Origin of the sequence: Paenibacillus sp. FSL F4-0236, assembly GCF_038000135.1 — a bacterium.
Taxonomy (GTDB): Bacteria; Bacillota; Bacilli; order Paenibacillales; family Paenibacillaceae; genus Paenibacillus_AQ.
The window spans coordinates 576,715-692,057 of sequence record NZ_JBBOBK010000001.1 but is presented as its reverse complement, the minus strand read 5'-3'; the positions used below and the strand labels follow the sequence as shown (position 1 = coordinate 692,057).

The following is a 115,343-nucleotide window of genomic DNA, read 5'->3' as shown; positions in this document are numbered from 1 at the left end:
AAAAAATCCGTAAAAAGAGGCCTCGATCGAAGACTCCTTTACGGATTAAAATCCATTACTTATATTTGAACAGCCAGCTTATTTCTTACTCCGCACTTCAAAAATCGCAAACTTCAGATAGTGTCCTTCGTTAACGCCTAGAATCTGCGGATGGTCTTTGCCTGCGGCACGCCATTCCACAAGTCTCAATACTTTACCTGCATCTTTAGCCGCGTCGGCAATTGTCTCAAGGAATAGATCCGGCTGCATGTGGTAAGAACAACTTGCAGTAACCAAATATCCGCCTTCGTTCACCAGCTTCATGCCGTGTAGATTAATATCCTTGTAACCACGGCAAGCACCTGCTACTGCACTTTTAGTTTTCGCAAACGCTGGAGGGTCTAGGATAACTACATCCCAAGTTTTACCTCCACCTGCTGTCATCGGCTTGGAGGTATCCGTTTTGGTTGTTTTGCCTCTGGATTTAGCATTTGTGGACGCTACTGTTGTTTCCGTTCCGCTTGCAATCGTCGCCCGCTCCGAACGTTCCTCCAGACCTTTTACCTGATTGCGCAGGTAAGCAAAAGCATCATCCACTACAAATTCCACTCGATCACTAAAGCCATTCAGCTCCACATTGACCTTGGCACTCTCTATGGCATGAGCGGAAACGTCAAGGCAGGTTACTTTTTTCGCACCATACTTGCAAGCATGCAGAGTGAAGCTGCCTGTGTGAGAGAAACATTCCAGCACTGTAGCACCATCCCAATAAGGGAAGGTTACGTGTTTACCACTCTTGTTTACCGGCAAAGTTTGTAACGAGCCATCTTCTGCTTCGATTTCTTGCAGCGTAATGCCACTTCGTCCACCCCAGCCCTTCATGAGTGGGGCAATGGATGCTCTATTCTCACGCTGATCAAAGAAGTAGCCTGTCTTTTGGCCCTCTTCGATATCTACTACCAGCTTAAGGCCATTCTCACTTACGGTAACATGACGTGGGCATTCCCCGTACAGCACACCTGTAGTCTGCTCCATCCCTTCCAGTTCGCGCACGCTAACATCACTGCGTTCATAAATACCACGCGGTGCCATAATCTGTACAAGTGCTTCAACAATCTCTGCACGGCGCTTGTCCATTCCAAGTGTAAGGAGCTGCACAACCAGAATATCCCCGAATCGATCCACAATAAGCCCTGGCAAAAAGTCCGCCTCTCCATAAACCAAACGGTAAGCATCTGCCCCAGGAAGGAAACGTTCTCTATGCTGTAGACAATTTGTAAACCGTTCTGCGAAAAAAGCGGTGTCCATTATAGCCAACGGTCCCTGTGATACAATTCTCACCCGAATCTGCGATGCTGGATTGTAATATCCTACAGCCAGAAACCGGCCTTGATGATTTAGGACATCTACTAATCCCCCTGCTTCTGGGTTTCCTTCAACTGATGCAACTTCACCTGCGTAGACCCATGGATGGCCCTGTTCTAATCTTTTTTTGCGATTGCGTTCTAAAATAACCGATGCCAATGACTTCAACTCCCTGTTTCTCTAAAAATGATTTTATACATGTCCTACTTGTTACTTTCATATATTGGTGTACAACCCTCGTCCAAAGGAGTATGCCCTATGTTCCGTGAACTGCTTTTCCCTATCATATATGGTCTTATTATCTTTCTGGCTGGCATGAAGCTTATGGAAACAGCCTTGTCCAAGCTCGCAGGCCCTCTGATGACTAGAAGCCTTAATAAGGCTACCTCTACACCAATCAAAGGAATGATTGCCAGTAGCTTGCTGTCGGCCCTGCTTCAGAGCAGCACGGCTGTAACCGTGCTAACGATCGGTATGGTGAATGCCGGCCTGCTCACCTATGCTCGTACACTAGGCATTATCTTAGGTAGCAACATCGGCACTACTTTGACCACAGAACTGATCGGACTTCAGATCAATTCCATGGCCTCCCCATTGCTGGCTGCCTCGCTGAGTCTGTGGGCAGCTGCGGTTATAGCAGGCGAGTTACCACATACGTCACGGGCGGTAGCACTGTGCCGGAAAATATCAGAGCCGCTGCAATTCATCAGCCTGGCTGTATCAGGATTCGCCTTAGTCTTATGGGGAATCGCAGTCATGCAATCCATCGGCGGAACTCTTCAAGAGAGTGGCCTATTCCTCTGGTTCCTGAATCATGCCGCCACAAGTGCCCTATGGGGACTCGCCGCAGGTGCCTGCTTAACTGCCCTGTTACATAGCAGCGCAGCAGTTATCGCCATGGCCATGGGTATTGCCGCCTCGGGTGCCATGCCGCCAGAGCTCGGCATAGCCATCGTGCTCGGTGCTAATGTCGGTACCTGCGTCACGGCAGTCATTGCTTCCATCGGCGGCTCATCTTCCGGCGTCTTCGTCGCTTGGTCGCATGTTGCGCTCAATGTAGGCGGTGCGCTACTGTTTCTACCTCTAATCGGTCCCCTACAAACAACTGCTGCATGGATTGGCGGAGGAGCCGCCTCACAAATCGCCCATGCACAGACTATTTTTAATGTAGTATGCTCGCTAATCGCACTGCCATTATGTTACCTGCCTGTATGGTCAAGACTGGAGAAACGTCTTCAATCGTAACAATATACTGTAACGCCTGATCCCAAACTTTCCACAACTGTACTATTATACTTCAATCGAAAATATTATAAAACCGCGATCCATCGTAAAAAGTGATTACCGTCGAAGATATTGCGATCAGAGCGAATAAGATTAAAGCAATATAGTCATTTCTTGAGAACGGACGACTGCTGTACCAAGTCCGTTTTCTATTAGTTCCGAAGCCACGTAACTCCATAGCCGTACTAATATTCTCAATTCGCTCAATGCTAGTCAGAATCAAGGGCATTAGAATCGAAATGATATTTTTAAGCCGCTTAGGCAACTTTTCTTTTCGAGAAATGTCTATTCCCCGTGCCTGAGCAGAGAACGATATATTCTCATAATCTCTTTGGATATCCGGAATGTACCGCAGCGCAAGCGATACAGAATATGCAATTTTATAATTCACGCCAATCCGGTTTAAAGATGCTGCGAATTCACTAGGATTTGTCGTTAGAAGGAACAACAGTGCCATAGGAATGACTACTGCATACTTAAGGGCAATATTTAATTGATAGAATAGCTGCTCATATGTAACGGTATACCGACCTACAAGATGAACAATATCATGACGTGAACCGTAAACCTTTACACCTTCCAAAGGAGAAAAAATAAAGATAGCTATATGATTAAGCACAAAGAAGATCAGGATAAAATAAAGTACGAAAGCATAATCCTGAAATTGAACTTTAGAGACTCTAAAGGCAATCAAACTAAATAATAGCATCACTATTAAACATCTTGTATCATATGTAATCATCCCTGTCACAGACCACACTATAAATAAAATCAGCTTAGTAGCGCCTGTAAGACGGTGAATAGGTGAATCTTGCTTCGTAAAAGTTAACATTGTGGCCTTCATCCGCCCCGGCTCCTCCTGTCGTATGCAATAAATCTTCTTACGAACTCTTCTGGCTGATCCAATTGGACCTTCATAGCCAATGTAAATAGTGAGGTCTCTTTCAAATTAGCATTCTTCACTACTTCTATATTGGTTAATACTAGCTCAGGGCTATCATCAGCAAGCTTAACACCATCAGACAACACTACAGCTCTATCGGCATACTCCAGCATAAGATGCATATCATGCGTAATCATAATGACCGTCATTCCCTGTTCCCGAAGCGTCAAAAGAAATTCCATCATTTCGTTGTAGTGCCTATAATCCTGTGCTGCAGTCGGCTCATCTAATATGATCACTTCCGGCTCCAGGATCATAATAGAAGCAATAGTCACACGTTTCTTCTGTCCGTAGCTGAGCGCAGAGATGGGCCAGCTACGAAAAGCGTATAGACCGCATATTTTCAAAACATGATGCACTCGCTCACGAATAATCTCCTCGGACACCCCTCGTAATTTAAGGCCTAGCGCAACCTCATCATATAAAAGCGTCTTAGAAATCATATGATTAGGATTCTGCATCACGAAACCGATCCGCTCTGCCCGCTCCTTAATCGTATCCTTGGCAATATCCCTTCCGTTCATCAATATCGAACCGGAAGTGGGCTTATAAAAGCCACAGATAAGCTTAGATACCGTGGATTTCCCGGCACCATTTCTCCCAGCTATACAGACCATTTCTCCTTTATGAATAAGAAGGTTAAGTTTATGAAGTACTGGTCTGCTCTTCTCATAACCGAATGAAACATCATGTAACTCAAGGATAGGTAGACTCTCACGTTTATCCTGCTGCGAATTATTATTATCATACCAGTACTCAAGCTTGCTGGAGCAAGAGTCCAGCCGAATTTCATCTATATGCTGTGGATTCATATCTGATGCAATCGTACATCCTGCATACTTTAAAGCCGTTAAATAGAGAGGTTCCCGAATACCTACTTCTGAAAGTAAGCGAGTGCTTAATAGCTCAGCGGCTGGCATATCCGCCGCAATGCGTCCGTCATGGATCACAATAATGCGGTCCACCGCACGGTGAAGTACTTCCTCGAGTCTGTGCTCGATAATAATAACCGTTTTACGGGTCTCTTTTTGCACTCGGTCAATAAGCTCAATCGCTTTTGTGCCGGTATATGGATCTAAGTTTGCCAAAGGCTCATCAAACAACAGGATGTCCACATTACCAACCAGAACACCAGCTAAGGTTGTTTTCTGCTTCTGACCACCTGACAATTCCTGAGGTGACGCTCCCAAATATTCGTGGATATCCACGGCTGTTGCCGCAGCCACTACCTTTTCTATCATTTCGGCCTGTTGAACCGCGTGATTCTCCAGACTGAAGGCGATATCCTCACCAACCGTTAATCCAACAAATTGTCCATCCGGGTCTTGTAGTACAGTCCCGACCTGATCCGACAATGCCGCAATACTAAGTTCTTTCTGCTCCAGACCCATAATTCGCAATGACCCAGACATTTCACCTTTATAGGCAAAAGGGATGAGTCCGTTTATACAATGAGCCAGTGTACTTTTTCCAGAACCAGAGGGTCCCACAATAAGTACCTTCTCCCCTTCGGCAATCGTTAAGTTGATATCTGTGAGTGTAGGCTCCTGCTGTGCTCGATATTGAAAACTAAAATCCTTAAATTCAATCACTGCTTTTTTCATCCTTGACCTTCCTCTTAGCTTCGTTTGAAGAATTTCACTTCCATTATATGTTTTACAGCCATAAAAAAGCCGGTGATCTCCACCGGCTTTTGGTTTGGATTATATGCTACTCAGGCTTCTCTGGTCAAGCTGCCTTGCTTCGTTCTTGTCTTTGCATATGCAATTGCGAGTAGTGAGCCAATCACTGCTACAGTGACTATATTGGATGCTCCGGCGATAAGTCCTTGTGTGAATACTTTATTCGCTGGTTCTGCATAGATTAGAATATCCAGTACAGGAGCTACTAAGAACCAGGCGATTGCGTTTGCTACAATCTGGGCTAGATTAAAACGAATCAGTTCCTTTCGTCCGAACTCCCCGTCATGAATCCCAATTCTAGCCACAAGCAGACCAACAACGAGCCCAACAATTCCAGAAGCGATCACCCAACTGAACCAAGGGGAACCATAAAAAATCGCATCCTTCAATGTATGTCCGATCAGGCCAATGAGTAATCCGGCAAACGGACCGTACAACAGTGCGAACAATGCCAGTAAAGCGTATGTAGTCTCAATGTTAGTGTTTGGAATTCCGGATGGAATCGAACCGAACCTGCCCAAAATAACGAATAAAGCAGAACCGATACCAATCGCAACAATCGTCTTAATCGATAACACCTTTTGTTTTGCCATATTTTCATCTCCCCCAACGCTTCTCTTTTATTTTATGTAATTATACATCGGAATAGTCGGAATTAATATAGATTAAAATAAAAAAATCTGCAAAGCAACATTAATGTTGGCTTTGCAGACCCAGACCACTTATAGAGTTATTATATGATTTGCTTTATCTATTTCACAGTAACGGTTACCGTCACTGTCTTGGTGCCAATCTTTCCTTTAATGGATGCCGTTCCTTTGCTCACAGCTACAATCTGACCGCTAGCAGATACTCTAGCTACAGAAGGCTTAGAGCTAGTCCACGCCGCACTTCCAGTAACAATAGCAGTCTTCCCCGTATCATACTGCGCAATCACAACCGCATTCTGAACAGCTCCCGGAGCCATCTTCAGTCTATTTTCGTTGACAGTCAACTTCAATAGCTTAGGAACTACATTAATTTTGACACTAGCAGCGAGCCCTTGGTAAGAACCTGATAACGTCGCAGTTCCCTCTGTTATGGCTTTAACAGATGTACTTTTAACCGTAGCAACTGCTTCATTCGAGGACTCCCAATTCATGCTGCTGGAGATATTCCCCGTCTTACCATTAGAGTAGTAAGCCGTTACCTTTATGGATTTAGAACCTTTAATATTCAATTCAATCGCATTCGGTTCTACAACAATTTTAGTAACCTTTTGTTCAATAGTAACCGGGATACTAATAGTCTTATTAGCGTAGGTTCCCTTTAAAGTGGCAGAACCCTTCACCAGTCCTTTGATTACCTTGCCGGAAGAGGTTGTCTTGATAATTGCATTCGTACCGGTAATCTCCCATTCCATAGTACTTGTAGCATCGAGTTCATTCCCATTTTCCATCACAGCTTTGACTTCAGGAACAGCCTTCTCTTCACCAGTAACAATCACAACGTTTTCCTCTGGTCCGAGCAAAATATGAACCTTATCTTTAACTGTAACACTCACTACAACACTTTTTTCCCGGATAGCCGCTTTGGAGGAGGTAGGATTCTCTGATTTTATTTTGCCGACAATATTAACAGTACCAGCCTTTTCAGCAACGAGCTTGCCATCCTTGATGGTGGCGATCTCATCGTTGGCAGAAGTCCACTCGATTTCTTGACTGAGATCCAGTTTCGTTCCATCTAGCTTGGTTCCGTTGACCTTTGGCAAACTAACGGAATCCTCTGTGTACATGTCCAGTTCCTTTTTATCAGCTTCCAACTCAGTAATCGTAGGATATACCGTCAACTTAAAGCTTTTACTAATCCCTCTGTACTCTGCTTTAATAACCGATGTTCCCACTGCTTTTGCGGTGATCGCTGCAGCATCAGTACCCGCAGTAACCGTCGCCGCGAGTTGGTTGTCCGAACTCCATACTGCACTACTGGATACATTCGGAGTGGAATTCGCAGCATCTCTAACTTCTGCTTTAACGTTCAAGCTCTCACCCATAAACAAGAATTGATCGCCTGATGGAGTAAGCAATAACGCCTCGTAAGGAGCACGTACATATACATCCACAGTTTGTGTAATCCCCAGATAAGATACTGTAATTACAGCTTTTCCTGCGGACAGTACTTTGATTTCTCCCTTGTCTACAGTAGCGACACTTGTATTAGAAGATGACCATTCCGCTTTCTCTGAAATATCATTTGCGGTCGTCTTTGTAGTCTCTTTGGTAAACGCAGCTACTTTCACCGGATTATCGCCAACGAGCATTTCAATTTCCTTAATTACGATGCCCTTATCATTTTTAAGCTCAATTTCAGAATAAGGCAATTTGACTACAGCTTTAAAGGTTGCTGTTAGATCCTTGTATTTGGCAGTAATGGTTGAGGTACCTTCACCCGCCAGTGTGATTTTACCTTCTGCAATCGTCAATACGCTTGTATTGGAGCTGCTCCAAGTGGTATCAGCCGTTACATCCTTGGCAGAAGTCGCTGTTTCGCCACCAATCGCATTGGCTTTGACCAACAGTTTATCCTCTTCGTCACCCAATTTATAGTTCCCTTCGGAGCTATATTCAAGCTTCAATTCTTTGATCGGATGTGAAACCTCTACTTCTATAGTAGCGAGTGCATGATTATAAGTAGCTGTAATAATAGCCTTTCCGCTATCTATTGGAGTCAATAAGCCATTTACTACTTTTACAGCGTTAGTGTTAGAAGAATTCCATACCACTGCACCGGTCACATCTCTTTTGGAGGAGGACCCTTCCACATTCGCATATACCTTCAGTTGCTTTGGCGTTTGTCCAACCGTAAGCTGCACTTTGGCTGAGCTTTCAAACTCAATCGAGTTGATGTCGCCGGCAGCTGCAAAGACACTTACCGGAAAAACCGCAGTAGCTAACAATATCATGATGAGGAGCATTTTCGTCATTTTCCTGTACACAGTCATTTGTTCTCTCCCTTAGGTTATAATGTCGTTTGGTGGTTTATCCCCACACTCTTTTACTTATATCGACAATTGTACACCAAGTGTTTACCCTATAACTCCATAAAGCCAAATTCAGGACTTTCAGACTAGATAATCAGGTGAAGTGTTGATCAATATATTAGGAAGTAATATGCTAGCTACTACATTCTTTTTTTGAACCAAGGGGGCTACGATGAGTATAGAGAACTTTCAACTAGAGACAATCCCTACTCCAAAAGAGGAGGATAGCTTCCTTAAAGGGGTAAAAGATTACCTTGATAAGTCTGATGCTTTATGCCGGTTCAGCACAGTTTATAGCTGCTGGAATGATAGCTGTAAGCAGCTCGCCTGTTGCTATTATCGTTACGATATTTATCGTGAATCTTCGTCATATTTTGCTTAGTGCAGCTCTTTCACCTTATTTCCGGCATCTTACCCCACTGAGAAATATGCTGGTTGGAACCCTGCTGACAGATGAGACCTTTGGAGTTGCTATTAATCAAACAGTGAATAAGCAACAAATCAGTGAAAAATGGATGCATGGCCTTAATCTCACTGCCTATTTAAATTGGTTTATTGCGAATATAGCAGGAGCTTTTTTGGCACAGTGGATTTCTGATCCAGATCAATTCGGTCTACAGTTTGCTTTACCTGCCATGTTCATTGGCATCCTTGTTATTTCCATGATTGATCGTAATAAAATAAAACTTGATTTAGTTGTCGCAATCCTAGCAGTAATCATCGCTGTAGCTAGCTCCTTCGTATTCTCCGGTAGTGTGGGTGTCATTATTGCAACGGTCATTGCGTCAACAGTAGGGATGGTGCTTGAAAAATGGAAGTGAGATGGGATGTATTTTTGATTATTCTAGGGGCGGCTTTGGTAACCTTCATACCCAGGGTGGTTCCATTAATGATTCTAAGCCGATTCGAATTGCCTGAATGGGGAATGCGCTGGTTAAATTATGTTCCTATCTCTGTTATGGCGGCACTAATAGGGCAGGAGATCCTCTTAAATGATGGAAAATTCTCGCCTATAGCTAATAACGTTGAGCTTTTTGCCGCAATCCCTACTTTTTGGATCGCTATTAAGACCCGGAGTTTGCTAGGAACTGTACTGGTTGGGATTGTTTCGATCATGATCCTGCGGATGTTTTTTTGATCATGCAGGGGACCCCAAAAGCAATGAGTTACCGTGGCTGCTGCTCCCCTCCGTCTCTTATCTGACCACTTCTTGGCGCTACTCGTAAGAATTCGTTATCAGGAATAGCTGCATTATTTCTGCGTAACAATCAAGATTCATCATGCCAGTTTCGTCCACAAAAGAGTTAAAAAGATGACATAGTACAAGTCATTTATAGTGATTGTAAGCGAGAGTTTCTCTTTCAGGCGCTCCGCACCACCTTCTCAGCGATATCTGGGGGATTTATACCCCTCTTTCTCACGTTTCACACCTTCCAGACGATATCTGGGGGATTTATACCCCTCTTTCTCACGTTTCACACCTTTCGAGCGATATCTGGGGGATTTATACCCCTCTTTTTCATCTTTCGCGCCTTTCGGGCGATATCTGGGGGATTTATACCCCTCTTTCTCACGTTTCACACCTTTTGGGCGATATCTGGGGGATTTATACCCCTCTTTCTCACCTTTCACGCCTTCCGGGCGATAGGGGCGCAGTTTTGGGCTTCTTTACAAAATCACTGCTAATATATGTACCACTTTTCCAAGAATATTGTCCCTGGAGTCCGAAAGTATGCTCAAATGGCTAAAAAGTATGCTGGTATCTCCATAGAAAACCCCAAGATTAGGAGAGAGCTATGCCTCTCCCATGTAGCAGCTATTCCTCTGCTATGCGGTTGCATTTCTCAGCTAACGCCAAACACACAAAGGAGCAATTCTCCATTAACGGAGAATTGCTCCTTTACTGTCTTTTAAATAACGTCTATTCCTTAACGAACAGCCAGCTTAAGACCGCTCTGACTAACCCCGACCAATTCGCCTCGGCATTCGTTCACACCAGCTTCGGTGATCTTCACCTCACAAAGTTCTCCTTGAAGTGAATCCTCTCCATCAAAGAAGACCTGCAAATAGTTGTCGCTGAATCCATGCTGGATATTGCGGCCCGGAGCTCCTTTAGCGGATCTTTCCGGAATCACACTTAGCGTCTGTCCTACAAACTTACGGGCATATGCTAATTGCATTTCTTCGGATAGATCAATCAGCTCCTGCACGCGTAAATTTTTGATCTCCTCATCGATCTGATTCTCCATCCGCGCTGCAGGAGTACCTGTCCGCTTGGAATAAGGGAATACATGCATCTCCGAGTAATTTACAGCCTTCATGAAATCGTATCCGGCACGGAACATCTCATCGGTCTCACCCGGGAATCCAACGATAACGTCAGTGGTAATCCCGACATCTGGCATCGCCTGGCGGATCAATTGCATTTTGGCGTAATACTCTTCTGTCGTATATTTACGGCGCATCGCTTTCAGCACATCATTATGACCGGCTTGTAACGGAATATGCAGATGACGGCACATTTTGGAGGAACGGTTCAGCACCTCAAGCAGCTTCTCATCAATCTGACTAGCTTCGATAGAACTGATACGCACTCGTTCCAGACCATCTACCTTATCTAGATCCCACAGTAAATCGGCTAGACGGTAATTATCAAGATCATCACCGTAACCACCAGTATGAATACCCGTTAGTACAAACTCCTTATACCCTGCTTCTACCAATTGATGCGCTTGAGCTACGATGCTTTTTGGATCACGACTGCGGGAAAGTCCACGCGACCATGGAATGATGCAGAAGGTGCAGAAGTTGTTACAACCATCCTGAATCTTCATAAAAGCACGCGTCCGATCCGCAAAGCCTGGCACATCCATCTCTTCGAACTCACGTGTCTTCATAATATTACGCACAGCATTGACCGGCTGACGTGAGGCTTCAATATTCTTCACATGTGTCATGATCTGATCGCGGTCCTGGTTACCGATGACAAGGTCAACTCCAGGAATATCTAGAATCTCCCCAGGAGAGGTTTGTGCGTAGCAGCCTGTTACGGCTACGATGGCCTCTGGATTACGGCGCACGGCACGTCGGATCATTTGACGGCTTTTTTTGTCACCTGTGTTAGTTACTGTACAAGTATTAATCAGATATACATCGGCGGGACCCTCGAAATCAACCTGCTCGTAACCTTCATTTTTAAATAGCTGCCAAATGGCTTCGGTATCATAGAAATTCACTTTACAACCTAAAGTATAAAACGCTACGGATGGCATCTCTTAAGCTCCTCCCATTTCTCCAGATTCATATAATATACAAGCAGCGGCAACCATGCCCGCTGTCTCACAGCGCAGAATTCGCCGTCCTAGTCCTACGGATACTGCACCGGCTTCTTCTGCCTTGAGGCATTCCTCCGGAGTAAAACCTCCTTCAGGACCTACCACAACCATAACTTTCCCGCCAGACTGCGGCGAAAGCGATGCTAACCATGGAGCGACGCTGCTTCGAAGCTGTAAGCCTTCCTCTTTTTCATAACAGAAATAAACAGCATCATACTCACTAAAAGTCTGCAAAAGCTGCTTCCAGGACAACGGTGACCCTACAGACGGAACGATGTTCCGATGAGCCTGTTCGGCAGCTTCCTTACAAATTTTACGCCAGCGATCCAGTCGTTTGCTTTCTTTACGCTCGTCGTATTGCACTATTGTGCGTTCTGACAGAAAAGGAACAAAGCCTACAGCACCAATCTCTGTACACTTCTGAATGACAGTTTCCATCTTATCGGCTTTAGGCAAGCTCTGAGCGACTGTAATTTTAATTCGAGGTTCATGCGTCATCTCCAGGGACTCCAAAATGTTCACAGTGACTTCCCCAATTTCAATCTGCGCAATCTCTACTAATGCCTCACGGGAAACACCATCGCTAACAATAAGCTTGTCCCCTGCCTTACCACGCATCACTTTAGCGATATGACGGGCGTCTTCCCCATCAATTCTCACGGTATCCGCACCAAACTGCTCCGGTGTAACGAAATATCGCTGCATCTCATCATCATCCTGTTCATAAATTCAGTAACAAGTATAAACGCCTTCGGCGTCCTTATAAGGACGGTAAGCGTTTAATCGAAAAATATAAGTCATAAAGTATAGAGTGATACTTATACTTTCATATATTTGAAGAAACGGCTTAGTCGCCCTTATAAGAACGTCACCCGTTTCTTCAAGAAATATAAGGCTTGGTCAGACGAAAATTAACGATCAAATTTTGATCAAATTACATAATACAATGTTTGACAAAGGTTGAACAGACTTCATCCCTTGCCTTAGCTGCCAAAAATTCTTAGAGACAGCTGTACAAAGGTTATCGACATTTCACTAGCCCACGTGGCAAGTGGGTCAATCGTATACGTCCGTAGACCGGGAATAAACAATATCAATAAAAAGAGAAATACAGCCCATTGTTCAAATTGCTGTAATTTGCCGCGGATCGAACGTGGGGCGATATCTTCCACAATCCGATAACCATCCAGTGGCGGTAGCGGAATAAGGTTGAATAGAAACAAGAAGAAATTCCATTGAATGAAAGCGCCAAAGAACCGATTTACAGCCTCAAGCACGCGATCATTCGAGATCGTCTCCAAAACTCCAGTTGCCGCAAGTGCACCGTATATTATAGCACCAATAATTCCTAAGAGCAGGTTACTGATTGGTCCCGCAGCTGACACGATGACTCCCATGAGACGAGGACGACTAAAGTTATCGCGGTTTACCGGAACTGGACGTGCCCAACCGAAGCCAGCAACAAGCAGCAGCAAAATACCAAAGAAATCGAAATGAACAGCAGGATTAAGCGTCATACGGCCAAGTAATCTTGCTGTTGGGTCACCGAACTTATTCGCGAAATAAGCATGACTGAATTCATGTACTGTAAAAGCAATTAAAATTGTAATGAGCAGGAAAGGAAGCTGATCTAAATCTACTCGAATTATATTTTGTAATATATCCATCTTTACCTCTTTCCGGCTGTAAACGCCACCCAATCTTCCTCACGGGATATTTCAATAATCTCAAAACCAGAAGCTTTCAGCGCGTTCGCTACAAGTCCTTCTTTATCTTTATATATACCTGAGGTAATGTAGAGGCCTCCAGGCTGAAGCGCGCGGTACACATCATCCGTAAACAATACGATGATTTCCGCCAAAATATTCGCAACTACAATTTGTACAGGCAATGTCACGCCAAGGCTGCCTTCTTGCTCTTGCTTAGCAGGAACGGCTCCTTCTAGTGAGTGACCAGGTCTAGCGGATGGCCACATCTCTCCAGCCGCTGTATCAGCTACGCCTTCCCCGCCCAGCAGCGATAGAAGATCGCTCTCTTTTACCGTTATGGATGATTCAAGCTTGTTAAGGGCTACATTCTCCCGTGCACTTTCCACAGCCACCGGATCTAAATCTAAGGCCAATACGGATTTTGCACCTAGCAGCATCGCACCTACAGCCAGAATTCCTGAACCGGTGCCGACATCGATAACTTCTTCACCGCCGCTAATATTCTTTTCAAGTGCACGGAGGCACAGAGCTGTTGTAGGGTGAGTCCCAGTACCAAATGCCATCCCAGGGTCGATCTCAATGATGGCTTCATCTGGACTCTCAGGCGTATATTCCTCCCAGGTTGGTTTAATGGTAAGACGTTTGGATACGCGTAGCGGTTTGAAATATTGCTTCCAAGCATGCGCCCATTCGTCTTCATCCACAGTCTTCCAAGAAATCAACGCTTTGCCTGGATCAATCCCGTACTCATGCAATTCGGCTACCCGTGGAGTCAATTCTTCTATAACAGCATCCATATCTGTGGAATCGGCATAATACCCTTTTATGACCGCTTCCCCTTCAGGAATATCATTCAAAGGTTGGTCGTACAATTCACCGTAACGTGTATCCCGTTCTTTATTCAGTGTGCCGGATTCCTCGATAGAAACCCCACCCGCACCAGCTTCATATAAAAAATTCGAAATCATTTCCTGTGCTTCTTCTGTTGTATGTATCGTCACTTCATGCCATAACATCTTTATGTAATCCTCCTAAAAGTTTTGTGAGCATTTGCTTCATTGATTTACTTCGTGCAAAACTCACTTCGAAAGCATAGGCTTAGTTTTGTGAGCATTTGCTTCATTGATTTACTTCGTGCAAAACTCGCTTCGAAAGCATTCGCTTCATAGTATAACATTTCTTATTGGTGTAACGCCAAACTACAGCTCAACGACCTGCGACGTCCTCTTTACGCCTAAAAAAGCAGTTGAGCGAATGATCATCCACCATCCCCGATGCCTGCATAAAAGCATAGCATATTGTAGTACCCACAAACTTCATGCCTTTCTTCTTTAATGCCTTACTCATCTCATCAGACTGAGCCGTCGAAGCAGGTACATCTGCACGAGTCTTCCAATGATTAATAGTTGGCACACCTCCGACAAAGCTCCAGAGATACTCTGCAAAGCTGCCATATTCCTCGCAAATTTGCAAATACACACCCGCATTACGAATGATAGCATCAATTTTCAATCGATTTCTAATAATCCCTGGATCACTCATTAGCTCTGCCATTTTGGCTTTATCATAATGGACAATCTTATTTGGATCAAATCCGTCAAATACCTCTCTGAAACGCGCCCGTTTTTTTAGTACCGTGTACCAGCTCAGCCCTGCCTGCATCCCTTCCAGCATAAGCAATTCAAACAGCTTTTGGTCACCATATAGAGGCTTTCCCCACTCTTCATCATGATAGGCAATATATAGAGGATCATCATTGACCCAAGCACAGCGAGTTACTTCCATCATTTCCTCCCCCTTTAATTATTCATAGCTAAACCTTTACAACGTCTACTCACTGTAAACGAAAAAAAGGGAAGAACACAAGGTTCATCCCCTAAAAAAGTTATTCTATTTCCTTTAATTATGCTTCTTCTAACTCTTATAACCGGATCTGCACTCTCGTTTCTTTATCCGGATCATCAGTTGTATAGTAGAACATATAGATAGTAGCTTCTGTACCTTTAAAATTCTTATACACATCAATGGCCTTGTTGTTTCCATCCCCCGCGAAATTGACGGTTAGCGGTTTACCTAGGATGCGCTCTTTACCCAACCCGATATGTGTCTGGTTAATTCCACCGAAGCGAGCATCTTCACTTCCAGTTTCTACATAAAGATCGGATCCCTGCATATAGTAGGTCCACTTCACCGGATACCCGTTGAGTTGCTGGATAATCGTCTGTTTCTTTTGAGAGATGTTCGTTAAAAGAAGCGGTATTTTGTCATCATTATTATTGGTAATTTTATAGCTGCCATGCTGAGTCACCTTATATTTAGCTACAAAGGTAATCGGAGTCTCTTTCGTAATTTCAAGGTCGACTGGCCGTTCGAAACGAAGCACTGTCAGCTCCGGCTCACCCTCTGGAGATCTCCATAAATTCCCTTCAAGCGTCTTGCCTGCTACTTCAAGAGCATACTTTTTATAAGGGAAGCCATTGTCTAGATCCTTACTTCTAACTGTGACTCGAATTTGAGTAGGCGACACAACCATATTCTCCAGCGTGTAATCAGTCTCACCTGCCTCGAGCGGCAGATTTAGACTGGTTTTTATCGTCCCGCTCTCCATCTGCTTTTTGCTTAATTGAAGATCGAATGAAAGTGGTCCATTAACATCTTTTTCTTTCTTCATATATTGCAGCTTATAAGTCGTTTGACCACCGGAAACATCCTCCGCCTTAAAATATTGCTGGGACGTATATTCCCCGTTTTCTCCCGGTGTACCGAAAGTACCTCCAGTCAGCGAATTTATGAGCGTTCCGTTTTTGTATGCAACAATATTTGGAAAGGCCCATTCTTTTGCTTCCGGTTGATCAAAAATAATCGCTGAAGAGAATAACATTTTCTCTTGACCTTGGGTAAATGGCTTCACCTCTATGCTGCGCATCCCTTCCTGTCCAATAGGGAAGCTCTGTGTCTCCGTCGAGTGAATATCCAGCGGCAAATCTAACGATTGTTCACTAAAAGCCTGAATATCATTTGTAACTAGCTGAACATTCACGGTGTCCTTCTCTGGTGTCCATTCACTTTCGAAATAACCGTTATAAATTCGGTTCTTTTCGTCCCAGTTCAGATAATTGTACTCTCCAGAACTATTTCCCCCCTCAGTACCTTTCAGGGTCATCTCAGTCACACGCCAAGTTTCACTGTCCTGTCGTTGTCCAACATCCAATGTGAATAAGATGACCGTTCGATTCTCATCCACGATGGCGGTATGTAGCTTTAGCGTCACTCCGTCCTTTGTCACCGATTGATCCAGCTTTTGACCGAGGTTTTGTGCCAGTGCCGCCTGAATACCACCTTTTTCACGGAGCATTGTATCCCAATTATAATGAACTGCCGCATATACTGGCGCCGCCGCTAGAAGTACTGAAAACGATGAAACAAGTGCTATTTTGCTCCAGTTTCTCCCCTGTTTCTGGCTACCACTGCTCATCCGAGCGTGAAAAGATGTTGTATTTTTATGTTCAATTCTCTCCCACATGCTTTCAAAATCAGGATATGTTACACTTTGACCCTCATTTAACTGATGCTCCAGCATATTCTCCAACTTTTTCATAAGATTCGCCCTCTTTCCGTTCAATTTGAACCCCAGCCTCCAGCAAAATTCTCCGCAATACCTTTAGCCCTTTATGCAGCCTTGATTTGGTCGTCCCGAGCGGGATGGATAGCAGGTCTGATACTTCAGCCAAGCTGAAATCATGCATGTACCTAAGCGTAATCACCATCCGAAGTTTGACTGGGAGCTGGCTCAAATATTTCGCCCATTCCATTGTCGTCTCCCGCTGCTCAATCAATCGTTCTACAGGGATTTCAGGAGACTTCTTAAATAAATAAAGATTGTCTGAGATTTTTTGTTGTAAAGTACGCTTCCGTTTCAAATGATTCAGGCAATGGTTGACCGTTATTTTCATAATCCAAGCCTTCAAATGCTCTACGTTCTCACGATTCGTGTGAAATACGGTAATGAACACATCCTGCGTCAAGTCCTCCGCATCCGCGGCGTCATGCACCATATAGTAGCAGGTCCGATATACATCCTTGTTGTAGGCTTCGAATAATTCCCGGTTAGTCTCCAAATCTCGCGCCCTCCTTTCTTATCTGTGATATCTATATGACAACCAATCTCTGGAAAAGGTTCGTTTTTCTGAGCATAAACTATAGATGCTAGTAATAACAGATGAAAGATAGCAATTATACTCGCAACACAAAAAGCCACTCCCCATAAATCTGAGAACTGGCTTTCCTTTATATTCACGCTAACAGCATACAGAAATTAAATGATATTCATAACCTCTCGTGCTTGTGTATCTAAATCCTGGGCTGAGGAAGAAATATTATTGAAATCATCTAAGGCTATTTGAATCTGCTGTTGACTAGCTTCTATATTTTCTTGCACCTGATTTGTTCCTTTGGAGATCTTATTGATTTCCAGCGTAATGGCATCCACACTATCTTTCACTTGAATGATCGAATCCTGCACCATGGAAGATAGCTTCCTAACTTCTTTTGCAACCACGTCAAAACCACGCCCAAACTCCCCGGCATGTGCCGCTTCAATTGCTGCGTTAAGCGCTAACAGTTGCGTTTGCGAAGCAATGTTACGAATAGTTTGTACAATTCCCTGAATCGATACCGCTTGTGTCTCCAGATTAGCTAGAGTCTGTGTATTTTCAATGGATACTTCGGCTATTTTATCGATACTCAGCAATAGTTCTTGACTACGTTCAATGCCTTTCTCGGCTCTATGATTTAAGCTGTCCGACATCTCTTGCATCCGCTGTACCACAACACTCATGTTATTTTGTCGATCCGTGATATTAGTCGCTATCTTAGATACGCCAATGACCTGTTCATTATTTTCATCAAAGACAGGCATATATGTAGCTTCCAGCCATACCGCATTTCCTTTTGCATCCATTCGTTCGATCTTATCCTGAACACTTTTTCCTGAAAAAAGATCCTGCCAAAACAGCTCATAGCCCGAACTATTTACAAAGTGAGGAAAGCAAAACTCTTTATGACGCATCCCATACATCTCTTCTTTGTTATACCCCATCGAACTAGCAAAAACGTCATTCACATAAGCCACTCGTCGATCAAGATCAAACCTTATAATCGCTAAATTTTTTTCTAAAGATCGGACAACAAGCTCATCGGTAACTCCCTGAGAGTGTACCATTCCCATATAATAATTCCTCCTGGATATCTATAAGTTACTCGTCGCGTCATCATGAAGTATATCTGAACAATTATACGCTCTTATTGCGCAGAGAGAAATACATGATTCTTATTAAATTTATTAAAATTCGTTGTTAAAAAAGGCCAATGGCGAGCGAGTATTGCTCATTTCTAATAGATTGATCCCTGAAATACTTTTAAGTGATGATAATTAAGGAAAACCTCCCTATAAATACACGAATATCGAAGATTTATCTCTTTTTTAGGGAAATGCTCCCTATAATCTTATAAAATCAAGCCTTTTTCTAGTTTTAAGAGTTATTTGTGGGAGATTCTCCCTAAAGGCTCATATTTTTAGGCGTCTGGAGAAAAATACAGGGAGTTTTTCCGTAATTATTTTTAACCACAAAAACCCCAGCCGTAATTCCAGCCAGGGTTCGAAGCAAGTTCCTATTAATACTAATTTGTCTCTTGCAAAATGCACATACCAAACGGTCCAGCAAACATAGCCTCTTATATGTACATTTCCTTATTTCTTGGATCCGTAATCTCCGATCTTAATTCCCCATACCGAATCCTTCTGATAGGATGCAGCCTCCTTTAAACTTGGAAGTCTTACATCCAGAGGACTGTGTCTTTCCAAATACATCACAAACGCCTGGCGAAGCCCAATCTCAGCATCCAGTTTATTAAGTTCGTTCGGGTGTTTCTCCATCTCGGCTAATTCTACTTCCCAACGATATAAATCGCTTGCCTCTGATCGTTCCAGCCGAACTTTTTCAGTCAGCTCCCGCAGCTCACGGTAGGCCTGTTTTACTTTTGAAGAGTACAGTTGCTTCTGATTCATAAAAGTTAAGAATGCGATAAGTAGTGCTAAACCTATCCATAAAATAACGTTGTCCATATTCTCCCCCCTGCTTGGGCTATTCTCCTAATTATACACATCAGAACGCAAAAATACCCCACATTGTGAGGTATCTGCCTTAGCTTTTAGCATCTATTCTTTTTTCATAATTTCATGCAGCTGACGTTTGTCTGCTTCTAGAGCCCGGGCCTGGGCTTCGATATCCTCCAGATCTGCCTCCGCTGCTGAAAACTCTACGTCCTCTGCCTTCGCCTCGTACAGCATTTTCATCTTCTCGGTCTTTGAGAATATTTGCGAGTTCTCTCTATCCATAGTATCGATCGTCTCCCTTCTTATTAAGAAAATTATTATTCAAATCATCCCGCCTGCTTCTTCAATTAAGCGTAATGCTTGATCATGGGACTCCGAATTCAAGATCACCGTAAGTAAAATATCTCTACCCGTCGGTCCTCCATCTCCGCCATGACTCATCCCACTGGCGCTGGTATCAGCAGCAGCTAGTATGCCTGTGTGTGCACGCTCAGCAGTCATGGAGTCCATTCTGGCAACATTGCCTGTCACTGGGTTTACCCCTGAGCTAAAGCTCGTGCCTCCATATCTACTGAAGCGATCAACGGAAATTTCAATGGCCCGAAGTGCACGGAGCTTACGAGCAACACCCTCCGCTTCTTCAGGACTTTTAAAATAAGCCAAAATAGATCTTTCCGACATCTTATCCCCGCTCTCGCTTGAAATTCAGATATCTGTTGCATTCCTTTATATTGTCTTCATTTCACTTCTTTTATGCCCTTTTTTTCTCATACTCCACTTATTTACTGGGAATTCGACATTTTCCTCGACGCTTCCCTGCAATATAGTGCTAAAGATGTATATTCGATTTGAAGTTATAGCTGTAGAATAAATTTAATTTTCATAATTTTTTACATTTTACGCTGAGGAGGAGAACTACAGATACACACTGCAATATAAAAATTCATTTGGGAGGATGAACTTATTTGAAACGTACCTTTAAACACTCTATTCAAAAATTTGGTATTGGGGCGGCGAGCTTCGGACTGGCTGTTTCTGTCCTTTTTCCATCCGCTGCATTTGCGAACTCATCCCTTGAAACATCAACTAACCTAGCTAATAATGTACAGTCTCAAAGTGTGACCCCTCATAACTACGCGGGTGTGCTCAAAGGTTCAGCACCAGTATCCGTAATTGTGGAATTAACTAATAAACCAGTCAGTGTGTATGAAAATGAGGCTAAAACTTCTTCTTTACGATCCTCAGTCTCCTTACAACGCAGTAAAATTATCTCAGAGCATAAAAGCTTTATTTCCTCAGCGCAGAAAATCGATGCCGACATCGGTTTTGAATACAGTGAAATTTTTAACGGGTATTCTATTACGTTGCCAGCCAATCAAGTAAACAAGCTGCTAGAGCTTCCGGGCGTTGCGGCTGTTTATCCAAATGATGAAGTACATGCGTTAGCAGACAGTGTTGAGGTAGCGACTTTGCCTGTTACACGTTCTTATTCGGACAGTGGCAATCTTATAGGTGCGGATGCACTACATGCATTAGGTTACACAGGAGAAGGGGTACAGGTAGCGGTTGTAGATACCGGCATCGATAAATATCACCCTTTATTAAAGGATAATTATAAGGGCGGTTACGATGCCTATGATCAGGATAATGATCCGTCAGAAACACCTCCTGATGCCAACTTCCCTCCAAAAAATGGTAGCCCATATGAAACCTCGCATGGCACTCATGTAGCCGGTACAATTTTGGATGTTGCACCTGAGGTAGATTTGTACGCATATCGCGTACTTGGCCCTTACGGTTCCGGTCCAACAGCGGTTGTAATCGCGGGTATTGAGAAAGCGGTCGCTGATGGAGCCGATATAATTAACCTCTCCTTGGGCTCTGATGTCAACCAAAGCTATTCCGCAAGTTCAATCGCGATAGACAACGCCATAAAGTCGGGCGTGAATGTTGTTGTTGCCGCCGGTAACGCTGGACCGGATGTAGGAACATTGGGCGAACCTGCTGGATCTCAACTCGCACTTAGTGTAGGTGCTTCTACTACCCCAGTGAATACCCCATTCTTTGATATTGGCGATGTTAAAAAAATTCCAGGGACCTTAGCAACTTACTCCCCAGACTTAGTTGATAATACTGCTGGCAGTAAGATCGTTTATGCTGGTCTTGGGAGTCCTTCCGATTACACAAAATTGGATGTCAAAGATAAGGTAGTCCTCGTCGATCGTGGTGTGCTGAGCTTCGGAGATAAATCTCTAAATGCCAAAGCAGCTGGAGCCAAGCTTGTCCTAATTGCCAATAATGCTGCTGGTGAAATCAGTCCCACCCTTGGTGCGCCTGGGAATTACATTCCTACCTACGGAATTACTCAAGCAGATGGCAAAAAGATAAAAGCTCAATTGGATGCTGCTAAAGATATCATCAGTTACTATATAGGGCTTGAAGTAAATCAGTTAGCAAACTTCAGCTCTATGGGCCCGGGGATGCCGGATTATCTAATCAAACCTGATGTTGTAGCTCCTGGAGTAAATATCAACTCCACAATTCCTAGCTGGAGTGGGGATTACGAACACGCTTATGGCTTAAAAAGCGGCACCAGCATGGCAACCCCACATGTTGTAGGAGCTGTAGCTTTGCTACTGAGTGAAAACTCTGATCTTAAGCCAAATGAAATTAAAGCACTGCTAATGAACAATGCTGATCCTATCTTTAACCGTGATGGGAATCCTTACTCACTATATCAACAAGGTGCCGGATTAATTAATTTGGAGAAATCAGCTAAAGCTGAATCTATTGCTAAAGTCGGGGAGAGCTTAATTAGTGGTCTTCCAGGTACTGTAGAAATCCCTTATTACACAGGTTCCTTGTCCTTTGCCCTGCTCCCAAAAGGGGCTAGCGTAACAAAATCAGTTTATGTAGAGGACTTTAAAGGGATTGGATCAACCTACACGCTGTCCACCGAATGGCTTACAGAAGCGCCTGGTGACATTAGTATTAATATTGCACCAAAAAGTATTACCTCAGGTGTAGATCATTATGCACAATTTACACTGAAGGTTTCTGACACTGCAAAAGAGGGAGCATATGAAGGCATCCTGTTCCTAACCTCTGATACAGAAACTCTTCGTCTTCCCTTTAATGCACTTGTTGGCGATAAATTCAATTTAGAGCCTGTTAATCAACTTTCTTTTGAAGATCCACAGATTTCTCCTAATGGGGATGGACGCTCAGACGATACCACCTTTACCTTCTCTGTCAATGAAGAGCTGGATGGCATAAGTTTTGTAGCCTCTTCAATAGATGCTCCTGCGACAGTTTTAGGTGCAGTTTATTCTATCGATGAAAAGGTCTATCGTGGCGTGTACGAAATTACAAATTGGGATGGAACGTTAACAGACCTGGAGACCTCCGCCAATTCCACTTTACCAGATGGTCACTACTACATCACTCCTGTGCTTCCCAATGGACAACTGCTCGAGACACAAAAGATCAAGTTCACAATTGATACCGAGAAGCCATTAGTTTCCGGCATCACACTTGAGGAGTACGAACGTGAGGCGCCAACCGATCCTGGTGCGGCAGAAATTAGTGGGTTCATTGATGATGACCTAATGGCCTATTATATTTCTAATACAAAACCTATTGGAAACTGGTTTACCGTGTACGCCGAAGGTAAACATTATGATGGAAATACTTATAAATTCGGTGGAGTAATTGCAGGTAATGGTGCTTTTTCCATTGACGTTCCGGTTAACGAAGGGCTTAATGAGTACAAAATCTATGTGGTTGATAAAGTAGGTAATGGCGCAGACGACGATGATTATGCTCAGCGACTGCTTTATAGCACAGGGGATGGTATTTTCAATGTAAATCCGTCTCTATCTGCAGCCACTATTGATTTGGGACAGCCGGTAACCGTTGATCTAGGGTATTCCGTGACTGATGAGGTTTATGGCATCTATGGGGCTTCATTCGCTGTCATCTACGATGGTTCTCTCGAAACACCAGCGATCCAGCCAAGCGTACAACTGGCTACGTATCAAGAGGAGAATTTCTCTAGTGTTGCACTTACAGAATTCTCAGAAACCTATGATCTCGGAGACGGCCGCAAACTGACACAGTATAGCGTCAATCTATCAGGTGGTGCTTATCACGGCTCTGGCTCACTAGGCAAAATAACCTTCAAACCATCTAAAGCGGGAAAATACGACTTGGAGCTATACGATGTACAGGTCTGGAATGATGCTACAACATCAACGATCCCATCTGGTTTGAGAACGGTAAGCATAACTGTTAACACACCTGAAACACCGAAGCCAACACCTACACCTGAATCGAATGTACCTACGGCAACCAGTGCTCCCGCTTCTGGAATCGCATTGAAATCTGGGAAGCTAGTAGAGACTGCAGATCCAGCAGGTGGCAAGCCTTCAGCGGTGTTCAACATCTTAGACACTGCATTAGCCAATTCGATCCAGAATGCAAAAGATAAAACTTCTGTTCTTGATCTTAGCGATGTAAGCTTCAATAAATATAGCCAAGTTGTCATTTCTCTTACCTCGGCCCAAGCCGAGCAGTTAAAGAAATCAGAGTATGCACTCCGCCTAAACGGTAGTGGGTTCAATGTACTTATTCCAGCGGCGACTCTTCTGGATTTCATCAACAGCAACGGCTTGACCCTTACGATTAGCCTGACAGATGCAGGCAACACAGCAATTTTAGCAGGTAGCTCAGCAGCAATAAATATCGGTTCTTCCATTCTCACTATCAAAAATGGTTGGACAACCGGAAAGCCGATCATCCTTCAGCTTAATCTAAAGGCCAGCAGTCTTCATGATGCACGAAAGACTGCCGCTTATGTAGAATCAAAGGATCATAAATGGTCCTATCTACTACCTGGTTCTATCTCTAAAGAAGGGATTCTACAGTTTAACGTTACTGGTGACGGTTCTTACAGTGCAGCATCCCGAAAAATAAGCTTTAAAGATATTGGCACACACTGGGCTCAAACCGATATCGAAATCCTTGCTTCACATGGTATCATTGCCGGCAAAGGAGCCGATGGCAGCTTTAAACCTGCTGACACTTTAAATCAGGCAGAGCTTCTAACGCTCTTCGACCGTCTACTTGGAAAAGGTGACACTTGGAGTACTCGCATCAAAGAAAGTGGATCTCGTGATGTGCTGACTCGCGAGGAAGCAGCTCTTATCATCGCTAAGGCTCTTGGTGCTGATCTTACAGTAGCCAAGACACCTTTAAGCTTTAAGGATGCGGATAAGATCGCTGCGGAGGCACGCAACGCTGTAGCCTATGCTGTAACCAAAGGTTATCTCAAAGGTGTTACTGCGGACAGCTTCAATCCACAAGGTACATTGACTCGTGCACAAGCAGCAACAATTCTGAGCCGTGTGCTTGAGGACCTACGTTCTTCGAACAACATCTAGTTGCACTTTAAAAGAAAGCCCCAGCAGCCAATGACTGCTGGGGCTTTTTCGTCTATAGGTCACATTTGCGTTTCCGAGTCAGTCATCGGACTCAGATGACCTTAAACGCTGGATTATGCGATATTTGGCATGCTAACGGACCCCATAGTCGCTATTGGCTTGAAAAGCACCGTATGAGATTGGCTAGCTTGTCCCTACTAACAGTCGACATGAGCAAACTGTCTTAATCAAAAAAACAGAGCAGCGATCCCCAAATAACGGGAGGATAGCTGCTCTGCTGTATTATTTATTTGCTCAATTAATGAAGTTAGAAATATCAGTCCCCGCGGAACGCACGCTTCACACGATCAAAGAAAGATTGCTCATGCTCATGTGTGTTTTCTCCATTTAGAGAGGCGAACTGTCGCAACAAATCTTTTTGCTCATCATTCAGCTTGCTGGGTGTCACAACAATGACTCTAACGTGCTGGTCACCTTGGCCAGATCCACGTAGACGTGGGACACCTTTACCTTTAAGGCGGAAGAAAGTACCGGTCTGCGTTCCCGCAGGAATCTTCAGCTTCACTTTTTCCGTTAAGGTAGGAATCTCAATCTCATCGCCAAGTGCAGCCTGTGCAAATGTAAGTGGAACCTCGCACATAATATCATCGTTCTCACGTACGAAGAAATCATGCGATTTGACACGGATGACAATATACAAGTCTCCAGCAGGACCACCGCGTAAGCCGCCCTCGCCTTCGCCAGTCATGCGCAGCTGCGCACCGTCATCGACACCGGCAGGGATGCGTACATGAATCTTACGCTGCTTCTTAACTTTACCCTGTCCGCTACAAGTCGTACATTTTTCCTTAATAATCTTACCTGTACCACTGCAATGCGAACATGGACGACGATTACGCATCTGTCCAAGTGGTGTATTCTGTACGAATTCCTGTTGCCCACTACCATGACAAGTGGAACAAGTCTCTGGTTTAGTACCCGGTTTAGCCCCGGAGCCGTAGCAGGTATCGCAAGTTTCCGTACGTGGAATAGTGATATCAGTTTCTTTACCGAATACCGCTTCCTTGAATTCAATGGTCATCGTATACTGCAAATCCCCACCACGCTGTGGTGCGTTAGGATCACGACGTCCGCCGCCGCCAAAGAACATATCAAAGATATCGCCTAATCCTCCGAAGTCGCCACCGCCGCCTCCGAAGCCGCCCATACCTTGGTTAGGATCAATATGGCCATATTGGTCATATCTAGCTCGCTGTTGTCCGTCGCTAAGAACATCGTAAGCTTCTTTTACTTCTTTAAACTTAGCTTCAGCGTCATCTGCTTTATTCACGTCTGGGTGATATTGGCGCGCCAATTTCCGGTACGCTTTCTTCACCTCGTCGTCTGAAGCATCTCTACTGAGGCCAAGCACTTCATAATAATCGCGTTTATCTGCCACTGCTTTCACCTCCGTACATTACATACTCAAATTCCTAATTACCTGCCAAAGAAACCATTATACGATAAAACCCCAGGATCTGACCATCCAGTTCCAGCAGATGTTTATTCTTACAATATCAGAAGGCGCATTCGCGAAGAGTGTGCAAACTGATATTACAAAAGGAAAGTCAAAACACGGGATGACCCGGTTTTGACCTTCCCTTCTTAACTATATAAGAATTTATCAGTTACGCCCTATACATTTATCGTTTAAGGTTACCCTTGATTCTTATCTTCGTCAACAACCTCGTAATCAGCGTCAACTACATTGTCTTTCTTAGGAGCGCCTTCAGCAGCTCCAGCGCCACCTTCAGCACCTTGCTCTGCTTGAGCAGCTTGTTCGTACAGCTTCATGGACAACTGTTGTACAATCTCAGTCAATGCTTCTGTAGCTGCATTGATTTCTTCAAGATTGTCAGTTTCAAGTGCTGCTTTCACTTTATCTTTAGCTTCGTTTGCTTTTTCAACTTCGGAAGCATCAGCTTTATCACCAAGATCTTTGATCACTTTCTCAGTGGAATACACGAGTTGGTCAGCGCTGTTCTTCGCTTCTACCAATTCTTTACGCTTACGGTCTTCCTCAGCGTGAAGCTCGGCATCCTTCATCATTTGTTCTACTTCTGCGTCGCTCAGACCGCTGGAAGAAGTGATAGTGATCTTTTGGCTCTTGTTAGTGCCTTTATCAGTTGCAGACACATTCACGATACCGTTGGCATCAATATCGAAAGAAACTTCGATTTGTGGTACGCCACGTGGTGCTGGTGGAATCTCGTTCAGCATGAAGCGTCCCAATGTTTTGTTGCCATTCGCCATTTGGCGCTCACCTTGTAGCACGTGAATCTCAACGCTAGGTTGGTTGTCAGCAAAGGTCGAGAATACTTGGGATTTACTTGTAGGAATTGTAGTGTTACGCTCGATCATCTTCGTGAACACGCCACCTGCAGTTTCGATACCGAGGGAAAGCGGAGTTACGTCGAGCAATACAACGTCCTTAACATCACCAGTCAATACACCCGCTTGAACAGCAGCACCAAGAGCTACAACTTCATCCGGATTCACACCTTTGTGTGGATCTTTACCTGTAAGCTTCTTAATTGCATCTTGTACAGCAGGAATACGTGTAGAACCACCAACCAGAACGATTCTGGTAAGGTCTGCAGGCGTCATACCAGCATCAGACAATGCTTGACGAGTTGGTCCCAAAGTACGTTCTACTAGACCAGCAGTAAGCTCATCAAACTTCGCACGAGTCAAGTTGATCTCCAAATGCTGAGGTACTCCGTCAACTACAGTGATGAACGGAAGAGAAATAGTGGTTGTCAGTACGCCCGACAATTCTTTCTTCGCTTTTTCAGCTGCATCTTTCAAACGTTGTACAGCAGATTTATCTTTGCTCAGATCAATGCCTTGCTCTTTCTTAAATTCGGATACCAGATGATCCATAACCACTTGGTCAAAGTCATCGCCACCAAGTTTGTTGTCGCCGCTTGTAGCTTTTACTTCAAAGAATCCATCGCCCAGTTCAAGGATAGATACGTCGAACGTACCGCCACCAAGGTCATAAACAAGGATAGTTTGATCTTCGGATTTCTCCAGACCATATGCCAAAGCTGCAGCTGTTGGCTCATTCACAATACGCAAAACTTCCAAGCCTGCAATTTTACCTGCATCTTTAGTAGCTTGACGTTGGCTGTCATTGAAATAAGCAGGAACTGTGATAACTGCTTGAGTAACAGTTTGGCCAAGATATGCTTCTGCATCGGATTTCAGCTTTTGAAGAATCATTGCTGAAATTTCTTGTGGGGAGTAGTCTTTACCATCGATGCTTTCTTTATGGTTAGTACCCATGTGACGTTTAACAGAGCTGATCGTACGATCAGGGTTAGTAATTGCTTGGCGTTTAGCTGTTTCACCGACGATACGCTCGCCGTCTTTCTTAAAACCTACCACCGAAGGGGTTGTACGTGCGCCCTCTGGGTTTGGAATTACAACGGCTTCGCCGCCTTCCATTACGGCAACGCAAGAGTTCGTGGTTCCTAAGTCAATACCGATAACTTTACTCACAATAATTTGCCTCCTCTAAAGGTATATGGAGCATTCGCTCATTAAAATAATAAAATATTTAAAAAATTCGATTGGTACATGGTGGACAGATACTGCCCGTCCTATATATACAGATTACATGCTGACTTTGACCATAGCAGGACGAAGGACTTTATCTTTCAGGAGGTATCCCTTTTGGACCTCTTCCGTTACGATACCCTCTTCGTACTCCTCGCTCTCCACCTGCATAATAGCCTGATGGTATTCAGGATTAAAAGGCTGTCCTACTGTCTCCATAGCCGTAAGTCCCTCGGACTTCAATACCCCATCTAGCTGACGGAAAATCATATTAACACCCTTCACGAAAGCTTCGGATTCTGGGCTGCTAGGAGTAGTCACTAAAGCACGCTCAAAATTGTCCAGTACTGAAAGCAATTCAGTCACGAGCTTGGAGGTGGCATATTGAGCCAACTCTTCTTTCTCCTTCTGAGTACGACGACGGAAGTTATCGAAATCAGCCTGCGCACGCAGCGCACGTCCTTGATATTCATCAGCGAGATCCTGCAGACGTTTTACCTCCGAACCTGTGTCTGAAGCACCTTCACTAATTTCTTCTGCCGTAAATGAGTCGGTTTCCGAAGCTACATCAGCCTCAGGTTCCTCATTTATCAATTCATCTTTGAATTCATTAGCATCTTGAACTTGTTCCTTTTTCAAGTTGTCTTCACCTCCTTAAAATCATTCATTAAAATCATTCACGTAATCAATGTTGACTCTGTTCACTTATACCAGTGTGCCAGCATCGCTGTCAAATCTCGGGATAAAATGCCCAAGATCCCCATCACTCTTGCATATTCCATTCGTGTCGGACCAAGGATACCAATGCTCCCCAGTGCCTGCCCATCAAGAGAATAAGTGGCGGTGATCAGACTGCAGTTAGCGAACGCTTCATGATTGTTCTCCGTCCCTATTCGGACCTGGATACCAGTGCCGCCAGTTGTAGGGGCCAGCATTTTGAGCAATGTAGGCGTCTCTTCCAGCAGATCAAGAATGCTTTTCACCTTGTCAACATCCTTGAACTCAGGCTGTGTAAGCATATTCGTCGCTCCACTAAGATAGATACGCTGCTCTTGATCACTTTCCAGCGCAATGTCTAGCACTTGCATTAATTCTTCATAATGTGAGATGTGACGCTGCATTTCCTCGCCAAGCTCGGAATACAGCCGAGTCTTCAGCTTATAGAGTGGTACATTGACCAGCTTACTATTCAGTAGGTTAACCACTTTCTCCATCTCGGAAACGGATATCTCCGGCGGAATGTTCACCGTACGGTTCTCAACTTGACCCGTACTTGTAACAATAATCGCTACAGCGGTTTTATCATCTAGTGGTAACAACTGAAAATGACGCAATGATGTATGAAAAACCTCCGGTCCCAGAAGGATGGAAGTGTAATTCGTCATATTGGAAAGAATCATCGCCGCATGTTGGATTACCTGCTCCATTGCATTCAGCTTCTCGGCAAAAAAAGCGCGGATCGTGCCCATCTCTGCCGTTTCGGCGGAATTCCACGGTACCAAATGATCCACATAATATCGGTATCCTTTATGGGAAGGTATTCTCCCCGCCGATGTATGAGGCTGCTCGAGATAACCCAAATCCTCTAGGTCAGCCATTTCATTTCGAATAGTTGCAGGGCTGTACCCTACATCACCCCGTTTAGAAATGCTGCGAGATCCTACTGGTTCTGCCGATGAAATATAATCATCTACAATTGCATTTAGTATCATTCTCTGGCGATCAGTTAACATGTTATCCCCTCCTATCGGCTGTTGGCTCCGATTCGTTAGCACTCGACTCAGATGAGTGCTAACCACTAATACAAAAATACCAAACTGACATTGACATTGTCAAGTCAGTTCAGCATCTTAAGTACTGCTATTTCATCGCAGGCATGCTGCTTTTTACAATTCACGCAATCTGTCCATACCTTTTCGGGAAAAATCTCTTTCTCAACAACTTCGAATCCGTTTCTAAGAAAGAAATCTACGGCGTAGGTTAGTGCCATGACCTTAGGGATTTTCTGGTTTCTGGCTTCCTCAACCAACTTCTCTAAAATCATTGAGCCTACACCTTTGCCCTTACCTTCGTCATTCAGACCGATCGAGCGAATCTCTACAAGATCATTCCCGAGTCTGAAGAGTGACCCACAGCCAACGAATCTGCCGCCAATTTCTGCAACAACGAATTGATCGATCTGGCGTGTCAGCGCCTGCCTGGAACGGGGCAACATGATCCCGCGCTGTGCGTATTCTTCTATCATCAGATACAACGGTTCAACATCTTCTATCACAGCATTTCTGCAAATCACCTGTGCGTCTCCTGCTGGAGACGAATGGCGGATCATTTCCGTCTTGGCAAGCACTTTAATTCACCCCTCTGTTGATAATATGAATAAATATACAACAGAGTGAATTACAATTCAAGGGGTATTTTAAAATTAAACTTCTGTCAGTGCGCCTACAAATTCCGCGAAAACATCGTTCCCGAAAAGGATCCCTTGCTTGCTGAGTCGGTAAGTCCCCTCTTCGTGCTCAAGTAGACCCGCATGCAGCATCTTATGCAAGGATTTCGCAAATACATCCTCTATCGAACGCCCAAATTGCGCTTGAAAAGCCTCATTAGAGACGCCTTCATGCATACGTAAGCCAACCATCATAAAGTCCTCCATCGCTTCTGCTTCAGTGATTGGGTATGCGTCTAATCGAGGCAACCCTTTACGTGTAGCTTCAACATAAGGATTTACACCCTTAACATTAATATGACGCTGGCGCCCCACATATCCATGTGCACCTGCCCCGAGACCATAATAATCTTCATTACGCCAGTAAGTGATATTGTGACGACTCTCCATACCTGGTTTTGCGAAGTTACTGATTTCGTATTGGTTATAGCCTGCTTCCTTCATAGATGACATCAACAAGAGGTACATTTGCAGTTCATCTTCTTCATTAGGAAGAGGAAGTTTGTTCTTATTAAATAGGGTGTGAAAAAGAGTGTTCTCCTCCACCTTCAAGCTGTAAATAGAATAGTGGGGTAATTCAAGCTCCAAGGCCTTACGAATACTTTCGCCCAGCATCTCTACAGTTTGGTTCGGCAAACCAAACATAAGGTCAACCGACAGGTTGTTAAGACCAACTGCACGAGCATTTTCCAAGCTGCGGTATACATCGTCAACATTATGAATCCGGCCAATACCCGTAAGGAGTTCGTTCTGAAACGCCTGAACACCAAAGCTCACCCGATTCACGCCGCCTTCTTTCATAACCGTCAACTTATCTATATCCGTAGTTCCCGGATTTGCTTCCATAGAGAACTCGATATCTTTATCCCAGTTTGGGAAATGTGTCCGAACTGATTTTAGAAAATAAGCCATCTCATCCGGCTTCAGTACTGTTGGGGTACCACCGCCGACAAAGATCGTTTTGATAACTCCCGGTGGAGTGTTCTTGACGGTCAGCTCCATTTCTCGATCCAAGGCTTGGAGATAATCCATAACCGGCTGATCCTTGAGAACGTAGGAATTAAAATCACAATAAAAGCACTTATTGGTACAAAAAGGAATATGAATGTATACGGCCTCAGGGGGACGGCCATTAGTATTCGTGGTCATTAGCTGTCTCCTTTATATAAAAATATCGTTTGACTAGTGTAATCTAAAAAACAAGAAAAGGGAAGCCTAACGGCTTCCCTCCAAGGGCGATCATTTATAAATGATCTCTATTTTAAAATACAAAAAAGTATAAGTTTTACGTTATCCTATATATTTTGTATTTCTCGCAGAAACGGATACCGTCCCTATAAGGACGGCTAAGCCGTTTCTTCTTAATATATCCGCATTTCCACGAGTTCTGCACGTTCTCCTCCGTTGGTTTCATGAACAACGATCCGAACAGCATCCGTAAGGACAGGCTTCTCTAAACGATGTACGTTCTTCCGGCGATGATTGTCTTTGACGCGGAACATGACTTGCCACACGCCATCAATGAGTAACTCTACATCGTAAGCCTTTACTAGTTCAGGAATCACCAGAAATGGCGTTTCATGGTGATGTAAGTTGATAAGATCCTCATTAACATCATCGTTAAAGGTAAAATGAATTTCAGAGACTGAAGCAGCATCCGGGAGACGCGCCTCTACCCACTCCGTTCTACCAGCAGTCATCGGCTCAGAAACCCAGCTATGTGGCCCTGCAAAAGGTCGAACATACCCGTCAGTGACTTTGGATGCAGCATATGCGGATGTTTCTACCGCAAAGCAGAAATGCCTGCGTACAAGCTGTTTCATGCTCCACTCCATCACCGGCTGATCTGGCTGATGATCCTCCAGCGCTGAATCGACTACAGGTTTAACGCCTCGCTCAAATGTAATAACACCTGTGATTGGGGTTTCTGAAATATGCAATTGAATATGCTCATTAGCTCGAATAATAGTGAAGATATTACATTCGCCGATTGAACTCCACTGCTCCTCTTGTACCGGAACATCAATCCATTGCTGCTCTCCAGCTTGTACTATTACAACATCAACCTGTCTACACTCTGCTGGAACGTAATTTTCCGCACGCCCAGTCGTCCATAGCTCAACGGTCAACTCTGACTGAGTACTTGCTGACACAAGCAGCTTCAACCCAAGGATATTTCCTTCAACCGGAAACAAAATTCCTACGTCATGAGAAAGCTCATAAGCTTCAGCTGGACGATCCAGTAATATGCCTTTCATCGTACTAGACGCATGAATCTCACTATTTCTCGCGAGGTCTAGCGGATCTTCGTTGCGCAATCCAATAATCGAAGCATCTTGCTTTAACATCACCTGTTGCAATTCATGCATATGCTGCTTGCGAATTTCACGAGGGGTTACACCTTTGATGACGGATAATGCTGCACCTGCTCCAGCCGCTTCACCCATGATCGCACAGGTTGCCATGACGCGTGTTGTTCCAAAAGCCACATGAGATGCGCTGATATTCCGACCCGCGAAGAGTAGATTTCGCACATTCTTCGAATAGAGCGAACTAAATGGAATATGATAAATCCCATCCGCATGCAGATGTTTCGAGCCGCTCTCTTCTGCGTACATCCCTTGCGGTGGATGCAGATCAATCGACCATCCTCCGAATCCAATCCGGTCTTCAAATTCACGCTGCGCAAGAATATCATTTTGCGTTAAGATCGTATCGCCAACAAACCGTCTGTATTCACGTTTACCCGGAATTGAGCCAACCCACTCCAGCGTCATATTTTCGGCATCAAAATGACCTGAGTTTTTAATGTAATCCCAAATCCCATAAATAACAGAGGATAGCTCATCACGTATACGTTCATTCTCATCCACCGTATCAAGCTCACCACCCCACTCAATCCACCAGTAGTGACAGCCTGAATCTCCACTCCGAATGACCCGACGGATCGGAATCGACGTTGTTGTAATATCCTTCGCGAACGATGGAGCAACATAACGTACCGGTTTTCCTGTATCCTGTGTATAAAACAATAATGTACTGCCTAATGTAATGTTATCAGGCACTTCAGGTGCCCATTCCTCATTAAACTCATGGCGGGCTTCACGTCCTAATCGGAAGTCAGCTCCTGCCAGGAAGCCAACCAAACCATCGCCCGTGCAATCGATGAACGCCTCACTCTTGAACGTAATCAACCGCTCAGATCCCATCATCCAACCAATCACACTGCGAATCGTCCGATCCTCTGCCTCACCTTCCGCTTCCACTTCGCGTACATCGGTATTTAGGAACAGGCTGATATTCGACTCTGCCTTCACGGCTTCGAGTAAGGTTAGATCCCATAAGTATGGATTTCCCTCCGGGTTCCGGTATTGATTCTCGATGAATAACTCACCCATAATGCCTGTCTCACGTGCATATCGATTTACACCATGTCCTGTTGCACCACATACCCATACCCGAACCTCTGAACTCGAGTTACCACCAAGTACAGGACGATTCTGCACTAGTGCTACCTTTAACCCTAGGCGCGCTGCAGCGATCGCCGCGTTCATTCCTGCAAGTCCACCACCGACCACTGTTACATCGGATTTAACCGTTTCTGTTCTCATGTTAGTACCCCTCCTATAGTTAGCCTTTCACAGCCGAACTTGAAATCCCTTGAATAATGTATTTCTGACCCACAAAGAAGATAATAATCATTGGAATAATCGCAGCCGATGAAGCAGCCATCATCCCGTTGTAGTCCACATTGTTCTCAAGAATAAAATTCTGCAATCCAAGCGGAATGGTATATAGTTTAGGGCTTTGCAAGAATACAAGCGCATTCTCATAATCATTCCATTGCCAGGAGAAATCGAGAATAGCAAACGTTGCTATTGCTGGCTTCGCTAATGGCAGAATTAAGCGGAAAAATATCTTATAATGCCCCGCCCCATCCAAAAAAGCGGATTCCGTAATTTCCTTAGGAATGCTCATAAAGAACTGCCGAAGCATAAATACACCGAAGATTGAGAACATGGCTGGTAAGATCAGCGCCCAATGCGTATTGTAAATCCCAACCCAGTTAAACATGATAAACTTTGGAACAAAAAGCACCTGAGGTGGAACCATCATCATGGATAAATATATGACAAATAGTCCATCTCGACCTTTGAACGAAGTACGTGAAAATCCGTAAGCGGCAAGGGCAGATAGAAACACAGCCCCCACAGTTCCAATAATTGAAATCTTAAGTGAATTTAAATAATACGGAACAAAATCATGACTTCCTGTCCATACCCGAATATGATTGCTCCAGTTGAGAGATGAAGGCAGCCATTTGTTAAACACCTCGGCAGGTGTCTGAAAGGATGTGCTGAGCATCCATAGGAAAGGCACAATCATAAATAGTCCTAGAACAAACATGATGACCGTTACTGGCAGTTTCACCTTCATGTTTCCTGCGTTTTCATTCATACCGCCTGCTCCTTTAAATTATGGTTTCGGGGCCCCCCGCAAAGCTTCACTTTGTGGGATCATTTAGTAATGAACCCAGCGCTTTTGGCCGATCCACTGAATGACTGTAATGACGAGAATGACGGCGAACAAGAACCATGAAATGGCTGAAGCGTATCCCATATCGTAATAACTGAACGCTGTTTTATAAACGAATAGTGATAAGACCGTCGTACTTCCGCTAGGACCTCCAGCCGTAATGGCTTGAATAATCGAGAACGATTTCATCGTCATAATTAATCCGGTAATCATTAATAAGAAAGTTGTGGGACTAACAAGAGGCCATACAATTTTCCATGTTGTTTTGAATGTGCTTGCACCATCGATCCGGGCAGCCTCCAGCTGTTCTGTCGAAATTTCCTGTAATGCAGCTAAATATATGATCATATTGTAGCCAAGCATCAGCCAGATTTGTACGATATCAATGGCATACATTGCGGTTTCCGTATCCGCAAACCATCCTGGCGGCGATGTTATGCCAATCCAGCGAAGCATTTCATTGATGGGTCCTTGTGAAGGCTGAAATAGCAGCATCCAGACAAATGCAACGGCTACTCCACTGGAGATATACGGTAGGAAGAACATTCCACGTAATACGCCTTTAAGATACACACTGCGGTTTAGAAATAGCGCTACAATAAATGCGAGCACCATCGATACTGGAACCGATATCAGGAATATCACCGTATATTTGATCGAGGCATAGAAATTATCGTCATGGAACAATCGTTTGAGATTATCCAGCCCAGTAAATTGCCAATTCGGATTTGAAAATTGATAATTCGTAAACATGAGGACAAAGGAATAGATTGCAGGAATAATAAAGAATAAGAGAATACCAATCATATTCGGAAGAATAAAGGTCATGCCGATCCAGCCTTGTCTGTCCATCCAGCTTCTCCGCTTCACGGTATCGCCGCCTTTCGTATGCTGAAAAATGGGTACACGAAAGAGAAGAACGAAGAAATCTTCCTCCTTCTCTTTTGTGCTAACTATTTCATTATTTCAATAACTCTTGCGAACGGGTTTGCATATTCTTCATCGTGGTTTCAATATCTTGCTTATTTAAGAAGTATTTTTCATACTCTTCTTTACGTGCATCAATGGCTTGTTGAGTTACATTTAGCTGGAAGGACGGGAATTTGCCGAATACAATTTTATTCATTGAATCTGTATCATATTTGTCTTCCACACCCTTCATGAGAAGGCTCATTGCTTCCTTACTATCTACACTCTTAGAGGCTGGAATACGACCCCCGCTTGCCATTGGCAGCATACCGCCATCCGCATACCATTTTGCGAACTCCCAAGCTGCATCCAGGTTCTTGGATTTCGCATTAAGAGCAAGCATGTCACCCACACCGCCCGAATATTTATAATCCTTTTGATCTTTATTCACTTTTGGAATAGCGGCGAACGCGGTTTTGAAATCATGCGGATAGTCTTTCAAGTTGTTCGCATTTCGGAAAATAAACTCACCTGCTGCCAGCATTGCCGCTTTGCCTTGCAAGAACATGGTGTCAACCGGCATTTTACTGGTCAGTTGCTCGCCATATTCCGGTGTGGATTTGTCCACGAACATCATGTTATGCAATATTTCCAGGTGTTCTTTCCATAGATCATTCCCAAAGTTTGAAGTACCATCCGCCTGTTTCACACCCATTCCAGCAAGCGTACCGTCCATCGTTGTTGAGAAGGAGGAATCTGCCTGCAATAATCCGTACACACCAGGCTTCGTTAGCTTCTTCGCATACTCCTCAAGATCTGACCAGGTCCAGTCCACCGCAGGAATCGGTAATCCTGCTGCATCCAGCATATCTTTGTTCAACCACACAAACGCCATGTTTTTCTTTGTAGGAATCCCATAGTACTTATCATTGATTTTCCACATTGCTGCGTCCTCGCCGATCTGGCTGTCGATATCATAATCTGTCTTCGTGCTTAGATCCAAGGCAACGCCTGCATCCATACGTTTCTGTAAATGAGCAAGATCGTAGTTCATGAAAAGGTCTATGTTTTGATTGGTCATCAAGGCAGTATCCAGCTTTAAGTTTCCAGCATCATCATTTACATTACGGATATACTCGACTTGAATGTCTGGATGATCTTTATTCCAGTTATCAATTACAGCTTGAGGCCCGGCTTCTGCAGGAACTGCCCCCCACATCGTAAGTTTTATTTTCTCCTTTGCTGTTTGTCCATTTGCACTGCCCTGCGCATCATTACTTCCACTAGTACCACAACCAGCCAGCATCGTACCTGCTAATAAGACAGAAAGCACTGCAGGATACCACTTTTTCTTCATCGATATCTTCCCCCTTGGAAGGATTATGTGTTGTGCTCTACGTCTATAACTTTATCATCAGAGCGGATTCTGGGGGATGAACTACATTTGGGAAACTATAGAACGTTTTTTGGTTCTTTGCGAAATTCATTTGGCGTGACGCCACACCACTTTTTGAAAATTTTAATAAAATAATTATCGTTCTCAAAGCCCACCTGCTGCCCAATCTCACTAATTGTTAGCTTCGTCTCTGCAAGCAGCATTTTTCCAGCCTGAATACGCCGCTCTTGAATATAATTCGTCAATGTTTTCCCTGTCTTTTTCTTGAATAAGTCACTTATATAGCTGGCATCCATTCGTATCAACTCTGACATGGATTTGAGCGAGATGTCTTCAGAATAATGCTCTTCAATATAAGCAATTATTTTGTTCATCTCCACATGATCTGTCGGTCCCGTTTGTTGCTTCTCAGGAAACCATTTATCGGCCTTTTTCATCTTCACCATTCGCTCCAGCTCGGCATGAACCTTACCCATGGTCTGCTTCAAACCTTGGAGATCTAAAGATAGCTTCAGAATGTAGTCCGAAGCTCCAAATACGAGCGCTTGCCGAGCGTATTCAAATTCACTCAATGCGGTCAACATTACAAATCGGCAGTCGAAGCCTTCCTCTCGCGCAACTTGAAGGAGCTTCACCCCATCCATCACTGGCATATTGATATCCGTCACTACCACATCAGGTCGAAGCTCACGAATCATTTGCAAGCCTACTTCTCCATTCTCCGCCTCACCTATAATTTCAAACGGGATTCCAGCCTTTAAGAATAACTTCCGTATACTTTTAACCGCGGGTTGTTCATCATCCACAATTAACGTTCTCCACATGTGAGCTTACCTCCATCGTAAGGTTTTGAAATAAGAAGTGGAAAATGGATAATCACTTCAGTTCCTGTGTCTGATGATACAATGTCCATGCCTGTCCGTTGATTCTTGAACAACAGCTCTAAGCTCTCCCTAATATTCTGAACACCGATTCCTTTTCGTTTGCGTGCAGCCTTATTCAGCTGTGCTCTTTCTATCCCCATGCCGTTATCTTTAACCTGCAGATATAGTTGTTGTCCAGTCACCTTAGCGGAAATATCAATTCTCCCTTGTTTCACAGACTGACCGAAGCCGTGAATCAAGCTATTTTCAATTAAGGGCTGAAGACAGAATTTAGGGATTAATGCGTACTGTAGTTCCTCGTTGATATCATATTGAATCTCAATCCCATGTCCGAAGCGTTGCCGCTGAATCTCCATGTAAGATTCAATTAGTACAATCTCATCCTTTAACAGAATCAAATCCACTTCAGTATTTAATGTTGTTTCCAATATTTTGCCTAGCGCAACACAAATTTCATAAATTTCATCATCATCTTTATCTAAGGCGATGCTCTTTATCGTATTCAATGTATTTAGTAGGAAATGTGGATTCATCTGCGAAAGTAACACCTGAAATCGAACGAATTGCTTCTGTTTTTCTTCAAGCTGAAGACGCTGCAACAGCTCATTTAAATCATGGATCATTATATTGAAACTCTGAGTCAGTGCAAGAATCTCTCCCCGCCCTTGCTCGGGTAATTTCATTTTGAGATTGGTTTTAGCGGTCATCTCCATCTTCTTCTGCAGCTTCTTTAGCGGCACTGTAATCGTCGATGATATAAAATAAGTTAATAGAACAAATAGCAGTAGTATGACTCCAAATACAGCAAAAAATCGTTGCTTCTGCTTATACACCTCAAGAAATAGCTGTGCTAGCTGTACCTTTTTAACGACATAACCATTCAACTCTTCGATGTAGCTGTATGTGTATAAGCTCTTCTCCTTCGGATCGATGATAGATGCAGCACGCTCTGTCTGCCGCTGGTGGTCACTCTTCACAATACTCTGCGCAATATCTGGAGAAAAGGTCTCATCCTTATCCGGATTAAGCATCATTCTCCCTGAGGCATCGAGCAGAAAAAAAGAACCTTCCTGTTTACTCCCTAACGTTGATCTAGTAAACCACTCCTCATAATCGATACTTAGCCTTGCATAGGCATAAATGTTAAAACCATTATCACGCATAACCTCATAGAGGCTAAGCATTTTCTTACTTGTTGTACTTTCCCGGACCACATTATTCTTGTCATTCGGATTCCATATATATCGATTCGCTCCTTCTCGCTTCAATGCTTGAACCCAATCCTCCGATTGGATTTCGTCGTAGCTCAAAGTTTCCCTCGGCATAAAGGAAGTGTATGCGTTTCCATGAAGGTCGATTAAAGTATAATACACCGTCGCTCCACTCATGAAGAATGTATTTTCAATCGCTCCAAACTTGTTTTCAACGAGCTTTTTTCTCGTGATTTCATCCGATTGCTCGGGATTCTTCATTATCGATAAAATCGTTGTATCTTGTTCAAGTAATGACCCTGTTTTCATAACGAGACTCATGAGATCAACAAAACCATTCTTAATCCCAATAAGCTGCTCTATGTTCTTCGTTTCCGCATTATCCTGCAGCATTTGTTCTGTCTCTTTGAAGTTATACAGTACGAGCATGGCAATGGGTGTTAGTACCAACAGTAAGAAAGCTAACAAAATCCGATTCTTAAAGGTACTTGGCGTAAGTTTCAAATATAATCGTTTCAAAAGAGGACTCCCCTTACAGTGTATGTGCTTACAATCCTTCCACCCTATTGTAATCTTCTCCTGCGCAAAAAAATAGAGCCGGGATATTCTCCCGGCTCTACCTAATTTCTACTCGTCGATCTTCAGTACTGCCATGAATGCTTCTTGTGGTACCTCTACGCTACCTACTTGCTTCATGCGTTTCTTACCTTCTTTTTGTTTCTCTAGCAGCTTCCGCTTACGCGAAATATCACCGCCGTAACATTTTGCAAGTACGTTTTTGCGCATCGCCTTAACGGTTTCACGCGCAACCACCTTCGTACCCACAGAGGCTTGAATCGGCACTTCGAACATTTGACGAGGGATAATCCCACGTAGTTTCTCACAAATGATACGACCGCGGTTGTATGCACGATCACGGTGAACGATAAAGGACAAGGCATCGACCTGCTCATTGTTAAGCAAGATATCCATCTTGACCAGATTCGAACGACGGTATCCGCAAATTTCATAGTCGTAAGAAGCATATCCTTTCGTACCGGATTTCAACTGATCAAAGAAATCATAAACGATCTCTGACAGCGGAATCTCGTACGTAATCGTTACACGATTAGTATCTAGATATTCCATATTTACGAACTCGCCGCGTTTGTTCTGGCACAGCTCCATTACAGTACCTACGAAGTCGTTAGGCACAATGATCGCTGCTTTAACATATGGCTCTTCAATGTAGTCAATCGTTCCGATTTCCGGATAATGTGACGGGTTGTCGATCTGAATCATTTCGCCATTGGTCAGCATAATTCGATAAATAACACTCGGTGCTGTTGTAATTAGCGGCAAATTGAACTCGCGCTCAATCCGCTCTTGAATGATCTCCATATGCAAGAGTCCAAGGAATCCGCAACGGAAACCAAATCCAAGCGCGCTCGAGCTTTCCGGCTCAAAGCTTAGCGAAGCATCATTAAGCTGGAGCTTCTCCAATGCCTCACGAAGATCGTTATAATCGGAGGTCTCAATCGGATACAAACCGCAATATACCATCGGGTTGATCTTACGGTAACCTGGAAGCGGCTCAGCAGTAGGATTCTTTGCGTCAGTGACAGTATCACCGACACGGGTATCTCCAACATGCTTGATCCCAGCTACGATAAATCCGACATCCCCGATGTTCAATTCATCGACAATGGTCATACGCGGCATAAATGCGCCAACTTCAATGACCTCGAAGGTCTTCTCAGTTGCCATCATCTTAATCTTCGATCCCGCACGGATCTTACCGTCCATTACGCGCACATAGACGATAACGCCTTTGTAAGGATCGTAATGAGAGTCAAAAATCAACGCTTTAAGCGGCTCTTCTGAATTACCGGATGGCGCAGGAACCTGCTTCACCACCTGCTCCAGAATTTCCTTGATCCCGATACCGGCTTTGGCAGATGCCATAACCGCTTCACTGGTATCCAGCCCGATAACATCCTCAATCTCCTGCTTTACCCGGTCTGGGTCAGCGTTTGGCAAGTCAATTTTGTTGAGCACAGGTAGGATTTCAAGGTTATTATCCAGTGCTAAATACACATTGGCCAGTGTCTGTGCTTCAATTCCTTGAGCCGCATCCACAACCAGCAGTGCGCCTTCACATGCTGCAAGACTGCGGGAAACTTCATAGGTGAAATCGACGTGTCCCGGTGTATCAATCAAATTGAGATAATACTCTACACCATCGTCTGCACGATAGGTTAAACGCACGGCTTGCAGCTTGATTGTGATACCACGTTCGCGCTCCAGATCCATCTGATCGAGTACCTGTTCCTGCATTTCACGCGTGGTTAGTGCCCCCGTGTATTCCAAAATGCGGTCAGCTAGTGTCGATTTACCATGGTCTATATGTGCAATAATCGAGAAATTGCGAATTTGTTGTTGTCTTTTCTGAACGTCAGTCATTCCTTACCCCCACAGACAGCCTGATATTAATCCACTTATTATAACAGTACAAGCTTACTCCATCAATCCCGCCCTTACGTAAAACAGAAGAAACAGCTATTCACGTACCCGTGAAATAACTGTTTCTCGTGAAATCATTGTGATTCTTCCGCCGAATCGAACAATGAGACTACCCAGCGTATGCCCTTCTGAGAAGCTTGCTGCAGAAGGCCTGCCGTTTTATCCGCTATCACATCGACTGTCGGCTTTTGTTCCTCAGGAATCAGAATCTGCTCTGGAGTTTTCGTATTATACCCATCTACCACCTTCTGAGGAAGATCTGTAGTTGGCGCAGGATTGCTATTCTGAGGCAATGGAGAAACAGGCGTATATGCACCTGTGATAGGGTCGATCATCATCGGAACATACACATAAGTCTGCCCACCTTGTGTAACCCCATTCTTAATCGGCTGTGATTGCATGCCCGTCACTTGACTGGTTGGCGTAGTCGATAGGTCGGTCCAGCCTGGCAGCAGCTTAGAGACGGCTGCCCCTCCGCTGCCACTAAACTGCATACCTAAGAGTATGCCGACCCCTGCCCAAATACCGACCATAACCAGTTTTTTACCGAAACGAGACATGTAAGCCACTCCTTTTTAAATACTTGGTAATAAAGCTGTTTATTCTAAATTAAATGTCTGTAGCTTAAGAAGCTCCGTTCGACTTTTGAGGTGCTGTAGCATTGGTTTGTCCCTTGCTCTCTTGGGTTGTGGGATTCGTCGCCTTGCCAGCAGCGTTTACCTTCTCCGAGTCATGACTGCTCCAGTACACATCCGCAATAGCGTCTGCCAAAATATCAGCCGTACGCTTTAATTCCTCTGCTGTATTATCAATACCGCCCACTTCAATCAAGACACTGTTAGGTGAGAGGGTTTGGTTGTACTCCCCGTTGTTTCCTTTACCCGCAGCTTTTCCCCATATTCCGCGAGATATTCCTGGGTAACTCTTTTCAATCGTTTGATGAATCTTGTTCGCAAACTCTTCGTTCTTCTTCCAATCTTTATTCGCATGTCCAATAATAAAATACACCTGAGCGTAACTTTTCCCATCAATCACTGCAGTTGTTTTGCCATGACGCTGCGAGTCGCGGTGAATGTCGATAAGTTCACTCATTTCTTGATTTGAGCTCATCGCAGATTTAACCAGCATTCGAGAGTATTTGTAGGAAAAATTCCAGTTATAGTCGGCAATTTTTGTTAGAAAATCTTCTTTGGCATGAACTGTACCAATCCCGCGTTGTTCCAATCTTTTCGTAATATATGATCCTACCAGCATTACATTTTTAGTTGAAACCGCAGAGCTTGGATTTTCGTTCGCTACTCCTAGTAGAGGATTATAGGCCTCCCGAGGATGTGAATGATAGATAAGAATCCGTTTAACTGACGTATCCTTGGTATTATCTGTCTCGCTTTGCGGTTCACTCTTATCCGTACCTCCCGCAGCTCCTGATGGTTCAGGAGACGGAGCTATTGTCGCTTCAGGCTGCTGTGCTGGAGTATCTTCGGGCTTGTCCACTTCGTTTGGAACCGATGGATCAACCTCTTCCCCTCCACCCTCAGCCAGTTCATCCGTTCCCGGATGATAATCAACAGGAGCTCCTGTAGAGCCACCCGAGCCTTTTCGCAAAAGAAATGGATCATCCGCTGCCAAGCCTGGCACTTCACGAGAAACAAGACTCTTCGGATCACTTGGGTTCACACTGGTCAGCAATTGAAATACAAAGGAAGTTACTTTTTCACCTGAAAAAGCAGAAGGCTCTTTCCCTTGCGGTAAATGGGGGACCTCCATCCCCAACAGCTCCATGAAAAATCCACTCGATAGGGAGGCCGCAAGCCCCTTCATAGATGGAATGGGTGAAGAGTTCAACTTCTGTCCGGCCAATCCACCAGCGCCAAGCAGCATGAAAAATACTAGCGAACCTCCGGCCAACAGCAGCATCGTTCTTCCCAGCGATAAAGCATCCAGCACTCTTCCACGTAAACGGCCGATGTTCCAAAGCTGAAACCATTTTTTATTCATTATATTTATGTCCTCCTCCAGCCCTCTGTAATCTCTTATACTCCAAATCTATGAGCGAAAGAGAAATAGTAGAACCCTAAATGAGAGAATAGACATAGAGTCCGGCGAGATACTGTACATCAGCATCCCGCCGGACTTGTGCTAGCTATGATTCAATTAGTGGGTATAAGCGCCGACATTCTCAGGATCGACCGCATCATGCAGGGCCGCGTTCAGACCACTGGCTACAATATTGGCGATGCCTTCAATAAATTCATCGATTTCCTTAGGTGTAACGATCAAATCATGTCCTAGTGGCTCAAGTACTTCCTTCACTAATGACAATCGTTCCTGCTCAGAAATATCGTCTAGCATCCCCATAATTTCCTTGGTGTGACCAGCTCCTTGCCCGAAATGATTCTTCATCATCTCCAGTACATTATTTACAATGGTCGAAGCATAGCAAACTGTAGGAACACCGATAGCAATACAAGGAACACCCAGAATTTCCTGCGTCAATCCGCGCCGTTTATTGCCAATCCCCGAACCGGGGTGGATACCGATGTCGGCAATTTGAATCGTCGTATTGATCCGTTCCAGCGAACGGGATGCCAGCGCATCAATGGCAATAATAAGATCTGGCTTTGTACGATCCACGATCCCCTGTACAACCTCACTCGACTCGATACCGGTCAACCCTAACACCCCGGGAGCAATAGCACTTACCTTACGGTAGCCTGGAGAGACCTGATCCGGCACGAGCTCATAAAATTGCCGAGTAATGAGCGCATTCTCCACCACCAGCGGCCCCAATGAATCTGGAGTCACATTCCAGTTCCCCAATCCAACAATTAGTACAGATGCATCCTTACCAATCCCAATCCTAGTCAGGAAGTCCTCGAATTCGCGAGCAAAGACTTCAGCTACTTTTTGCTGCAAGCCAGTATCTCCGTTGCGCAATGCTGGTACCTCAAGCGTGACATAATTTCCAATCGCGCGACCTATCGCCTGTGATCCGGCAGCGTTAGCCACACCAAGCCGGGTAACTTTTATCCCATCAGACTCTTCCACTTCTTCGTTTACACCAGGGATTGGCGTCCTTTGTGGCCCTTGAGCCATTTCCTTTGCCTCTAACGCCAAGTCCGTGCGTACCGAATATAGCTGCAGATCCGGTTCCATTGTTCCAGCCTCCTAAAAGTTTTGTTAGTATCGCTCCATTGAATTACTTCGGACAAAACTCACATCGGAAGCGATACTTAGTTTTGTGAGTAGACACTTCTTTGAGTTACTTCTAACAAAAACTCAAATTGCAAGCTTCTGCCTATGCTCTTTTGTCGATAGTGTGCGAGAGAAAGCCCTTGTTTATGCAGGTTAAAATGGTTTAATTTGAAAGCTTTAAGTATTGCTTTTTACTACCGGTCATGCTAAACTATTTTAAGTTGTGAATCATTTGATAATGATTTCGAATGTCTTACAGGAGGTGAATGCAATGCCAAATATTAAATCCGCGGTTAAACGCGTAAACACGAACGAAAAACGCCGTGCACTGAACGCTTCCCAAAAATCCGCGCTTCGTACAGCTGTGAAAACTGCTGATGTAGCACTGACAGGTACGGAAGTTGAAACTGCTCAAGCTGCTTTCCAAGCTGCTTCCAAAAAGCTGGACAAGGCCGTAACTAAAGGTCTGGTTCATAAAAATGCGGCTGCCCGCAAAAAATCCCGCTTGGCGAAGAAATTGAACGCTCTTAAGGCTCAAGCCTAAGACGACATTCATAATGAGCAATTGAAGAACCTGACCGCTATGTTTCATACGGTTGGGTTTTTTTGTGCCTACTATTCTATAAATATAAGTAATAGTTTCCTTTAGACGTTAGTTGAATGAAAAAAACCACCTTAGGAAGGTAGTTTTCTTAAATGATCAACTTTTCTCTTTTGAATAAGTTACTTTCATTCCGATTAGGCATTTTTCATAGATGGATCATCTCCATATACTTTTTCCACTGCTTTGTTCAAGTACCTAGCCGCAACATAAACAACTCCAGACCAAGCACTTTATCTATAGCTCCTGTCTTCATCTTATAATCCAGATCAGCTAGTGCACTTAAAATTTGCCGCAGACGTTCACTTGAGAACTTGTGGGCCTGCTCCCCTGCAAGCTTTACTGCATAAGGATGAAGTCCAATTTGAGACGCAATCTGACCTTGCGAATAACTATGTGCTGATAAATCCTTCACCTGCAAAATAATTCGGAACTGCCGCGCAACCAGCGCAGCAATCTTAATGGGTTCTTCCCGCTGCTTCAACAGCTCATACAGCGTATCAAGCGCCTTATCTAGACGCAGATTAGCGATGTCCTCTACAAGCGTAAACACATTTTGTTCCGTTCCGCGATGCACCAGACTTTCTACTGCTTCTGCATCTACGGTTCCGCCCTTACCAGCGAACAAACATAGCTTGTCCATTTCCGCGGATAAGCCCTGCAAACCTGTCCCGGCATTAGTGATAAGAATCTCTGCGGTGCCAGGTGCCATCGTACAACCCCGCTCACGAATCCCTTTCTCTACCCAGCGCAGCAGTTCTTCTGCCCCTAGCGGGTTGAAAGCTAATACCGTACCCGCCGTTTTAACAGTCTTCACAATTTTCTTACGCTCGTCCAGCTTGTCACTATTCACCATAAAGACGATCACACTGAAATCTACAGGATGCTGCAAATAATCACTTAAAATATCTATACGATGCTCAAGTTTGGCATTTTCTTTTCCCGCTGTAAATAACGATGCGTCCCGCACCAGCAATAATTTACGTTCTACCATAAAAGGTACAGTCTCAGCTTCTTCTACCACAGCCTGCACCGGCGTCTCAGAGAGATCAAAGGGAATAACCGCAAAATCGCGATCCTCTTTGGCAATCAGCTGGTCTTCCAGCAATGCCGCGAATTCATTCATTCGAAATTTTTCACTGCCGTACAAAAGGTACAGCGGTGAGATTTTCCCTTGTTTGATTTCTTTTATCGCCGTTTTGGCATCCATTCCGCCACTTCCTTTTCCATTCATCTAGCCCAATTTGCCCAGATTCCTATTGTAGCAAAAAAAACAACATAAATGCACATGCAAAAACGGAGAAACTCTGGCAGCCATGGCCAAAGCCCCTCCGTTTAAGCGGCGCATCTATATAAACGCCGGAGTGAGAAGCCCTAGAAACTTCCCATCCGACGGTCATACCGATGTTCTTCAAATCCTATACTTTCTAGTTCCTGTCCGGTTGCTATAGTATATTCTGAAACTTCGAAAAATGTTCCAGCCTCAATTTAATTTGTTGACGTTGAAGATGGAGTCTTCGATGGTGTCGCCCCAGGTGATGTAACCGGCGTTGAAGAAGCTGCTGCTTCCTGTACAGTGTACACCTTAGTGGTATTCACACCATCTTTCTCCGTCACATACGTGAACTGCGAGCTATCCGCCGACCATTCTCCAGAAATCCAATTTCCTTCTAATGGATAAGAAGTCACTGCTATCCTATCTTCCACTGAACCTTCGGGTGAATTCTTATAAATAACAAGCTGTAATCCAGCAAACTCAATGGCATAATGCCCATCAGGGGAAGTCCAAGTCTGTACATTAGAATCATTAGAATCATTAGAATCATTAGAAATGTTAAAACCCATAACGCCCATTCCGAAGTCATCAGAAGTCTTTAATGATTCCTCCGTAGATGTCGCTGAATCAGCTGCGATCCCTTTATCTATAGAAGCAGGTTGATCCTTCTTATCAGCTTTGGACTGATTATTACCGCCAGCACTAGTATCCGGAGTTTGAACTTTCGTTACAGTATCCGGCTTCGGCGTCATAATCTTCTCCGTAGGATTGGGCTTCACATTATTTGTTGGTTCTGGTATCGACCGTCCTCCAGATCCAGCATTAGTTTCTGTTGGAGAAGTCGGCATCGACGCAGGGTCTACCGGCCCCATCGCTCTATCTAATGCAGCGTTATCTTCATTCACATCAGGAGCAGCTGGTAGAGCCCCCGAATCCGTTCCGCTATTAGCAGGCGCAGCCTCATATGATTCAGCAGAAGTAGAGGCTTGCGAATCAATAGCCATATTATTAGCACTATCGCTGGTCGCTTTACTACTATCCTGCATCATTTGTTCTACCTCTGCCCCAGGCATTTTATCCGGCATATTAAAAATAGCGATCCCTAATATTACGGCAGCTGCGATAGCTCCAATGCCTGTCCGTGCTGCTATAGAGGTTCCCTTGGAAGGTTTACCGCGGGAGCTTTCTCGTGAAAATGGAACTACAACTGGTTCCTCGGTTCTCACAGCGCTTTGTTCACGACTGCTTCGATCCAATTCTGCAAGCTGAGGTAAAATAGAGTCAACCAGACTAAACGGGGGTTTCACGTCTGGCAACTGCTCCAATTCTTTGGAGAGAAGTGTCAGCCGCTCAAAGACTTCCGCGCAGGAAGGACAATTATCGATATGACGGAACATCTCAACAATCTCATCTTGGCTCAAGTCTTGGTCTATATAGCGGTGCATCCATTCCATCACCTCCGCGCATTTCATCCCGATACACCACCTTTCTGGTACTCCTGAAGTCTATTCTGCAGCTGCTGTCTGGCCCTAAACAGATATGATTTCACTGTATTCAAAGGCAAATCCAGGCAGTCTGCAATCTCGTTGTAAGAAAAATCTTGTAAATAGCGCAGGACGATGACTGTCCGATGATGCTCGGGCAATTGATCAATCGCTTCACGTATATCCTCAGCTAAATAAGAGGATAGAACCTCACGTTCCACATTGTGTTTATCCTGAAACACCATTTCATGCTCATCAATAGAAACTGTAGGTTTAGTTCTTCTGAATTTATCAATGCAAATATTGGTAACGATTCGCTGAACCCACGTTTTGAACTGGGCCTTTTCCTCATATGAACCGATTTTGGTATAAACCCGGATCAAGGCCTCCTGAGATGCATCCAGCGCATCTTGTTCATTATGCAAAATGTAGAAGGCGGTTTTATATACATGCCCTTCAATTTCTCGCAATAGGGTGATTAGAGCGTCGCGATCGCCCGCTTGAGCGGCTCTGATGAGTCCCTGCTCCACCACGAAGGTTCCCCCTCTCTATGCAATCTTACTGACGCGCAAGACTGCGAATTTGTTGCAACCCTGTAATTAATATTTTTAGAATACCAAACTTTTCTTAGAACGTCATGTTAAGCCATCTTTTATAAAGTGCTATCGCACATTTCATAGCATTTCGCAGCCAATAATTCCTACTAAGCATACAGGGGAAACTTCAATCATTCAAATACTCTTTTGAATAACTTTATAACAAAAATGACACAAGTATAAACGCCTTCGGCATCCCAATAAGGCCGGCAAGCGTTTAGGTAAGAAATATCCCCCATTTCCAAAAGAAACGGCTTATCCTCCTGTCGGAAAAGAAGCCGTCAGTAAACAAGAAATAACCTTAGTATCGAGCACATAACTCTATTTATATAACACAATCTTGCAGAGCATGAACACTGCGTAGTTGTCCCTAGTTTCATCATCCACAACATACGCCTCTCCATTCTCAAAAATATGAGGGTTATTGTAATTCCTCTCTAATCTATAGATCTGGCCTTCCGTCACCTTACAACCATGAAATGCCGACGCAATTTCTACGTATTCCGCATCCTCTTCATCAGCTGCAAGATACAGCTTTTTATCATGATAAGCAGGCATATACTCACTCCCGGTCCGATAATAAACCATTCCAATTCGTAGACGTCAGTCAATCATCATAACTCTTCTACTTTATAGTTTATTGCCTTTGTCCTCATTCTATACTTTATGAATACATATAATGTAAGAAAATCTGAATGTCGGAAAATATGTATATAAAAAAGGTTGTACGGCTGACATGCGTCAGCTATACAACCTTCAATAAATCTATCTATTCGAATTAAGAAAAACAGAATTAAATATCTTTTACCTCTTTAAATTTTGCCACATACTGAGCTGCAAGATCGGTAATCTGATCGTATCGACCATCCTTCGCAGGTGCAGTCAAATTACCCCCGATACCTACTGCAATACAGCCGTTGGCAATCCATTTTTCCATATTATTCAGATCCACGCCACCTGTTGGCATAATGTTCACATGCGGCATAGGGCCTTTAACCGCTTTCACATAATCCGGACCAAACGCACTGCCAGGGAACAGCTTAAGCACATCCACACCAAACTTCAATGCTTCCTTCATTTCATTTAATGTCATGCAGCCAGGCATGTACGGAATACCATAAAGATTACACATTTTAGCTGTCTCTGCTTCAAAAGAGGGACTGACCACAAATTCCGAGCCTGCAAGAATGGCTATTCTCGCCGTTAATGGATCAAGTACAGTTCCTGCTCCAATCACTGCGCGATCTCCGTACTCCGCTACCAATCGTTTAATCGCCACATCCGCATCCGGAGTAGTAAAAGTTACCTCAATATTATTCAAACCGCCTTCGATACAAGCAACGGACATTTTAAAAGCTTCCTCAGCACTATCAGCACGAATAACGGCTACAACTCCAACCGACGCCACATTCTGCAATACTTTCATTTTCTTCATCAGTAGACTCCCTTTCTCTTGGTACGATCATAGATGAATATGAAATACTAATTTAGATAAACTTTTTTATTAAATTTACTAATCAAAACGATATAATCTATAATCAGATAGTAATAATAATACAGTTAACAGTCAATACTTTTTTATGGATTTAGAGATATAAATTTATCGAAATGACCAATAAACCCTTGTTTTATAAGGAATTATTGGTCATTTGTTTTCTTTTGTCCAAAACAACTTTTGGATTAAAAATCATTCTTTTATTGTACAAAACCGATTTATGTGATAATTTCAAATTATACATCATTATACTGGGATAAATTCATTACCCTAGGAGGAACTCAAATGAGTAAACAGTTGGATGCCGTCACTTTCGGGGAGCCGATGGCGATGTTTTATGCGAATGAAACGGGTCCCCTGCATGAAGTATTTTCGTTCTCCAAAGCGTTGGCAGGTGCCGAGAGCAATGTAGCTACAGGCTTATCGCGCTTAAATCATCCTACAGGTTATGTTACGAAGCTTGGCGAAGATAACTTTGGTCATTTCATTGCTCAAGCAATGAAGAAAGAGAACATTGATACCACCAACATTACTTTTACTAAAGAAAATTCAACGGGTATGTTAATCAAATCAAAGGTTGTTACTGGCGATCCTAAAGTCGAATACTTCCGCAAAAATTCCGCGGCCTCCAAGCTTAGTCTGGTTGATTTTGACGAGGCATACTTTAACGCTGCAGGACATTTACACGTAACAAGTATCTCCACCGCCTTATCCAAGAGCTGTCATGAATTCTCTGTTCATGCTATGGAGTTTATGAAACGACAAGGAAAGACGGTCTCCCTCGATCCAAATCTGCGCCCTAGCTTATGGCCGGATACAGAAACAATGGTGAAGACGATCAATGATCTGGCTACACGCTGTGATTGGTTCCTTCCAGGACTCGGTGAAGGCAAGATTCTTACAGGTCTAAGTACGCCAGAAGAGATTGCAGACTATTATCTGGCGCGTGGCGTCAGCTTAGTCGTCATCAAGCTCGGACCTGAAGGCGCTTACTATAAATCCGCTGAAGGAGAAGGTTATGTAGACGGGTTTAAGGTAGAGCAGGTCGTTGATACCGTAGGTGCAGGTGATGGTTTTGCCGTTGGTGTAATCAGTGCGATGCTGGAAAAGTTTCCGATTGCTGAGGCCGTCAAACGTGGCAATGCGATCGGTGCGTTAGCCGTTATGTCGCCTGGCGATATGGATGGACTTCCGACCCGTGAGGAGCTTGCGAAGTTTATGCAGCAGGAGGTTTAAGCACATAGATTTGAGTATATTCATTAAAAAATGCCGTCTCACAGTTGAACTGTGGAACGGCATTTCTTTGTATTTTTATAGCCTATGCTTATTTATAAGACTTTACGGACTGTCCTTGTTGCAAGGTCGGCGGAAAACGATAAGTGATAGGAACAGAAGCGCCTTTATCCTCGATACAAGAGAGTATAATCTTAGCAGCTTGCATACCCATTTCGTAAGCAGGCTGACGAATTGTTGTAATGACCGGATTATAAATTTGCGCGAACTCCGCATCATCTATACCGATGACAGACAATTGTTCCGGAATAGCAATGGCATTTCGATTCGCATATTTCAAAATCTCTGCTAGCGTGATATCATTCGTAGCCAATAGCGCTGTCGGAGGGTCCGGCAACGCTAAAAGGCGCTTCAGTCCTGTAGCTAATTCTTCTTTTGGCACACTACAGATATACTCCTCACGCAGCGTTAGGTCCGCTTCTTCCATCGCCTTTTTATAACCACTGATCCGCTCTTTACGCGGGGTAATCGCATGTTCCCCTAGCGGCAGGGTGACCAGAGCAATTCGCTCATGACCTTGCTGTGTAAGCTGTCCCACACCTATCTTGGCCGCCATTTCATTGTCGAGCAGCAAGCTCTGCGTAGTGATTCCATCTACCAGACGATCCATAAACACTAACGGAAAATCCGCCTCTATTAGCCGGCTGTATGCAGATGGATTGTTCCCCGTCGGAAAAATTATCAAACCGTCCACCTGGCGGGCAACTAAGGTTTCGACGTACTTGCTTTCTTTTTCCGCATTCTCATCGGCATTGCATATGATTACTTGGATTCCGTGTTGCTGCAGCTCGTTCTCGATCGCCCGGATACATTGAATAGACAGCGAATAATCGATATTAGCAACGATGATTCCGACCATATGCGTCCGATTCTGTTTCAGACTGCGCGCAAGTCCATTCGGTTGATAATTGAGCTCCTCAATCACAGCCTCAATCCGATTCTTCGTCGCTTCACTCATATATTTAAAACGTTTGTTCAAAAATTGGGAGACCGTACTCTTCGACACTCCCGCTTTTTGAGCCACATCATCAATCGTTAACTTCTTCATCGCTTCGGCTCCACTCTTCTCAAAAGAAAATTACTTTATCAAAAAGTATAGCTTTTATTGGGTGAATTATCTACTAAGGAGTGTTGTTCATAAAATCCATATAAAGCTTATTTTGTTGCTCTTCCGATAAAAAAGCCCAATTCTCATCCAGCCACCCCAATCCAGCTTTCATAAGAATATCCGCTTTACGTTGTTCCCCGCCCACTTTATAATCCATGATTAATGTTTCTCCCTTAATCTCTTTAAAACCAATTGCTGTAGCAGATGTTGGAATGCTCATGGTCTCCATATCATAAAGTACGGTTTTCTCTTTGTACTTTTTATCCCCTGCATATTCTAAGTAACTAAGTACGAGCTGCTCATGCTCCTTATCAACAGCAATGATTGACTTGTAATCTAATAGTGTATCTTCGAAGGATTCAAGCGCTATGGGAACCACAGATTCTCCCGCCGCTGCTTTTTTAACATTAAGCATCGAAAATTCACCATCCTCATACATACCTACACCAAGAGTCTTTTTGTAGGAAGTTAACAGGACATAGTCTCCTGCTCCAAAAACACCACTCAAATATTGATAGGTACTTGCCCCTCCCGCATAAAGAGGAAAAGTATATATCCTAGTAGCCGAAGAAGCCGATAGCTCCGTCTGGTCCTTCGAGCTCAGATAAAGGGTGAACGGTTCTGTAGGATGTGTGTACTTTGGCTTCTTGTAGTCAACCATCGGGGGTGGCGGCGACCAGAGGATTCCCGCTGTTGTCTCAACGGCATATGCTTTGCTCTTATCTCTGCTCATTGGCAAAGGCATGTAGTATTTCTTACCGCTAATCTCAAACTCTGCTGGACTTGTCGGAGGCTCTAACGCTTTGTCATTAGTAGCAGGAGTAGAAGAAGGTAGTATCCCTGTAGCTTGTGACTGCACCGATGAAGATTGGACTGGACCATGACTCTTCCATGCGCCTATAGGCAAGTTAAGTGCACCTATCAACAAAATCATAGCCACACTGGTCAGTAGCACACTTTTGTTTATTCGATAACGTCTGTGATTTTTATTTTTAAGCGTAGCAGCCTGTTCGATCTGAATCATCAGCTCAGGTGTAAAGCCTTCTTCAATAAAAGGCTTTTTGCCTGCTTGTGCATACCAATCAGTCTGTCCGATCATCACTGGATTACTATTATCAGCTTTGCCTTTCATTCTCTCTCCTCCTTCTGAATGGCTTGCTTAACCTTCTCCCTCGCTCGCGCGAGTCGAGATTTCACAGTCCCTTGTGGTACATTCAGTAAATCGGACATTTCGCCGATCGATAGTCCATGCTGAATATCCAGTACAAGCACCTCTCTGTTCTTATCTGGTAGGGTCATAATAATTTCCCAGATTCGGTTCGCATACTGATTGCCAAGCGCTTCTCTTTCCGCAGACGGAGCACTTATAGTGACAGGTTGATCCCCAAATGGTATGAATCTGCGCCAAAAGCTATTTTTGCTCCAACTAAAGGCTGTATTTCTAGTAATCGTAAGTAGCCAAGTTTTCATCGACGATTGTCCCCGGTACTTCCCCACATTTTTATATGCCTTCAAGAACACTTCTTGGCTAATATCATTCGCTTGCTCACGGCTTCTAGTTAAGAAAAAAGCATAATTCCACACATCCGATCCATACTCCTCCATCATTTCCCGCAAGGTCATCTCGGACGCATACGCTTCTGCATATGGCATATCTTCGCTTAGCATGTTTCGTCTCACCCCTTGCCTAATAAGACTTTCCAAACTTGAAAAAGTTCCCTTTAAAATAAATAATTAGGTTATATATTACTTAACAGCATAATCTCTATATCTGTCTATTAAAAAGCACCACCGATGAACGCTTAAACGTCATCAGTGGTGCTCACGTGTCCGATTGGGGAGAGCTGAATTTATCTGTAAATAGCTTTCTATTGCATTTCGTGCAATAGAACTTGATTTTCCAACCCCATAAAGAGATTCTGTTGCACTTCATGCAATAGATACTATTAAAATTCAGAGAATTAGGCGTTTTCCTTCATTTTGAGTGTACAAAGTACAGTAGAATGAAGATCCAGCTATCTTGGATTGCGTTCTATTGCACAAAATGCAATGCCTCCACCAACTTATATCGCACTTCAACCCCCTCCGCCCGCACCCGCATCTGTATCTCCCCCTGCTGATCCGTCCGGAATATAGATGCATGGTGATCTTCCAATCGCTCCAACACCTCAGCTTTCGGGTGACCATACAGATTATTAACACCCGCAGAAATCACCGCTGCTGCAGGCTGCCAGAAGTCAAGCCAAGCTTCGCCAGAAGATGTCTTGCTCCCATGGTGAGCCACCTTCAGCACATCAATGACAGGTCCAGCGCTGATCCCCTTTTGCTTAGCCTGCTCTACAATCTCCTCCTCGGCATCCAGATCCATATCTCCGGTGAATAGAAAGTTCCTACCATTCATCTCTAAGCGAAAAGCTACCGAATCGTGGTTCTGATCTTCAAGTAAAGGAATGCCATTCTGATAAGGAGTACCCGACGCTTCTCCATCCCTACCCTCCGGCCATAAAAAGGACAGCTCCGTCTGATCATCCGGGGAAAGAGTCATTCCTTGATGCACAGCATACAACTGAACATCCCTCTCTAGTGCAGTCCTCATCATTCCCAAATAAAACTCGCGATCAACAAACGTTCCATTAAAAAGCAACGCCGAAACTGGAATTTCTTCCAACACGGCTTGGAGTCCTCCGGCATGATCTTGATCTCCATGTGTCAAAATAATCGCATCTAAACGGTGGATACCACGTTTTTTCAGCAGAGGCGCCAGCACTTTAGCGCCAACCTCGAACGGACTTCGGCGAACGCGCCACTCTTCTTTTTGACCAAAGTTTATGGTTCCACCACCGTCCACTAGAATATGTGCTCCGCTCGGTGAAGTGATGAGAATGCTGTCGCCTTGTCCGATATCCAGATAACTAATTGTACTTCTACCTGCTTGACCATCCGACTGATAACCCCTATACAGCAACATCCCCAGTCCAACCGCCAATAGTAGAACAATCGCTCCGCTCCAGCGTCCAACCTTAGAAGCACCAACAGCAAGCTGTGCATTCCCCACTCTTCCAAACCCACCGTGACTGTTCACAGATAAACCAGCCTCCGCTAATGGTCTAGTCTCATCCTCCATATATTGCGGTGCAGAACGAGCTTCCTTTCTTAGCTTGGCAACATACAGCAGACCATACAACAAAACATAGTATACCCCGATCCACAGCAGTGAAGGCGAGCCCCAAATCAGTACTCCACCAGTAAATTCGTTGATCCACTCCACAGCGTAAAAAGTAAAGTTGTTCAGCATCTCCGTAACATGTGCCAGTACTTTTGCAGCATCTTCCCACAGGCGTCCAAGCAGTAGCGCAAACGTCCCTAGCGGCAATACTACAAAGGTAATAAAAGGTACAAAGACCAAATTGGCGACAAAGGACAGTAGCGAAAACTGATTAAAATAATAAATCGTGAGCGGGAAAGAAACTATTTGGGCCACTAACGTCACCGAGACCGCACCTTTAAGCCAGCGTGGCAGTATGCTCAAAAGAGGATTCATAAGCGGAACGTAGACCATCAAACCCAGGGTCACCAGAAAAGACAGCTGGAAGCTGACACTGAGCAGCATATAAGGATTCCAGATCAACATAACCAGTGCCGATGCCGCCAAAATATTCAGTCCATCCTTCAACATTCCAACTCTTGCAGCGAGCAAGGCAATCATACTCATCAGCCCCGCACGCACAATGGACGGACCCGTACCAGACAAGAGGACGTATACCGGAACGAGTATGAAAGTGAGCGTTAGTGCGGTCTCTTTTGTCAAGCGTAAGCGTCTGAACAGAAATAAAAGAACGCCTACATACACCGCTACATGCATACCTGAAATAGCGAGAATATGCGTCAAACCGAGCTGGGAGAACTGCTTAAAGGTATCCGGATCGAGATCATCCTGCATCCCAATGATTAAGCCCTTCATGTACCCAGAGTGGCGTCCTTGAAAAAGATGGTCCAGCTCCGCCCCAAGGGCCGTTCGCGCGCTGTCATTTATGCGAAAAATCGTTAACGGACTCCATGAATCTGGCACGGTTACCCTTATATTTTCCGCTCCCTGCCCCTTCAATAGCCAATGAATCTTCTTCGTATGTAAATAAGCACGATAATCGAAGCCTCCAAAATTACGCGCTACTGCCGGCTCTTCCAGCACGCCATTAAGCAGCACCTCATCCCCTCTTCGCCACTCCGCAGCGACAGCAATTTCTTGCTCAGCCAGAAGTTTGATCTGCACCGCTATTAACTCACCCTCCACCTTTTCACCCTGCTCTTCCACAGGATCAGATGCTTTTTCATCCCCTTCTGCAAGCAAGTTCATAAATGAGAGCTTCATTGTAAAATCAACCCGATCCCCATCCCGTTCCACGACAGAAATGATCGTGCCTCTAGCTTCCACGGGGCTCCCATTCAGCTCTGCAATCGTGCTACCCAGCGCTTCAGGCATTCCGCTAATATTGCGAGCTTCGTTCCACTCCCAATATCCAGCCGCTAAAGAAATGGATAAACACAACACGGCTATGTATTTCCAACTTACTGTTCCCCACACCCTCAGACTCACCAATAAAAGTATTAATCCAGCCCATGCTAACAGCAGTCCGTTCACTGAGCTTAAGCAAGCCGCTGCGCTTCCAGCCACCCAACATACTGTAAAGCTTAACAAGGGTCTTTCCTTCACGTGCCCATCCCCCTTTCACAATACTGGATACAAAAAAAGAACCTCTGCATACGCCATAAAAGCGCACGAGAGGTTCTTCCTCAAGCCATCTTATTAAATTGGTGTTATACAGATCAGCTATTCCGATACTTTGATCATCGTTTCACTTGGCGGCTCATAGTTCTCCAATTGACGAAATATGATACCCTTGGCAGCCATCATCGCTTCAACCTTTTCCATATCCTTACGGTAAGGTCGGTAATACACGATTTCCACGATACCGCTGTTCGCCAGCATATTGGCGCAGGTCCAGCAAGGCTCATCTGTCACATAGACGGTACTGCCTTCCCGATCGATTCGGTCTGTAAATAGCAAAAGATTCTGTTCCGCATGAATCGTGCGAATACAGCGCTGTTTCTTCACCATTGTCTCTACGCCATCCACGATTTCCATTTCATATTGCTCCGAGAGCATACAGCCTGCCTCTGAACAATCAGGTACGCCCATTGGCGCCCCGTTGTACGCTGTTCCTAGCAACTTCTTGCCTTGTACCAGCACAGCACCCACATGTCGGCGATTACAGCGTGAACGAGTTGAGACCATGCAGGCAATGTCCATGAAATAAGTATCCCAGTCTTTACGATAAGCAGCAGTCATAATCAATCTCCATATCCTTCTAAATAGTTGTTAACTATTGTAGCACATCCCCGCAAGTATTCACTAGGACAACGGTTGTAGCACATTCAACAGTACCTTCAATACCCTTTTATCTTCAAAATATTACTAAAGGCTTTAGCTTTTCAAGCATTTTGGGCCCGATCCCCTTCACCTTCCCCAAATCTGACAGACTACGAAAAGCCCCTTCACGGTTGCGGTATTCGATTATAGTCTGGGCCTTCTTCTCTCCGATGCCCGGAAGATCCATCAGCTCCTTAGCACCCGCAGTGTTCACATTTATTTTACCATCCTGTGAAACGACTGACGTGGTAACTTCAAGCGCCTCCAAAGCATTCTCTCCAGTAACTGTTGTCCCTTTTTCATCTACTGGAGTCGGGACAGTATGATCTACTTGTGCAGTATCCTTCACCTTCTGAGCAGCATCAGACTTATCACTAACTTCAGCCTTTCCAGCACTATCATTTTTCCCAGAAGCATCAGTCTTCCCAGTAGCTTCGGCTCCCACTGTAACTTTCCCAGCACTTTGCTTATCTACCTTCGTCTGTTGGCCTCCCACTTTGCCCTCTGTAGCCGAAGCTTCATCTGGCTCAGCGACTCCAATCGCTTGTTCCATGCTTCCATTCAAGGTTTCCCATCCGGCAATGCCGGAATCCCCCTTGTTCCCTGCAGACCATAGCAACCCACCACCCAGTAGAGCTACAACCACTCCGAGCACTATATTCCCTTTATTCAAAATGCGCTCCCCCCCACGAAAATTCGTCCTATACTTTTTTGTGAATCTTCATACATTCCTTTAATTGGAATTCCCTTTAATAATTCATACAAAACCTGTCATTTGTCCAAGGCTATCCTGCATACATATAACGAAGAGAATTCATGTCAGTTAGTAAAAAGCAATGCTAGAAAGGAGGAACCACAGGTGAAAGTAGGATTTATCGGAACAGGCAGCATGGGCAGCCTGCTGATCGACGCCTTTCTTTCTTCCGGAGCGCTAGAACCGTGTGATGTGCTTGCCAGCAACCGCAGCCTGAATAAGCTGCTGGAGCTTGAGAAGCGTCACCCCGGCATTTCCATTTGCGGAAGCAATAGGGAGACAGCGTTAGGAAGTGATATCGTTTTTTTATGCGTAAAGCCACTTGAATTTAAAACATTAACAGATGAGATCGGCTCATGTCTCCGGAGTGAGCAAATTGTCGTATCCATTACAAGTCCAGTTCAATTGCATCATCTGGAATCCGCTTTGCCGTCCAAAATTGCCAAGATCATCCCAAGCATTACGCACTGCGTCAAGAGTGGGACTTCACTGTGCATATTTGGCAGCAGGCTTAATAAAGAAGACAGGCTTGTACTGCTACAGCTATTGTCTTTCATAGGTGTTCCCTTAGAAATCCAAGAAGCACATACCCGAATCGCTTCTGATTTCTCCAGCTGTGGACCTGCGTTCTTAAGCTATTTCATTGAGCGCTGGATAGAAGCAGCCGTTGAGGCCACTGGAATTGAAGAGACATTAATCAGCCGACTCGCTGGTGAAATGCTGCTTGGAACAGGCAAATTACTGACAGAAGGGGAGTTTACCCCGCAAGAGCTTCAAGAACGGGTCGCTGTTCGCGGTGGCATTACCGCAGAAGCGTTAAACCACTTACGTACCAGTCTAGATGGTGTATTTGAACGCCTCATCACGACAACGCATGATAAATATGATGAGGATGTTATTAAGCTTGATGAGCTATTCGGACACGACACTATTAATCAGGGTCCTAAAGAACGTTAGAACAACAAAGCCCGCAGCACGGATTTCTCCGATGCTGCGGGCAGAATTGCGTTCTTCGCTTAACCCACTACAATATTTACAAGTTTGCCAGGAACCGCAATAATCTTGCGTACGGTTTTACCTTCTACAGCTGCACTCACATTAGGAAGTGACAGCGCATGAGCTTGCATTTCTTCCTGACCCATATCCAGCGGAATCAGGGCGCGTTGTACGATTTTACCATTAACTTGAATAACGATTTCAACCTCAGCATCGACTGTCCATGCTTCATCATAAGTTGGCCAAGCCACGTAGCTGATGCTTCCTTCATGACCAAGCAGTTGCCACAGCTCTTCAGCAATATGCGGCGCCAGTGGTGACAACATTTGCACAAAGTGTTCGGCAGCTTCATGGGACAAGGTTTCTTGCTTGTAGGCATCGTTAATGAAAATCATCAACTGGCTAATCGCCGTATTGAAACGCAGATGTTCGAAATCCTCAGTGACTTTCTTAATCGTTTTGTGCCAAGTACGTTTGAACTCTTCCGTACCGCCATCTGCTGTGATTTTAGCATTGAGCTTACCTTCCTCATTCACGAACAGGCGCCATACACGGGACAAGAACCGGTGAACCCCTTCAACACCCTTTTCATTCCAAGGTTTGGTTGCTTCCAGAGGGCCCATAAACATTTCATAGACACGCAGTGTATCTGCACCGAAAGCTTCAACAATTTCATCTGGGTTGATGACATTTCCGCGTGATTTACTCATTTTTTCATTATTATTTCCAAGAATCATGCCTTGGTTAACCAGCTTATGGAACGGTTCTTTCGTTTCCACTACGCCGATATCATAAAGCACCTTGTGCCAGAAACGTGCATAGAGCAAGTGAAGTACGGCATGCTCCGCTCCGCCAATGTACAGATCCACTGGAAGCCATGCTTTTTGCTTCTCAGGGGAGCACAGCTCTTGATCGTTTTTCGGATCAATATAACGCAGGTAGTACCAGCAGCTGCCCGCCCATTGCGGCATGGTGTTGGTTTCACGGCGAGCCTTCATACCAGTCTCAGGATCGATCGTTTCCACCCACTCTGTTACATTCGCAAGTGGAGACTCCCCAGTACCCGATGGTTTAATCGCATCTACATCAGGCAGTACCAGCGGCAGCTGATCAACCGGAACAGTCTTCATTGTACCGTCTTCCAAATGCAGAATTGGAATCGGCTCTCCCCAGTAGCGTTGACGGCTGAACAGCCAATCACGCAGACGATAGGTTACTTTACCTTTACCTACGCCCTTCTCTTCCAGCCAAGCAATCATCTTCGCAATCGCTTCTTCATTCTTAAGTCCATTCAAGAAATCAGAATTGACATGCGGTCCGTCTCCGGAATACGCCTCTTCTTCAACGTTGCCACCTTGTACGACTTCCACGATATTCAGGCCGAATTGTTTAGCAAATTCCCAGTCGCGCGTATCGTGACCTGGAACCGCCATGATCGCACCCGTTCCATATCCGGCAAGTACATAATCTGCTATCCAGATCGGTGCCTTGGCGCCATTCACAGGATTAATTGCATACGCACCCGTGAATACACCGCTCTTTTCTTTAGCCAAATCTGTACGCTCCAGATCACTCTTATGAGAAGCTTTCACACGATATTCTGCAATCGCTGCACGTTGTGCTTCTGTTGTAATAACATCAACCAATTCATGCTCTGGTGCCAATACGCAGTAGCTTGCTCCGAACAATGTATCTGGACGTGTTGTAAACACTGTCAGGCTAGCGTCGTGACCTTCAATTTCAAAGTTCACTTCTGCACCTGTGGATTTGCCGATCCAGTTACGCTGCATATCCTTGATGCTCTCAGACCAATCCAGCTCTTCCAGATCTTCAAGCAGACGCTCAGCGTACTCAGTAATTCTCAGAATCCACTGACGCATCGGTTTGCGAACAACCGGATGTCCTCCGCGCTCACTTTTACCATCGATAACTTCTTCGTTGGCAAGCACTGTACCCAAGGCTTCACACCAGTTAACAGGTACTTCTGCTACATAAGCCAAGCCTTTGTTGTACAACTGGATGAAAATCCACTGCGTCCATTTGTAATAATCTGGATCTGTAGTGCTGATCTCGCGATCCCAGTCGTAGGAGAAACCCAGCGATTTGATCTGACGACGGAAATTATCGATGTTCTTATCTGTAAAATCACGTGGATGCTGACCTGTATCCATTGCATACTGCTCTGCAGGAAGTCCAAAAGCATCCCAGCCCATTGGGTGCAGCACGTTAAAACCACGCATCCGTTTGTAACGGGATACGATATCCGTTGCTGTGTAGCCTTCTGGATGACCTACGTGCAGTCCTGCACCTGAAGGGTACGGGAACATATCCAGTGCATAGAAATTCGGTTTGGTTGGATCTTCACCTGTCTTAAAACTTTTGTTCTCATCCCAGAACTTTTGCCACTTGGGCTCAATAGCCTGCGCCCGGTAACCGCCGGCAGGTATACTGTTTGTTTGATTGTCGCTCATTGTCTGCTCCTCCTTGGAGTGTTACTACTTAGATTTCTTAACCAAGCATAAACTGCCATCGGCATCCTTATAAGGACGACAAGCGTTTATGCGAGAAATATAAGACATGAAGTATTTCGTGAAACCTATACCCTCTTATATTTACAAAAAAACCTCCCATCCCTAGCGTATTATCGCTAGGGACGAGAGGTTATAATTCCCGTGGTACCACCCTAGTTAGCGGCTGAATATACTTTATTCTGCCACTCACTTTGCACCCTTTAGCGGGGGTGAGGCGACGGCGGTTCACCTAGGACATCCATTATGTCTAGTGGATATCCTGAAACTTGCGCCGTTACTCCGAGGTGAGTTCACTCCGTTCCGTTAACCGGCTCGCACCTTAGTGCCGGCTCTCTGCAATAACGGTATAGAATTAATACTCCTCATCATCGATCAACTATATATACCGACTGTTCATCAGTAATATTCCCCAACATTATATACAAAACTGTTGACTATAGTCAATGTTTTACCCTATTTACACGGGCTTTCGTTTGATTAAATACGTCATAAAGTGTTGAATAACGACTTTTGCAGCCGCGAAGAACGGTACAGCAAGGATAAGTCCGATCATTCCCGCCAATTCACCGCCAACCAGAAGCGCAAAAATAATGAGCAGCGGATGCAAATGCAGCTTCTTTCCCACCACCTGTGGTGAAATAATGTTACTTTCCACGATTTGGCACACTGTGTTAACCACTGCAACCAACAGCACTAAACGAAAAGAAACAGTCGAAGCCATTACAATGGCTGGTGCAGCCCCCAAAAAGGGACCCATATACGGAACAATATTGAACACTGCCACAACACTCGCAAACAGTAAAGCATACGGCATTCCGATGATGGCATAACCGATATAAGCAAGCACACCTATAATAATGCAGACCAGAAACTGTCCACGAATGTAGTTGCCGAGTGCATCATCGATATCTTTTAACAAAGTTACAATAGACTTACGGCGTGCGCGGGGCAGACAAGACACCACCGTCCGCTCAAACACATCAAAATCCTTCAGAATATAGAACACTAGAAACGGTACGATGAAAGCATTGAATAGCACATTAATCGTTGTCCCTATATTATCGAGAAAATTAGAAATCCCTTCGGCGAGACGACTTTCCAATTGGAAAAACCAGTTGTTCATCCCCATCTCGACCCCGGGCGGGATTAGTCTAGAATTCATATGTCGCATCAGCCCTTGGGCTTGCAGCGTCATCTCTGGCAAATGTTCATTCAACTCTTCAAGCTGCTCGATAAACATTGGGATAAGGTTAATTGCGATCACTGCAATCGCCGTTAGGAATACTGCATATATTAGTAGAACAGCTACACTACGCGGCATCTTCCGTCCGGCCAGCATACTAACGACGGGATTCAATACGTAGGAAATAATCATAGCTGCCAGAAATGGAGCGAGGATTGCCTTCAAAAATACAAATATCCCCTGCAGCATCGGACGAAGCAACCAAACAAAATACAAAATGATCAGGGAGAGCAGCACTCCGATCATCCAGCGGAACCACTTACTTTGGGACCATTGCTCCATGAGTGTACCCTCCTGCGACTGTAGCCTGGACTAGCTTCGTAAATAAGTATATGTATGGCCGCAGCAAAATAACCATCAAGCACACAAAATAACCCCACAAAGTGAGGCCTGTGCTTCGATGCTTTGCGGGGAACCCCCAAAATAACCCCACAAAGCGAGGCTTTTGCTTCGATGCTGAATCAGGTACTTTGCGGGGAGCCCCAAAAAAAGCGCCAATAACCCTGCAGCTGATTTCAACTGAAAGGAGATTGACGCTTTAAGTACATAGATCATTCTTGCTTACAAAGCAAGATTCATAGTTAAGACGACGCATGAATTTGCGGGAAATCCTGAGTCATATCATCCCCGGAGAAGAGATCGTCCAGCGAGCTGAGTGTGCCATCTTCTTCAACTTGATACACCGACATTTTCTCGCCGTTTACCGTCAATTCAATGAAACAGCCCCAGCAATAGAACTGGTGGGAACCAATCTTTCCGATATCTTTGGAGTTACAATTTGGACACTTCATATAATACATTCCACCTATCCGTTAACAATATTAATGGCTTTTTGTAGCCGTTCTTCGCTCATTGCAGGAACCATTAAAGCATTCTCACCAATGGACATCTCATCAGAACAAGGCAGCCATTTGCGGCCTTCGATCAAATCAGTCACAAGCCCGTCACTGATTTCCAGCGCTCCTATTGTGTTTCCCAACTTTTGGTCAAAATAAACATCCGATATTCGTCCAAGTATAGTTCCAGTTGTAGTCAGTACTTTCAAATCCTTAAGTTTGTTCTTTCCTAATAGAAAAGTACAAGGTATATGATCGGCATCTGTCTTATCAATCGACTCTTTACTACGAATCATGACAGCATCCTCGCCGTAGGCCACAATATCTTTCCATGCCACAAATTTCACATGGCCACCAAAAAAAGATTTGCTTTCCAGTTCAATACCCGTAATATTCCAGTTTGAATCGAGTAGAATATCGACAATCTTGCCGATTTCATTCCCCTCTTCAACTTCAAATACAGCCAAGCCGATCAGATCTTGTAGTCTCATGGCTGCCTCGGTCCCCTCACTTTGAGTGTACTTACGAGTTCTCAGAAAGCCAAAAGCCCGAATCGCCCCGATACAGATCGAAACCTAGAGTAACTAGTCTCATTTACGTAGGCGATTCAAAATGGTTTCAACTTTTCGAGCAACGTACTCGATTTCTTCAGTAGTATTACCCAAACCGATACTAAATCGAATCGCAGACTCTAAAATATTTTGGGGAAGTCCCATTGCTTTCAGAACATGAGATATTTCCAGGGATCCTGAGGTGCAAGCCGAACCACTTGCTGCCGCAATCCCCTCCATATCCAGGTTCATCAGCATAACATCTGTCCCAGCCCCTGGGAAGCTCAAATTCAGAATACTAGGCAAAAACTCCTCGGTATTACCGTTAAGCGAGTAACGCTCCCGTCCAATCAGAGTATCCAGCTCCTCGAGCAGTCTACTGCGTAGGAGCTTCATATTCTGTTGACGTTCTGACAGCCCCTTAACCGCTATTTCAACGGCTTTGGCAAACCCAGCTGCTCCGGCTAGATTCTCTGTTCCGGCACGTCTGCCGCGCTCCTGAAGGCCGCCATGAAGTCTTGGATGCAGTGGCGCTCCGCTTCGAACGTATAAACCACCGATCCCTTGAGGCCCATTGATCTTATGAGCAGTAAAGCTCATGTAATCTACTGGAAGCTCTCGGAGTGTAATAGGGAGTGCACCTAGAGCTTGTACAGCATCTACATGGAACAGAATTCCCCGTTCTCTAGCAAGCTGACCAATCTCCTGGATAGGCTGAACGGTGCCGACTTCATTATTGGCATACATTACGCTGATCAACACCGTGTCTTCCTGCAATGCAGCCTCTACGTCTGTAACAGATACCCTGCCCGTCGAATCCACAGGGAGATAGGTAACTTTGAAGCCTTCCTTCTCTAGCTCTTCGCAGGTATGTAACACTGCATGATGCTCGATCTGGGTGGTGATAATATGTTTTCCTTTATGGGAAACTGCAGCTGCTGCTCCATAGAGCGCTAAATTGTCGCTCTCGGTGCCGCCTCCAGTGAACACCCACTCGTCAGGTGAACAGCCCAAAAAGGCGGCGATATTATCGCGCGCCCCGTTCAATATTCTTTTAGCTGAACGCCCGAACTGATGTACACTCGATGCATTTCCGTATTGTTCTGTCATTATATTCAGCATGACCTTAGCCACCTCGGGATGAACCGGGGTTGATGCGGCGTGGTCCAAATAGATGGATTTCATATTCATTTCTCCGCTTCTAGAGTATAGGAAACTAGTTCTTCTAAAAATATAAGAAGGTATAAGTTTCACATTATACATTATCCTTATATTTCTCGCTTAAACGCTAAATGTCCTAAAAAGGACGCCGAAGGCGTTTATACTTGGAACTATTAAATTATACCGCGCGAGAAGTGAGTTTTCCACAAGCGAAAGAACACAATATTGTAATCATTTCCCTATGAAGCTAGGATTATAGTAGCCAGTTCTCTTCAGAGGTTACCTCAATGCCATTTTTTCTAAGTAAAGCTGTAGTAACGCCATTTCCGGCTATTTTCTTCCCTTTGAATTCCCCATTATAAATCATACTGCTGCCGCAAGAAGGACTGTTTTCTTTAAGCACTACCATCGTAGCTGATACCTCTTGGGCTTTTGCAAGCGTGATATAAGCACCCTTTAAATACATATCTGTAACATCTGTACCTGATCGATCCACTACTTTAGCCGTCCCTGCCAGCACATCCTCGCCATTCCCACCAATGATTTCGGCTGGTTCTCTAGGCGTTGAGAATCCTCCCAGCAACTCTGGACACACAGCAATAGCTTGATTATCATTCAAAAGCTTCTGAATTTTCTCATCCAAACAATCCGTACCATTATATCTCACCTTCATGCCAGCTAGACAAGAGCTTACCAAAATCACCAATGAGCACCTCTTTCTTCATTCATTCCGCTTCGTTTATAATAAGAAATATTCCGAGCATAACATGATGAAATTAAGCTGTAAACGGAGTGAACTTCTAATCTACTGACTGGGGAGTGTAAATAATGTGCGGACGCTATACAATAACCGTCACTATGGAAGAGTTGATGGTCAGATATTTTGCGAATGATTCAACCATTATCCACTATGCCCCTAAATATAACGCCGCGCCCATGCAGCAAATTCCGGCAGTCATTAATACAGGTTCCAGCAATAAGCTCGGGGAACTGCGTTGGGGCCTGGTTCCTTCATGGGCAAAGGATGACAAAATCGGCAATAAAATGATCAATGCCCGGGCAGAATCGCTGCTGGAGAAACCTTCTTTCAAGCGCTTAGTAAGCTCACGCCGCTGCATCATCCCATCTGACGGCTTCTACGAATGGAAGGTGCAGGGCAGCAGCAAACAACCCATGCGGATCGTGATGCGCGATGGAGGTATTTTCTCTATGGCCGGATTATATGATATTTGGATGGACCCTGAGGGTAATAAACTAAGTACCTGCACGATTATAACGACTACTCCGAACGAGCTTATGGCTGAAATCCATAATCGCATGCCGGTTATTTTGAAGCCTGAGGATGAGACAGAGTGGCTGGATCGGGGCAATCAGGACACTACCTCTCTAATAAAGCTCCTGAAACCGTATGATCAACAACTAATGCGAGCCTATCCAGTTTCCATGGCTGTCGGAAATGTTAGGACTGATGCAAAGGAATTAATTGAAGAGGCGCAGAAATAGAAGGATAATTTATAACGTAAGCATATAAATTCTTATATTAAAAAAAACATCTTAACCCTGCGGCATAACCGCAGAGTTAAGACCATCGACGCTCGATCTTAGACCGGCGTCTCATCAATTGATGAGACATCTGGAGAAATCTATCCGCATACAGCCCGGAGGAAAGATTGTTTCGGATATGCCATTCGCCATTCATCCTAATTCTGTCCCGCAATGCTGGATCATGCATTAAAGATAAAGCAGCATTCACAGCTTCATCCAGCTGCCCTCTTGTGTATATTTTTCCAGTATGATTATTAATGACAAGTCTCCGAATGCCATCCGAATCCGTAGTAAGAACAGGACAACGACACAACATCGCCTCGGCTACTGCGTACCCAAACCCCTCGAGAATAGAGGTTGAACATAGCAGTCCACCCGAGTCACCAATAATGCTCATATAATCTGCCATTTGCCCGTGAGGAACATTGGAATGCGAAATCAAACGTGAGGAAATCCCTGTCTCGGCTACAAATTGTTCGAAGCTCTCTTTTTGCTCCGGCTCAAACAAAGTATCGTCCTGAAAAATCCATAAATAAAGCTCGGGATGGATCGCCAGCAGCCGTTGTCCGATTTGTAGAAATTCTCTCCAGTTCTTATTCGTTTGAATTCGTCCCACCCAGCCGAGGATGGGAAAGCTTTTTGCGGGATAATTGGTATATCCAAACTGATCGCAATCGATCGGATTGTCAAAGCAATATTGACTAACAGATGGAAATCCACCTTTAAAAAGCGTCTGCAAATGAGTGGTTTCTGGATAGAGCAGTGCATCGGTTAGCTTGTGAATCCGCTCATTAAAATTACTAATAACTTGCTCCGCTTCATCTAAGGTCCCCAATCCCTGCACCTCAAAAACAAGCGGCCCCTTGTAACCAAACCCTCTAAACCTCTCCGCTAAGTAAATATCCGTACACACTACAATCAAGTCAAAAGCTTCCCGAGTGAGCAGTCCCCTGATCTCGTCATCATTATTGGTAATATAGGTTTGAATATTAGGGATATTTTGCTGCCCTTTTCCAGGGTGTGTGTACAACAAATGACACTCTACACCGCGATCATGTAATGCTTGGCAGCGCACTCGGTTCAGGGTCTGCATGCCGCCGCTCGGGTTGAAGAAGGTGAACAAAATCTTCATTACGATCACTCATTCACATATTATTTTAGGAAAAATAGATCTTCAACAAATCATACAAGTCTGTGCTTCGAAACAGCTCATTATAGTAGTGATTTTTAGTCGATGGGACATGTCTATGCCGGAATCCAATCAAGCTATGATCATCTGTATAATAATTGGAGATCGTGTCTCCACCGGTAGTAATCAAAGCCTCCAGCATGTATTCAATATCGAGTGCTCCAATGAAAATCTTGGGACCAAGAACTATCGTGTAGGGAGTGGCCAAGTGCTCTAGCGCTCCACAAATCGCGTGCGACTCCACAACTCCTGGCATGTAAACAAACTCTGTTGCAGGATGAGGGATTGAACCTATTAGAACAGATGGTTGACCCGTAAGTGATAAATCCAGCACCCGACACTCATAATTGCTATACGTCTGTTCATACAAATTCTCTATCCTCGCTATTTCCTCCGCACCAGCATTTACTACAGGATATAAAACGGTAATCATAGGACGAATCCCTCTACGGAATCGCGCCTGATGGCGGGTCAAGTGGTACGTATATCTCCATCTCCGATGATTTTCAGTGGAATGTAACTGTGCAGATACACTAAAGGTAGAGTCCACACGATAATTCACCAGCTCCACGGGGATAAAGCGAATATCACAATGTTCAGCAAGTCTCAGCCAGTAATCATAATCCTCCACCGGCTCCATTCCGTACCCCCCAACAAGCTTCGCAACCTGCGATTTGTACATGAAAGAAACACCAATAAGCGAGTAATCCAGCAATCTCTCTTTGGGCTGTGACTGGTAATTTCGCTGAGTAGCTAGCTGATGCTCGTTATGAAGTAGGTTTCCCTCGTTATCTATACTTTGAAAAGAACTGTACACGATTCCTAGTTCCTGCGGCCCCTTCACTAGTGCCCCTCGAAGGATTTCGAGAAAACGGGGTTCATAAACATTATCGCTGGAGACCCAGCTCAAATACTGAATACTCGGTTCGCTAAATAAAAGATCAAAGCCCGTATTCAGCGCATGTGCAATACCCCTGTTCTGTACATAAGAGATAATAGTTACCCTTGGATCCTCAGCAATTATTGATCTCACAAGCGGTTCCATATCTGGTGCACCATCAATTACAATGATCAGTCGAAATTCGGTGAAGGTTTGGCGCAGAACAGACTCCAGAGCTTGCCGGAGGAATTCCGGCTTTTGGGTATACAAAGGCATAACTACTCCTACATCCGCCATGATTTTTACCTCTCTCTACATTGGAGTATAAAATTAGTATATTTAAATTCCACCTTTGTGCCTGTGTGAATGCCTCTAAGAGGATTTATTGCGCCTAAAAAAGAAGCAACCACCCAATTCTCATCGGTGGTTGCTTCTTGATTTCCCCAAAATACTGTTATACAGGTAAAGAAAGTGCGGTAATCTCCGTTAATTCAGATTGAAGCACTCTCTGTTCTGTAACAAGATTTCCGAACTCATCCAATCCGTACATGGAGCACACCACATTAGCCAATGGATAAGGACTACTTACCTGAACCTCGTAAGCGACATTCCCTGCAATGAAGAACTCTCTGACATCAGAACTCATTGCTGGAACATAATAACCTGTGACATACAGTGGTGTTAGTGCAAGCGTTGAATATGGAACGCCGAAAACTTCGACGATCATCATTGCACTCGCGTTACTTGTGTTGCGAACGCTGACCACTACATTACTTGCTGCAGTACCAGTAGCTCTCGTATTAGTAATAAGACCTGTTGTAAAAGCCATTTCCATCACTCCTCCCCTCATTTTCTATCAATTTATTCAGGAATAATTTGTAAGTTGCGAGGCAAGAGGAAGGGGAGATTCATGGAATAATAGCATACCTCTCATATTTCCAATTTCCGCGATTTTTCTGATTCCCTTGTCCAAACACAATGAATCTCAATTCATATATATATAGCAAACTAATAAAGAGGTGAAGCTCATGGCAACAACAACAGGCATCATTACGAACACAGGTACTACCCCAGCATCCAACGTGGTCATTAATATCGATAATGACAACCTTAGTTTTTCATCTAACGTAGTCTATCACGTTTACGTATGGAATACCTTGGTTAGTAAAGGTTTAGTCTACTCCAACTCATTAAATGTTAATGCGAACACCAGCCAGTTTCTCAGTTTTAATATCGCAGGCAATTCAGCTTATGAAGTCCAATTTCTCGTAACTGGAAACGCACCGGCAGACACGATTATCACGGTGTTCGGAACGGATTCGTCAGGAAACGTCATCCCCCATCAAAGAGTGCTGCAATCCGAACTTACTTTCATAGCTCAGCTGAACCCGTAAGTAACGAAAACTCTATGACGAAAGGAGCTTAGCATGGCTAATATTCAAATTTCGCCGAGCGCAAGCGTTCAGTTTGAGCCCACTATCGCGGTAAATTGGCTTAATCCTTCAGTTATGGTTGCCGTAGCTGTAGATCTTCGATCAGGCCCTCCTAATATAGGTTTATACAAATCTATTGACGCAGGTGCCACTTGGACAACAACGTTATTGCCGTTACCGACAGGATTTGCAGGCATCGAAGCACCACATATTGATTATATTTTTCCGACCACTTTCGTAGTATTAGCCCACGCCTTCGATTCAGACGGTCTCAGCGGGTCGATCGTATCCTATACATCTGCCGACAATGCTTCTTCATTCGGACCGCCAGTCATCGTGAATCAAGGGTTTGGGCAGTTTGTAAATGATGATCAGGTGGTCGTTGTCACCGACAAAGCTGGATCAAGTCCTTTTTTTGGAAATGTATATACTGGTTATACGCATGATTACAACACACAATTCATACCGGGAAATACGATATTCTTCAATCGTTCCCTAGATAACGGTAATACCTATTCCAGCCCCTCCCTGCTGTCTTCGGTCGAAGAATTCGAAGAATTCCCCGGTATAGCGATTACATTAAATGGGATTGTTGTCGTGGGATGGATCAATCAGCCTCCCGGTAATACTGATCTTAATATTCGCACATCCCCAGACGGCGGGGTCACTTTCACCCCTGAAACCATGGTCGCCACCGTTGTAGTCCCACCAGATCCATTGCCGGGATATACATTTAGATGTTTGACATACCCTTCCCTCGCAGCGGATATTTCTAATGCACCGACGACGCGAGGGAATGTCTATGCTGTATGGCAAGATTTCCGAGAAGGTTATTCCGATATTTTCCTTGCTACTTCCACTAATTTCGGTGTGGATTGGGGTACACCAATACCCATTACGGGCAGTCCAGTAGGCTCCCAAAACTTTTTCCCAGCCATCACCGTATCCCCTGCGGATGGTGCAATATTCGTTACCTATTACACTAATCGAGTCAATCCTCTCAACCTTGATGTTTATCTAGCTACATCTAGAGATGGGGGGATGACGTTTACAAACACCCGTATAACAACAACTTCCTTTGACGTCACCGGCATCCCCCTAATTGGGGACTACATCGGCAATGCCATTGTCCCCCAAACAGGCCGTCTAGTGAGCGTATGGACGGACACGCGGACCGGTACAGAGAACATCTGGTTTGGTGATAATCAATAAGCTATTAATAAACTTCTGATGATTAATTAAAAGGATGCCGAGCAAATATAGGGCATCCTTTTTTTGCGTAACGAGAGTAACCTTGTCCATTCTCCCGGTAATCAAGAAGCCAAGCTTCATTGATTACTCTGAATGTGATTTTCCCATTAAAAAAGCCCCCAAAAAGGGGGCTTAAACATCGATAATGCTATAACTTTAAGTTTTTTATTCCAAATACATTAACTATATGTAGAACATATAGTTGTCCGCCAAGCTCTCTTCTTTATAATTAATCAAGTCATGAAGAGTCGTGGAATCTAGTACGTCGGCGATGCTATCGCGAATACGTAGCCATAAATCGCGTTTTGCTGCATCATCTTCTTCAGTAAAATCTACTGGAGAAATTGGGCCCTCTAGCACACGAATGATGTCACCCGCTGTGATAGCACTAGCCTCACGTGATAAAATGTATCCACCGTATGCACCACGAATACTTTTTACAAGTCCTGCGTTACGCAGAGGAGCAATTAGCTGCTCCAGATAGTGTTCAGAAAGTCCATTTTTCTCAGCGATGCTCTTAAGTGAGGTCGGTCCTTCACCAAATTTCAGTGCAAGCTCCATCATAATTGTTAGTCCGTAACGTCCTTTGGTTGATATTTTCAAAGGGGCACCTCTTTCGGTTTAGTGTCTAGTTATTGTATACTATTGATTCGGTAAGTCATGCGTTTGTCATATCAAGGTATTCCGATGATTACTCTTAGTTTATGTTATCATATTCGAAGTCACAAATGAAATGGCAAACGAAACATTTTGCAAGAATGTTCACCCCTGGTGGACATTTTTCTATTCTCAGCCTCTTATTTTAGGCTTTACAGTAGACAGGTATGTTATAATACATTTTGAGCCGGGTGTTCCATGAATGACCGGTATTTTGGGTACAGAAATGGTGATTACGATGACAAAAGCAAAACAAGACACCCGTGTCGTCGTCGGCATGTCCGGAGGGGTCGATTCCTCCGTCACGGCGCTTCTGCTCAAGCAGCAGGGCTATGACGTCATCGGCATCTTCATGAAAAATTGGGACGATACCGACGAATTCGGAGTATGTACGGCCGAAAGCGATGCAGAGGATGTTCGCCGCGTATGCGAGCAGATTGATATTCCTTACTATACCGTTAATTTCGAGAAGGAATACTTCGACAAAGTATTTTCTTATTTCCTCGATGAATATAAGGCCGGCCGGACGCCGAATCCAGACGTCATGTGCAACCGAGAGATCAAGTTCGGAGAGTTCCTGAACAAAGCCCTTCAGCTTGGCGCCGATTATGTAGCGACTGGACATTATGCACGAGTTATAGAAGAAGATGGTGTGTACAAGCTACTCCGCGGTGTAGACAACAATAAAGACCAGACCTATTTCTTGAATGCGCTGGGACAGTATCAACTCTCTAAAGCAATGTTCCCGATTGGTCATCTTCCGAAACCGGAAGTTCGGAGAATTGCCGAAGAAGCCGGACTCTATACTGCCAAGAAAAAAGATAGCACAGGCGTTTGCTTCATCGGTGAGCGTAACTTCCGCGAATTCCTCAGCCAGTATCTTCCAGCACAATCGGGTGATATGGTAGATATAACAACTGGAGAAATCAAAGGCCGCCACGATGGACTTATGTACTATACATTGGGTCAACGCCAAGGCCTTGGCATTGGTGGCTCCGGTAACGGTGAACCTTGGTTTGTAGCCGAAAAAGACCTTAGCCGCAACATTCTTTATGTAGTTCAAGGAGACAAGCACCACAGCCTGTACTCCACTAGTCTGATTGCCTCCGGTGTAAACTGGATTAACGGGCAAGAGCTAGGTCTTGAGCCGCTAAAATGCACCGCCAAATTCCGCTATCGCCAGCCTGATCAGGGCGTGACCCTTACAGCACGGGAAGACGGAACGATAAACGTAGACTTTGATGTTCCACAAAAAGCGATAACACCTGGACAAGCCGTTGTCTTCTATCTCGGTGAGCAATGTCTCGGTGGCGGAACGATAGAATATGCCGAGAAGGTTGTTCCTTCAGCGCAAGTTTAAGTGTATTCTATAACTTACAACATTAACTCTAATATACGAAAACACAAGAAATAGCTGTATTTTATACAGCTATTTCTTGTGTTCAGAATCCCTTTTCGATTTAGTTGTAGTATGTACAGTTAAAATCCCCGATAACCCTTATTTATCTTCACATCCGGAAAATAGATGTATGAAGTACAGTTATATTACATTCTTAGCTCTAAAATTTAGGTTTTAGTTGCATGAAATACAACTAACCACTTTGAAGCGAATAATAACCAAATGAGCGATTCAAATAGAATCAAACAAATAGCAGTTCAGGAAACTCTCCCTGAACTGCTGTTCTGTGTTGTTTCTATTTACTGAGCTACTGCAGCTTTATCCGCAGAAACTGCAATGTCATTATAGTAAAGTCCAGTTCCATCACCAATTCCATAATTCAGTATACGGTTGTTGACCGGAACTAGGGCCGCACGATAAAGCGTAGGGAATACAGGAATCTCGTTAACCATAAACTGTTGCCATTCTTTATAGATCTCTTTACGTTTATTTACATCGAATGCATCCTCGGAGACTCCTTCGGTGAGCAAACGATCATTCTCTGCACTCGAGTAACGCGGGAAGTTAAAGATCGCGTCTTTACCATAAAGACCTGTTGGGTCAACATCAATCCCTACAGTCCAAGCACCTTGGTAAACATCCACAGAAGGATCATCCTCACCATTTTGTCCAACACGATCATAGAACGTATTAAATTCTACCATCTCCAAATTCACATTCAGACCAATCGCTTTCCAGGATTGTACATAATATTGAGCCAATGGTTCTGCAATGTCCGATCCTGTCATCGAGATGAAATTAATCTTCAGTTCACTGCCATCCGGATTCGTTCTAAATTCACCGTTAAGTTTGTAACCAGCGTCATCCAAGATCTTCTTTGCAGCTTCTGGATCATAAGGTACACCTGGATTAGAAGCATCATGGAATTCCGGATGGGAAGGTGGAATTAAAGTTGTTGCATTCCAGCGAAGACCACTATAGAATTTCTTACCCACTGTATCATTGTCTACAGCAGCCCACATAGCTTTACGCAGGTTCACATCCGCCATTTTAGCTTTAGGATCGGTAGCAACGACTTTTTTCTCTGCATCCCATTTACCTAGCTTAAATCCAATATACGTATATGCACGGTCAACAGCACCGAGATACTCGACATTTGACATTTTTGCATTATCTGGGAATTGATCGATAGGGAAGGCATCCACCAAGTCAACTCCACCAGACTTCAGTTCTTGCACAACAGTCGTAGGGTTGATTACCTTCAAAATTACTTTATCCAATTTAGGTGCGCCGCGCCAGTAATCTTCATTCTTAACGAATACTACAGACTCACCAGGAACGATACTTTCCACTTTAAAAGCTCCGAAGCCAATTGGCTTTTGACGAACTTCAGGGGATGAGGAGATTTTGGCAACATCCATACCACCAAAGATATGTTTAGCTAATGGATAAATCCATATGCCACCCGTTAACAGGGAAGGGGAAGATTTAAGATAAGTAATTTGCAGCTTCTTCTCACCCAGAACTTTAATACCAGAAATGGTCTTTGCTTTTCCGGAGTGGTATTCTTCCATACCTTCAATATTCGTAAAGTCAGAGCCGTAACGTGGACCATCATATTTCGGATTACCAATAACCTCATGCGCGAACAGCCAATCTTCTGCTGTCACTGGCTTTCCATCCTGCCAGTTCACATTGTCGCGAATCGTAAAGGTAAAGGTCCGTCCATCTTCTGCTACTTCATAAGTTGCTGCACCATCATTCGTGTACACATAGTCTTTGTCCCAAGTTAACAAGCCTTCATCGAACCAATTCAGCACTTCAGAATCTGGAGCTCCAGAATAGAAGTTCAAGTTCAAGGTACCTTCAAACGGACTGTCGGAAACGAGTCCAAAAGTAATTGTTCCGCCATCAATAGCTTCACCTTGATTAGTCTTAATGTTACTGAAATCCTTAATGTTATAAAGTCCGTCTTCTGCTTCAGGTGCTGCCGTCGCTTCTGCGGTTTCCGCAGGAGCACTGGCACTTGGTGCTGCTGTTGACTCAGCCGCTCCGTTGTTGTTCTTGGAGCCGCAAGCCGCAAGAGCGAACAACATTACTAACATTAATGAAACTAGTAAAGCTTTTGAACGAATGGCTTTTCTCATTTAATCATTTCCTCCCTTATTATCCTTTTCTTTGTCTTGCGTCGGTCGCACGTTTGAGCGCTTGACCCACATTATTTATACTCAACATCAGTACCAAGATCAGCAGTGATGCGGGTAACCAGATCCACCATCTGAACTCAAGCGTTTGCGGATTTCTCGCATAGCTTACAAGAGTACCCAGACTGGGTGTACTTTCTGGAAAACCAAAACCTAGAAAGGATAGGCCTGATTCCAATCCAATATTAGCTGCCAAATTTAAAGTCATCGTGACGATAATGATTGAGCTTAAGTTCGGCAGCACTTGTGTGAACATTATTTTAAGATTGGAGGAACCTAGGGTCTTAGATGCCTGAACGTAATCCAGTTCCTTCTCTTGTAACGTCTTGGAACGAATTAACCTGGCAATCCCCATCCATAGAAAGGCAGTCATGATAAAGGAGAAGGTTAACGTATTGTATTTAGGAACTGCACTCACAAAAGCTATAACAATCATTATAAAAGGCAAAATCATGAAGAAATCTACAACACGCATCGAAATATTATCTATCGTTCCACCAAAGTAACCTGAGATCAAACCTACTAGAATACCGATGACTCCCGTAAAAAAAGTAACCATAAAAGCAATCGACATGGAATTTCGTGTGCCTATAATTAATTGACCGAATACATCCCGTCCCCCATAATCGGTCCCCAGCCAGTGTACAGCCGAAGGCTTCTCATACAGGGCGAACAAGTCAACCGTAACAATTTCTTTTTGATCTAAAAATAAGGAAATCCCATAAACAGCGGCGATAATCGCAAATAGGAAAACCAGTGAGACCAAAGCCAATTTATCCCGGATAATCTCTCGCCAAACAATTCTGAAGCCTGATGGACTTTTATCTGTTTCCTGCAGCAGAGCTATCTCTGCGCTTGTCTTTGCCATTTCATTCACCTCAAAGTGTTCATCTTCTTATTTAATCCGGATACGAGGATCTACGATACTTAAGATAATGTCTGATAACAACGCACCGACGATGGCAGCAACCCCATACAGAAGAACTAGGGCCGTTACTACGCTGAAATCCCGGATCGTTATCGAACTGAGGAACAGCATACCCATACCCGGATAGCTGAAGATACTTTCAACGAACACCGTACCACCAATGAGCCCAGTAATCTCATACCCGAAAAATGCAGCAATCGGCAGTAAGGAATTACGCAAAATATGGCGATTATATACACGAGACTCTGAAGCGCCTTTGGCTCTTGCCGTGAGGATGAAATCCTTTTGTTTCGTATCAATGATCTCATTTCGCAAATACTGTACCGTTCCTACCGTTGCAATCAGCGCCATTGATAAAGCAGGGAGTAGCAAATGGTATAACTTACTCCAGAAGTGGCTTAGCGTACCCGGAACTTCTCCAGGACTAACACTGCCGCTAGTAGGAAACCAATGAAGATGAAATCCGAAGAGCCATACCATTAAGAGAGCGAAAATAAACAATGGTGCGGCAAAGCCAATATAGGTGTATCCAGTAATGAGGCGATCCAGCCATGAATCGTTATAACGACCGCTAGTAATACCAAGTGGAATAGCAATAAGGTATGTAAGGATCAGCGTGACAATCGCCAGCCAAAGTGTATTCATGAGGCGTTGACCGATAAGCTCTGATACAGGCATTTTGAAACGGAAGGATTGACCAAAATCACCTTGAATCGCTTTAGTGATCCAATCCCAGTACTGGATGTACCACGGATCATTTAAGCCTAGTTTTTCTCTCATCGCATCGATGGCCGCAGGATCAATATTTGGATCAAGCATCCCTGATAACGCATCTCCCGGCATCGCCTTCGCCATTAGAAAAACAAGAATACTTAATAGAAATATTTGAGGAATCATAATAAGAATTCTACGAACAATAATCTTCCACATATTCTCAACCTTTCTCAGGCAAGGCTACCAGATGAGTCTCGGAAATGGATTTCAATGGATAAGGCATGCCTTGTTCATCAAAATAATTCCGGTGCGCTTGTTCATATTCCAGACTTACTGATTTTCTAAACTCCGTCTGCTTCTCTCTTTGCTTAGGATCAATATCAGGAATGGCAGCAATTAGACGTTTGGTATAAATATGGCGAGGATTGTCAAAAATATCTTTAGCAGTCCCTTGCTCCACATGACGTCCTTTATACATAATCCCAATGTGATCACACATATGCCTAATGATTCCGAGATCATGACTGATGAACAGAAACGTAAGATTCAGTTCTTTTTGAATATCCTGCATAAAATTGAGCACCTGTGCCTGTACGGAAACATCCAGCGCAGAGACAGGTTCATCCGCAATAATCAACTTCGGTTTGAGCGCAATAGCTCTTGCAATACCGATCCGCTGCCGCTGACCGCCTGAGAATTCATGCGGATATTTAAGAATATTTTCAGGACTTAATCCAACCTGCATAAGCAATTCCTGCACACGTCTTTTTTCTTCGCCCGGAGACATCTTTTCGAAATTACGTAAGGGTTCAGCAATAATATCCAGCACACGTTTCTTTGGATTCAAGGAAGAGTACGGATCCTGAAAGATCATCTGAATGTCCTTGCGAATATTTTTTTGCTTACGTACACCCTTTGAAGCCAAATCCTGTCCTTCAAAAATCACACTGCCGCTAGTAATAGAATTGAGTCCAATGATTCCACGACCAGTAGTCGTCTTACCTGATCCGGATTCACCAACCAAACCGTAAGTTTTGCCTGCTTCAATAGTAAAACTAACATTATCAACTGCCTTGACTACGCCAATTTCCCTTCGAAAAACGCCGCCGTGGATTGGAAAATGAACTGCTAAATTTTTAACCTCAAGAAGTCCCATTGTAGATTGCCTCCTCGTTAGTATCCGGGAAATGAAAGTTATTATGGCAGGTGCAGCGAACAAAATGCCCTGGGGCTACTTCATGCAGCTGCGGATTTTCCTCATGCTCCCATTCCGGAATCCAAGGTGTTCGGGCCGCGAAACGGCATCCTTTACGCGGAAGATTCTGTAATGGTGGGACAATTCCCTGAATCACATGAAGTCTAGACTTCTCTTCTTTAACGGTTGGAATGGAGTTCAACAAGGATCTTGTATACGGATGCTTTGGATTAGACGTTAATGTATAAATATCTGCGATTTCTACGATTTGCCCGGCGTACATTACCGCAACCCGGTCAGCCATTTCACTCACAACCCCTAGATCATGGGTAATTAAGATAATGCCTGCTTGCATATCGTTTTTTAATTTTTTTATAAGTTCAAGAATTTGCAATTGGATGGTTACATCTAGTGCCGTAGTCGGCTCATCGGCGATCAAAAGCTTGGGGCCGTTGGCAATCGCAATAGCAATCACAACCCTCTGCCTCATTCCACCAGATAATTCGTGGGGATACTGCTGATATGTATGTTCGGGACGGGAGATTCCAACCTTGGTCAAAAGATCAATGACCTTCTCTTTTCTTTGCTTCTTCGAAAGCTTGGAATCATGTAGGATGAGTACTTCTTCAATCTGTGAACCGATAATCATGAGTGGATTTAATGCGGATAAAGGATCTTGAAAAATCATAGACATTTCTTGACCGCGCAGCTTGTTGAGTGCAGCAGGAGACATAGTAACGATATCCTGACCCTTGTATTTGATTTGTCCGTCTATTTTGGCCCTTGTGTGCAATCCCATAATTGAAAAGGCGAGCGCACTTTTTCCTGAGCCGGATTCTCCAACAATGGCAAGAATCTCATTTTTGCGAACGGACAGGGTAACATCGTCTACTGCAGCATAATAGTCATCTACGATTCTGAACGATGTGGACAAATTCTTGATTTCTAGTAATTCTTCGCTCAAATTAATCCCCCTAACGGCAAAAGTTTCAAAATTTACCCAATGAAATATTATGTAAATTTTGATATAACAGCATTCTTTTCATGAAACATATCAAACATTGACTGTTATGATTATTAACACCATTAAGAATAGAACAAGTACTTCCATCGGAATAAAAACTTGTTTCTCCGTAACTTTGTAGTTCATTTTAATTAACTTATGGTAAATTATCAATCTTTTCCTATAAAAAAAATTCGTTCATGTGATTAAAAGTAACGCAGACAACAAAAAAACGGCTCTAGGCCGCCTTTTTTTGGAATAAATTTTTTTCGTGTTACATTAAATTTATTTGCTTATTAGCATTAAAATGGAAGATACTACAGTCACTGGTGGACTATTGTTCTCGTCGGAGTCGTTGGTTGTGACGGATTTTAATTTCATTTCCTTGCTCGGTCGCTTGATAAAAGACACGCTGAGAAATCTCCTTAGGCAGATACTCCTGCTTCACATAATGCCCCGGAAAATTGTGCGGATATTGATACCCTTCATGCCCTAGTGCTGTAGCACCTTTATAGTGTGTATCACGTAAATGTAGCGGTACCTCAGCGGATTTAATCTCATCCATACTCGCCATTGCATTTGAAATAGCAGTATAGACGGCATTAGACTTCGGACTCTCCACCGCGAAAAGAATGGCTTGCGCAATGTTCAGCTTCGCTTCTGGCCAACCGTTATTTCTATAGGCTTCAAGCGCACTCACCGCTTGGACCATAGCCTGGGGATTAGCTAAGCCAATATCCTCACTGCTCGCTGCAATTAGTCGACGAATAAAAGTCATCGGGTCCATCCCCAATTTCTCTACCGCATACAGAAACCAGAACAAGGCAGCATCACTAGAACCTCGAATACTTTTGTGAAAAGCAGATAGAACATCATACTGCGTCGATTCATCTGCCTTCACAATGGGGCGCCGAATCGACTCTTCTGCCACCTCCAGCGTGATATGCACACTCCCGTCTACCTCTGGAGCAGTAGTTAACGCTGCAAGTTCCAGAGCATTTAAAGCCCGCCTGATATCTCCATTAGCCATGGTAGCAATATGCAGTAATGCTTCTTCATCGACCTGAAGCTCCATAAATCCAAGCCCTCTATCCTTGTCTGCTAAAGCTCTGCGCATCGCGACCAGACTGTGTTCACTCGTTAGCGCCTCTAGCTGAAACAAGGTAGAACGGCTCATAAGTGCTCCGTTAACGTAATGGAACGGGTTCTCCGTAGTTGCGCCAATAAATGTAATGGTACCTTTTTCTACTGCTGGCAATAGCGCGTCCTGACGTGAACTGTTAAACCGATGCACCTCATCCAGAAAAAGAATCGTCTTAGAACCATAAAGGGTTTTATTATTTTGGGCTCGTTCAATGACCTCCCGCACATCCTTCACAGAAGCCTCGACCGCATTCAGGCGTACGAATTCACCTTGTGTGTGATGAGAAATGATATGAGCTAATGTTGTTTTGCCACATCCAGGAGGTCCATAGAGCAAAATCGAAGAGACCTGGTCTGCCTCGATCGCTCTTCGCAGCAGCTTTCCCCGGCCTATGATATGTTCTTGACCAATATATTCATCCAGATTCTCCGGTCTCATTCGGTCCGCAAGCAACCGTCCGCTCCCGTTGTCCTCTCCCACAGAAAATAAATCCATAACTCCACTTCCTTGCTATATTCTTATAAAAGCCAATGTATATCTCCCATTATCATACCATAGACTTATTTTTCACAAAAAAATAAAAAGAGCATGATCTCGTCTTAGAAAGGCGGGAGCCATGCTCTTTTTTCAAAATATACGAAAGTATAGGTTCCACGCTATACTTTATCCTTATTATTTCTCGCATAAACGCTTACCGTCCTTATAGGGACGCCAAAGGCGTTTATGCTTGAACTGTACGCTAGCAATTTATTGCCAGCCGCATTTTTGATATGATTTTCCGAATGCTCTCTTCCGACAGATGATACTTCTTCTGAAGCTCTGCTACGGAATCGCCTTTTCGATGACAACTGAAAATTTCCTCATTGCGGTTTGCTATCTCTTTCCTCGAACCGCTGTTCTCGCCCCATCTAACCCGCTCTTCCGTTTTCTTCGGGATGTAGAGCAGTTCACCTTGGATGTATCCCTGAAGCTCTTTGAGCAAGCCAGGGGGGAGCACATCCTTCCCATTTACATAACTCAACTTGCATTTCCTCCTTCAACAGGTGTGTTCCTATGCGTCCGTCAACTACTGATAAAGTAATTTCCACGTCACCTGCCTCCTTTCTTCTCCTCATATTTGGAAAAATCCGTAATTTCATTATATAAAAACCTCTTGGTAGCGTCTACATTCTAATTCACATTTCGTAATCCTAATGAATAATCGGTACATATATCTCATGTTTTGAAATAAGGAGGCCTTACGGCCTCCTCGCTTTAAGCGGGTTTCCGTCTTAGACGGAAACCACCTCGTATACTGAAATCATTTCACTCAGCCTCCTTCCAGAAGTGTTCTTGCCCGGCCGGACACTTATTATTAAGCCATACCCGTAGGGGAGTTACAAGTTCAAAAACAGTTATAACTGTTCTCCACCAGACTTAGTTCCCCTCAGAATCGCTTTCAACCGCCGTTTGCACATAGGAAGGCATTTCCCCATTATGGAGTAACCACAGCTCGTGAAGCGCTCGTGTACAGCCTACATACATCAGCTTCGCATCCCATGCTGTCGCTCCGTAATGGTCTTGATCGGCATCTGCTAAGATGACCGCATCAAATTCCAATCCTTTAGATAAATACACAGGTAGTACCGATAATCCACCCTGATATTGCGTCATGCTACCGTCGATCAGATGAATATCTTCAAAATGCTGCTCTAGTTCAGCATACAGCTCTGTGGCTTCACGTAGACTACGTGTCAGCACAGCCACCGTACGATATTCCCTTCCAGACAGGGACTTCAGTGCCGATTGTATAGTGCTCAAACGAGCATTTCCTTCAGCTTCCCGTTCTCCGACTATTTCCCCGTAGGCGATCATCCGAACAGGGTCACCACTACGAAAGACAGGAACAGCCAACAACGAACTTTCTACTCCCGAGGATAGAATTCCATTAGCGAAGTCTATAATTTCCATGGTTGAACGATAGCTGCGTGTCAACGCATGGTAAGCCGTGTTCTCAGGGGCAAATAAGGTCTGCATCTCTTCCCATGCGTGTACGCCTTTATAAGCGTGTATACCCTGCGACAGATCGCCTAGAATGGTAAAGGAATGTCCACGCACGTATAAATCCAGCACCGCAATTTGGAAGGGGGAGAAATCTTGGGCTTCATCGATCACCACATGATCAAAACGAGCGCCACCTTCGTTCCCATTCAAAAGATAATAAATATATAACAGAGGTGGTAAATCCTCTTCACGTATAATCCCTTTTTTCAGCTCTTTTGCCGTTTCCTTCAGCACAGCTGCTGGAATATTCTCAGGTGGATCCACCGGCCAATCTTCCGGGACTTTAGCCGCACGAAAGATTTGCTTGTAGATCGTCAGCGGATCATACTTAGGCCATTTTGCACTGTATGCTTTTTCTCGTGCAGCACCTTTTTTCTTGCGATCCTTCATAGCTGCAGCTGAAGGACTCTTCTTCAGCTCCATCTCAATCCAGCGATGTATCCGTGCCATTACACGTTCCTTACGCTTCGCTGGCGGATAAGGAGCGTACTCCTCATTATGCCAGCGCAAGATCATGGAGCGGCGCAGCACAGCACCTTCCCATGGGATAAAATCACCCTCAGGTACCGAGCTGCTTTCCAATAGCTTGATGCTGGACTCTATTATTCCCATCAACACCGTAGAACCCTTGAAGCGTCCAGGTGTCTCTTCTGTAATCACAGGCATGCCGCCCGGAGTTTCGAACCAACGATTCATCGTCTCCGTAGCATCTTGCTCTGGAAGCTCCAGACCTAGTACATTTGCAGCCCAATCCGGGAAAGTGCTCTGGGCAATATTTCCTACACCAAGTTCAGGCAGTACATCCGAAATATAATCCAGAAACATTCGGTTCGGTGCAAAAATAATCATTTTTTCTGCAGAGACCTGATCTTTGTATTGATACAGCAGAAAGGCTAAACGGTGTAGTGCAACTGTAGTTTTACCACTTCCCGCTACGCCCTGTATGATCAATGCTGTATTTTTGGCGGCCCGGATAATCTCGTCCTGTTCCTCCTGAATGGTCGATACGATATCGCGGAGACGATTATCTTTGTTCTCACCCAGGCGATAGACGAGAAACTCATCTGACACCACAGGTGCGTCACTCTCCCGGTTGTACGTATCTGCGACGCGCTCCAGAATCTGCTTCCGGATCACCACGTTGCGCTTGAGGTATACCAGTCCTTCTATCAGCCCCTCAGGAGCTTCATAAGAGGCAGGCTCCGTACCACCGGTAAACGAATAGAACAGGCTTGCTACCGGTGCGCGCCAGTCGATGACTAGCGGACGGTCGCTTACCTGCTCGCGGTCTACGCCGATTTTGCCTATATAGAGTGCCTTCCGCTGCTTCTCATCATTGCCCTGAAAATCAAGCCGTCCGAAATAAGGCTCCTGCCGAAGCTTGGCAAGATCTTTGCGCTTCTGATCACGGTTCGCTTCTAACACCTGTTCCGTATAATCATGTCCCGTGTACACCGGAGTCTGGTTAAGTTTCTCCAGTAAGGTGTCAATCTCAGTAAGCGCTTGATTCAGCCTGTCTTCTTCCTCTTGATAGGCACTTTGAAAGTTGTCTTCCAATTTCAGTTACCTCCTAAAAGTTTATCGAGCTTAAATTTTCATTCTCCTCATTCCCTCTTCTCACGCAAAAAGGATACCCATTGTAGCATAATCAGCACTAAAATACCAAATCTTTCAAGCGAACATACGACTACAGCACAGCTTGCAAAATAAAGTTAGCTACAAATAAACCCGCAATCCCATACAGCGCAGGAGGTACTTCCTTTCCCTTGCCCACCGCAAGCTTCACGATCGGATAAGTAATAAATCCAAAAGCCATACCATCTACGATGCTATAGGTGAATGGAATCATGACCATGATTAGGAAAGAAGGAAAGAGCTCTGTTAAATCTCCCAAGTCCATTTCACGCACATTCTGTACCATAAGCCCACCGATTACAATCAAGATCGGAGCGATAGCACTATCTGGAATGTAGGAGAGCAGAGGGAGGAACAGGAATGTCGCCCCGAACAGCAGCCCTGCCACGAGTGAGGTCAGTCCCGAACGTCCACCTGCAGCAATACCTGCATTAGATTCCGCAGCGGCTACTACAGGACTGCTTCCGAAGAGACCTGCAGCGATATTGGCAATAGAGAGTGCTCGTAAGCTACTCTTGAAGCGCTCAGGACGCCCTGCCATCATAGTCTGTGAGGCGACTAGCCCAATATTTTCAAATACAACAATTAAGAGCAGTAAGAAAACAGCAATCCAGAACACAAGGCTCACTATGCCGCTCCAGTCCATTCCCAGAAATAAGCTTTCATAACCCGTAAATACATGACCGGATGCCTGCTTCTCAGGCGCGTGAGCCGCTCCCAGCAAGTAGGCTAGACCTGTACCAACCAGCATACTGATAAGCAAACCACCGTTGGTCCCGCGGATAAACAGTACTAAAGCGAGTAACAAGGTTACACAGGAAGTGATAACTGCTGGATCGCTAAAATGTCCTATAGCAACAAACGTGGTCTGATGCGCAATCACAATCCCGCTTTTTTGCAGTCCTATAAAGGTCAGAAAAAGCCCTATCCCGACTGTAATGGCATGCTGTAGGTTTTGAGGAATCGCCTCACTTAGAATACGATAAAGCGATGTGAAGGCCACGATAGCGAATAACACACCGGTTATTACAACTACAGTAAGTGCCTCTCTCCAACCTAAATTCATTGAATGTACAAGTGTGTATGTGAAAAATGCGTTTATCCCCATCCCTGGTACCACGATGATTGGTGTCTTCCCACCGAAGGCCATCAGTAGACAGCCTGTAATGGCAGTCAATAGTGTAGCCACCATTGCTGGTCTAAGCGGCATACCCGCGTCATGAAGAATGGTCGCATTCACCATTACAATGTATACCGAAGCAAAATACGAAAGGATCCCTGCAGCCCACTCCCGTTTCCAGTCATTCTCAGGTGCAAGCCCTACACTATTTCGCCAAAAATTTGATTTCATGTACAAAAACCTCCACTGATATTAAGTTCCGCAGGCGGATATTACCCGGATAATAAGGCTTATAATCAACGGTTCATCCCGGTTCAATTATTATGCCTATTTGTGGTCTGCATCTTGCAGACCCGCCTGTTAACCACAACAAAAGGGCGTACGCAACTGGATTTCAGCTGGTCGCCCTTTTGGTCCATTTTACTACTACTATCGCTATAATTGAAACAGCATCAGCTCAGCGATTCACTTACACGCTGACGCCTCCAGCCTCAAGCAAATCACGCACGGCAACACTGACCATGATCAGGCCTGCTACCGGCGGAACGAAGGCGTTACTAGCTGGTGGTTGTTTCGCTTTACGTCGATCCGGCGCATTCTCCGGAACGATCTTATCCGTAACATCCTGACGTGGCTTCATTGGCGGCTCAGTAGAGAAAACCACCTTCACGCCTTTCTTAATTCCTTCCTTACGCAGCTTCTGACGAATGACACGCGCAATAGGGTCATAAGTTGTCTTGGAAATGTCCGCTACCTGGAATCTTGTAGGATCCATTTTGTTGGCAGCGCCCATGCTTGAGATCATTGGAATTCCACGGGACAGACATTCTTTGATTATGTGAACCTTATAAATAATCGTATCCGAAGCATCAAGTACATAATCAGGTTTTAATTTGAACAATTCCTCATAGGTTTCTTCCGTATAGAACATGTTGAGCGCAATCGCTTCGCATTCCGGATTGATCAGCTTCACACGGTCTACCATCAGTTCAGCCTTCTTCTGCCCAACCGTAGTTGTGAGTGCATGAATCTGGCGGTTTACATTGGTGATGTCTACAGTGTCCTTATCTATCAGAATCAGTCTGCCGATGCCGGTACGCGCCAAAGCCTCAACTGCTATACCGCCAACACCGCCGATGCCAAGCACCGCTACCGTGCTGTTCTTCATTATTTCCAGACCTTCCGGTCCGATCGCCAGTTCCGTGCGTGAGAACTGATGTAGCATGAGGTTCAGCCTCCTTCAAAAGCTTTGGCGAAGCAGAAATCTGCCTCGCCCGCTTCGATTAGTTAATTATTCTTTTTCTTTCTTCGGTTTAAGCGCCAGCTTAATGTGCAGCTGCTCCAATTGTGAACCATCTACTGGCGAAGGTGCATCCATAAGTAGATCTGTTGCACTTGCCGTTTTCGGGAATGCGATGGTTTCACGCAGATTTGTACGACCGGACAGCAGCATAACTAGACGATCTAAACCGAAAGCGATACCACCGTGTGGAGGTGTACCATATTCGAACGCATCCATCAGGTAGCCGAACTTCTCATAAGCAACCTCTTTCGTAAATCCAAGGGCTTCGAACATTTTCTCCTGTACTTCGCGTTTGTAAATCCGCATGGAGCCTCCGCCTACTTCATAACCGTTCAGAACGATGTCATAAGCTTGTGCACGGATCGCACCTGGATCTGTGTCAAATAGATGCAGATCCTCTTCACGTGGACGAGTGAACGGATGGTGTTCTGCTACATAACGTTTCTGATCTTCGTCATATCCAAGGAGTGGGAAGTCTGTAACCCAAGCGAACTTGAACACGTTATCGTCAATCAGACCGAGCTGACGTCCAATTTTAACACGAAGGGCGCCTAGAACGTCTGCTACAACCTTTTTATTATCAGCGGAGAAGAGGAGAAGGTCGCCTTCTTCAGCGCCTGTACGTTCCTTCACAGCCGCAATTTCTTCTTCGGAGAAGAATTTCACAATCGGCCCTTTGAATTCCCCGTCTTTCACTTGAATCCATGCCAAGCCTTTCGCGCCATAGCGAGCAGCATAAGGTCCAAGGTCATCGATTTCTTTACGAGTCCAAGTGCCACAGCCTTTAGCATTTAGACATTTCACTTCGCCGCCTTTTTCGATTACAGAAGCGAATACCTTAACACCGCTAGTAGCAACAATATCGTTCATTTCTACAAGCTCTAATCCAAAACGCAGATCAGGTTTGTCAGAACCGTATTTGCCCATAGCATCAGCATAAGTCAACCGTTGGAACGGAAGCTCAATATCTGCTCCTACAGTTTCCTTGAACAGACGCTGCATCAGCTTCTCCATCATACCAAGCAATTCATCTTGTGACAGGAATGAAGTCTCAATGTCGACTTGAGTGAATTCAGGCTGACGGTCAGCACGCAAATCTTCATCACGGAAACAACGAGCAATTTGGTAATAGCGCTCAACGCCGCCGACCATCAACAATTGCTTGTAGATTTGTGGAGATTGCGGCAATGCGAAGAATTCGCCTTCATGCACACGGCTTGGTACCAGATAATCACGCGCGCCTTCCGGTGAGCTCTTAGTTAGGATCGGTGTTTCTACGTCGATGAATCCTTCACTGTCAAGGAAATCACGGAAAATCTTAGAAGCTTTCGAGCGAAGCAGCAAGGTTCTTTGCATCTCCGGACGACGAAGGTCTAAATAGCGATATTTGAGACGCAGAGACTCGTCTACTTCCACACCATCTTCGATGAAGAACGGAGGTGTCTTAGCTGCGTTCAGCACTTCAATGTCCGTAATTTGCACTTCAATTTCACCTGTTGGCAGGTTGCGGTTAATGGTTTCCTCATCACGTTTAACAACTTTACCTTTAACAGCCAGGACGTATTCACTACGAACCTTATCAGCAATTTGTAAGGCTTCGCCAGAGTAGTCTGGGTTAAATACAACTTGTACAATACCGCTTCTGTCACGCAGATCAATAAATAATACGCCCCCAAGGTCACGGCGAGTCTGCACCCATCCGTTCAAGGTTACCGTCTGTCCAATATGTTCTGGTGTTAATTGTCCACACTGATGACTTCTTTGCATAATTTATCATTCCCCTTCATGGTTAAAAATACATTTTTAATCTTTCTCTATACAGTCACCATAAGACGTTAGTCAGATGGTCTAAACCAGTGCCTGACCCAGCTCATCCAGCTTCACGGTGCGTTGCTCCCCTGTATTCATCGACTTCACGGTAATTACACCATTCTTCAGCTCATCTTCGCCAAGAATCGCAGTATAACGTGCCGACATACGGTCTGCGGATTTCATCTGTGCCTTCATTTTCCGGCCTAGGTAGTCACGTTCTGCTGAGAACCCTTGGCTGCGCAGAATATATAGCTGCTTAGAGATTTCGATATCAGCTTCCTCACCGAGAGCTACGAAGTACACATCCAGTGGCTTCGCCGTCTCCAGCTCTACCTTCTGATCCTCCAAAATGAGGAGAATTCGTTCAAGTCCAATCCCAAAACCAATACCCGGTTGATCCGGTCCACCAATTTCTTCAACCAAACCGTTGTAACGGCCTCCGCCGCCCACGGTATCAATCGAACCAATACCTGCTGCTTTATATTCAAACGCTGTATGCGTGTAATAATCCAGTCCTCTTACAAGTCGAGGGTTAATGGTGAATTCCACACCCATGATATCAAGGTGCATCTTCACCTTTTCAAAATGAGTCGTGCACTCTTCGTCCAGACTATCCAAAATGGAAGGCGCATCTGTAAATTTATCTTGATCTACCTTACAATCCAGCACGCGAAGCGGATTACGCTCAATACGACGCTGACAGTCACTGCAAAGGGTATCCTTCATTGGTCTTAAGAAACCCAATAATTTCTCCCGATAAGCTGCGCGGCTAGGTGCGTTACCGACAGAATTGATTTCCACTCTTACATCCTTAAGGCCAAGATCCTTATAGAATTGATAGCCTAAGGAGACTACTTCCGCATCAATAGCCGGATCCACAGCTCCAAAAGCCTCAATACCAAACTGATGGAATTGACGATATCTACCTGCCTGTGGACGCTCATAACGGAACATAGGTCCGATATAATACAGCTTACTTACATCAGGTTCACCGTAAAGCTTGTTCTGAACATAAGCTCTAACGACACCAGCCGTTCCTTCTGGACGCAGCGCCAGATCACGATCGCCTTTATCCTTGAACGTGTACATCTCGCCTTCTACAATATCCGTTGTTTCGCCTACTCCACGCTCGAATAACCCCGTATACTCGAACATCGGCGTACGGATTTCACGGTAATTGAAACGACGGCATAAATCTCTAGCCTTCCCCTCAATATACTGCCATTTCTCCACAGCTCCCGGAAGCACATCCTGCGTTCCTGTAGGTTTCTCGAATCTTTCTTTAGCCACAGTCTATCCCTCCTAAAAAATACCCCTCTAAATCTGCTCTCTTCATCACTTCATCATGCTAAACAAAACAAAAAATCCCCCGCCCTGTTTATAAAAAACAGGGACGAGGGATTATCATAACCAATAATACACCCGTGGTACCACCCACATTCCGGATCAGAACCATTCTGAATCCGCTCAAAGCGGTTAACGCCCGCCTACGCATAACGGCTACTGATAGCGGCAATATACATTGCCCACTTTCGCCGTACGTTCTCGGGGAGGTCATTCATTCGCTCATCAACAGAATCCTTGCAGCCAAGCAGAAACGATAGATCATCCATTGTACTGGATATCATCTGAATCTACAGGGGATTCCTCTCTGGAGTTGTGGGTCCTCGAATTACTTGTTCCCGTCATCAAAACCATATGATAAAATCGTATATTTTTAAATTCTACTGAACTACTGCGCTAAAGTCAAGGCAGGAAATGCGAAGATGAATAAAAAATTCGACAACTTTCAACTTTTGACCTTTAACTTCAACCGTTACAAAAAAAATGACCTGCAGCCAAATGCTGCAGGTCCATCATCATATATTATTAAAAAGGGGGTCATGCCTTTATTATAAACACGCTATATTAAGGAAACATGTATGTAATATTACGATTATATTACATTCATGAAAGCGGTTTATTTTAATAGATTGTTGTTAATCGAATTGCTCTACAAATGCTCCTTTGCCCCGAAGGGTTTCCACAACCTCATTATAATTCTCTTCTGCAACACTTAGGTCCATCACATAACGAAGTTTACTTAAATCCCCATCTTCGAGCTCTCCATCTGCTACATCCGCACTAACCTGGTCTTCATCCACGCTATAATGGGTCTCAGGCTCATCACGCGTTTCGGAGGCGGCAACACCAGGGGCCAACATAGCTCCAGCTGCCGGAGTGCTACCCGTTCCAAGCGTCCCCACTGTACCTGCGGCTAACGTCGTATTACTAAACGGGGCTATCGGAAACAGAATTCTACGATCTTCCCCAATAGGGTCCGTGAGTGGCCATACCTCCAAGCCATCTACCTTGTAACTAATCAATGCTATTTTAGCACCTTCTGCTTCATTTTCCGTTCTAAAATATGCTTGGATTTTTCTGGTCATTACCATTACCTCCTTTAGATTATAAGACTCTGTGTTATTAATTGCTATTGCAGGACCTTCAATATTTCACGAACGAAGGCAGGCTCATCTTTCGGGGTACGCGAAGTAATGTAATTACGATCAACTACCACTTCTTCATCTTTAAACTCCGCACCAGCGTTCACAACATCATCTTTCAACGGAGGATAACAGGTGATGGTACGTCCTTTAAGCAAGTCTGCACTGATCAGAATTTGGGGTCCGTGGCAAATAGAAGCGATAGGCTTACCAGCTTCGTTTGCTTCTTTCACAAACTTCAAAATATCTGCATTTTGCCGTAAATTTTCTGGGGAAGAACCTCCAGGAATTACTATCGCGTCATAATTACCTGCTTGAACGTCAGCTATAGCTTTATCGGTTGCGTAGGAGACTTCCTTCTTTTTGCCTAGTAAGGTCTCACCCTTCTTTAAACCAATAATGTCAGCTTGATGTCCTGCCTTTATAACTTCATCGTAAGGGACCTTCATCTCAGAATCTTCAAAATCATTAGCTAGTAAAAATGCAACATTACTCATGTGATAAGTTCTCCTCTCTGCTTGTGCAAATGAATAGGTACTTATTGATCTTTCTTGTCGTCTATTACCCTTATCACAATGATTTCTAACCTCTAATCAGAAAATATCCCCGGTTAACCGCATCAAAAAGCCGCCTCCACCACCCATTTCAGGTACGCGGTAAGAGATTACGGCTTCTTCCTTTGATCACTTGAGATTCAATTTCATCTTCTGTCTTTTTGGCTAATGCATAGGCTTCTACAGGACTCCCTGTCGCTAGTGCCGGGATACTTCTCCATACCCATGCCTTCTGTGAATGTCTCATTGCTAAGCTCCTTGCATCGTGCGGGATAACTGTCTACCTTTAGTTTATCCAGCTCCAAGAGGCTCTATCCGCACAAGTATCTTACTCACTGCTCATCCACAATAAAAAAAGATGTCGAAAGTTAGCTCCGCTAGAAGCAATTTTCGACATCTTTTTTTTTCATTAACTGCGGCTATCTAAAATGAGAGTAACCGGGCCCCAATTGGTCAGCGACACATCCATCATCGCTCCAAATACCCCCGTCTCCACTTGAAGGCCGCCAGCTCTAAGCTCTTGGTTAAAGTAATCATAAAGTCGCTCGGCCTCCGCGGGAGCTGCTGCTCCCATGAAATTCGGCCGTCTCCCCTTACGACAATCCCCGTATAAAGTAAACTGGGATACTGAAAGAATCGCTCCCTCAGTCTCTGTGACACTGTAGTTCATTTTACCAGCATCATCTTCAAAAATTCGTAGTCCTGCTATTTTATCCGCCAAATATTTGGCATCCTTTTCTGTATCCTCATGCGTAACGCCAACTAGCAGCATTAAGCCTTTGCCAATTTCTCCGGTCACTGCCTTATCCACGGTTACTTTGGCGTCCTTACAACGCTGTACTACAACTCTCATCGTACTACTCCGCTCCTTGCCCTATTGCATGATCCGATTCACTGTATATACATCCTTGACTCGTTTCACTTTATCTACAACGGATTGCAGATGTTCCGTGTTACGAATGAGAATGGTCATATGAATCATTGCCATTTTATTCTTGTCAGAGCGCCCAGTGACTGCAGAAATGTTCGTTTTACTCTCGGAAACTGCCTGCAGCACTTCATTGAGCAGTCCATTACGATCATGACCTGTAATCTCAATATCCACACTGTAGTTTGCTTCCATCGTACCTTCCCATTCCACTTCAATCACCCTTGCTGCTTCTTCTCCGTCACCTTCACCCGGAATGTTAGGACAATCCTGGCGATGTACAGATACACCCCGGCCCCGTGTAACATACCCTACAATGTCGTCACCCGGTACCGGATTACAACATCGTGCAAAACGGACAAGTAAATTTTCAATTCCCTTTACACTAACACCATTGGTCGGTTGATTACGTTTTTCGCCGGAAGACTTGATCTCCTTCATCTCTGAAGTAAGCTCTAAATGATTAGCAGCTTCTTCCTGCTCTTTGCGCAGCTTTTCCGTCAGACGGGAAGCAATCTGCGAAGCGGTAATCCCACCAAATCCAACGGCAGACAGCATATCCTCAACATCGTTAAAAGCAAATTTCTTCGCTGCTTCTAAAAGCTTATCATCAGAAATCCACTCAGAAACTTCGACATTCAGACGCTTCAGCTCACGTTCAATCGCTTCGCGACCTTTTTCGACATTTTCCTCACGTTTCTCTTTTTTGAACCATTGCTTAATTTTGCTTCGCGCATGTGAGGATTGAGCAATCTTGAGCCAGTCGCGGCTTGGTCCGTACGAATGCTTCGATGTCAGTATCTCTACAATATCGCCCGTCTTCAACTTGTGATCCAATGGTACGATCCGCCCGTTCACCTTAGAACCAATCGTACGATTACCCACTTCCGTATGAATACGGAATGCGAAATCAAGTGGTACAGAACCCGCAGGAAGCTCAATAACCTCGCCTTTAGGCGTAAACACGAACACAAGATCCGAGAAAAAGTCCATTTTGAGTGATTTTACGAACTCTTCGGCATCCTTGGCCTCATGCTGAAGCTCCAATATTTCGCGAAAAAAAGGCATCCGATTCTCAGGATTCACATTATTGCTGGTTCCTTCTTTGTATGCCCAGTGTGCTGCTATCCCGAATTCAGCCGTGCGATGCATTTCCCAAGTGCGAATTTGCACTTCGGTTGGCTCTCCGCCAGGACCTACCACTGTAGTATGCAAAGATTGATACATATTGGCTTTGGGCATAGCTATATAATCTTTAAATCGACCTGGCATTGGCTTCCAAAGGGTATGAATAATTCCGAGGGTTGCATAACAATCCTTGATATTATCCACAATGATACGGATGGCCAGCAGGTCATAGATCTCATTAAACTGTTTGTTTTTCGTACTCATTTTGTTATAGACACTGTAGATATGCTTCGGACGACCTGAAAGATCACCTTCAATGCCCATTTCATCCAGCTTGGCACGAATACGGCCAATTACGCTGTCGATAAATTGCTCACGTTCAGCCCGCTTCTTATGCACTAGATTAGCAATGCGATAATACTGCTGCGGATTCAAGTAACGAAGCGCAATATCCTCCATCTCCCACTTAATCGCGGAAATCCCCAAACGATCAGCCACAGGACAGAAAATCTCCAGCGTTTCGTAAGAAATACGTCGCTGGCTCTCTTCAGATTGATACTTTAACGTACGCATATTATGCAGGCGATCCGCTAGTTTGATAACGATGACCCGGATATCCTGCGCCATCGCAATAAACATCTTACGGTAATTCTCGTTCTGCTGCTCTTCCTTTGAGCGAAAACGGATGCGTTCCAGCTTAGTTAAGCCATCGACAAGCATCGCGCAGGTATCGCCAAATTTCGCGCGGATTTGTTCCAATGAGACCGTCGTATCTTCCACAACATCATGCAAAAGCGCCGCAACAATAGATATAACATCCATTTGCATATTGACGACAATATCTGCCACCGCCAGCGGATGCAGAATGTATGGCTCCCCCGACTTGCGGATCTGCCCGTGATGAGCCTGATCGGCAAATTCATAAGCTTCCCGGATGCGGAGAAGATCTTTATCTTTTATATAGGCGCCAGCCTTATCAATTAATCGCTCTATGCCCATTCTCGTCGTATCCGTTTCCTTTCTATAATAAAATGAACCCGCAATCATTCTGAAATCTGCAGGTTCCAATCATTTCGCAAGCAACTTACGCTCTTGTTCAAAGTTGTCTATAATTATGACGCTTACGAGGGATTACGTCAACACTTGCCATCTCATGGTATTCAAGAAGTAAAAGTTATGAAAATCGGACAAATTAATAACACTTGTGAAAATGTTGTTGTAAAAATGTCCAGTTCTATTTAATCTAGTAAAGGCGGATTTTCGCTGGACAACATCATATCCATTAAGAAAGAGGAGTGAACTCCATTGCAACGCGAAATTCAAGTTAATGAAAAACTTCCATGGGGCCCCGGTTTTCTGTTAAGCCTACAGCATTTGTTCGCCATGTTTGGCAGTACAGTGCTAGTACCTAACTTGTTCGGGGTTGACCCTGGCATGATTTTGCTGATGAACGGTATCGGCACACTGCTATACATTTGGATTTGCCGTGGTAAAATACCTGCCTACCTTGGCTCCAGCTTTGCATTTATCGCACCCGTATTATCAGTGCTTGCTGATCATAAAGATGATCATATGAAAGGGTACTCGCTTGCTTTGGGCGCTTTCATCATCACAGGTGTTATCTTTGTGCTCGTTGCTTTGATCATCCGTTATGCAGGAACAAAATGGATCGATGTTGTCTTCCCTCCAGCAGTAATGGGAGCTATCGTAGCAACGATCGGACTTGAACTTGTGCCTGTTGCCGCGCGAATGGCAGGACTTATTGCCCCTGAAGGTGTTGCAGTTGCAGACTGGACTCCAGATGGCAAAGCAATCACACTTTCTATGGTGACACTGGGCGTAACCGTAATTGGAGCTGTACTCTTCCGCGGTTTCCCAAAAATCATTCACATCCTCATCGGTATCGTAACTGGTTATGGTTTAGCTTATATTATGAAAATGGTGGATACCGCTGCAATATCTAATGCGAATTTTTTAGCGCACCCTACCATTGTTACTCCATCCTTCGATTGGAATGTAATCCTGACTATCATCCCAGTATCGCTAGTAGTAATCGTTGAACATATCGGACACTTACTTGTAACCAGCAATATTGTTGGCAGAGACTTGGCTAAAGATCCTGGACTTGACCGCTCCCTGATGGGGAACGGGATATCTACAATTATCTCCGGTTTTATCGGTTCTACTCCAAATACAACCTACGGTGAGAATATCGGGGTTATGGCATTAACTAAAGTTTATTCTGTATATGTGATCGGTGGCGCAGCAGTGATTGCAATTCTGCTATCGTTCTCCGGTACTTTTTCCTCCGTTATCGCTAATATCCCAACACCTGTAATGGGCGGCGTATCACTACTATTGTTCGGTGTAATTGCCGCATCCGGTCTGCGAATCTTCGTAGAGCAAAAAGTTGATTTTTCCAAAGCCACTAACATGATTATGGCTACGTTGGTGCTTGTTGTCGGAATTAGTGGTACAACCCTTACTATGGGTAGCGTAAAACTCAGTGGTATGGCTCTAGCTACGATTGTTGGTATCGTTCTAGCCCTATTCTTCAAACTCATTGAAGTTCTTGGACTGTCTAATGAAGGTGGAGAAAGCGATAAAGCTGCTCACTAATTTATTTATGAATTAATAATTCAAAAAGACTGCTCCAGATCCATTTTATGGATTGGGCAGTCTTTTTTCGTATCTCTTTTGACCAAAAAATCGAAAAACAGCAACCCTCCGCTAGTAGTAACAGAGAATTGCTGTTGTTTGCACTTTTCCACATTATTCGATACATAAATCCCGATTTATTTCCCGGGAAAAGACAAGTTTATCGTATTAATCTTCGTAATCAACTAATGTAATAACTTCAATTCCAGAAAGCTTATTACGTCCAGCAAGCTCAACCAATTCAATCAAAAACGCTGCGCCTACCACTTTACCACCAAGCTGCTCCACAAGGTTAACCGAAGTAGCTATAGTACCTCCTGTTGCTAACAAATCATCAGCAATCAATACATTTTGTCCAGGCTTAATGGCATCCGTGTGAACAGCAAGTGTGTCTTTACCATATTCAAGATCATATCCAACCTCGATAGTCTCATACGGCAGTTTACCACTCTTACGAATCGGCACAAAACCTACGCCCAATGCATAAGCAAGAGGTGCACCAACTACAAAACCACGTGCTTCCGGTCCAGCGATCACATCGATTTCTAAGTGGGATACAAGAGCTTTCAAGGCATCAATTGCCTGGCGATATGCATCACCGTCTTTTAACAAGGTGGTGATATCTTTAAAACTAATACCTTCTTTTGGGAAATCAGGAATCACGCGAATACTATCTTTAAAATCCAAATTTTTCATCTCCTAAAAGTTTTGTTAGCATATGCTACTTTGAGTCCGTTTCGGCAAAACTTGCTTCGTAAGCGTCTGCTTTGTTTTGTTTAGTCTTTATGATACGCCTAAACGGCGTGATAACATCCAATCCTGTAGTTCAGACAAGCTACCTTCCATGAAGTACTGCTCCATTTCCGCCATCTGCCCCAGTCTAACAAAATGTCTTGATGCAGTAAGGCTTTTAGCTGCAGGTTGCGTAATAAAGGTTACACTTCCCTGACTTCTTTCAATAAACTCAAGCTCCTCAAACACATCTAACATTTTATTGAGCATTCGAATACTTAATGAGGATTGTCGACTTAGCCGCAGCAGCACTTCATGTTCTGGCGTTGCAACAGCAGTGATCGAAGCCAGCAGTTTATAGAGTATTTTAAAATGATCCCGTGTCGGAATGATAAGTCGTTCTCGGCCATCCTTTATAGAATGCAATAACGCAATATTATCAGCATTAGGAAAAGCCTTTAGTAACGCGTCTAGTTGTTCAGGAGTCTCCGGCATATCCAGTAGACATAACAGTGAGACATGCCCTGATTCCTGAATCGAATCATCCTTAATAGCGGCGCTAATGCCAGCTTCTTTATCATATACCCAGAAGGACATTCCTATCAATTCAGTCTGTGAAGACATACGTCCACTCTGAAACACTGCTGCAGCACGATATGGGCCAGCACCGCTATAGGGAAGCAGCAGCTCTCTAATATGTGCAGCCTGCCGTACAGCGTCAGCAGCACCACGAAGATCAAATAATTGAGCATCCTGAACTGATAAATCCTGTAGCATCAGCTGTGGTTTCCTCGAGCCATTCCATTCGTTGATCGACAGTTCAGCCAGCACATTGATCGGGGTGCCCACAGGGAGCAGCTTAGCCAAATCCCCTTTACCAAAAGCCAAGGCTTCGATCGTACTCTTACCCTGTTGCAAGACGATCTTCAAGTGTTTTCCGTCTTGCCCCATGGTGCGTGTCTCTTTCACTGTAGCCCCGCGAATGATGAACTTTGGCAATGGATTCGACATCCCGAAAGGTGCAAGCCTTTCCAATTCAAGCGCGGTCTGTAGGGACAAATGGGAAATCGACACTTCTGCATCAGCAGAAGTAACAGGAACGAAATGCTCCGGTGTTAACACAGTAGCAGCGTATTCATTTAATGCCGCAGCGAAGGCTTCTAAGCCGTCCCGATGCAGACTCATTCCCGCAGCTGCTGGATGACCACCGAAATGATCCATTAAGTTAGAACAAGAGGATAAGGCCGCATATATATCAAGTCCAGGAATAGAGCGGGCAGAACCTTTGCACATGCCGGTCTCCGGATGAATATCCAGAATAATTACAGGTCGATAGTAACGCTCCAGCAGTTTGGAAGCCACTATGCCTACCACACCCACATTCCAACCTTGTTCAGCAAGGACTATGATGTCTGGTATTTCTCCACCCTGAGTCATCTGCTCCAGTTTTGCAGTGGCCTCCACTACAATTCTTTCTACGACCAATTGGCGTTCTTTATTAAGCAGATCAAGCTCTCCAGCCAGTTGCTCTGCCTCATCAGTATGCTCGGTTGTAAGCAACGCCACTGCCCGTCCAGCATGATCCAGACGACCACTCGCATTGATACGAGGCGCCATTCCAAAAGCGATATTAACCGCGCTCACAGTACTCATGGTTACGCCGCTAACATCGAGTAAGGCACGAATACCTGGGAATCGAGAATTTCGCATACTCACCAAGCCGTTTCGAACAATCTCACGATTCTCACCCAGCAGCGGCATTAAATCCGCTACAGTACCGATAGCAGCTATCTCTGCCCATTCTTCGGGAGTTTCCTCCCCTAGCATAGCCTGGGCGAGCTTATAAGCTACACCTACACCTGCCAATCCTTTGAACGGGTAGGGGCAGTCGGGCAGCTTCGGATTAATCAACGTATAAGCCTCTGGGAGAAGCTCTGGTGGCTCATGGTGATCCGTAACAATCACATCAATCCCGAGTTCATTAGCGTAAGCAATCTGATGATAGGCGCTAATGCCAGTATCTACAGTAATGATCAAGGATACACCCTGCTGTAAAGCCCAATCCAAAGCATGATTATGCAGCCCATAGCCCTCATTAGAACGGTGTGGGATATAAATATCAAAGGAAGCGCCTAAGTAACGCAGCAAATGAATCATTAATGCTGTACTGGACACACCATCAGCGTCGTAATCGCCGTAAATCAGAATATGTTCTTCTTCTTTTAAAGCCTTTCTAATTCTGGGAACCGCTTCGGCCATTCCTTTTAGGAGGAACGGATCATGCGGAGCTTCCACACCGCCATCCATGAACGATAGAGCCTCATGTGGCGTATCAATTCCTCTAGTCACTAATAGTGAGGATAAGAGCGGAGAAATAGAAAGGCTCCGGGCCATATCCCTTACGACGTCGGGATCGGCTGCCGGAGATTGCCATCTTGTTTTTGAATAAAGCAATAGCGCTCACCTTTCTCTCACCTTGCGAACTACTGAAGCAGCGTCGGAATATCATTATCCACCAATTCATAATTACTTTTGTATGGATAGCCAGGATCATAAGGAACTACGTCCATATGTACCTCACCAACATGAACAAACCTGTGCTGCAGCAACTTTCTTGCACATTCCGAAATATCCTGTGCTTCCATCACCGTAATACGCGGATTTACACTGATCTTCACTTGCAGATTCACATAATTCCCTTGCTCAAGTGCCTTCAAATGTTCTACACGAATAACACCATGAACACGTTGTACGGTTTCAATAAAATTAGCTGCCTCCTCAGAAGGTAGCTCCTGCGCATTCTTAACACTAACAGTATTAACAATGAGCAAATAACCTTTACGTAGAATTAAGCATCCTGTTAAAAGTGCAGCAATAGGGTCCATATAGAGTAGAGGATGCCAATAGGTACCCCCCATTGATAACGATATCCCAACTAATACTGTGATAGAAGTATACAAACTGAAACGATGACTATTGGCATAAGCAGCATGACTGCCATCACCTATTTTTTTAAAGTACCGATATTGATATTGAAATACAGCTTCTTTAAGCACAATAGATAGTAAGACAGTTACAAGTGCAAGTTCTCCGCGAGTGGATGACTGTCCCTCGGTTAAGTCACGGATTGCAGAGAAGGCGATTTGCAGCCCCCCCATAAGGATTAATACCGAAAAAAGTATAGCTAAAAGCGGCTCCTTATTCCCTCGTCGCTCTTCTATCCGCTGCTTGCTCTTTCTGCTTTGTTCAGAGCGCCATGGGAGAATATCCGCCAATTTAGCTGCAGCATCTGCTCCAGAATATAATGCATCGCCCATTAAAGCCTTGCTACCTGAAATATAGCCAAAACTCCCCTTAGCTACTGCCAAAGTAACATCGCTGATGATCCCTGTCCAAGCAACCGTCTTGCTTTGCGGTGATCGTTCTTTATTCATACGAGGCCCCCCTTACCACTAGCAAGTAATCTCATGATGATACAATACACATGACATACTACCCTAAAGATTTCGAAAGCCGCGTCGCATTTGACGCGGCTTTCTTAAATTATAAAGTTGATGTTTTTTTCATTCAAGTGTAGCCATGTTATTTCTCTTGAGACATTACCCTTTAGCCGGGCTCTTTACCTTTATCTTCTCACGCTTCTTAAGCAGTAGCCAGACCGGACTTGCAATAAAGATAGAGGAGTACGCTCCGAATAGCAATCCGATAACCATCGCAAGCGAGAACATCTTGATGGACTCGCCTCCAAGAATCAACAGGAAGAACGCCGCAATAAATACGGTAAATGCTGTGTAAAGAGAACGCATAAGCGTTTGAGCCACACTCTTATTCACAAGCTCTTTTAAATCCTCATAGGTTTTTTGTTTACCAAAACGCAAATTCTCACGGATACGGTCAAAGATAACGATCGTATCATTGATGGAATAACCGATAATCGTAAGCACCGCAATAATAAACGTCAAATCCACTTCCAAGCGGAAGATGGAGAAGATTGCAACGACCATAAAGGCATCATGGATCAATGAAACAATAGCTGCCAATGCAAACCGCCATTCAAAACGAATACTTACATAAATGATAATCCCTAGACAAGAAATGAGAACCGCATAGATCGCATTGCGTGCAAGTTCTTTAGACATTTCAGTATCCACGGTGTTAATCTCAAACGATGCTTTTTCGTCCAGCTTCAAGATCTCTGCTTTAAGAGCTTCATCTTGTTGCTCATCGAGCACTTGATCATAACGAACGTTAACCCGTTCACTTCCTATCGTAATGCTTGGCTCACTTGAAATCCCAGTTTTTTCAACTGCTGAATTAACCTCTTCCAATGTCAAATTCTTAGACAGAGAGATATCAACATTAGATCCTGCTTTGAAATCAACGCTGTAATTCAATCCAAAGGTTGCTAGGAAAATCAAACCTGCCACTGTAAGGGCGATGGAAAAAACATAGAAAAATTTACTCAAATGTACGAAATCAAGCTCTTTCTTAAAGCGCACGAATATCACTCTCCTTAACACCGAAACTCTTCGGTTTGTTCAGCTTACCGGCTTTAACAAGCTGGCTAAGCAACCAGTGGGAGAAATAAAGATTCGTAGCGATACTCAGAACGATTTCCACGATCAGTACCAATGCGAAACCTTTGACTGCACCTGTACCGAAGGCGAACATGACACCTGCCACAATAACAGTTGTGACATTGGAGTCCATTACTGTCCGGAAAGAGGATTTATTACCTGCTTTAACAGAGGAAAGTACACTTTTACCACTGCGCATTTCTTCTCTTATCCGTTCATTTGTAATGATATTAGCATCGACGGCCATCCCTATACCCAGAATAAATGCGGCTATACCAGGCAACGTCAATGTGAAGTCTGCTAAGACAAAGACTACAATTAGCAGCCATGTATGCAAGATCAGCGCAAAACTAGCCAAGAGACCTGGCAAGCGATACATACCGATCATGAAGATAAGAATAATCAAAGAACCCAAAAGACCGGCTTTGATCGTTTGATCAAGCGATTGTTTACCAAGTGTTGCACCCACACTTTGGGAGTATTTCTCAGTAAGTTTCAGTGGCAACGCACCAAGATTAATAGTGTCAGCCAGTTCACGTGCTTCTTTAATTGTATACTGACCGGAAATAGACGCACTACCATCTGTAAGTACTGCTTGTACCGTAGGATCAGATAGTTTGTTCTCATCCAAATAAATTGCGAGATTCTTTCCTAAGAGGCGTTTGGTAATCTCTGCGAATTTATCCTTGTCCTTTATTTTGATACTGATGATTGGCTGATTCAGGTTATCCCGTCCAACCTCTGCCGCACCTTCAACAAAATCACTACCTACCAGTTCGATCTTGCTGTAAGTACCTTCAGCGTCACCTTCAGCAGCACTACGGAAAGTCAGAACTGCAGGCTCCTTCATCTTCTTACGAACCTCGGCTTCATCAGTAACGCCTGCAATTTTCAGACGAATACGGTCAGTACCTTCAGTTGTAACCTCTGGTTCACTGGTTCCGAGCGCATTGGCCCGTTTTTCCAAACTTTCTGCTGTTTTCAACAGTGAAGCTCGGGACAACGCTGCTCCCGCTTCCATAGGCTCTGCATGGTACAAAATCTCAAATCCGCCTTTCAGGTCAAGACCAAGTCTAACCTTGTCCAGCAGTCCAGGAGTAGTAAATGCCATGACGCCTGTCAAAACGAGCACGGTAATAATAAAGCCCATTAGTCTCTTCATGCTCTAGCTAGTTCCCCTTTCATTCACTCAATATTCCTATTATAGCTACACGTGAAATGACCGTCAATTCACAGCATAGTCATAGCTATACTCACACAAAGAAACGGCCGCCCCTGCACATATCAGCAAGACATCCGTTTATATAGGAGATGTGAAGTTATTATTATTCTCTTACTTTACTGCTTTATAAGGCTTTTCGCAAAGAAAAGAAGCGAGATGTGTATTGTTCAGTTCAACCCCCGATAAGCTGCAAGAGTCAAATAAGTCATGTAACTATTGGCTTTTAAGGAATAAATATCATTTACCAGCTTATGTAAGGGAGGCATTCCGTCCTTATCATAATTACGACTGATACAATCCCAAATATCCTTGCTGGTTACATACTCATAGCCGAGGAGCCGGAATTCTTCAGCTTTGCTGCGGCACATGGCTTCGATTTCTTCACTATGTTGATCATGATTCCACTGTTCCGATTCCACGTGATGACACCTCCAAAGATCGCTCGTGTTCGTATGCTTACCATAGGTATTCGACCCAAGTTCTCTGCTTTCCTCCTTCCGTCACAAAAAGTTACAACTACTAAAACAAGGCATGCCGGGATAGGGGTATAGCATATCCATAAGAATAGACAAGTTGGGCCAGCGTTTCATTTCATTTGGGGAAGAAGGCGTGACCTTTGAGGAAACAGAGCTTTATACAAGGAACTTTAATCTTGCTTGCCGCCGGCATCATTAATCGAATGCTTGGATTTATACCCCGAATTGCTTTGCCACGCATCATTGGAGCAGAAGGTGTGGGTCTATATCAGCTCGCGTACCCATTCTTTATCGTGCTGGCTACTGTTATTACAGGCGGACTTCCCCTAGCAATTGCAAAGATGGTAGCGGAAGCAGAGGGAGAGAACCGCCCTGAGAAATCGCGGCAAATTTTACGGACTGGCCTTACTCTTAGTGTCGGACTAGGAATCTTCTTTACCATTGTTGCGCTGGTCAGTGCTTCATGGGTCTCCAATGTGATCTTAACAGACCACAGAGTTTATTATACTTTTATTGCCATGATCCCAATGATTGCAATTGTTGCTGTATCTGCAATATACCGCGGTTATTTTCAAGGTAGGCAGAACATGATTCCTTCCGCACTTTCTTCAGTTTTTGAGTCTATCGTGCGAATATTTTTTATGCTGTGGTTCTCCTGGCTGCTGTTACCTAAAGGTATCGCTTTTGCAGCTGCAGGGGCGATGCTAGGCGTAACGGTGGGAGAGATTGGCGGAATGTTAGCCATTCTGTGGCAATATTATGTCATCACGAAAAAGGATAAAAAAACAACCCCCATCTTAGAACAGCAAACGCTTGAGAAGGAAGTTATACCTCCTGATCCAGATGCCGTACAATCAACTTCCCCCATACTACGGCGTTTACTAGGTGTATCAATTCCTGTTACGGCAAGCCGGCTTGTCGGTTCTTTTTCCTATCTACTGGAATCTATAATTACCGTACGTAGTCTTGCACTAGCCGGAATCGCAACAGCCGCCGCGACTGCTCAATATGGGTCTTTACAGGGAATGGTTATCCCCTTACTGCTACTTCCCGGTGCGTTAACTTCCTCTCTCGCAGTGTCTTTGGTTCCCTCCTTATCCGAGGCTGCCGCGAGAAAGGACTTGCCTACCATTCACAAACGAATGCACCAAGCTCTTCGACTCGCTCTTGTAACAGGGGCTCCCTTTGCTGTTCTTATGTATGTACTGGCAGTCCCACTATGCAACTTGTTATACGGAAATCCGGACACCGCTCCTATGCTAAAACTAATGGCCCCTTTCGCTTTGTTCATCTATGTTCAAGCCCCCTTACAAGCTGCACTTCAAGCTATGGACAGACCGGGAAGGGCACTCATAAATACTCTTATTGGGGCAGTAGTCAAAATCATTCTGATTGTTATATTAGCTTCACAGCCAGAATACGGAATCTACGGCGCAATCATCGCCATTATTGTGAACAGCGTTCTTGTTACTCTGCTGCACGGGTACAGCGTAGTCAGTCTAATTTCATTATCCTTACGAATAACCGATACCATTAAGACCTTATGTGCAATGATCATTATGGGAGCAGGCGTGCGTTATGTATACATCTCCATTCCCATTGCAGAAGCACAATGGATTCAATTTTTATTTGCCTCTGCGGTAGGAATGGCCCTGTATTTCGGTCTCAGTCTATTAGCTGGCCTTATTTCCCTTCGTGATTTGGATCGACTGCCTTTCATTAAGCGTTGGCTTTAGAATGGTTAGCGATTATCCAAACGGTCAACATAAACTCGGCCTTTATGGTCTATGGAGCAAAGAAATACATCCCGAAAATCTGATACTCCCTTTTGGCGGATCTGTGTTCTTAACCAGAACCTTGTTTTTCCTATCATCTCTAAATTATGATCCTGGACCTTTCCATCCATAATCAATGGAATAGGAAGCCCTTCATATCTGATTTTGTTCTTTGGCAGTTTAACTTTCTGACTGCTTACATCTGCATCCTCATCGGTCTTATTATTCTCAGCAACTGAACTGCTATTGCCTGTTTGATTGGAAGATGAAAGTCCTTTGTCTTTCTCGAAAACGGTAAGCTGTCCACTGGGCTCCAGAATCGCAAATTCCACATCAGCAGGACTGGCGATGTTCTGACCACGCAATTGCTGCAATAGATCATCAATATTGTACCTTTGTTTACGCATCTCTCCCCGGTGCAGCTTGCCTCCAGAAATAAGTATGCTCGGTTTACCGTCCATTAACAGCCGAATCTTTCTACTCTTAAGACTGAGCTGAGCAACCACAACTTGAATGATAACCAGTGTGGCCATCGGAACCAGACCTTCGTAAATCGGGCGATTAATATCCTCGATCACAAAAACAGCAATCTCAGCAATCATAATTGAGATCGTTAGATCAAATACAGACAGCTTACCGATTTCCCTCTTCCCCATGATACGCATGCACAGGAATATGAAGAAATACATCAGCACGGTCAAGAAAATATGGGTAGTGATATGCTGGGACATATAGCTTCGCTCCCCTCCACTCTCACCCGCAGACTTGTTTTCTCGGGCGGATTAATGTAACCCTATTCTGACCGCTCAGCACAGGGAACATTCGGAAGCTCACATATTAATTAATGGTAAAAAGGCTACAATGCCCATTCTTGTACTATTGGGGCAAGCCTCCCCATACAATGAATAATAACTTATGTAGATTATTTTTCTAAAAAAACTTTAGGAGGTTGTACCATGTATTTAATCCGGCGCCTGTTCTCATGGAGAATAGCCAATCCTGTATTGTCTGGCCTATGTCGATCATTCCTTTGGATGCTGCTTGGCGCGTTTGTCCTCTCTCTTTTATTATGGGGCAGCGGTCTGAAGGAGCAGGATCTCTCAATGTACACTTATATAGTGCACGGCATAGCCGCAGCATTCGGAGGACTAACCGCCGGTCGCAGAGCCACGAACAAAGGCTGGTATCAAGGAAGTCTTACAGGAATCTTTTACGGGATTATCGTTCTGTTAATTGGATTTCTGGCACTGGATAGCTCACCCTCTGGTATTGATCTTCTTTGGGTTCTAGCTGCGGCAGCAATTGGTGCACTTGGCGGAATGTTTGGGGTTAATTTACAGAAAAGCTAAAATTATTATTCCATAAAATTCGAAACATTCCTTGGAAATATGTTAAACTGTGATCATCTGACTTCATAAAGAGAATCAAGGAGGCTTCGAATGCTTTGTTTTACCAATCAATGAATCATATTGTTTTGTACACAGTTGCATTAGTAGTGATATTAGTATGGATTGGCGCTCGTCGAAATCCAATCATGGCATTAGTTGAAATCGGAAAAGAGATGCTGCGATCCTACAAGTTTTTGCTACTGATGGTAGGCATGTTTGGTGTACTGGTCTTGAATAAATACGAACTACAAATTGAAGAAAAAATGCATCTTACCTCAGACTATACATCATTTATATTTGGGCTAGAGGGGCATTTTGTCCAAGCTGTTCAGGATATATTCTATAGTCCATGGCTAACGCCTATCATAGTTTTCTTCTACATTTTTATGCTTCAATCTGTACTAGCAGCTTCTCTAGGTGTCTATCTGTTAGATAAGAACCGTGTGATGCTGTACGCTACCTGCTATGCTATTATCATTAACTATGCTGTAGCAATTCCATTCTACCTATACTTCCCTGTAAATGAGGTATGGTCCTATGTACCTGCAGGCGTTAGATTTACTATGCTGGATGTATTTCCGAAGTTTGAAGAAGAGTACCGCCCTCTATCCGGTCTCAACAACTGCTTCCCGAGTCTACATACGTCCATTTCCGTTACGATGGCATTACTGGCATTCCGTTCAGGAAACCGCCGGTGGATGGTCATTACGAGTATTTCCGCAGTCGTAATCGTCTTTGGTATATTCTATCTGGGCATTCATTGGCTTACAGATATGATAGGCGGCACTCTGCTAGCAGTCCTAGCTTCATCAGTTGGTGTACAGCTTGCCAAATTAACCTTACGGGGACGTGAAGAATCGCTCACCGTTCGCAGCCGAATAACGGATATGCGTTAAACCCATAGATCACGATGAAAGATGAACATCAAAAAAGCGGTGTCATTCTCTTAATGAGAAGACACCGCTTTTTATGTACTTTTAAATAACGAAACTATACTTTCTCCTCCACGTCCGTGGCAACGGAGTGACTAATGGAACCGCGATCAAAGGTCAGTTTAGTTACATCATTGACCCGTAGAACCACGATATCATCGGAAATCTCCATGATCGTACCGTGAAGACCACCAATAGTAACGATTTTATCGCCCTTTTTCAGAGACTTCAACATTGCATTACGTGTTTTGGTCTTCTTCTGTTGCGGACGAATCAGCAAGAAGTAGAATACTACAAACATAAGTACGAATGGACCTACAAGACCCAGTATACTACCTCCGCCTGTTGCTGCTGCATATTGAAACATATTTCTCCCCCCTTTCAAAGCACATTAAAACATGGACCTCAACGAAGCTTTAGAAGCCTTTAAGATTATCATATAATCCGTATTTAGCAAAAAACTCATCGCGAAAATCAAGCAGCCGATCTTCCTTGATGGCTTCGCGCACTTTACGCATCAAATCCAACAGGAAGTGCAAGTTATGGTATGTCGTCAATCTAAGTCCGAAGGTTTCATCGGCTTTGATTAGATGGCGCAAATAAGCGCGGGAATAATTCCGGCATGTATAGCAGTTGCACTCCGGATCAAGCGGCCCAAAATCGCGGGCATACTTTGCGTTGCGTACAACGAGTCTTCCCTGACTGGTCATCGTTGTTCCATTACGAGCAATACGGGTAGGCAGAACACAGTCGAACATGTCCACTCCCCGGATTGAACCTTCCAACAGCGCATCCGGTGAACCAACGCCCATCAAATAGCGAGGTTTGCCTTGTGGCAGCAGGGGAACTGTATAATCCAGCACTTCATACATTAGCTGCTTGGACTCTCCGACGCTGAGCCCTCCAATAGCATACCCCGGGAAATCCATGGAAGTCAAATCTGCCGCGCTCTGACGGCGAAGATCCTCATACATACCTCCTTGAACGATAGCGAACAGCCCTTGATCATTCGGGCGAGCATGACTTTTCAGGCAACGTTCTGCCCAGCGTGATGTACGCTCCAATGATTTTTTCACGTAGTCATATTCCGCTGGGAATGGAGGACACTCATCGAATGCCATCATGATATCAGAGCCAAGTGCGTTCTGAACTTCCATAGCTACTTCAGGAGACAAGAACTTCTTATCCCCATTTAGATGGGAACGGAAATGAACGCCTTCTTCGGTAATCTTGCGCATGTCACTAAGCGAGAACACTTGAAATCCGCCGCTATCCGTTAAAATGGGACGGTCCCAGTTCATGAACTTGTGCAGTCCGCCTGCTTCACGAACAATATCATGGCCCGGTCTCAGGAACAAATGGTACGTATTGCTCAAAATAATATGAGCATCCATCTCTTTCAGTTCTTCAGGACTCATTGTCTTGACTGTAGCTTGTGTGCCGACTGGCATAAATGCAGGTGTCTCAATCACACCATGTGGAGTATGAACTCTTCCAAGTCTTGCTCCGGATTGTTTGCACGTTTTGATGTGCTCATAAGTAATTGCTGCCATAAGTTAACCCATCCTCTTACCTTAGTAAATAAACATTGCATCTCCAAAGCTAAAAAACCGGTACTTCTGCTCTATCGCTTCTTCATAAGCAGCTAGAATATGTTCCCGACCTGCCAAAGCACTAACCAACATCACCAAAGTTGACTTCGGCAAATGAAAATTAGTAATTAACGCACTAACTACACTAAACTTATAGCCCGGATAGATGAAAATATCCGTCCAGCCACTACATTCCACTAGTGGACCGCCTTCGCATTGTCTTCCGACTGTTTCAAGTGTCCGACAAGAAGTTGTCCCTACCGCTATAATGCGACCACCTTGTTCCTTGGTAGCATTTATAGAGTCTGCTGTTTCTTGAGACATTACAAAATACTCTGAATGCATAACATGCTCTTCAACCTTCTCAACAGACATCGGACGGAACGTTCCGAGACCTACATGAAGTGTAATATAAGCAATATTTACACCCTTGGCTTCAATCTGATCCAACAGTTCTTTGGTAAAATGAAGCCCTGCTGTAGGAGCAGCAGCTGATCCTTCATGCTTAGCATAAACGGTCTGATATCGTTCCCGATCATCGAGTGTTTCCTTAATATAAGGAGGCAGTGGCATTGTTCCCAGCCTGTCCAGAATCTCCTGAAAAATACCCTGATAAATGAACCGAAGCGTTCGTCCACCCATATCAGCCTCGTCCTCAATAACAGCACGAAGCTCATCACTAAAGATGATAACCGCTCCTGTCTTGAGCTTTTTACCTGGCTTTACAAGAGCTTCCCAACGATCGTCTCCCAGATTCTTAAGGAGAAGCACTTCAGCTTTAGCCCCCGTATCTTCTTTAGCCCCAAACAATCTGGCAGGAATGACTCTCGTATCATTCAGAACAAGCGTATCTCCCGGTTGAAAATAATTAATAATATCGGTAAAATGCCGGTGAGCCAGCTCCCCATCCTCCTTATTTACTAAGAGCAGTCTAGAAGAGCTACGGTCAGAGAGTGGTGTCTGGGCAATTAATTCTTCCGGTAAATGAAAATCATATGCGTCTACATTCATGGTCTGTCTTCATTCCTTAACTATAGTAACGTTCTGATAATAGTGTTGCAATATCTGCTTGTAATCATACCCGCTGTCAGCCATGCCTTTCACGCCCCATTGCGACATGCCTAGACCATGACCGTATCCTTGGCCAATGAACAGAAAGCCCGAACTGTTAGTAATCGCTCTGGCTGAGGAATCCCCACCCATCACTACAGTTCCACTACCGTTCACATTAACCTTACCTGATGCAGAGAGTACACCTGCGTTCTGTGAACTTCCAATCGTGCTGGTAGCACCGTCAGCGCCTAATACAGTATAACTTCCGGCTGGTACAATATCAAACAATGTACTTGGCAATCCATTGAACGCAGAACGGAACATATCAGGATATTTCACATCCAGTGCCTGACCATTTGCTTTCACCTGAATCGCTCTTCCAGAAGGGCCGCGCTGAGTGACCTGCAAATTAAGGATGCTAGAAGGGAGCGCGCTAGTTGTTTTACCCTGCAAGCTTTTTAAAAGGTCGGCAGAGGTGTATGGCCCTTTGATCCAGCTATAACTACCGGACTCATAGACTTTGTCTAGAACAACAGCATTCTCGCCTGGATTCAGTTTACCTACCGCACTTACACTACTTTCAACAGCAGGAAGGGGGCGTACATTGACATCTTTAGTGGTAGCTGTCGCTATATCCAGTCCCGCTGCAGTTTTATTTCCTGTCAATTTAATGTTATCCTCACGTGCGTATCCAGAGGTACCATTAGCGAGCAGTAAATAATACCACTTCTTAGCGGTCGCGGTAGCTGCGACATCCTCTTTGCTGGGAACGCTGGCAAATGCATCTCCACCATTGCCCCATACCTCTGATGGATCAGAGGTTATTCCGCCACTGTTCGAGGAGAACACAGCCTCTATAACTTTACCACCACTCATCAATACTTCACCGGCAGTAGCATCCACTGCCTTAATAATAACTGGAGCCTCTGATCCGATTCCGTTATATACCTGACTCAATGTAGAATCTACTACATTCGCTACTTCGAAACGGTTGCCTTGCGCCATTGCATAGCTTCGGGCGGCGACAGCCTGAGCCTTTAGAGCTTCATCCGGCCAGCTGGAGGAAACCTCTCCTCCAACCACTGCATACAAATATTGTTCCAGTGGCACTTCATTGATAACCGCTAGGGAACCTCTCAAATTACTTAGTTCCATATTTCCACGGTAGGTACGCTTGGATCTTTCTTCGAGCTGAATTCCAGCCTCACTGCCAACGGCCAAAAATTTAGCATCATTTCCGGAAACCATATAATGATTAGCTTGTGTCTCGCTACTAAGGTCCAGCCCAGCATCCAGACGCATGATTAACCCAGGTGAAGTTGCAGCAGACATAGCAAGCTGTGGCAATGCTGCTGACACTGCGGTCTGAACAGCACCCAAATCTTTGTCATTCGCAGCTTCGCCTACCCATACCTCAAACTGAGCACTGCCATCACTTCCTGAGAGAAACACCTTCCAGGCATCAAAACCAGCAGCTGTAATACTACTTAGAGCAGTATCAGCTTCTTGTTCCGAAGAATAGCGACCCGCCGATAAATGCTTATCCCCTTTCACCGCAGGGGTTTGATCAGCAGGAATGCCGAGTCCTGCCTTTACTACACGGGCAAGTCCATCCTTGGCAGCAGCTTCACTGGCATAGACACCTGTATACAACTGATATACATTGGTTCCATTTCTAGAAATCATATAAATTTGAGGCTTATCAGAGGTGGACTGAAGCTTTTTAGCCGCATCGGCAGCTGTTTTCCAGCTTGAAGTCTCCATTACCTTTACTCTATAACCATCCACACTAACACGAATTCTGCTCTGGGCAGGCACCGATAACAAAGGAGTGCTCCCTGGTTGGTTTGACATCAAAGTGAAGCTTTGTGTCGATAACATAGTTACTACTGGCACGGTAGATTTATATTTACTACCAATATCGGCATAAAGGGCAACTCGTATCGTACTATTAGAATCGGCATGACTGGCACCCGCAGGGATCAAGAGACTTCCCACAGCAATCGCAGCTGCTAGCAATCCTTTGCTTAGTGGAGCTATTCCTCTCCATTTCATCTTCGTATGCTTCATCCAGCATCCTCCTTTTAAATGTAGTTACTGACTCAATGCTGCTCCGGAGGGAGCGGAAGGCCTAAGTGATGATAAGCGGCCGGGGTTACAATTCTTCCACGAGGGCTCCGCTGCAAGAATCCTATCTGCAGCAGGTAGGGCTCATAAACATCCTCAATCGTCTGACTTTCCTCACCAATTGTAGCAGCAATCGTATCCAGCCCTACAGGACCGCCACGAAAGCTTGAAATCATCGCTCTTAACATCTTGTGGTCGATGCTGTCCAGCCCACGTGGATCCACTTGTAGCATCTTCAGGGCTTCCCCAGAAATCTCAGGGGTTATAATCCCATCGCCGCGCACTTGAGCAAAATCACGGACTCGCTTCAATAATCGGTTCGCAATCCGCGGCGTTCCACGGGAACGAAGCGCTATCTCTTCCGCCGCATCTCCGACAATCTCAATCCCTAAAAGATCTGCATTTCGAGCAACAATGAAGCTTAGCTCATCTATGGTATAGAACTCCAAGCGGCTGACCACTCCGAAACGATCACGTAGTGGCGCTGACAGCAGGCCAGCACGGGTGGTAGCACCTATAAGTGTGAAAGGCGGCAAATCCAATCGTACCGAACGGGCACTTGGCCCTTTGCCGATCATGATGTCCAGCGCGAAGTCCTCCATCGCCGGATACATAACCTCCTCCACCGTCCGGTGTAAGCGGTGAATTTCATCGATGAACAGCACATCGCCTTCCTGCAGGTTCGTCAGCAGGGCGGCTAAATCTCCCGGCCGCTCTATCGCAGGACCGGACGTTGTTCGTAAATTCACACCCAGCTCATTGGCGATAATGTTCGCGAGTGTTGTTTTACCGAGACCTGGAGGCCCGTAGAGCAGCACATGATCCAGCGCTTCACTTCTCATTTTGGCTGCTTCGATATATATTTTCAGGTTTTCTTTTACCTGATTCTGTCCGATATATTCTCCCAGATAACGAGGGCGTAAACTTAATTCTACGGCTTGCTCGTCCATCATCAAATTAGCGGATATAATCCGGTCATCCATTCCTATCGCTCCCTTTCTTCAAGGATGTGTTCGGCTTTACTTAGCAATATATAATAGCCCAAGTGCTTTCTTCATCAACACATCTACAGTCCCTGTCTCTGCGCCCTCTTTTTTCATAGCGAGCCACACACGGTCCAATTCACTTTCGGTATAACCCAATCCCTTAAGGGCATCCCTAGCCTCTTGCCAAGCTAACCCATCCGATGCTTCTTCCATTGGAACTGCAAATAATCCCGTTTGCATGGAAGCCATACTGAGTCCGTCCAGCTTGTCCTTCAAATCTAGGATCATCCGCTGCGCCGTCTTCTTGCCAATGCCCGGCAGTTTCGTTAAGAAGGTTATATTCTCTTGGTAAATTGCCGAGATCAACTGA

The 115,343-nt window shown here is 44.5% G+C and carries 98 protein-coding genes and 1 pseudogene (1 of these 99 running past the window's edge); 15 read left to right on the top strand and 84 right to left on the bottom strand.

Translation table 11 applies throughout. The features are described 5' to 3' along the window. Positions 1-78: 78 nt before the first annotated feature. Positions 79-1,503: a class I SAM-dependent rRNA methyltransferase gene (locus NSQ29_RS03170; protein WP_341124356.1), complete on the bottom strand. Its 1,425-nt coding sequence runs from the start codon at positions 1,501-1,503 to the stop codon at positions 79-81. Between the two features lie 99 nt (positions 1,504-1,602). Between NSQ29_RS03170 and NSQ29_RS03165 the strand changes: the two genes are divergently transcribed. Next, positions 1,603-2,589, top strand: a complete 987-nt coding sequence (locus NSQ29_RS03165) for a Na/Pi cotransporter family protein (protein ID WP_341124355.1) — start codon at positions 1,603-1,605, stop codon at positions 2,587-2,589. Between the two features lie 52 nt (positions 2,590-2,641). On the opposite strand, the gene NSQ29_RS03160 is transcribed toward NSQ29_RS03165, so the two are convergent. The 4 genes from NSQ29_RS03160 to NSQ29_RS03145 form a co-directional block, all read right to left on the bottom strand. Beyond that, entirely contained in the window at positions 2,642-3,472 is an 831-nt protein-coding gene (locus NSQ29_RS03160) for an energy-coupling factor transporter transmembrane component T family protein (protein ID WP_042190968.1), read from the bottom strand. After that, the gene (locus NSQ29_RS03155) at positions 3,469-5,175 is read right to left on the bottom strand and encodes an ABC transporter ATP-binding protein (RefSeq protein WP_341124354.1); all 1,707 of its coding nucleotides are present in this window, start codon (positions 5,173-5,175) and stop codon (positions 3,469-3,471) included. Before NSQ29_RS03155 ends, NSQ29_RS03160 begins: the two co-directional genes overlap by 4 nt. Before the next feature lie 110 nt (positions 5,176-5,285). Next, positions 5,286-5,846, bottom strand: a complete 561-nt coding sequence (locus tag NSQ29_RS03150) for an ECF-type riboflavin transporter substrate-binding protein (protein ID WP_042190972.1) — start codon at positions 5,844-5,846, stop codon at positions 5,286-5,288. 158 nt (positions 5,847-6,004) lie between these two features. Further along, positions 6,005-8,233: a hypothetical protein gene (locus NSQ29_RS03145; RefSeq protein ID WP_341124353.1), complete on the bottom strand. Its 2,229-nt coding sequence runs from the start codon at positions 8,231-8,233 to the stop codon at positions 6,005-6,007. Positions 8,234-8,517: 284 nt separating this feature from the next. Between NSQ29_RS03145 and NSQ29_RS03140 the strand changes: the two are divergent. Together NSQ29_RS03140 and NSQ29_RS03135 are read left to right on the top strand one after the other, a co-directional pair. Continuing rightward, positions 8,518-9,093 (top strand): annotated as a pseudogene (locus NSQ29_RS03140) (AzlC family ABC transporter permease); the annotation flags it as partial. After that, entirely contained in the window at positions 9,084-9,410 is a 327-nt protein-coding gene (locus tag NSQ29_RS03135; RefSeq protein ID WP_341059756.1) for an AzlD domain-containing protein, read from the top strand. The pseudogene NSQ29_RS03140 and the gene NSQ29_RS03135, both read left to right, overlap by 10 nt. A gap of 790 nt (positions 9,411-10,200) precedes the next feature. On the opposite strand, the gene mtaB is transcribed toward NSQ29_RS03135, so the two are convergent. From mtaB to NSQ29_RS03080, 11 genes are all read right to left on the bottom strand, one after another. After that, positions 10,201-11,544, bottom strand: coding sequence for a tRNA (N(6)-L-threonylcarbamoyladenosine(37)-C(2))-methylthiotransferase MtaB (gene mtaB / locus NSQ29_RS03130; protein ID WP_340972269.1), 1,344 nt, complete (start codon positions 11,542-11,544; stop codon positions 10,201-10,203). A 3-nt stretch (positions 11,545-11,547) separates the two neighbouring features. Next, positions 11,548-12,312 (bottom strand): RsmE family RNA methyltransferase, encoded by a 765-nt coding sequence (locus NSQ29_RS03125; RefSeq protein WP_042190982.1) that lies wholly within the window; start codon positions 12,310-12,312, stop codon positions 11,548-11,550. Positions 12,313-12,590: 278 nt separating this feature from the next. Then, entirely contained in the window at positions 12,591-13,274 is a 684-nt protein-coding gene (locus NSQ29_RS03120; protein WP_076284800.1) for a site-2 protease family protein, read from the bottom strand. A 2-nt stretch (positions 13,275-13,276) separates the two neighbouring features. Further along, positions 13,277-14,332, bottom strand: a complete 1,056-nt coding sequence (prmA, locus tag NSQ29_RS03115; protein ID WP_076299675.1) for a 50S ribosomal protein L11 methyltransferase — start codon at positions 14,330-14,332, stop codon at positions 13,277-13,279. A 190-nt stretch (positions 14,333-14,522) separates the two neighbouring features. Continuing rightward, positions 14,523-15,101, bottom strand: a complete 579-nt coding sequence (locus tag NSQ29_RS03110; protein ID WP_341126721.1) for a DNA-3-methyladenine glycosylase I — start codon at positions 15,099-15,101, stop codon at positions 14,523-14,525. 136 nt (positions 15,102-15,237) lie between these two features. Then, a complete protein-coding gene (locus tag NSQ29_RS03105) occupies positions 15,238-16,914 on the bottom strand; it encodes a DUF4179 domain-containing protein (protein WP_341124352.1) in 1,677 nt (558 codons plus the stop codon). Beyond that, positions 16,874-17,434 (bottom strand): RNA polymerase sigma factor, encoded by a 561-nt coding sequence (locus NSQ29_RS03100; protein WP_076299677.1) that lies wholly within the window; start codon positions 17,432-17,434, stop codon positions 16,874-16,876. Before NSQ29_RS03100 ends, NSQ29_RS03105 begins: the two co-directional genes overlap by 41 nt. 197 nt (positions 17,435-17,631) lie before the next feature. Then, positions 17,632-18,543: a methyl-accepting chemotaxis protein gene (locus NSQ29_RS03095; RefSeq protein WP_341124351.1), complete on the bottom strand. Its 912-nt coding sequence runs from the start codon at positions 18,541-18,543 to the stop codon at positions 17,632-17,634. 522 nt (positions 18,544-19,065) lie between these two features. Next, complete coding sequence (locus NSQ29_RS03090; protein WP_042190995.1) at positions 19,066-19,440, bottom strand: hypothetical protein; 375 nt, start codon at positions 19,438-19,440, stop codon at positions 19,066-19,068. 93 nt (positions 19,441-19,533) lie between these two features. After that, a complete protein-coding gene (locus tag NSQ29_RS03085; protein ID WP_042130382.1) occupies positions 19,534-19,713 on the bottom strand; it encodes a YfhD family protein in 180 nt (59 codons plus the stop codon). Positions 19,714-19,752: 39 nt separating this feature from the next. After that, on the bottom strand, positions 19,753-20,112 hold the full coding sequence (locus tag NSQ29_RS03080; protein ID WP_042190997.1) for a hypothetical protein: 360 nt from the start codon (positions 20,110-20,112) through the stop codon (positions 19,753-19,755). 284 nt (positions 20,113-20,396) lie between these two features. Here NSQ29_RS03080 and NSQ29_RS03075 point away from each other — a divergent pair, with 284 nt between their 5' ends. After that, a complete protein-coding gene (locus NSQ29_RS03075) occupies positions 20,397-24,872 on the top strand; it encodes a S8 family serine peptidase (protein ID WP_341124350.1) in 4,476 nt (1,491 codons plus the stop codon). 316 nt (positions 24,873-25,188) lie between these two features. Here the strand turns inward: NSQ29_RS03075 and dnaJ are convergent, their stop codons facing one another. The 16 genes from dnaJ to gpr all read right to left on the bottom strand — a co-directional run bounded on the left by dnaJ (position 25,189) and on the right by gpr (position 45,512). Beyond that, complete coding sequence (dnaJ, locus tag NSQ29_RS03070; RefSeq protein ID WP_042130386.1) at positions 25,189-26,310, bottom strand: molecular chaperone DnaJ; 1,122 nt, start codon at positions 26,308-26,310, stop codon at positions 25,189-25,191. A 257-nt stretch (positions 26,311-26,567) separates the two neighbouring features. Then, positions 26,568-28,415 carry a molecular chaperone DnaK gene (gene dnaK, locus NSQ29_RS03065; RefSeq protein ID WP_042190999.1) on the bottom strand — a complete coding sequence of 616 codons (1,848 nt, stop codon included), beginning with the start codon at positions 28,413-28,415 and terminating at the stop codon, positions 26,568-26,570. Between the two features lie 114 nt (positions 28,416-28,529). After that, positions 28,530-29,111, bottom strand: a complete 582-nt coding sequence (grpE, locus tag NSQ29_RS03060; RefSeq protein ID WP_076284809.1) for a nucleotide exchange factor GrpE — start codon at positions 29,109-29,111, stop codon at positions 28,530-28,532. 62 nt (positions 29,112-29,173) lie between these two features. Further along, positions 29,174-30,205: a heat-inducible transcriptional repressor HrcA gene (gene hrcA / locus NSQ29_RS03055; RefSeq protein ID WP_042191003.1), complete on the bottom strand. Its 1,032-nt coding sequence runs from the start codon at positions 30,203-30,205 to the stop codon at positions 29,174-29,176. 104 nt (positions 30,206-30,309) lie between these two features. Continuing rightward, positions 30,310-30,801 (bottom strand): N-acetyltransferase, encoded by a 492-nt coding sequence (locus NSQ29_RS03050; RefSeq protein WP_042194380.1) that lies wholly within the window; start codon positions 30,799-30,801, stop codon positions 30,310-30,312. Between the two features lie 93 nt (positions 30,802-30,894). After that, entirely contained in the window at positions 30,895-32,067 is a 1,173-nt protein-coding gene (gene hemW / locus NSQ29_RS03045) for a radical SAM family heme chaperone HemW (protein WP_341124349.1), read from the bottom strand. 212 nt (positions 32,068-32,279) lie between these two features. Then, on the bottom strand, positions 32,280-34,529 hold the full coding sequence (locus NSQ29_RS03040; protein WP_341124348.1) for an FAD-dependent oxidoreductase: 2,250 nt from the start codon (positions 34,527-34,529) through the stop codon (positions 32,280-32,282). Between the two features lie 19 nt (positions 34,530-34,548). Continuing rightward, the gene (locus NSQ29_RS03035) at positions 34,549-35,376 is read right to left on the bottom strand and encodes a carbohydrate ABC transporter permease (RefSeq protein WP_042191010.1); all 828 of its coding nucleotides are present in this window, start codon (positions 35,374-35,376) and stop codon (positions 34,549-34,551) included. Positions 35,377-35,439: 63 nt separating this feature from the next. Continuing rightward, on the bottom strand, positions 35,440-36,324 hold the full coding sequence (locus tag NSQ29_RS03030; protein WP_231573337.1) for a carbohydrate ABC transporter permease: 885 nt from the start codon (positions 36,322-36,324) through the stop codon (positions 35,440-35,442). A gap of 91 nt (positions 36,325-36,415) precedes the next feature. Beyond that, positions 36,416-37,720, bottom strand: a complete 1,305-nt coding sequence (locus tag NSQ29_RS03025; protein ID WP_076299683.1) for an ABC transporter substrate-binding protein — start codon at positions 37,718-37,720, stop codon at positions 36,416-36,418. 95 nt (positions 37,721-37,815) lie between these two features. Beyond that, positions 37,816-38,583: a response regulator transcription factor gene (locus NSQ29_RS03020; protein WP_076299684.1), complete on the bottom strand. Its 768-nt coding sequence runs from the start codon at positions 38,581-38,583 to the stop codon at positions 37,816-37,818. Further along, positions 38,568-40,373 carry a cache domain-containing sensor histidine kinase gene (locus NSQ29_RS03015; RefSeq protein WP_341124347.1) on the bottom strand — a complete coding sequence of 602 codons (1,806 nt, stop codon included), beginning with the start codon at positions 40,371-40,373 and terminating at the stop codon, positions 38,568-38,570. The genes NSQ29_RS03020 and NSQ29_RS03015 overlap by 16 nt, the downstream gene beginning before the upstream one ends. A 108-nt stretch (positions 40,374-40,481) precedes the next feature. Then, positions 40,482-42,296 carry a translation elongation factor 4 gene (gene lepA, locus NSQ29_RS03010; RefSeq protein WP_036677511.1) on the bottom strand — a complete coding sequence of 605 codons (1,815 nt, stop codon included), beginning with the start codon at positions 42,294-42,296 and terminating at the stop codon, positions 40,482-40,484. A 134-nt stretch (positions 42,297-42,430) separates the two neighbouring features. After that, positions 42,431-42,916, bottom strand: coding sequence for a hypothetical protein (locus NSQ29_RS03005; RefSeq protein WP_341124346.1), 486 nt, complete (start codon positions 42,914-42,916; stop codon positions 42,431-42,433). Between the two features lie 64 nt (positions 42,917-42,980). Next, entirely contained in the window at positions 42,981-44,354 is a 1,374-nt protein-coding gene (locus tag NSQ29_RS03000; RefSeq protein WP_341124345.1) for a stage II sporulation protein P, read from the bottom strand. Positions 44,355-44,510: 156 nt separating this feature from the next. Further along, the gene (gene gpr / locus NSQ29_RS02995) at positions 44,511-45,512 is read right to left on the bottom strand and encodes a GPR endopeptidase (RefSeq protein ID WP_042191024.1); all 1,002 of its coding nucleotides are present in this window, start codon (positions 45,510-45,512) and stop codon (positions 44,511-44,513) included. A 310-nt stretch (positions 45,513-45,822) separates the two neighbouring features. Between gpr and rpsT the strand changes: the two genes are divergently transcribed. Continuing rightward, positions 45,823-46,095 carry a 30S ribosomal protein S20 gene (gene rpsT / locus NSQ29_RS02990; protein WP_042130412.1) on the top strand — a complete coding sequence of 91 codons (273 nt, stop codon included), beginning with the start codon at positions 45,823-45,825 and terminating at the stop codon, positions 46,093-46,095. A gap of 247 nt (positions 46,096-46,342) precedes the next feature. Here the strand turns inward: rpsT and holA are convergent, their stop codons facing one another. From holA to NSQ29_RS02965, 5 genes are all read right to left on the bottom strand, one after another. Then, entirely contained in the window at positions 46,343-47,362 is a 1,020-nt protein-coding gene (holA, locus tag NSQ29_RS02985) for a DNA polymerase III subunit delta (RefSeq protein WP_042191027.1), read from the bottom strand. 278 nt (positions 47,363-47,640) lie between these two features. Continuing rightward, complete coding sequence (locus NSQ29_RS02980; protein WP_341124344.1) at positions 47,641-48,900, bottom strand: anti-sigma factor family protein; 1,260 nt, start codon at positions 48,898-48,900, stop codon at positions 47,641-47,643. Then, on the bottom strand, positions 48,897-49,445 hold the full coding sequence (locus tag NSQ29_RS02975; RefSeq protein ID WP_036677530.1) for an RNA polymerase sigma factor: 549 nt from the start codon (positions 49,443-49,445) through the stop codon (positions 48,897-48,899). Before NSQ29_RS02975 ends, NSQ29_RS02980 begins: the two co-directional genes overlap by 4 nt. Before the next feature lie 384 nt (positions 49,446-49,829). Beyond that, positions 49,830-50,066, bottom strand: coding sequence for a hypothetical protein (locus NSQ29_RS02970; protein WP_042191032.1), 237 nt, complete (start codon positions 50,064-50,066; stop codon positions 49,830-49,832). A 235-nt stretch (positions 50,067-50,301) separates the two neighbouring features. Beyond that, positions 50,302-50,943, bottom strand: a complete 642-nt coding sequence (locus NSQ29_RS02965; RefSeq protein ID WP_341124343.1) for a bifunctional 2-keto-4-hydroxyglutarate aldolase/2-keto-3-deoxy-6-phosphogluconate aldolase — start codon at positions 50,941-50,943, stop codon at positions 50,302-50,304. A 345-nt stretch (positions 50,944-51,288) separates the two neighbouring features. On the opposite strand from NSQ29_RS02965, the gene NSQ29_RS02960 reads away from it, so the two are divergent. Further along, positions 51,289-52,239 carry a sugar kinase gene (locus NSQ29_RS02960; RefSeq protein WP_341124342.1) on the top strand — a complete coding sequence of 317 codons (951 nt, stop codon included), beginning with the start codon at positions 51,289-51,291 and terminating at the stop codon, positions 52,237-52,239. An 88-nt stretch (positions 52,240-52,327) separates the two neighbouring features. Here NSQ29_RS02960 and NSQ29_RS02955 read toward each other — a convergent pair whose 3' ends face one another. The 6 genes from NSQ29_RS02955 to NSQ29_RS02930 form a co-directional block, all read right to left on the bottom strand. Then, positions 52,328-53,344, bottom strand: a complete 1,017-nt coding sequence (locus NSQ29_RS02955) for a LacI family DNA-binding transcriptional regulator (protein ID WP_341124341.1) — start codon at positions 53,342-53,344, stop codon at positions 52,328-52,330. 73 nt (positions 53,345-53,417) lie between these two features. Beyond that, the gene (locus NSQ29_RS02950) at positions 53,418-54,536 is read right to left on the bottom strand and encodes a hypothetical protein (protein WP_341124340.1); all 1,119 of its coding nucleotides are present in this window, start codon (positions 54,534-54,536) and stop codon (positions 53,418-53,420) included. Next, complete coding sequence (locus tag NSQ29_RS02945; protein WP_341124339.1) at positions 54,533-55,072, bottom strand: RNA polymerase sigma factor; 540 nt, start codon at positions 55,070-55,072, stop codon at positions 54,533-54,535. Before NSQ29_RS02945 ends, NSQ29_RS02950 begins: the two co-directional genes overlap by 4 nt. Positions 55,073-55,436: 364 nt before the next feature. Then, the gene (locus NSQ29_RS02940) at positions 55,437-58,115 is read right to left on the bottom strand and encodes a ComEC/Rec2 family competence protein (RefSeq protein WP_341124338.1); all 2,679 of its coding nucleotides are present in this window, start codon (positions 58,113-58,115) and stop codon (positions 55,437-55,439) included. 117 nt (positions 58,116-58,232) lie between these two features. Further along, complete coding sequence (locus NSQ29_RS02935) at positions 58,233-58,751, bottom strand: deoxycytidylate deaminase (RefSeq protein WP_042191041.1); 519 nt, start codon at positions 58,749-58,751, stop codon at positions 58,233-58,235. Between the two features lie 115 nt (positions 58,752-58,866). After that, positions 58,867-59,505 carry a helix-hairpin-helix domain-containing protein gene (locus tag NSQ29_RS02930; protein ID WP_341124337.1) on the bottom strand — a complete coding sequence of 213 codons (639 nt, stop codon included), beginning with the start codon at positions 59,503-59,505 and terminating at the stop codon, positions 58,867-58,869. A gap of 186 nt (positions 59,506-59,691) precedes the next feature. Between NSQ29_RS02930 and comER the strand changes: the two genes are divergently transcribed. Beyond that, positions 59,692-60,543 carry a late competence protein ComER gene (gene comER, locus NSQ29_RS02925; protein ID WP_076284823.1) on the top strand — a complete coding sequence of 284 codons (852 nt, stop codon included), beginning with the start codon at positions 59,692-59,694 and terminating at the stop codon, positions 60,541-60,543. A gap of 59 nt (positions 60,544-60,602) precedes the next feature. On the opposite strand, the gene leuS is transcribed toward comER, so the two are convergent. The 6 genes from leuS to NSQ29_RS02895 all read right to left on the bottom strand — a co-directional run bounded on the left by leuS (position 60,603) and on the right by NSQ29_RS02895 (position 67,607). Further along, positions 60,603-63,053 (bottom strand): leucine--tRNA ligase, encoded by a 2,451-nt coding sequence (leuS, locus tag NSQ29_RS02920; RefSeq protein ID WP_340972342.1) that lies wholly within the window; start codon positions 63,051-63,053, stop codon positions 60,603-60,605. A gap of 517 nt (positions 63,054-63,570) precedes the next feature. Then, the gene (locus NSQ29_RS02915; protein ID WP_042191048.1) at positions 63,571-64,638 is read right to left on the bottom strand and encodes an AI-2E family transporter; all 1,068 of its coding nucleotides are present in this window, start codon (positions 64,636-64,638) and stop codon (positions 63,571-63,573) included. Between the two features lie 299 nt (positions 64,639-64,937). Next, complete coding sequence (locus NSQ29_RS02910) at positions 64,938-65,147, bottom strand: hypothetical protein (protein ID WP_036677557.1); 210 nt, start codon at positions 65,145-65,147, stop codon at positions 64,938-64,940. 14 nt (positions 65,148-65,161) lie between these two features. After that, positions 65,162-65,683 carry a PRC-barrel domain-containing protein gene (locus NSQ29_RS02905; protein WP_042191050.1) on the bottom strand — a complete coding sequence of 174 codons (522 nt, stop codon included), beginning with the start codon at positions 65,681-65,683 and terminating at the stop codon, positions 65,162-65,164. Positions 65,684-65,782: 99 nt separating this feature from the next. Then, positions 65,783-66,928 carry a cysteine desulfurase family protein gene (locus NSQ29_RS02900; RefSeq protein WP_042191052.1) on the bottom strand — a complete coding sequence of 382 codons (1,146 nt, stop codon included), beginning with the start codon at positions 66,926-66,928 and terminating at the stop codon, positions 65,783-65,785. Between the two features lie 229 nt (positions 66,929-67,157). Further along, entirely contained in the window at positions 67,158-67,607 is a 450-nt protein-coding gene (locus tag NSQ29_RS02895) for a DUF523 domain-containing protein (protein ID WP_076299720.1), read from the bottom strand. 125 nt (positions 67,608-67,732) lie between these two features. Between NSQ29_RS02895 and NSQ29_RS02890 the strand changes: the two genes are divergently transcribed. Continuing rightward, the gene (locus NSQ29_RS02890) at positions 67,733-68,407 is read left to right on the top strand and encodes an SOS response-associated peptidase (RefSeq protein WP_341124336.1); all 675 of its coding nucleotides are present in this window, start codon (positions 67,733-67,735) and stop codon (positions 68,405-68,407) included. Between the two features lie 76 nt (positions 68,408-68,483). Here NSQ29_RS02890 and NSQ29_RS02885 read toward each other — a convergent pair whose 3' ends face one another. The 3 genes from NSQ29_RS02885 to NSQ29_RS02875 all read right to left on the bottom strand — a co-directional run bounded on the left by NSQ29_RS02885 (position 68,484) and on the right by NSQ29_RS02875 (position 71,347). Then, the gene (locus NSQ29_RS02885) at positions 68,484-69,581 is read right to left on the bottom strand and encodes a glycosyltransferase family 4 protein (protein WP_042191056.1); all 1,098 of its coding nucleotides are present in this window, start codon (positions 69,579-69,581) and stop codon (positions 68,484-68,486) included. A 25-nt stretch (positions 69,582-69,606) separates the two neighbouring features. Next, on the bottom strand, positions 69,607-70,815 hold the full coding sequence (locus NSQ29_RS02880) for a glycosyltransferase family 2 protein (protein WP_076284827.1): 1,209 nt from the start codon (positions 70,813-70,815) through the stop codon (positions 69,607-69,609). 157 nt (positions 70,816-70,972) lie between these two features. After that, positions 70,973-71,347, bottom strand: a complete 375-nt coding sequence (locus NSQ29_RS02875) for a hypothetical protein (protein WP_042191060.1) — start codon at positions 71,345-71,347, stop codon at positions 70,973-70,975. A 199-nt stretch (positions 71,348-71,546) separates the two neighbouring features. Between NSQ29_RS02875 and NSQ29_RS02870 the strand changes: the two genes are divergently transcribed. Both NSQ29_RS02870 and NSQ29_RS02865 read left to right on the top strand, forming a co-directional pair. Next, on the top strand, positions 71,547-71,912 hold the full coding sequence (locus NSQ29_RS02870) for a hypothetical protein (RefSeq protein ID WP_042191062.1): 366 nt from the start codon (positions 71,547-71,549) through the stop codon (positions 71,910-71,912). Positions 71,913-71,945: 33 nt separating this feature from the next. Continuing rightward, positions 71,946-73,163, top strand: a complete 1,218-nt coding sequence (locus tag NSQ29_RS02865) for a sialidase family protein (RefSeq protein ID WP_341124335.1) — start codon at positions 71,946-71,948, stop codon at positions 73,161-73,163. 222 nt (positions 73,164-73,385) lie between these two features. Here the strand turns inward: NSQ29_RS02865 and cymR are convergent, their stop codons facing one another. After that, the gene (cymR, locus tag NSQ29_RS02860) at positions 73,386-73,805 is read right to left on the bottom strand and encodes a cysteine metabolism transcriptional regulator CymR (protein ID WP_042191066.1); all 420 of its coding nucleotides are present in this window, start codon (positions 73,803-73,805) and stop codon (positions 73,386-73,388) included. Between the two features lie 292 nt (positions 73,806-74,097). On the opposite strand from cymR, the gene mnmA reads away from it, so the two are divergent. Next, positions 74,098-75,219 (top strand): tRNA 2-thiouridine(34) synthase MnmA, encoded by a 1,122-nt coding sequence (gene mnmA, locus NSQ29_RS02855; protein WP_340974977.1) that lies wholly within the window; start codon positions 74,098-74,100, stop codon positions 75,217-75,219. A gap of 338 nt (positions 75,220-75,557) precedes the next feature. Here the strand turns inward: mnmA and NSQ29_RS02850 are convergent, their stop codons facing one another. From NSQ29_RS02850 to NSQ29_RS02765, 18 genes are all read right to left on the bottom strand, one after another. Next, positions 75,558-77,405: an oligopeptide ABC transporter substrate-binding protein gene (locus tag NSQ29_RS02850; protein ID WP_076284829.1), complete on the bottom strand. Its 1,848-nt coding sequence runs from the start codon at positions 77,403-77,405 to the stop codon at positions 75,558-75,560. A gap of 19 nt (positions 77,406-77,424) precedes the next feature. Then, positions 77,425-78,330 (bottom strand): ABC transporter permease, encoded by a 906-nt coding sequence (locus tag NSQ29_RS02845; RefSeq protein WP_076284830.1) that lies wholly within the window; start codon positions 78,328-78,330, stop codon positions 77,425-77,427. A gap of 27 nt (positions 78,331-78,357) precedes the next feature. Continuing rightward, positions 78,358-79,320, bottom strand: coding sequence for an oligopeptide ABC transporter permease (opp4B, locus tag NSQ29_RS02840; protein ID WP_076284831.1), 963 nt, complete (start codon positions 79,318-79,320; stop codon positions 78,358-78,360). A 4-nt stretch (positions 79,321-79,324) separates the two neighbouring features. Beyond that, positions 79,325-80,260, bottom strand: coding sequence for an ABC transporter ATP-binding protein (locus NSQ29_RS02835; protein ID WP_341124334.1), 936 nt, complete (start codon positions 80,258-80,260; stop codon positions 79,325-79,327). Then, positions 80,247-81,263 (bottom strand): ABC transporter ATP-binding protein, encoded by a 1,017-nt coding sequence (locus NSQ29_RS02830; protein WP_042191077.1) that lies wholly within the window; start codon positions 81,261-81,263, stop codon positions 80,247-80,249. Before NSQ29_RS02830 ends, NSQ29_RS02835 begins: the two co-directional genes overlap by 14 nt. 373 nt (positions 81,264-81,636) lie before the next feature. Continuing rightward, a complete protein-coding gene (locus tag NSQ29_RS02825; protein ID WP_341124332.1) occupies positions 81,637-82,941 on the bottom strand; it encodes a replication-associated recombination protein A in 1,305 nt (434 codons plus the stop codon). Between the two features lie 244 nt (positions 82,942-83,185). Then, positions 83,186-83,467 carry a CD3324 family protein gene (locus tag NSQ29_RS02820; RefSeq protein ID WP_042191081.1) on the bottom strand — a complete coding sequence of 94 codons (282 nt, stop codon included), beginning with the start codon at positions 83,465-83,467 and terminating at the stop codon, positions 83,186-83,188. Between the two features lie 395 nt (positions 83,468-83,862). After that, positions 83,863-86,046, bottom strand: coding sequence for a HelD family protein (locus NSQ29_RS02815; protein WP_341124331.1), 2,184 nt, complete (start codon positions 86,044-86,046; stop codon positions 83,863-83,865). 130 nt (positions 86,047-86,176) lie between these two features. Then, positions 86,177-87,475, bottom strand: coding sequence for an NCS2 family permease (locus tag NSQ29_RS02810; RefSeq protein ID WP_042191085.1), 1,299 nt, complete (start codon positions 87,473-87,475; stop codon positions 86,177-86,179). A gap of 238 nt (positions 87,476-87,713) precedes the next feature. Next, the gene (locus tag NSQ29_RS02805) at positions 87,714-88,469 is read right to left on the bottom strand and encodes a tRNA threonylcarbamoyladenosine dehydratase (protein ID WP_042191088.1); all 756 of its coding nucleotides are present in this window, start codon (positions 88,467-88,469) and stop codon (positions 87,714-87,716) included. 66 nt (positions 88,470-88,535) lie between these two features. Beyond that, the gene (aspS, locus tag NSQ29_RS02800) at positions 88,536-90,314 is read right to left on the bottom strand and encodes an aspartate--tRNA ligase (RefSeq protein ID WP_042191089.1); all 1,779 of its coding nucleotides are present in this window, start codon (positions 90,312-90,314) and stop codon (positions 88,536-88,538) included. Positions 90,315-90,395: 81 nt separating this feature from the next. Further along, positions 90,396-91,649 (bottom strand): histidine--tRNA ligase, encoded by a 1,254-nt coding sequence (hisS, locus tag NSQ29_RS02795; RefSeq protein WP_042191091.1) that lies wholly within the window; start codon positions 91,647-91,649, stop codon positions 90,396-90,398. A gap of 197 nt (positions 91,650-91,846) precedes the next feature. Next, positions 91,847-91,972 (bottom strand): hypothetical protein, encoded by a 126-nt coding sequence (locus NSQ29_RS02790; RefSeq protein WP_256716317.1) that lies wholly within the window; start codon positions 91,970-91,972, stop codon positions 91,847-91,849. Positions 91,973-92,338: 366 nt separating this feature from the next. Further along, a complete protein-coding gene (locus NSQ29_RS02785; RefSeq protein ID WP_076284836.1) occupies positions 92,339-92,788 on the bottom strand; it encodes a hypothetical protein in 450 nt (149 codons plus the stop codon). Between the two features lie 44 nt (positions 92,789-92,832). Continuing rightward, on the bottom strand, positions 92,833-93,342 hold the full coding sequence (locus tag NSQ29_RS02780; RefSeq protein ID WP_341124330.1) for a type 1 glutamine amidotransferase domain-containing protein: 510 nt from the start codon (positions 93,340-93,342) through the stop codon (positions 92,833-92,835). Positions 93,343-93,490: 148 nt separating this feature from the next. After that, entirely contained in the window at positions 93,491-93,646 is a 156-nt protein-coding gene (locus tag NSQ29_RS02775; RefSeq protein ID WP_179085778.1) for a hypothetical protein, read from the bottom strand. 162 nt (positions 93,647-93,808) lie between these two features. Further along, positions 93,809-94,252: a D-aminoacyl-tRNA deacylase gene (gene dtd / locus NSQ29_RS02770; RefSeq protein ID WP_076284841.1), complete on the bottom strand. Its 444-nt coding sequence runs from the start codon at positions 94,250-94,252 to the stop codon at positions 93,809-93,811. A 21-nt stretch (positions 94,253-94,273) separates the two neighbouring features. Further along, positions 94,274-96,454, bottom strand: a complete 2,181-nt coding sequence (locus tag NSQ29_RS02765) for a RelA/SpoT family protein (protein ID WP_149647662.1) — start codon at positions 96,452-96,454, stop codon at positions 94,274-94,276. 306 nt (positions 96,455-96,760) lie between these two features. Between NSQ29_RS02765 and uraA the strand changes: the two genes are divergently transcribed. Further along, positions 96,761-98,074 carry a uracil permease gene (gene uraA / locus NSQ29_RS02760; RefSeq protein WP_042191101.1) on the top strand — a complete coding sequence of 438 codons (1,314 nt, stop codon included), beginning with the start codon at positions 96,761-96,763 and terminating at the stop codon, positions 98,072-98,074. 207 nt (positions 98,075-98,281) lie between these two features. On the opposite strand, the gene NSQ29_RS02755 is transcribed toward uraA, so the two are convergent. The 6 genes from NSQ29_RS02755 to NSQ29_RS02730 all read right to left on the bottom strand — a co-directional run bounded on the left by NSQ29_RS02755 (position 98,282) and on the right by NSQ29_RS02730 (position 105,063). Further along, positions 98,282-98,800, bottom strand: coding sequence for an adenine phosphoribosyltransferase (locus NSQ29_RS02755; protein WP_042191103.1), 519 nt, complete (start codon positions 98,798-98,800; stop codon positions 98,282-98,284). A gap of 96 nt (positions 98,801-98,896) precedes the next feature. Further along, positions 98,897-101,299, bottom strand: coding sequence for a single-stranded-DNA-specific exonuclease RecJ (recJ, locus tag NSQ29_RS02750; protein WP_341124329.1), 2,403 nt, complete (start codon positions 101,297-101,299; stop codon positions 98,897-98,899). Positions 101,300-101,328: 29 nt separating this feature from the next. Further along, positions 101,329-102,279, bottom strand: coding sequence for a cation diffusion facilitator family transporter (locus tag NSQ29_RS02745; RefSeq protein ID WP_042191108.1), 951 nt, complete (start codon positions 102,277-102,279; stop codon positions 101,329-101,331). Between the two features lie 165 nt (positions 102,280-102,444). Then, positions 102,445-103,344, bottom strand: a complete 900-nt coding sequence (gene secF / locus NSQ29_RS02740) for a protein translocase subunit SecF (RefSeq protein WP_076284843.1) — start codon at positions 103,342-103,344, stop codon at positions 102,445-102,447. Continuing rightward, complete coding sequence (secD, locus tag NSQ29_RS02735; RefSeq protein ID WP_042191112.1) at positions 103,334-104,584, bottom strand: protein translocase subunit SecD; 1,251 nt, start codon at positions 104,582-104,584, stop codon at positions 103,334-103,336. Before secD ends, secF begins: the two co-directional genes overlap by 11 nt. Before the next feature lie 227 nt (positions 104,585-104,811). Further along, positions 104,812-105,063 carry a post-transcriptional regulator gene (locus NSQ29_RS02730; protein ID WP_042191115.1) on the bottom strand — a complete coding sequence of 84 codons (252 nt, stop codon included), beginning with the start codon at positions 105,061-105,063 and terminating at the stop codon, positions 104,812-104,814. A gap of 197 nt (positions 105,064-105,260) precedes the next feature. Here NSQ29_RS02730 and spoVB point away from each other — a divergent pair, with 197 nt between their 5' ends. Further along, entirely contained in the window at positions 105,261-106,856 is a 1,596-nt protein-coding gene (gene spoVB / locus NSQ29_RS02725; protein ID WP_341124328.1) for a stage V sporulation protein B, read from the top strand. A gap of 5 nt (positions 106,857-106,861) precedes the next feature. Here the strand turns inward: spoVB and NSQ29_RS02720 are convergent, their stop codons facing one another. Next, positions 106,862-107,626 carry a DUF421 domain-containing protein gene (locus tag NSQ29_RS02720; protein WP_042191118.1) on the bottom strand — a complete coding sequence of 255 codons (765 nt, stop codon included), beginning with the start codon at positions 107,624-107,626 and terminating at the stop codon, positions 106,862-106,864. Positions 107,627-107,851: 225 nt separating this feature from the next. On the opposite strand from NSQ29_RS02720, the gene NSQ29_RS02715 reads away from it, so the two are divergent. Both NSQ29_RS02715 and NSQ29_RS02710 read left to right on the top strand, forming a co-directional pair. Beyond that, positions 107,852-108,244, top strand: a complete 393-nt coding sequence (locus tag NSQ29_RS02715) for a TIGR04086 family membrane protein (RefSeq protein WP_339798138.1) — start codon at positions 107,852-107,854, stop codon at positions 108,242-108,244. A gap of 110 nt (positions 108,245-108,354) precedes the next feature. Further along, positions 108,355-109,179 (top strand): phosphatase PAP2 family protein, encoded by an 825-nt coding sequence (locus NSQ29_RS02710; RefSeq protein WP_341124327.1) that lies wholly within the window; start codon positions 108,355-108,357, stop codon positions 109,177-109,179. A 94-nt stretch (positions 109,180-109,273) separates the two neighbouring features. Here NSQ29_RS02710 and yajC read toward each other — a convergent pair whose 3' ends face one another. The 6 genes in view from yajC to ruvA are tightly spaced (at most 49 nt apart) and all read right to left on the bottom strand, a layout consistent with a single transcriptional unit that may run on beyond the window. Then, positions 109,274-109,582: a preprotein translocase subunit YajC gene (gene yajC / locus NSQ29_RS02705; RefSeq protein ID WP_042191123.1), complete on the bottom strand. Its 309-nt coding sequence runs from the start codon at positions 109,580-109,582 to the stop codon at positions 109,274-109,276. A 49-nt stretch (positions 109,583-109,631) separates the two neighbouring features. Continuing rightward, complete coding sequence (tgt, locus tag NSQ29_RS02700) at positions 109,632-110,768, bottom strand: tRNA guanosine(34) transglycosylase Tgt (RefSeq protein WP_339798144.1); 1,137 nt, start codon at positions 110,766-110,768, stop codon at positions 109,632-109,634. A gap of 21 nt (positions 110,769-110,789) precedes the next feature. Further along, positions 110,790-111,818 carry a tRNA preQ1(34) S-adenosylmethionine ribosyltransferase-isomerase QueA gene (gene queA, locus NSQ29_RS02695; protein WP_339266692.1) on the bottom strand — a complete coding sequence of 343 codons (1,029 nt, stop codon included), beginning with the start codon at positions 111,816-111,818 and terminating at the stop codon, positions 110,790-110,792. A 9-nt stretch (positions 111,819-111,827) separates the two neighbouring features. Then, positions 111,828-113,930 carry a SpoIID/LytB domain-containing protein gene (locus NSQ29_RS02690; protein WP_341124326.1) on the bottom strand — a complete coding sequence of 701 codons (2,103 nt, stop codon included), beginning with the start codon at positions 113,928-113,930 and terminating at the stop codon, positions 111,828-111,830. A gap of 32 nt (positions 113,931-113,962) precedes the next feature. Continuing rightward, positions 113,963-114,970 carry a Holliday junction branch migration DNA helicase RuvB gene (ruvB, locus tag NSQ29_RS02685; protein WP_042191128.1) on the bottom strand — a complete coding sequence of 336 codons (1,008 nt, stop codon included), beginning with the start codon at positions 114,968-114,970 and terminating at the stop codon, positions 113,963-113,965. Between the two features lie 36 nt (positions 114,971-115,006). Further along, positions 115,007-115,343, bottom strand: partial view of a Holliday junction branch migration protein RuvA gene (ruvA, locus tag NSQ29_RS02680; RefSeq protein ID WP_076299706.1) — the 3' portion only. It continues 281 nt past the right edge of the window; 337 of the gene's 618 nt are visible here — the last part of the coding sequence; the start codon falls outside the window, past its right edge; it ends in the stop codon at positions 115,007-115,009.

What these genes read in the sequence shown, in the direction of transcription:
- NSQ29_RS03165 (WP_341124355.1), top strand. Translation starts at nt 1,603, where the DNA reads ATGTTCCGTGAACTGCTTTTCCCTATCATATATGGTCTTATTATCTTT.
- NSQ29_RS03160 (WP_042190968.1), bottom strand. Translation starts at nt 3,472, where the DNA reads ATGAAGGCCACAATGTTAACTTTTACGAAGCAAGATTCACCTATTCAC.
- NSQ29_RS03155 (WP_341124354.1), bottom strand. Translation starts at nt 5,175, where the DNA reads ATGAAAAAAGCAGTGATTGAATTTAAGGATTTTAGTTTTCAATATCGA.
- NSQ29_RS03150 (WP_042190972.1), bottom strand. Translation starts at nt 5,846, where the DNA reads ATGGCAAAACAAAAGGTGTTATCGATTAAGACGATTGTTGCGATTGGT.
- NSQ29_RS03145 (WP_341124353.1), bottom strand. Translation starts at nt 8,233, where the DNA reads ATGACTGTGTACAGGAAAATGACGAAAATGCTCCTCATCATGATATTG.
- NSQ29_RS03135 (WP_341059756.1), top strand. Translation starts at nt 9,084, where the DNA reads ATGGAAGTGAGATGGGATGTATTTTTGATTATTCTAGGGGCGGCTTTG.
- mtaB (WP_340972269.1), bottom strand. Translation starts at nt 11,544, where the DNA reads ATGCCATCCGTAGCGTTTTATACTTTAGGTTGTAAAGTGAATTTCTAT.
- NSQ29_RS03125 (WP_042190982.1), bottom strand. Translation starts at nt 12,312, where the DNA reads ATGCAGCGATATTTCGTTACACCGGAGCAGTTTGGTGCGGATACCGTG.
- NSQ29_RS03120 (WP_076284800.1), bottom strand. Translation starts at nt 13,274, where the DNA reads ATGGATATATTACAAAATATAATTCGAGTAGATTTAGATCAGCTTCCT.
- prmA (WP_076299675.1), bottom strand. Translation starts at nt 14,332, where the DNA reads ATGTTATGGCATGAAGTGACGATACATACAACAGAAGAAGCACAGGAA.
- NSQ29_RS03110 (WP_341126721.1), bottom strand. Translation starts at nt 15,101, where the DNA reads ATGGAAGTAACTCGCTGTGCTTGGGTCAATGATGATCCTCTATATATT.
- NSQ29_RS03105 (WP_341124352.1), bottom strand. Translation starts at nt 16,914, where the DNA reads ATGAAAAAGTTGGAGAATATGCTGGAGCATCAGTTAAATGAGGGTCAA.
- NSQ29_RS03095 (WP_341124351.1), bottom strand. Translation starts at nt 18,543, where the DNA reads ATGGGAATGGTACACTCTCAGGGAGTTACCGATGAGCTTGTTGTCCGA.
- NSQ29_RS03090 (WP_042190995.1), bottom strand. Translation starts at nt 19,440, where the DNA reads ATGGACAACGTTATTTTATGGATAGGTTTAGCACTACTTATCGCATTC.
- NSQ29_RS03085 (WP_042130382.1), bottom strand. Translation starts at nt 19,713, where the DNA reads ATGGATAGAGAGAACTCGCAAATATTCTCAAAGACCGAGAAGATGAAA.
- NSQ29_RS03080 (WP_042190997.1), bottom strand. Translation starts at nt 20,112, where the DNA reads ATGTCGGAAAGATCTATTTTGGCTTATTTTAAAAGTCCTGAAGAAGCG.
- hrcA (WP_042191003.1), bottom strand. Translation starts at nt 30,205, where the DNA reads ATGTTAACTGATCGCCAGAGAATGATACTAAATGCAATTGTAGATGAT.
- NSQ29_RS03050 (WP_042194380.1), bottom strand. Translation starts at nt 30,801, where the DNA reads ATGATCCGCCATTCGTCTCCAGCAGGAGACGCACAGGTGATTTGCAGA.
- hemW (WP_341124349.1), bottom strand. Translation starts at nt 32,067, where the DNA reads ATGACCACGAATACTAATGGCCGTCCCCCTGAGGCCGTATACATTCAT.
- NSQ29_RS03040 (WP_341124348.1), bottom strand. Translation starts at nt 34,529, where the DNA reads ATGAGAACAGAAACGGTTAAATCCGATGTAACAGTGGTCGGTGGTGGA.
- NSQ29_RS03035 (WP_042191010.1), bottom strand. Translation starts at nt 35,376, where the DNA reads ATGAATGAAAACGCAGGAAACATGAAGGTGAAACTGCCAGTAACGGTC.
- NSQ29_RS03025 (WP_076299683.1), bottom strand. Translation starts at nt 37,720, where the DNA reads ATGAAGAAAAAGTGGTATCCTGCAGTGCTTTCTGTCTTATTAGCAGGT.
- NSQ29_RS03020 (WP_076299684.1), bottom strand. Translation starts at nt 38,583, where the DNA reads ATGTGGAGAACGTTAATTGTGGATGATGAACAACCCGCGGTTAAAAGT.
- lepA (WP_036677511.1), bottom strand. Translation starts at nt 42,296, where the DNA reads ATGACTGACGTTCAGAAAAGACAACAACAAATTCGCAATTTCTCGATT.
- NSQ29_RS03005 (WP_341124346.1), bottom strand. Translation starts at nt 42,916, where the DNA reads ATGTCTCGTTTCGGTAAAAAACTGGTTATGGTCGGTATTTGGGCAGGG.
- NSQ29_RS03000 (WP_341124345.1), bottom strand. Translation starts at nt 44,354, where the DNA reads ATGAATAAAAAATGGTTTCAGCTTTGGAACATCGGCCGTTTACGTGGA.
- gpr (WP_042191024.1), bottom strand. Translation starts at nt 45,512, where the DNA reads ATGGAACCGGATCTGCAGCTATATTCGGTACGCACGGACTTGGCGTTA.
- rpsT (WP_042130412.1), top strand. Translation starts at nt 45,823, where the DNA reads ATGCCAAATATTAAATCCGCGGTTAAACGCGTAAACACGAACGAAAAA.
- holA (WP_042191027.1), bottom strand. Translation starts at nt 47,362, where the DNA reads ATGGATGCCAAAACGGCGATAAAAGAAATCAAACAAGGGAAAATCTCA.
- NSQ29_RS02980 (WP_341124344.1), bottom strand. Translation starts at nt 48,900, where the DNA reads ATGAAATGCGCGGAGGTGATGGAATGGATGCACCGCTATATAGACCAA.
- NSQ29_RS02970 (WP_042191032.1), bottom strand. Translation starts at nt 50,066, where the DNA reads ATGCCTGCTTATCATGATAAAAAGCTGTATCTTGCAGCTGATGAAGAG.
- NSQ29_RS02965 (WP_341124343.1), bottom strand. Translation starts at nt 50,943, where the DNA reads ATGAAGAAAATGAAAGTATTGCAGAATGTGGCGTCGGTTGGAGTTGTA.
- NSQ29_RS02960 (WP_341124342.1), top strand. Translation starts at nt 51,289, where the DNA reads ATGAGTAAACAGTTGGATGCCGTCACTTTCGGGGAGCCGATGGCGATG.
- NSQ29_RS02955 (WP_341124341.1), bottom strand. Translation starts at nt 53,344, where the DNA reads ATGAAGAAGTTAACGATTGATGATGTGGCTCAAAAAGCGGGAGTGTCG.
- NSQ29_RS02950 (WP_341124340.1), bottom strand. Translation starts at nt 54,536, where the DNA reads ATGAAAGGCAAAGCTGATAATAGTAATCCAGTGATGATCGGACAGACT.
- NSQ29_RS02945 (WP_341124339.1), bottom strand. Translation starts at nt 55,072, where the DNA reads ATGCTAAGCGAAGATATGCCATATGCAGAAGCGTATGCGTCCGAGATG.
- NSQ29_RS02935 (WP_042191041.1), bottom strand. Translation starts at nt 58,751, where the DNA reads ATGACTGCTGCTTATCGTAAAGACTGGGATACTTATTTCATGGACATT.
- leuS (WP_340972342.1), bottom strand. Translation starts at nt 63,053, where the DNA reads ATGAGCGACAATCAAACAAACAGTATACCTGCCGGCGGTTACCGGGCG.
- NSQ29_RS02915 (WP_042191048.1), bottom strand. Translation starts at nt 64,638, where the DNA reads ATGGAGCAATGGTCCCAAAGTAAGTGGTTCCGCTGGATGATCGGAGTG.
- NSQ29_RS02910 (WP_036677557.1), bottom strand. Translation starts at nt 65,147, where the DNA reads ATGAAGTGTCCAAATTGTAACTCCAAAGATATCGGAAAGATTGGTTCC.
- NSQ29_RS02905 (WP_042191050.1), bottom strand. Translation starts at nt 65,683, where the DNA reads ATGAGACTACAAGATCTGATCGGCTTGGCTGTATTTGAAGTTGAAGAG.
- NSQ29_RS02900 (WP_042191052.1), bottom strand. Translation starts at nt 66,928, where the DNA reads ATGAAATCCATCTATTTGGACCACGCCGCATCAACCCCGGTTCATCCC.
- NSQ29_RS02890 (WP_341124336.1), top strand. Translation starts at nt 67,733, where the DNA reads ATGTGCGGACGCTATACAATAACCGTCACTATGGAAGAGTTGATGGTC.
- NSQ29_RS02885 (WP_042191056.1), bottom strand. Translation starts at nt 69,581, where the DNA reads ATGAAGATTTTGTTCACCTTCTTCAACCCGAGCGGCGGCATGCAGACC.
- NSQ29_RS02880 (WP_076284827.1), bottom strand. Translation starts at nt 70,815, where the DNA reads ATGGCGGATGTAGGAGTAGTTATGCCTTTGTATACCCAAAAGCCGGAA.
- NSQ29_RS02875 (WP_042191060.1), bottom strand. Translation starts at nt 71,347, where the DNA reads ATGGCTTTTACAACAGGTCTTATTACTAATACGAGAGCTACTGGTACT.
- NSQ29_RS02870 (WP_042191062.1), top strand. Translation starts at nt 71,547, where the DNA reads ATGGCAACAACAACAGGCATCATTACGAACACAGGTACTACCCCAGCA.
- NSQ29_RS02865 (WP_341124335.1), top strand. Translation starts at nt 71,946, where the DNA reads ATGGCTAATATTCAAATTTCGCCGAGCGCAAGCGTTCAGTTTGAGCCC.
- mnmA (WP_340974977.1), top strand. Translation starts at nt 74,098, where the DNA reads ATGACAAAAGCAAAACAAGACACCCGTGTCGTCGTCGGCATGTCCGGA.
- NSQ29_RS02850 (WP_076284829.1), bottom strand. Translation starts at nt 77,405, where the DNA reads ATGAGAAAAGCCATTCGTTCAAAAGCTTTACTAGTTTCATTAATGTTA.
- NSQ29_RS02845 (WP_076284830.1), bottom strand. Translation starts at nt 78,330, where the DNA reads ATGGCAAAGACAAGCGCAGAGATAGCTCTGCTGCAGGAAACAGATAAA.
- opp4B (WP_076284831.1), bottom strand. Translation starts at nt 79,320, where the DNA reads ATGTGGAAGATTATTGTTCGTAGAATTCTTATTATGATTCCTCAAATA.
- NSQ29_RS02835 (WP_341124334.1), bottom strand. Translation starts at nt 80,260, where the DNA reads ATGGGACTTCTTGAGGTTAAAAATTTAGCAGTTCATTTTCCAATCCAC.
- NSQ29_RS02825 (WP_341124332.1), bottom strand. Translation starts at nt 82,941, where the DNA reads ATGGATTTATTTTCTGTGGGAGAGGACAACGGGAGCGGACGGTTGCTT.
- NSQ29_RS02810 (WP_042191085.1), bottom strand. Translation starts at nt 87,475, where the DNA reads ATGAAATCAAATTTTTGGCGAAATAGTGTAGGGCTTGCACCTGAGAAT.
- NSQ29_RS02805 (WP_042191088.1), bottom strand. Translation starts at nt 88,469, where the DNA reads ATGCTACATCAGTTCTCACGCACGGAACTGGCGATCGGACCGGAAGGT.
- aspS (WP_042191089.1), bottom strand. Translation starts at nt 90,314, where the DNA reads ATGCAAAGAAGTCATCAGTGTGGACAATTAACACCAGAACATATTGGA.
- NSQ29_RS02790 (WP_256716317.1), bottom strand. Translation starts at nt 91,972, where the DNA reads ATGGATGATCTATCGTTTCTGCTTGGCTGCAAGGATTCTGTTGATGAG.
- NSQ29_RS02785 (WP_076284836.1), bottom strand. Translation starts at nt 92,788, where the DNA reads ATGACCAGAAAAATCCAAGCATATTTTAGAACGGAAAATGAAGCAGAA.
- NSQ29_RS02780 (WP_341124330.1), bottom strand. Translation starts at nt 93,342, where the DNA reads ATGAGTAATGTTGCATTTTTACTAGCTAATGATTTTGAAGATTCTGAG.
- NSQ29_RS02775 (WP_179085778.1), bottom strand. Translation starts at nt 93,646, where the DNA reads ATGAGACATTCACAGAAGGCATGGGTATGGAGAAGTATCCCGGCACTA.
- dtd (WP_076284841.1), bottom strand. Translation starts at nt 94,252, where the DNA reads ATGAGAGTTGTAGTACAGCGTTGTAAGGACGCCAAAGTAACCGTGGAT.
- NSQ29_RS02765 (WP_149647662.1), bottom strand. Translation starts at nt 96,454, where the DNA reads ATGGGCATAGAGCGATTAATTGATAAGGCTGGCGCCTATATAAAAGAT.
- NSQ29_RS02745 (WP_042191108.1), bottom strand. Translation starts at nt 102,279, where the DNA reads ATGAATAAAGAACGATCACCGCAAAGCAAGACGGTTGCTTGGACAGGG.
- secD (WP_042191112.1), bottom strand. Translation starts at nt 104,584, where the DNA reads ATGAAGAGACTAATGGGCTTTATTATTACCGTGCTCGTTTTGACAGGC.
- NSQ29_RS02720 (WP_042191118.1), bottom strand. Translation starts at nt 107,626, where the DNA reads ATGTCCCAGCATATCACTACCCATATTTTCTTGACCGTGCTGATGTAT.
- NSQ29_RS02715 (WP_339798138.1), top strand. Translation starts at nt 107,852, where the DNA reads ATGTATTTAATCCGGCGCCTGTTCTCATGGAGAATAGCCAATCCTGTA.
- NSQ29_RS02710 (WP_341124327.1), top strand. Translation starts at nt 108,355, where the DNA reads ATGAATCATATTGTTTTGTACACAGTTGCATTAGTAGTGATATTAGTA.
- yajC (WP_042191123.1), bottom strand. Translation starts at nt 109,582, where the DNA reads ATGTTTCAATATGCAGCAGCAACAGGCGGAGGTAGTATACTGGGTCTT.
- tgt (WP_339798144.1), bottom strand. Translation starts at nt 110,768, where the DNA reads ATGGCAGCAATTACTTATGAGCACATCAAAACGTGCAAACAATCCGGA.
- queA (WP_339266692.1), bottom strand. Translation starts at nt 111,818, where the DNA reads ATGAATGTAGACGCATATGATTTTCATTTACCGGAAGAATTAATTGCC.
- NSQ29_RS02690 (WP_341124326.1), bottom strand. Translation starts at nt 113,930, where the DNA reads ATGAAGCATACGAAGATGAAATGGAGAGGAATAGCTCCACTAAGCAAA.
- ruvB (WP_042191128.1), bottom strand. Translation starts at nt 114,970, where the DNA reads ATGGATGACCGGATTATATCCGCTAATTTGATGATGGACGAGCAAGCC.